Annotated in this window: 111 protein-coding genes and 7 pseudogenes (1 of these 118 running past the window's edge); 66 read left to right on the top strand and 52 right to left on the bottom strand. The window is 66.7% G+C overall.

The window, feature by feature from the left end:
• The 6 genes from WKC72_RS19760 to WKC72_RS19735 form a co-directional block, all read right to left on the bottom strand.
• Positions 1–285 carry the 5' portion of a nuclear transport factor 2 family protein gene (locus WKC72_RS19760; protein ID WP_370178529.1) on the bottom strand. It extends 96 nt beyond the left edge of the window, so 285 of the gene's 381 nt are visible here — the first part of the coding sequence; its start codon is at positions 283–285; the stop codon falls past the left edge of the window.
• A gap of 99 nt (positions 286–384) precedes the next feature.
• Entirely contained in the window at positions 385–996 is a 612-nt protein-coding gene (locus WKC72_RS19755; protein ID WP_370178527.1) for a malonic semialdehyde reductase, read from the bottom strand.
• A 221-nt stretch (positions 997–1217) separates the two neighbouring features.
• On the bottom strand, positions 1218–2381 hold the full coding sequence (locus tag WKC72_RS19750) for an acyl-CoA dehydrogenase family protein (protein WP_128638319.1): 1164 nt from the start codon (positions 2379–2381) through the stop codon (positions 1218–1220).
• Positions 2382–2524: 143 nt separating this feature from the next.
• A complete protein-coding gene (locus WKC72_RS19745; RefSeq protein ID WP_037227233.1) occupies positions 2525–3166 on the bottom strand; it encodes a 3,4-dihydroxy-2-butanone-4-phosphate synthase in 642 nt (213 codons plus the stop codon).
• Positions 3167–3244: 78 nt separating this feature from the next.
• Positions 3245–3742: a flavin reductase family protein gene (locus tag WKC72_RS19740; protein ID WP_370178523.1), complete on the bottom strand. Its 498-nt coding sequence runs from the start codon at positions 3740–3742 to the stop codon at positions 3245–3247.
• 209 nt (positions 3743–3951) lie between these two features.
• A complete protein-coding gene (locus WKC72_RS19735) occupies positions 3952–5238 on the bottom strand; it encodes a PucR family transcriptional regulator (RefSeq protein ID WP_370178521.1) in 1287 nt (428 codons plus the stop codon).
• 309 nt (positions 5239–5547) lie between these two features.
• Between WKC72_RS19735 and WKC72_RS19730 the strand changes: the two genes are divergently transcribed.
• The 4 genes from WKC72_RS19730 (at position 5548) to WKC72_RS19715 (ending at position 10920) form a co-directional block, all read left to right on the top strand.
• Positions 5548–6120, top strand: coding sequence for a VOC family protein (locus WKC72_RS19730; RefSeq protein WP_037227239.1), 573 nt, complete (start codon positions 5548–5550; stop codon positions 6118–6120).
• A 61-nt stretch (positions 6121–6181) separates the two neighbouring features.
• The gene (locus WKC72_RS19725) at positions 6182–7072 is read left to right on the top strand and encodes a fumarylacetoacetate hydrolase family protein (protein WP_037227241.1); all 891 of its coding nucleotides are present in this window, start codon (positions 6182–6184) and stop codon (positions 7070–7072) included.
• Entirely contained in the window at positions 7065–8831 is a 1767-nt protein-coding gene (locus WKC72_RS19720) for an FAD-dependent oxidoreductase (RefSeq protein WP_370178518.1), read from the top strand. Before WKC72_RS19725 ends, WKC72_RS19720 begins: the two co-directional genes overlap by 8 nt.
• Positions 8832–8919: 88 nt before the next feature.
• Positions 8920–10920 carry an acetoacetate--CoA ligase gene (locus WKC72_RS19715; RefSeq protein ID WP_370178516.1) on the top strand — a complete coding sequence of 667 codons (2001 nt, stop codon included), beginning with the start codon at positions 8920–8922 and terminating at the stop codon, positions 10918–10920.
• Between the two features lie 70 nt (positions 10921–10990).
• On the opposite strand, the gene WKC72_RS19710 is transcribed toward WKC72_RS19715, so the two are convergent.
• Positions 10991–11695: a GntR family transcriptional regulator gene (locus WKC72_RS19710; RefSeq protein ID WP_128638313.1), complete on the bottom strand. Its 705-nt coding sequence runs from the start codon at positions 11693–11695 to the stop codon at positions 10991–10993.
• A gap of 86 nt (positions 11696–11781) precedes the next feature.
• Complete coding sequence (locus WKC72_RS19705) at positions 11782–12258, bottom strand: Lrp/AsnC family transcriptional regulator (protein WP_037227252.1); 477 nt, start codon at positions 12256–12258, stop codon at positions 11782–11784.
• A gap of 274 nt (positions 12259–12532) precedes the next feature.
• On the opposite strand from WKC72_RS19705, the gene WKC72_RS19700 reads away from it, so the two are divergent.
• Genes WKC72_RS19700 through WKC72_RS19690 form a run of 3 tightly spaced genes read left to right on the top strand, consistent with a single transcriptional unit; the run spans position 12533 to position 16357 of the window.
• Positions 12533–14884 carry a transketolase C-terminal domain-containing protein gene (locus WKC72_RS19700; protein WP_370184221.1) on the top strand — a complete coding sequence of 784 codons (2352 nt, stop codon included), beginning with the start codon at positions 12533–12535 and terminating at the stop codon, positions 14882–14884.
• Between the two features lie 43 nt (positions 14885–14927).
• On the top strand, positions 14928–16067 hold the full coding sequence (locus WKC72_RS19695) for a 2-oxo acid dehydrogenase subunit E2 (protein WP_370184218.1): 1140 nt from the start codon (positions 14928–14930) through the stop codon (positions 16065–16067).
• 38 nt (positions 16068–16105) lie between these two features.
• Positions 16106–16357, top strand: a complete 252-nt coding sequence (locus WKC72_RS19690) for a DUF3263 domain-containing protein (protein WP_370184215.1) — start codon at positions 16106–16108, stop codon at positions 16355–16357.
• Positions 16358–16465: 108 nt separating this feature from the next.
• Here the strand turns inward: WKC72_RS19690 and WKC72_RS19685 are convergent, their stop codons facing one another.
• On the bottom strand, positions 16466–16996 hold the full coding sequence (locus tag WKC72_RS19685) for a YceI family protein (protein ID WP_370184213.1): 531 nt from the start codon (positions 16994–16996) through the stop codon (positions 16466–16468).
• A 406-nt stretch (positions 16997–17402) separates the two neighbouring features.
• Here WKC72_RS19685 and WKC72_RS19680 point away from each other — a divergent pair, with 406 nt between their 5' ends.
• Positions 17403–17549, top strand: coding sequence for an excalibur calcium-binding domain-containing protein (locus WKC72_RS19680; RefSeq protein WP_052032858.1), 147 nt, complete (start codon positions 17403–17405; stop codon positions 17547–17549).
• 46 nt (positions 17550–17595) lie between these two features.
• Here the strand turns inward: WKC72_RS19680 and WKC72_RS19675 are convergent, their stop codons facing one another.
• Positions 17596–18036, bottom strand: coding sequence for a hypothetical protein (locus tag WKC72_RS19675; RefSeq protein WP_370184212.1), 441 nt, complete (start codon positions 18034–18036; stop codon positions 17596–17598).
• A gap of 158 nt (positions 18037–18194) precedes the next feature.
• Here WKC72_RS19675 and WKC72_RS19670 point away from each other — a divergent pair.
• Positions 18195–18525, top strand: a pseudogene (locus tag WKC72_RS19670) (transposase); the annotation flags it as partial.
• 34 nt (positions 18526–18559) lie between these two features.
• Positions 18560–20359 (top strand): IS30 family transposase, encoded by a 1800-nt coding sequence (locus WKC72_RS19665; protein WP_370184209.1) that lies wholly within the window; start codon positions 18560–18562, stop codon positions 20357–20359.
• 379 nt (positions 20360–20738) lie between these two features.
• Here the strand turns inward: WKC72_RS19665 and WKC72_RS19660 are convergent, their stop codons facing one another.
• Complete coding sequence (locus WKC72_RS19660) at positions 20739–20888, bottom strand: winged helix-turn-helix transcriptional regulator (RefSeq protein WP_370184206.1); 150 nt, start codon at positions 20886–20888, stop codon at positions 20739–20741.
• A gap of 88 nt (positions 20889–20976) precedes the next feature.
• On the opposite strand from WKC72_RS19660, the gene WKC72_RS19655 reads away from it, so the two are divergent.
• Both WKC72_RS19655 and WKC72_RS19650 read left to right on the top strand, forming a co-directional pair.
• On the top strand, positions 20977–21588 hold the full coding sequence (locus tag WKC72_RS19655; RefSeq protein ID WP_370184204.1) for a dihydrofolate reductase family protein: 612 nt from the start codon (positions 20977–20979) through the stop codon (positions 21586–21588).
• Between the two features lie 112 nt (positions 21589–21700).
• Positions 21701–22198: a hypothetical protein gene (locus WKC72_RS19650; protein WP_370184201.1), complete on the top strand. Its 498-nt coding sequence runs from the start codon at positions 21701–21703 to the stop codon at positions 22196–22198.
• Positions 22199–22279: 81 nt separating this feature from the next.
• On the opposite strand, the gene WKC72_RS19645 is transcribed toward WKC72_RS19650, so the two are convergent.
• From WKC72_RS19645 to WKC72_RS19630, 4 genes are all read right to left on the bottom strand, one after another.
• Positions 22280–22795 carry a hypothetical protein gene (locus WKC72_RS19645; RefSeq protein WP_370184199.1) on the bottom strand — a complete coding sequence of 172 codons (516 nt, stop codon included), beginning with the start codon at positions 22793–22795 and terminating at the stop codon, positions 22280–22282.
• Between the two features lie 255 nt (positions 22796–23050).
• Entirely contained in the window at positions 23051–23941 is an 891-nt protein-coding gene (locus tag WKC72_RS19640; protein WP_370184197.1) for a TolB family protein, read from the bottom strand.
• Between the two features lie 81 nt (positions 23942–24022).
• Positions 24023–24169 (bottom strand): hypothetical protein, encoded by a 147-nt coding sequence (locus WKC72_RS19635; protein ID WP_370184195.1) that lies wholly within the window; start codon positions 24167–24169, stop codon positions 24023–24025.
• A gap of 573 nt (positions 24170–24742) precedes the next feature.
• Positions 24743–24985 carry a hypothetical protein gene (locus tag WKC72_RS19630; RefSeq protein WP_370184191.1) on the bottom strand — a complete coding sequence of 81 codons (243 nt, stop codon included), beginning with the start codon at positions 24983–24985 and terminating at the stop codon, positions 24743–24745.
• Between the two features lie 1094 nt (positions 24986–26079).
• Here WKC72_RS19630 and WKC72_RS19625 point away from each other — a divergent pair.
• The 3 genes from WKC72_RS19625 to WKC72_RS19615 all read left to right on the top strand — a co-directional run bounded on the left by WKC72_RS19625 (position 26080) and on the right by WKC72_RS19615 (position 28169).
• Positions 26080–27237: an IS30 family transposase gene (locus WKC72_RS19625; protein WP_011596741.1), complete on the top strand. Its 1158-nt coding sequence runs from the start codon at positions 26080–26082 to the stop codon at positions 27235–27237.
• A gap of 228 nt (positions 27238–27465) precedes the next feature.
• Positions 27466–27882: a VOC family protein gene (locus WKC72_RS19620; RefSeq protein ID WP_370184189.1), complete on the top strand. Its 417-nt coding sequence runs from the start codon at positions 27466–27468 to the stop codon at positions 27880–27882.
• A gap of 2 nt (positions 27883–27884) precedes the next feature.
• Positions 27885–28169: a DUF1905 domain-containing protein gene (locus tag WKC72_RS19615; RefSeq protein WP_037246047.1), complete on the top strand. Its 285-nt coding sequence runs from the start codon at positions 27885–27887 to the stop codon at positions 28167–28169.
• A 334-nt stretch (positions 28170–28503) separates the two neighbouring features.
• Here WKC72_RS19615 and WKC72_RS19610 read toward each other — a convergent pair whose 3' ends face one another.
• Both WKC72_RS19610 and WKC72_RS19605 read right to left on the bottom strand, forming a co-directional pair.
• Positions 28504–28788 carry a hypothetical protein gene (locus tag WKC72_RS19610; protein WP_370184186.1) on the bottom strand — a complete coding sequence of 95 codons (285 nt, stop codon included), beginning with the start codon at positions 28786–28788 and terminating at the stop codon, positions 28504–28506.
• A gap of 669 nt (positions 28789–29457) precedes the next feature.
• Positions 29458–29895 (bottom strand): hypothetical protein, encoded by a 438-nt coding sequence (locus WKC72_RS19605; RefSeq protein ID WP_370184184.1) that lies wholly within the window; start codon positions 29893–29895, stop codon positions 29458–29460.
• On the opposite strand from WKC72_RS19605, the gene WKC72_RS19600 reads away from it, so the two are divergent.
• Together WKC72_RS19600 and WKC72_RS19595 are read left to right on the top strand one after the other, a co-directional pair.
• Complete coding sequence (locus WKC72_RS19600; protein ID WP_370184182.1) at positions 29894–30352, top strand: three-helix bundle dimerization domain-containing protein; 459 nt, start codon at positions 29894–29896, stop codon at positions 30350–30352. The two genes, WKC72_RS19605 and WKC72_RS19600, sit on opposite strands and share 2 nt — an antisense overlap.
• Positions 30349–31749 (top strand): diguanylate cyclase domain-containing protein, encoded by a 1401-nt coding sequence (locus tag WKC72_RS19595; protein ID WP_370184180.1) that lies wholly within the window; start codon positions 30349–30351, stop codon positions 31747–31749. Before WKC72_RS19600 ends, WKC72_RS19595 begins: the two co-directional genes overlap by 4 nt.
• A gap of 88 nt (positions 31750–31837) precedes the next feature.
• On the opposite strand, the gene WKC72_RS19590 is transcribed toward WKC72_RS19595, so the two are convergent.
• Entirely contained in the window at positions 31838–33310 is a 1473-nt protein-coding gene (locus tag WKC72_RS19590; RefSeq protein WP_370184178.1) for a CYTH and CHAD domain-containing protein, read from the bottom strand.
• Positions 33311–33744: 434 nt separating this feature from the next.
• Here WKC72_RS19590 and WKC72_RS19585 point away from each other — a divergent pair, with 434 nt between their 5' ends.
• Positions 33745–35175: a DUF2252 domain-containing protein gene (locus WKC72_RS19585; RefSeq protein ID WP_370184175.1), complete on the top strand. Its 1431-nt coding sequence runs from the start codon at positions 33745–33747 to the stop codon at positions 35173–35175.
• A gap of 2 nt (positions 35176–35177) precedes the next feature.
• Positions 35178–36524, top strand: a complete 1347-nt coding sequence (locus WKC72_RS19580; protein ID WP_370184173.1) for a diacylglycerol kinase family protein — start codon at positions 35178–35180, stop codon at positions 36522–36524.
• Between the two features lie 127 nt (positions 36525–36651).
• Here the strand turns inward: WKC72_RS19580 and phoU (WKC72_RS19575) are convergent, their stop codons facing one another.
• The 4 genes from phoU (WKC72_RS19575) to WKC72_RS19560 form a co-directional block, all read right to left on the bottom strand.
• The gene (phoU, locus tag WKC72_RS19575) at positions 36652–37299 is read right to left on the bottom strand and encodes a phosphate signaling complex protein PhoU (RefSeq protein WP_370184408.1); all 648 of its coding nucleotides are present in this window, start codon (positions 37297–37299) and stop codon (positions 36652–36654) included.
• Positions 37300–37359: 60 nt separating this feature from the next.
• A complete protein-coding gene (locus WKC72_RS19570; RefSeq protein ID WP_370184170.1) occupies positions 37360–37791 on the bottom strand; it encodes a hypothetical protein in 432 nt (143 codons plus the stop codon).
• A gap of 452 nt (positions 37792–38243) precedes the next feature.
• Entirely contained in the window at positions 38244–38570 is a 327-nt protein-coding gene (locus tag WKC72_RS19565; RefSeq protein ID WP_370184168.1) for a three-helix bundle dimerization domain-containing protein, read from the bottom strand.
• Positions 38571–38822: 252 nt separating this feature from the next.
• Positions 38823–39320: a hypothetical protein gene (locus WKC72_RS19560; RefSeq protein WP_370184166.1), complete on the bottom strand. Its 498-nt coding sequence runs from the start codon at positions 39318–39320 to the stop codon at positions 38823–38825.
• Positions 39321–39462: 142 nt separating this feature from the next.
• Between WKC72_RS19560 and WKC72_RS19555 the strand changes: the two genes are divergently transcribed.
• Positions 39463–40372 (top strand): IS5 family transposase gene (locus tag WKC72_RS19555; RefSeq protein WP_370180697.1). Its coding sequence is split into 2 segments (ribosomal slippage): positions 39463–39819 and positions 39821–40372, totalling 909 coding nucleotides; the frame shifts between segments, so codons are not numbered across the junction.
• Here WKC72_RS19555 and WKC72_RS19550 read toward each other — a convergent pair.
• The 3 genes from WKC72_RS19550 to WKC72_RS19540 form a co-directional block, all read right to left on the bottom strand.
• A complete protein-coding gene (locus tag WKC72_RS19550) occupies positions 40369–40752 on the bottom strand; it encodes an SHOCT domain-containing protein (RefSeq protein ID WP_370184405.1) in 384 nt (127 codons plus the stop codon). The genes WKC72_RS19555 and WKC72_RS19550 overlap by 4 nt on opposite strands.
• A gap of 32 nt (positions 40753–40784) precedes the next feature.
• Complete coding sequence (locus tag WKC72_RS19545; protein WP_370184164.1) at positions 40785–41090, bottom strand: hypothetical protein; 306 nt, start codon at positions 41088–41090, stop codon at positions 40785–40787.
• Positions 41091–41351: 261 nt separating this feature from the next.
• The gene (locus WKC72_RS19540) at positions 41352–42701 is read right to left on the bottom strand and encodes an APC family permease (RefSeq protein WP_370184162.1); all 1350 of its coding nucleotides are present in this window, start codon (positions 42699–42701) and stop codon (positions 41352–41354) included.
• 367 nt (positions 42702–43068) lie between these two features.
• On the opposite strand from WKC72_RS19540, the gene WKC72_RS19535 reads away from it, so the two are divergent.
• From WKC72_RS19535 to WKC72_RS19510, 6 genes are all read left to right on the top strand, one after another.
• Complete coding sequence (locus WKC72_RS19535; RefSeq protein WP_370184160.1) at positions 43069–43488, top strand: aminopeptidase P family N-terminal domain-containing protein; 420 nt, start codon at positions 43069–43071, stop codon at positions 43486–43488.
• A complete protein-coding gene (locus WKC72_RS19530) occupies positions 43485–44198 on the top strand; it encodes a M24 family metallopeptidase (RefSeq protein ID WP_370184158.1) in 714 nt (237 codons plus the stop codon). The genes WKC72_RS19535 and WKC72_RS19530 overlap by 4 nt, the downstream gene beginning before the upstream one ends.
• 71 nt (positions 44199–44269) lie before the next feature.
• On the top strand, positions 44270–45724 hold the full coding sequence (locus WKC72_RS19525; RefSeq protein ID WP_370184155.1) for an APC family permease: 1455 nt from the start codon (positions 44270–44272) through the stop codon (positions 45722–45724).
• Positions 45721–46167 carry a hypothetical protein gene (locus WKC72_RS19520; RefSeq protein WP_370184153.1) on the top strand — a complete coding sequence of 149 codons (447 nt, stop codon included), beginning with the start codon at positions 45721–45723 and terminating at the stop codon, positions 46165–46167. Before WKC72_RS19525 ends, WKC72_RS19520 begins: the two co-directional genes overlap by 4 nt.
• Positions 46168–46171: 4 nt before the next feature.
• Positions 46172–47518: a dipeptidase gene (locus WKC72_RS19515; protein WP_370184151.1), complete on the top strand. Its 1347-nt coding sequence runs from the start codon at positions 46172–46174 to the stop codon at positions 47516–47518.
• A 307-nt stretch (positions 47519–47825) separates the two neighbouring features.
• The gene (locus tag WKC72_RS19510) at positions 47826–48224 is read left to right on the top strand and encodes a hypothetical protein (RefSeq protein WP_037238113.1); all 399 of its coding nucleotides are present in this window, start codon (positions 47826–47828) and stop codon (positions 48222–48224) included.
• A 115-nt stretch (positions 48225–48339) separates the two neighbouring features.
• On the opposite strand, the gene WKC72_RS19505 is transcribed toward WKC72_RS19510, so the two are convergent.
• From WKC72_RS19505 to WKC72_RS19495, 3 genes are read right to left on the bottom strand one after another with little or no spacing between them, the layout of a single operon-like run.
• Positions 48340–48717, bottom strand: a complete 378-nt coding sequence (locus WKC72_RS19505; RefSeq protein ID WP_370184148.1) for an SHOCT domain-containing protein — start codon at positions 48715–48717, stop codon at positions 48340–48342.
• 30 nt (positions 48718–48747) lie between these two features.
• Positions 48748–49032 (bottom strand): SHOCT domain-containing protein, encoded by a 285-nt coding sequence (locus WKC72_RS19500; RefSeq protein ID WP_370184146.1) that lies wholly within the window; start codon positions 49030–49032, stop codon positions 48748–48750.
• 19 nt (positions 49033–49051) lie between these two features.
• Entirely contained in the window at positions 49052–49504 is a 453-nt protein-coding gene (locus WKC72_RS19495) for a DUF6325 family protein (protein WP_370184143.1), read from the bottom strand.
• A gap of 489 nt (positions 49505–49993) precedes the next feature.
• Between WKC72_RS19495 and WKC72_RS19490 the strand changes: the two genes are divergently transcribed.
• Complete coding sequence (locus WKC72_RS19490; RefSeq protein ID WP_370184141.1) at positions 49994–50392, top strand: hypothetical protein; 399 nt, start codon at positions 49994–49996, stop codon at positions 50390–50392.
• 136 nt (positions 50393–50528) lie between these two features.
• Positions 50529–50774, top strand: a complete 246-nt coding sequence (locus WKC72_RS19485; RefSeq protein WP_370184138.1) for a hypothetical protein — start codon at positions 50529–50531, stop codon at positions 50772–50774.
• A 209-nt stretch (positions 50775–50983) separates the two neighbouring features.
• On the opposite strand, the gene WKC72_RS19480 is transcribed toward WKC72_RS19485, so the two are convergent.
• Positions 50984–52423 (bottom strand): MFS transporter, encoded by a 1440-nt coding sequence (locus WKC72_RS19480; RefSeq protein ID WP_370184134.1) that lies wholly within the window; start codon positions 52421–52423, stop codon positions 50984–50986.
• Between the two features lie 304 nt (positions 52424–52727).
• Between WKC72_RS19480 and WKC72_RS19475 the strand changes: the two genes are divergently transcribed.
• The 5 genes from WKC72_RS19475 (at position 52728) to WKC72_RS19455 (ending at position 60349) form a co-directional block, all read left to right on the top strand.
• Complete coding sequence (locus WKC72_RS19475; protein ID WP_370184131.1) at positions 52728–53126, top strand: hypothetical protein; 399 nt, start codon at positions 52728–52730, stop codon at positions 53124–53126.
• Between the two features lie 84 nt (positions 53127–53210).
• Complete coding sequence (locus tag WKC72_RS19470) at positions 53211–55136, top strand: glycoside hydrolase family 15 protein (RefSeq protein ID WP_370184402.1); 1926 nt, start codon at positions 53211–53213, stop codon at positions 55134–55136.
• Between the two features lie 112 nt (positions 55137–55248).
• The gene (locus tag WKC72_RS19465; RefSeq protein WP_370184129.1) at positions 55249–56772 is read left to right on the top strand and encodes an alpha-amylase family glycosyl hydrolase; all 1524 of its coding nucleotides are present in this window, start codon (positions 55249–55251) and stop codon (positions 56770–56772) included.
• Complete coding sequence (locus WKC72_RS19460; protein ID WP_370184126.1) at positions 56769–59498, top strand: glucosidase; 2730 nt, start codon at positions 56769–56771, stop codon at positions 59496–59498. Before WKC72_RS19465 ends, WKC72_RS19460 begins: the two co-directional genes overlap by 4 nt.
• Before the next feature lie 266 nt (positions 59499–59764).
• On the top strand, positions 59765–60349 hold the full coding sequence (locus tag WKC72_RS19455; protein ID WP_370184123.1) for an HD domain-containing protein: 585 nt from the start codon (positions 59765–59767) through the stop codon (positions 60347–60349).
• A 1249-nt stretch (positions 60350–61598) separates the two neighbouring features.
• On the opposite strand, the gene WKC72_RS19450 is transcribed toward WKC72_RS19455, so the two are convergent.
• Positions 61599–64574 (bottom strand): UPF0182 family protein, encoded by a 2976-nt coding sequence (locus WKC72_RS19450; protein ID WP_370184120.1) that lies wholly within the window; start codon positions 64572–64574, stop codon positions 61599–61601.
• A gap of 173 nt (positions 64575–64747) precedes the next feature.
• On the opposite strand from WKC72_RS19450, the gene WKC72_RS19445 reads away from it, so the two are divergent.
• A complete protein-coding gene (locus tag WKC72_RS19445; protein WP_370184117.1) occupies positions 64748–64930 on the top strand; it encodes a hypothetical protein in 183 nt (60 codons plus the stop codon).
• A 296-nt stretch (positions 64931–65226) separates the two neighbouring features.
• Here WKC72_RS19445 and WKC72_RS19440 read toward each other — a convergent pair whose 3' ends face one another.
• The 3 genes from WKC72_RS19440 to WKC72_RS19430 form a co-directional block, all read right to left on the bottom strand.
• Positions 65227–65487: a Txe/YoeB family addiction module toxin gene (locus tag WKC72_RS19440; RefSeq protein ID WP_370184115.1), complete on the bottom strand. Its 261-nt coding sequence runs from the start codon at positions 65485–65487 to the stop codon at positions 65227–65229.
• A complete protein-coding gene (locus WKC72_RS19435) occupies positions 65484–65735 on the bottom strand; it encodes a type II toxin-antitoxin system Phd/YefM family antitoxin (RefSeq protein ID WP_005569061.1) in 252 nt (83 codons plus the stop codon). Before WKC72_RS19435 ends, WKC72_RS19440 begins: the two co-directional genes overlap by 4 nt.
• A 124-nt stretch (positions 65736–65859) precedes the next feature.
• On the bottom strand, positions 65860–66327 hold the full coding sequence (locus tag WKC72_RS19430; protein WP_370184112.1) for a hypothetical protein: 468 nt from the start codon (positions 66325–66327) through the stop codon (positions 65860–65862).
• Positions 66328–66558: 231 nt separating this feature from the next.
• Between WKC72_RS19430 and WKC72_RS19425 the strand changes: the two are divergent.
• A pseudogene (locus tag WKC72_RS19425) lies at positions 66559–66816 on the top strand (Clp protease N-terminal domain-containing protein); the annotation flags it as partial.
• A gap of 586 nt (positions 66817–67402) precedes the next feature.
• Here WKC72_RS19425 and WKC72_RS19420 read toward each other — a convergent pair.
• Entirely contained in the window at positions 67403–68443 is a 1041-nt protein-coding gene (locus tag WKC72_RS19420) for an Lrp/AsnC family transcriptional regulator (RefSeq protein ID WP_370184109.1), read from the bottom strand.
• Positions 68444–68528: 85 nt separating this feature from the next.
• On the opposite strand from WKC72_RS19420, the gene WKC72_RS19415 reads away from it, so the two are divergent.
• From WKC72_RS19415 to WKC72_RS19350, 14 genes are all read left to right on the top strand, one after another.
• Positions 68529–68933 (top strand): MFS transporter, encoded by a 405-nt coding sequence (locus tag WKC72_RS19415; RefSeq protein ID WP_370184107.1) that lies wholly within the window; start codon positions 68529–68531, stop codon positions 68931–68933.
• A 29-nt stretch (positions 68934–68962) separates the two neighbouring features.
• Positions 68963–69157 carry an ArsR/SmtB family transcription factor gene (locus tag WKC72_RS19410; RefSeq protein ID WP_370184105.1) on the top strand — a complete coding sequence of 65 codons (195 nt, stop codon included), beginning with the start codon at positions 68963–68965 and terminating at the stop codon, positions 69155–69157.
• Between the two features lie 575 nt (positions 69158–69732).
• A complete protein-coding gene (locus WKC72_RS19405; RefSeq protein ID WP_370184102.1) occupies positions 69733–71112 on the top strand; it encodes a rhodanese-like domain-containing protein in 1380 nt (459 codons plus the stop codon).
• Between the two features lie 38 nt (positions 71113–71150).
• Positions 71151–71522: a thioredoxin gene (trxA, locus tag WKC72_RS19400; protein WP_370184099.1), complete on the top strand. Its 372-nt coding sequence runs from the start codon at positions 71151–71153 to the stop codon at positions 71520–71522.
• A 417-nt stretch (positions 71523–71939) separates the two neighbouring features.
• On the top strand, positions 71940–72317 hold the full coding sequence (locus WKC72_RS19395) for a carboxymuconolactone decarboxylase family protein (RefSeq protein WP_370184097.1): 378 nt from the start codon (positions 71940–71942) through the stop codon (positions 72315–72317).
• Between the two features lie 629 nt (positions 72318–72946).
• A complete protein-coding gene (locus WKC72_RS19390) occupies positions 72947–73117 on the top strand; it encodes a hypothetical protein (protein WP_370184094.1) in 171 nt (56 codons plus the stop codon).
• Between the two features lie 94 nt (positions 73118–73211).
• On the top strand, positions 73212–73427 hold the full coding sequence (locus WKC72_RS19385) for a hypothetical protein (RefSeq protein ID WP_370184092.1): 216 nt from the start codon (positions 73212–73214) through the stop codon (positions 73425–73427).
• 192 nt (positions 73428–73619) lie between these two features.
• Entirely contained in the window at positions 73620–73949 is a 330-nt protein-coding gene (locus WKC72_RS19380; protein WP_370184090.1) for a rhodanese-like domain-containing protein, read from the top strand.
• A 57-nt stretch (positions 73950–74006) separates the two neighbouring features.
• A complete protein-coding gene (locus WKC72_RS19375) occupies positions 74007–76169 on the top strand; it encodes an MMPL family transporter (RefSeq protein ID WP_370184088.1) in 2163 nt (720 codons plus the stop codon).
• Between the two features lie 108 nt (positions 76170–76277).
• A complete protein-coding gene (locus WKC72_RS19370; RefSeq protein WP_370184087.1) occupies positions 76278–76550 on the top strand; it encodes a metal-sensitive transcriptional regulator in 273 nt (90 codons plus the stop codon).
• A gap of 49 nt (positions 76551–76599) precedes the next feature.
• A complete protein-coding gene (locus WKC72_RS19365) occupies positions 76600–76848 on the top strand; it encodes a DUF2892 domain-containing protein (RefSeq protein WP_370184084.1) in 249 nt (82 codons plus the stop codon).
• A 55-nt stretch (positions 76849–76903) separates the two neighbouring features.
• Positions 76904–77317 carry a DUF302 domain-containing protein gene (locus tag WKC72_RS19360; RefSeq protein ID WP_370184081.1) on the top strand — a complete coding sequence of 138 codons (414 nt, stop codon included), beginning with the start codon at positions 76904–76906 and terminating at the stop codon, positions 77315–77317.
• Positions 77318–77360: 43 nt separating this feature from the next.
• Positions 77361–78134: a sulfite exporter TauE/SafE family protein gene (locus tag WKC72_RS19355; RefSeq protein ID WP_370184079.1), complete on the top strand. Its 774-nt coding sequence runs from the start codon at positions 77361–77363 to the stop codon at positions 78132–78134.
• 86 nt (positions 78135–78220) lie between these two features.
• Positions 78221–79573, top strand: a complete 1353-nt coding sequence (locus WKC72_RS19350) for a rhodanese-like domain-containing protein (RefSeq protein ID WP_370184077.1) — start codon at positions 78221–78223, stop codon at positions 79571–79573.
• Between the two features lie 155 nt (positions 79574–79728).
• Here WKC72_RS19350 and WKC72_RS19345 read toward each other — a convergent pair.
• Positions 79729–80016 (bottom strand): annotated as a pseudogene (locus tag WKC72_RS19345) (IS30 family transposase); the annotation flags it as partial.
• A 568-nt stretch (positions 80017–80584) separates the two neighbouring features.
• Here WKC72_RS19345 and WKC72_RS19340 point away from each other — a divergent pair.
• Both WKC72_RS19340 and WKC72_RS19335 read left to right on the top strand, forming a co-directional pair.
• The gene (locus tag WKC72_RS19340; protein ID WP_370184075.1) at positions 80585–81244 is read left to right on the top strand and encodes an ATP-binding cassette domain-containing protein; all 660 of its coding nucleotides are present in this window, start codon (positions 80585–80587) and stop codon (positions 81242–81244) included.
• A complete protein-coding gene (locus WKC72_RS19335; RefSeq protein ID WP_370184072.1) occupies positions 81241–82785 on the top strand; it encodes an ABC transporter permease in 1545 nt (514 codons plus the stop codon). The genes WKC72_RS19340 and WKC72_RS19335 overlap by 4 nt, the downstream gene beginning before the upstream one ends.
• 52 nt (positions 82786–82837) lie before the next feature.
• Here the strand turns inward: WKC72_RS19335 and WKC72_RS19330 are convergent, their stop codons facing one another.
• A complete protein-coding gene (locus WKC72_RS19330) occupies positions 82838–85096 on the bottom strand; it encodes a heavy metal translocating P-type ATPase (protein ID WP_370184070.1) in 2259 nt (752 codons plus the stop codon).
• A gap of 166 nt (positions 85097–85262) precedes the next feature.
• The gene (locus tag WKC72_RS19325; protein ID WP_370184068.1) at positions 85263–85547 is read right to left on the bottom strand and encodes a heavy-metal-associated domain-containing protein; all 285 of its coding nucleotides are present in this window, start codon (positions 85545–85547) and stop codon (positions 85263–85265) included.
• 267 nt (positions 85548–85814) lie between these two features.
• On the opposite strand from WKC72_RS19325, the gene WKC72_RS19320 reads away from it, so the two are divergent.
• The 4 genes from WKC72_RS19320 to WKC72_RS19305 all read left to right on the top strand — a co-directional run bounded on the left by WKC72_RS19320 (position 85815) and on the right by WKC72_RS19305 (position 90459).
• Entirely contained in the window at positions 85815–86060 is a 246-nt protein-coding gene (locus WKC72_RS19320) for a DUF2892 domain-containing protein (RefSeq protein WP_370184066.1), read from the top strand.
• A gap of 368 nt (positions 86061–86428) precedes the next feature.
• Entirely contained in the window at positions 86429–88843 is a 2415-nt protein-coding gene (locus tag WKC72_RS19315) for a heavy metal translocating P-type ATPase (protein WP_370184064.1), read from the top strand.
• 354 nt (positions 88844–89197) lie between these two features.
• Complete coding sequence (locus WKC72_RS19310) at positions 89198–89506, top strand: metal-sensitive transcriptional regulator (protein WP_011600482.1); 309 nt, start codon at positions 89198–89200, stop codon at positions 89504–89506.
• A gap of 212 nt (positions 89507–89718) precedes the next feature.
• On the top strand, positions 89719–90459 hold the full coding sequence (locus tag WKC72_RS19305) for a DUF305 domain-containing protein (protein WP_370184061.1): 741 nt from the start codon (positions 89719–89721) through the stop codon (positions 90457–90459).
• A 101-nt stretch (positions 90460–90560) separates the two neighbouring features.
• Here the strand turns inward: WKC72_RS19305 and WKC72_RS19300 are convergent, their stop codons facing one another.
• Together WKC72_RS19300 and WKC72_RS19295 are read right to left on the bottom strand one after the other, a co-directional pair.
• Positions 90561–91718 carry a sensor histidine kinase gene (locus WKC72_RS19300; RefSeq protein WP_370184059.1) on the bottom strand — a complete coding sequence of 386 codons (1158 nt, stop codon included), beginning with the start codon at positions 91716–91718 and terminating at the stop codon, positions 90561–90563.
• Positions 91715–92479, bottom strand: coding sequence for a response regulator (locus tag WKC72_RS19295; protein ID WP_370184056.1), 765 nt, complete (start codon positions 92477–92479; stop codon positions 91715–91717). The genes WKC72_RS19300 and WKC72_RS19295 overlap by 4 nt, the downstream gene beginning before the upstream one ends.
• Positions 92480–92610: 131 nt before the next feature.
• Here WKC72_RS19295 and WKC72_RS19290 point away from each other — a divergent pair, with 131 nt between their 5' ends.
• Both WKC72_RS19290 and WKC72_RS19285 read left to right on the top strand, forming a co-directional pair.
• Positions 92611–92886, top strand: a complete 276-nt coding sequence (locus WKC72_RS19290) for an SHOCT domain-containing protein (protein ID WP_370184400.1) — start codon at positions 92611–92613, stop codon at positions 92884–92886.
• Positions 92887–92957: 71 nt separating this feature from the next.
• Entirely contained in the window at positions 92958–94532 is a 1575-nt protein-coding gene (locus WKC72_RS19285) for a multicopper oxidase family protein (protein WP_370184053.1), read from the top strand.
• Positions 94533–94585: 53 nt separating this feature from the next.
• Here WKC72_RS19285 and WKC72_RS19280 read toward each other — a convergent pair whose 3' ends face one another.
• From WKC72_RS19280 to WKC72_RS19270, 3 genes are all read right to left on the bottom strand, one after another.
• Positions 94586–94732, bottom strand: coding sequence for a hypothetical protein (locus WKC72_RS19280; RefSeq protein ID WP_370184051.1), 147 nt, complete (start codon positions 94730–94732; stop codon positions 94586–94588).
• Positions 94733–94828: 96 nt separating this feature from the next.
• Positions 94829–95491, bottom strand: coding sequence for a class I SAM-dependent methyltransferase (locus tag WKC72_RS19275; protein WP_370184048.1), 663 nt, complete (start codon positions 95489–95491; stop codon positions 94829–94831).
• Positions 95463–95753, bottom strand: coding sequence for a hypothetical protein (locus WKC72_RS19270; RefSeq protein ID WP_370184046.1), 291 nt, complete (start codon positions 95751–95753; stop codon positions 95463–95465). Before WKC72_RS19270 ends, WKC72_RS19275 begins: the two co-directional genes overlap by 29 nt.
• 243 nt (positions 95754–95996) lie before the next feature.
• Here WKC72_RS19270 and WKC72_RS19265 point away from each other — a divergent pair, with 243 nt between their 5' ends.
• Both WKC72_RS19265 and WKC72_RS19260 read left to right on the top strand, forming a co-directional pair.
• Complete coding sequence (locus WKC72_RS19265) at positions 95997–96815, top strand: hypothetical protein (RefSeq protein WP_370184044.1); 819 nt, start codon at positions 95997–95999, stop codon at positions 96813–96815.
• A 4-nt stretch (positions 96816–96819) separates the two neighbouring features.
• Positions 96820–97185 carry an ArsR/SmtB family transcription factor gene (locus WKC72_RS19260; RefSeq protein WP_370184041.1) on the top strand — a complete coding sequence of 122 codons (366 nt, stop codon included), beginning with the start codon at positions 96820–96822 and terminating at the stop codon, positions 97183–97185.
• Between the two features lie 91 nt (positions 97186–97276).
• On the opposite strand, the gene phoU (WKC72_RS19255) is transcribed toward WKC72_RS19260, so the two are convergent.
• From phoU (WKC72_RS19255) to WKC72_RS19240, 4 genes and pseudogenes are all read right to left on the bottom strand, one after another.
• Positions 97277–97924 (bottom strand): phosphate signaling complex protein PhoU, encoded by a 648-nt coding sequence (phoU, locus tag WKC72_RS19255; protein ID WP_370184038.1) that lies wholly within the window; start codon positions 97922–97924, stop codon positions 97277–97279.
• A 77-nt stretch (positions 97925–98001) separates the two neighbouring features.
• Positions 98002–98658 carry a hypothetical protein gene (locus WKC72_RS19250; protein WP_370184036.1) on the bottom strand — a complete coding sequence of 219 codons (657 nt, stop codon included), beginning with the start codon at positions 98656–98658 and terminating at the stop codon, positions 98002–98004.
• Positions 98643–99647: an anion permease gene (locus WKC72_RS19245; protein WP_370184033.1), complete on the bottom strand. Its 1005-nt coding sequence runs from the start codon at positions 99645–99647 to the stop codon at positions 98643–98645. Before WKC72_RS19245 ends, WKC72_RS19250 begins: the two co-directional genes overlap by 16 nt.
• A gap of 962 nt (positions 99648–100609) precedes the next feature.
• Positions 100610–100854 (bottom strand): annotated as a pseudogene (locus tag WKC72_RS19240) (DUF4193 family protein).
• 264 nt (positions 100855–101118) lie between these two features.
• Here WKC72_RS19240 and WKC72_RS19235 point away from each other — a divergent pair.
• A complete protein-coding gene (locus WKC72_RS19235; RefSeq protein WP_370184030.1) occupies positions 101119–102180 on the top strand; it encodes a YbhN family protein in 1062 nt (353 codons plus the stop codon).
• A 216-nt stretch (positions 102181–102396) separates the two neighbouring features.
• Here WKC72_RS19235 and WKC72_RS19230 read toward each other — a convergent pair.
• A pseudogene (locus WKC72_RS19230) lies at positions 102397–102951 on the bottom strand (transposase); the annotation flags it as partial.
• A gap of 44 nt (positions 102952–102995) precedes the next feature.
• On the opposite strand from WKC72_RS19230, the pseudogene WKC72_RS19225 reads away from it, so the two are divergent.
• The 3 genes and pseudogenes from WKC72_RS19225 to WKC72_RS19215 all read left to right on the top strand — a co-directional run.
• Positions 102996–103283 (top strand): annotated as a pseudogene (locus tag WKC72_RS19225) (integrase core domain-containing protein); the annotation flags it as partial.
• Positions 103284–103599: 316 nt separating this feature from the next.
• Positions 103600–105141 (top strand): alpha/beta fold hydrolase, encoded by a 1542-nt coding sequence (locus WKC72_RS19220; protein WP_370184028.1) that lies wholly within the window; start codon positions 103600–103602, stop codon positions 105139–105141.
• Positions 105142–105291: 150 nt separating this feature from the next.
• Positions 105292–105615: an ester cyclase gene (locus tag WKC72_RS19215; RefSeq protein WP_370184398.1), complete on the top strand. Its 324-nt coding sequence runs from the start codon at positions 105292–105294 to the stop codon at positions 105613–105615.
• A gap of 31 nt (positions 105616–105646) precedes the next feature.
• Here the strand turns inward: WKC72_RS19215 and WKC72_RS19210 are convergent, their stop codons facing one another.
• The 4 genes and pseudogenes from WKC72_RS19210 to WKC72_RS19195 form a co-directional block, all read right to left on the bottom strand.
• Positions 105647–105904, bottom strand: a complete 258-nt coding sequence (locus tag WKC72_RS19210; RefSeq protein ID WP_370184026.1) for a DUF6308 family protein — start codon at positions 105902–105904, stop codon at positions 105647–105649.
• Positions 105905–105962: 58 nt separating this feature from the next.
• A pseudogene (locus WKC72_RS19205) lies at positions 105963–106028 on the bottom strand (hypothetical protein); the annotation flags it as partial.
• A gap of 278 nt (positions 106029–106306) precedes the next feature.
• The gene (locus WKC72_RS19200) at positions 106307–107998 is read right to left on the bottom strand and encodes an LLM class flavin-dependent oxidoreductase (RefSeq protein ID WP_370184024.1); all 1692 of its coding nucleotides are present in this window, start codon (positions 107996–107998) and stop codon (positions 106307–106309) included.
• Positions 107995–108633 (bottom strand): TetR family transcriptional regulator, encoded by a 639-nt coding sequence (locus WKC72_RS19195; protein ID WP_370184021.1) that lies wholly within the window; start codon positions 108631–108633, stop codon positions 107995–107997. Before WKC72_RS19195 ends, WKC72_RS19200 begins: the two co-directional genes overlap by 4 nt.
• Positions 108634–108715: 82 nt before the next feature.
• Between WKC72_RS19195 and WKC72_RS19190 the strand changes: the two genes are divergently transcribed.
• The 3 genes from WKC72_RS19190 (at position 108716) to WKC72_RS19180 (ending at position 112133) form a co-directional block, all read left to right on the top strand.
• A complete protein-coding gene (locus WKC72_RS19190) occupies positions 108716–109918 on the top strand; it encodes an NAD(P)/FAD-dependent oxidoreductase (RefSeq protein WP_370184018.1) in 1203 nt (400 codons plus the stop codon).
• A 572-nt stretch (positions 109919–110490) separates the two neighbouring features.
• A complete protein-coding gene (locus tag WKC72_RS19185; RefSeq protein WP_370184017.1) occupies positions 110491–111600 on the top strand; it encodes an anti-sigma-D factor RsdA in 1110 nt (369 codons plus the stop codon).
• Between the two features lie 260 nt (positions 111601–111860).
• Positions 111861–112133, top strand: coding sequence for a hypothetical protein (locus tag WKC72_RS19180; RefSeq protein WP_370184014.1), 273 nt, complete (start codon positions 111861–111863; stop codon positions 112131–112133).
• 218 nt (positions 112134–112351) lie between these two features.
• On the opposite strand, the gene WKC72_RS19175 is transcribed toward WKC72_RS19180, so the two are convergent.
• Positions 112352–112855, bottom strand: coding sequence for a DinB family protein (locus WKC72_RS19175; RefSeq protein ID WP_370184011.1), 504 nt, complete (start codon positions 112853–112855; stop codon positions 112352–112354).
• Between the last annotated feature and the right edge of the window lie 78 nt (positions 112856–112933).

Raw genomic sequence — 112933 nt, 5'->3', positions numbered from 1 at the left:
AAGGGTGAAGGATTCACCGTTCTGCAAGGTGTAGGTGACCTCGACCCGGAGCGCGGTGACGTTTCCCTCTGACCATTCTTCGATGATCTCGTGGCGCATCGACACCACCGAGTTCAGGTACTGCGCTACCCAGGTTTGGATGGCGCTCTTTCCGATGACGGGGGCGTTGTTGCCCATCCGGAAGACGCAGTCGTCGGAGAAGTAGTCGAAGAACGCGGCGATGTCGGTGTCGGCGGCTTCGAGAAGTTTACGGGTGGTCTCGACCTCGGTCGTGACTGCGGTCATCGCGAACTCTCTTTCTCTGGTGATGTGACGGGATGCCCCCGCACTGTGGGGATCGATCTGGACTCGATATGGGAACGATCGGAGAGCGGTCTACAGCCCTCAGGCCCAGCGCACGGTCTCTGAGGGGTCGAGTCTGGGGAGACGCTCGAAAAACGGGTTCTCGCCGGGATGTCCGATGTTGACGACCAGGATGGACCTCCAGGAGGTTCCGGACAAGAATTCCGCGTCTATTCCTGCCGGGTCGAAGCCTGCCATCGGCCCGGCCGCCAGGCCGGCGGCACGGATGGCGAGGATGAAGTACCCCGCCTGCAGGGCACCGTTGAAGTTGCCGGTGCGCTCGCGCAGCGCGTCGTTGTCCGCGAAGACATCACGGAGCTGTGGCCGGATGGGCAGCAGGCGGGGAAGGTGCTCGTGAAATTCGCTGTCGACCGCAACAATTGCGGTGACGGGCGCTGACGCCGTCTTCTCACGGTTACCCTCGTCGAGGTGTGCGAGCAGTCGGCGGCGGGCGTCCTCGGTGCGCACGAATTGCGCGCGCATCGGCTGGGAGTTCGCTGCCGTGGGCGCCCAGCGGGTCATTTCCCAGATCTGGGCGAGTTCGTCATCGTTGACCGGGGTCGGGGCGAAGTTGTTGACCGTTCGTGCGCCGCCGAACAGCAGGGCTCTGGCTGCGTCGTCGAGGCATTCGATCGTCGCGTTACTGCTCACCAATGCTTCTCTCCTGATCCTGAGCTGACGATGTCGATTCACCGACGTGCCGCTACGGACTGCTCGGTGGTCGCATCATTTGTGGCCATAGGGTCCCGAGTTCCGACGGTGGTGCCGCGGGAACGGGACCTGGGTACCTGCGCGGTTACTCGGTTGCCGTCCGAGCCTCGGCCGCGGGCGATCCGCGGCCGAGGCTCGGGAGGTGAGGACGTAGCCGCAGCCGGTCAGAGGAGCGGATCGGATACCGGAAGGTCGAGGGTGAACCGGCCGATGGTTTCCGAGGCCGTGTCGATGTCGAGGAAGGCGTGCACCGACAGCACGGACAGGTCACGGAAGAACCGCTGGATCGGTGCCGAGCTCCGATACCCGTCGCCGCCAATTCCGCGCACCATGTCGTTGAGGGCGTTGCGGGCCAGGTCCGCCAGATATGCTGCCTTCAGCTTCATTTCGGCACGATCGCGGGGGTCGGACTGCTCGGGTCGCTGGGCGGTGAGGCGTTCGAAGAAGGCGTCGAGGAGTGTTTCGGCGGCGTCCGCCGCGGCGAGCGCCCGGCCGAGCCGCATCTGGGCGGCCTGCTTGCCGGAGGCCTTCTCCTGGCTGATGGTTCCCTGCCGGTCCCGGGTGCGCTGGACGAACGCGTCCGCCGCACCGCGCAGGGCACCGACGACGACCGGGGTGACCTCGGCCATCGCGAACGGCAGGAACGGCAGGTGGTACATGGGGTTGGGATGGATCAGCTGCCCGGGAGCGGTACCGGCGAGGGCGAGGGCGAACGGCCCGGTGCGGTAGTCCGGGACAAAGACGTCGTCGACGCTGATGTCGTTGCTGCCGGTCCCGGACATGCCGGCGATGTACCAGGTGTCGAGGATCTTGACGTCCTCACGAGGCACCAGGAACCACAACGGGGTGGGGGCGCTGCCCTCCTCGAACACGACACCGGCGAAGGTGAACCATTCCGCGTGCACCGAACCGGAGTTCCAGGCCGTCTGCCCGGTGATGCGGTAGCCGCCGTCGACCTTCTGCACCTGACCGAGCGGGGCCGCGGTACCAGCGGTGAGGGTGTAGGGCTTGTCGGCGAACACTTCTCGTTGCGCCTGTTCGGTGAATATGTTCACCCGCCAGGCCGCTCCGATGTAGAAGGAGGTGACCCAGCCGGTCGACGGGCAGGCGGCGCTGATGGTGCGGACGATCTCGGCGGCGACGTCGAGTCCGAGTTCGAGTCCGCCGTACTCCTTCGGGGTCAGCGTGGCCAGGATTCCCGAGTCGATGAGGTCGGTGATCGTCTCGTCGAGGGGAGCACGGTTCTCCTCGGTCTTCTGGGCGCGTTCGGCGAAGGCCGGTACCAGGGAGTGCACCCGGTCCATGAGTTCGGTGCGGGTGATGTCCATTGTTTCCTCCGGTGTGTGAAAGTAACTGTTCGTGGCTGTGGGGGTGTAGATCGGCCCAGCTCCGGGCGTGCGGAAACCGCGCCTGGGGTGTGCGGATTCTGGTTGGTTCGGGTGTGCGTGTCGCGTGCGGCACCGCGGGGGTATCAGCGAACGTTGCCCTTCAGGTTCGGGCCGGCGACGAGTGTCAGTCCGTACCGGCCGGCGAGGATTTCGGCGTCGTGTCGATCGCCGACGCTGGTCGGGTCGGCGATGCCGTCGAGGTCGGCGAACACCGCGCCCGAGTACGGGGGTTCAGCCGTGTCGGTGAGTGTGAGGGCAAGGGACGCGGTGGTCGCGCGGATCCGGAACTCCGTGGGTGTCACGCGCACCGGGACCAGGTGCCCGGGCCGGGTGAGATCGTCTGGCTCCGTGGCCGGGTCGGCAAGGATGCGGGCCGTGCGCGCCCGGTCGGCGCCGGAGATTCCGGTGGTAATACCGGCAGCGGCGTCGACGGTGACACATTGGCCGTGGCCGAGTGTGGAGATGGCCCGAACCCTGGGGGTCGCTTCCGGCAGGACGAGACGGTCACAGACACGTTCATGCAGTGCCACCTGCACAAATCCGGTGGTGTGGCGGATCAGGAAGGCCATCTGCTCGGTGGTCACGGCGCCGGCGCACCCCACGAGCACCACGCGGCGGTGATGGCTCAGGATGATCAGCTCGCCGTCGGCGAGTGCGCCACTACCGGCTGCGAGTGTCGACCATGACCGATGGTGCGAGGCGCGGGGCGCTAACAAGGTCGTCATGGTTTGCCTTCCTTTGCAGAATAATTCGGTGCTGCTGTCGAGTTGCTCTAGCCGCGGCGTAATCGAGGCCTGGCAGTGCTATGCGGGTTCGAGCGCCGAGTGCGTGCCGAATACGCGGCGGTGATAGGTGAGCGGCTCGCTGTAATTATTCTCTGCCGCAACGACGTTGCCGAGCACGACCACATGGTCGCCGCCCTCGACAAACTGCTCGACGTGACAGGCGATCCAGCCGGCGGCGCCGGCGATTCGGGGAAGTTCGTGGTCGACGTCCCACCGCACGCCATGGAACTTGCCTATTCCGCCCTTCTTCGCGAACTTCAGCGCGGTGCCTTGCTGGTCGCTACCCAACACGTTCAACCCGAACTTCTTCGATGCCGTTATCAGTTCGAGCGTCTCCGATCCGCGGTCCAGGGAGACCAGGACCATCGGCGGTGTCATCGACAAAGAGGTGAAGGCGCTGACCGTGGTGCCGAAGGGCAGGCCGCCGTCCATGGAGGTCACGACGGCGACAGGAGTGGCCACGTGTGCCATCACGTCCTTGAACGTTTCCTGGACAGGACTCAAGGGGGTATCCATGGTAAATCTTCCTTCTGTCGACTGCGGCTCTCAGCGCAACAAACCGTGGAGAACGGACGGGACGGGTGCCGCTGGCCTTCGGGCTTTCACACCCGATGTGTTCTACACCACAAGTAGACCGCATCAGTTACCCAGTTCGCACTACTGCAGAGCCCAGCGTTGTCGCCAACTTTTGGTTTCTGAACCAGCCGAGGGTTCGGCCTATCAAGCTACGATCGCTGCCACTGAGCGATGGGGGCGTCTTTAAGCCACTCATGAATGCGGAGCGCGGCACGCAGGTCCGTGGTCGACCCCTCCGAAGGTGTGCACAGGCTCAAGGCCTTCTGCACTCGATAGGTCACCGTGTTCTTGGAAATATGCTCTGCCGCCGCGACTTTGGACAGGCTGTGGTCCAAGTCGAGATACAGGCTCAGGGTCGACCGCAAGTCGGCCATCCGCGGGTCGTCGCCGGCGAGCGGGCCGAGCAGACGGGAGGCGAACTGCACTGCGGCTTCCGGGTCGGCGAGCAGGAGCACTTCCAGGCCGATGTGCTCGTGACCGGTGGTGGTGGGTGGATGACCTACCCGCAGGCGAACCAGCCGCTCGACGGCCCGCGCTTCGAGGTGGCTTCTGCGGAATCCTTTCATCCCGGAACCGAGTTGGCCGGCGACGACGAAGGTGTCAACGAAGTCGGGTAGGGAGGAGGTCAGGGCGCGGGTCGGGTCCGGGGTGATCGCCCCCCACGCCCAGATCGCCTGGAGACCGACGGGGATCACCAGTGATGCTGTCGGTGTTCCCCAATGCCGTAGCACCGGGTCGACGACGGTCCGGAGGTCATGGTTCGAATGCGGGCCGCTCCAGGCGATGAGGGCCACGTGATGGCCGCCGAGGGGATAGCCGAGGACCTGTTCGGCGTGGGCGGGTTCGATGGGGTCCGCGGCGATGATCTTGGTGACGAGGTCGAGCCGGGCCGCCGAGACCCCCGCCGCCCATGCGCTCTGCTCCTCGAGGAAGGCGGCGGCGGCCACCCCGGTGAAGTCGTCGAGCACCTCGAAAAGCAGCACGGAGATGCGGCGCAGCTCGCCGCTGCTCTCACTCGGCGGCAGCAGCCGGGTCGCCGCGTCGAGAAGTGCGGCCGCCAGCACGGCATACCCGACGCGGATGGTCCGGAGCAGATCGTCGAGCTCCATGCCTCGGCGGGCGAAATCGCGGGCGATGTCCTCCACCTCGGCACTGGCCAGAGTAGATTCCGATTCGCCGATACCCGCGACCAGCCTCAGTGCCCGGAACACGGTCGCCGTGGTGGCTCGCCGAATCGCGTCCAGGGGTGGCGCTCCGTCGTCCACTGCGGGAACTTTCCGCGAGATCGTGGCGGCAATGTCCTGGCCCACTTCAACCGCCCAGGTCACCGCGCCGTCGCCGAGGGCGGCGCGAACGCGTTCGGAGTCCGGGCTGAGCCACTCGAGCTCCGGTTGCCGGGCCCGTGCTCCCGATAGTTCACCAGTCCAGTGCGGCACCCGACATCCTTTCCGACCACGTCAACGCTACAGCCCACACATCACCCAAATTGGGCTGTAAACCAATTTCCCTCGAAGTTCCTGTTCCCCAGCCACTAGCCATCCGCGATGGAATCTCGTGAAATGGGGAGACAACAACGTGACGGGGACCACAGCAATGGTCTCTGCAGGGTGCTCGCAGCAACGCGAGCTGTTATCAAATATAGCTCCGGGTAGGAATCCACCCTAGCTGTGGAACGACATTTCGAACCCGGGTCTCACACATCCCTCTCGGTCACCCGACCGTGATCGGTATCGAAGGAGTCACCGATGACCGCTACCCCTAAGTTCGCGCACGTCGTGCTGCAGACGAGCCGGTTCGAGGAGATGCGCGATTGGTATTGCACTGTGCTGGATGCGCACGTGGTCTACGAAGGGCACGGATTGTGCTTCATCACCTTCGACGAGGAACACCACCGGGTCGCGCTGCTCGGTGCCCCGGTGCAGCTCGAACCGCGCAATCCGGGTGCGGCGGGCATGCACCACACCGCCTACACCTTCGACACCCTCGACGATCTGCTCGATCGGTACGACTCGCTCAAGGAGAAGGGGATTGAGCCGAAGGTGCCGATCCAGCACGGGGTGACGACGTCGCTGTACTACCAGGATCCGGACGGCAACTTCGTCGAGCTGCAGATCGACAACTTCACCACCCCGGACGAGGCGACGGCTTACATGAACGGCCCGGAGTACGCCAACAACCCGGTCGGGGTGTCGTTCGTCCCGGAACTGATGCGGCAAGCACTGGTCCAGGGCATCCCGGTTTCGGAGATCACCACCCACTCCTGGGCCCTGCAGACGAGCCCGGACCTGCCCGACCCGATGGCAGCGTTGACCAGCTGACCGCACCCGAGCTCACGCTCGGCCCGACAGATCAGCACTTCCTCTCTCCGAAGGACATCTCATGCGTGTGGCAAACCAAGCCGGTCGGCTCCAGGTAGTGGCGGACGGCGTCGCCGTCGACGTCGAGACAGCCAGCGGGGGCCGCTTTTCCGCCGAACCCCAGCAGATTTTCGACCGGTGGGACGAGTTCACCTCATGGGCGGCCACGGTGGACTTCACCGACGGGGCACCGGTGGTGGAGTCGGAGCTGGGCGCCCCGGTTCCCCGGCCGGGTCAGATCTTCGCCGTCGGCGTGAACTATGCCGACCACGTCGAGGAATCCGGGCTGACCCTGCCCGACGCGCCGTTCGTGTTCACCAAGTTCCCGGCCTCGATCACCGGGCCCTACGCCACCATCGAACACCCCGGCGGGTCGGTGGATTTCGAGGTCGAACTCGTGGCGGTCATCGGTAAGGAAGCCCGACACGTTCCCGTTTCCGAGGGCTGGGAGTATGTGGCCGGGCTGACCCTCGGTCAGGATTTGTCCGAGCGGGAGCTTCAGTTGTCCGGTCCCCCACCGCAGCAGTTCGCGCTCGGCAAGTCGTTCGCCGGTTTCGCCCCGATCGGGCCGGTGCTGGTTACCCCGGATGAATTCGAGAACCCGGACGACATCGAGGTCAGCACGGTCCTGTCGGGCGAGGTGATGCAGAACTCGCGCACCCGGCACCTGATTTTCCCGATCCCGGTCCTCGTGTCCTATCTGTCGTCGATCGTGCCGCTGCGCCCCGGCGACCTCATTTTTACCGGCACCCCGTCGGGTATCGGCTTCACCCGCGATCCGAAACGGCTCATCGGTATCGACGACGAACTCGTCAGCCGCGCCGACACCATCGGCGAGATGCGGCACCGTTTCGCCGCCACCAACCGCCCACACCCACTCACCACTGTTTCCAGGAGCACCAGCCATGTCTGAGATCACCGTTCCCGTCCTCATCGTCGGCGGAGGCGGGTGTGGATTGACCACCTCGATCCTGCTGTCCGAGCACGGCATCGACCACCACCTCATCGAGCGGCACACCAGCACCTCCCACCTGCCCAAGGCCCACTACCTCAACCAGCGCACCATGGAGGTGCTGCGCCAGGTCGGGGTCGCGGACTCGATCTACGCGGTGGGCACCCCGCCGAAGAACATGGGCAAGACCCGGTGGGTCACCTCCCTCGGCGGCGACGGCGAACTGGACGGGCGCACCCTGTACACCCTCGAATCGTTCGGCGGTGGACGCCTCGAAAGCGCATACGCGGTCGACAGCCCGTGCCCGTCCACTAACTACCCGCAGATCCGGCTCGAGCCCCTCCTGCGTGAGCACGCCGAGAAGCGGGCACCGGACTCGATCCACTTCGGCCGCGAACTCGTCTCGTTCGAGCAGGACGAGAACGGAATCCACGCCGTCGTCCTGAACCGCGACACCCAGGAGACCTACACCGTCCACGCCCAGTACATGGTCGCCGCCGACGGCGGCAAGACCGTCGGACCCGAACTCGGTGTGAAAATGGAGGGCCCCACCGGGATCCTCGACATGGTCAGCACCCACTTCACCGCCGACCTGTCGCAGTGGTGGGAGGACGACGTCCTGATCACCTGGCTGCTCAACCCCGAGGGCGCCGGATCCTGGAACAGCGGCGCCATGGCCGCCATGGGCCCCACGTGGGGCAAGCACTCGGAAGAATTCGTCCTGCACTTCACCTTCCGCCCCGACGACCCGGCCCGATTCGACGAAGAAGCCATCGTTCCGCGGCTGCGCGAGCTGCTCAAACTCCCCGACCTCGAATTGAAGATCCACAAGGTCAGCCACTGGATCCTCGAAGGGGTGCTCGCCGACAAGTACCAGGTCGGCCGGATCTTCCTCGCCGGCGACGCAGCCCACCGACACCCGCCCACCACCGGTCTGGGCCTGAACACCGCCATCCAGGACGCCCACAACCTGGCCTGGAAGCTGGCCGCGGTGATCAAGGGTGACGCCGCCCCCGCCCTGCTCGACACCTACGAGCCCGAACGCCGCCTCGTCGGCATGCGCAACGTCGACTGGGCCATGTTCACCTTCCTCAACCACATGGTCGTCGACGCCGGCCTCGGCCTGATCCCCGGCCAGCCCCTCGAAGCCCAGGTCCAGGTGTTCCGGGACTACTTCTCCGACACCCCGATGGGCGAAACCCGCCGCGCCCGCGCCGCCGAGGTGATCAGTACCCAGCGCACCGAATTCCAGGCCCACGACCTCGAAATCGGCTTCGCCTACCGCGACGGGGCCCTCGTCCCGGACGGCACCGAGGCACCGCCGCGCGACCCGATGGGGCACAACTACCACCCCACCACGCGCCCCGGGCACCGCCTGCCCCACGCCTGGCTCGAGCACGACGGCCGGCAGATCTCCACCCACGACCTCACCGGCAACAACGCGCACTTCGTGCTCATCACCGCAGCAGACGGAGCCGCCTGGTCCGACGCCGCCCTGCTGGCCAACGACAAGTTCGGTATTCAGATCAAGGTCGCCCAGATCGGCGCCGGCACCGACTACACCGACCCCACCGGCCGCTGGAGTGAACTCCGCCAGATCGACGACACCGGGGCGATCCTGGTCCGCCCGGACAACCACGTCGCCTGGCGCGCCGCCGGCGCCGCCGCCGACCCCGCAGACGAGCTCACCCGGGCTCTCGGCACCGTGCTCTCCCGCTGACACCACCGCACGAAACCCTCCCGCCACGGGCAGACCACGACACCACCTCTGCCCGTGGCGGGGGGGAGCCGGAAAGGACGCACCAACAATGACCGCGCCAGGACGTGAAGTGTTGTGGACCCCACCACCCGAGCGGGTCTTCGCCTCGAACATGAGCCGGTACCAACGCTGGCTCGCGACCGAGAAGAACGTCTCCACCACCGACTTCGACTCTCTGTGGTGCTGGTCGATCAGCGACCTCAAGAGGTTCTGGCTCTCGATCTGGGAGTACTTCGACGTCATCGCCTCGGCGCCACCGCACACGGTGCTCGCCGACCCCCAGATGCCCGGCGCCCGGTGGTTCCCCGGCACCCGGCTGAATTGGGCCGAAAACCTGCTCCGCCATACCGACCAGGCCGGGCCCGCGATCATTTCGGTCGACGAAACCGGCACCACCGGGGAACTCTCGCGGGCCGAGCTGGTTGCGCAGGTCGCCAACCTTGCCGCGTACTTCCGGAACATCGGCGTGCGGCCCGGAGACCGGATCGCGGCGATGCTGCCGAACATCGCGCCCACCGTCGTCGCGGTGCTGGCCGCCGCCAGCGTCGGTGCGGTGTGGTCTTGTTGCGCACCAGATTTCGGTGTCAAAGGCATGGTCGACCGGTTCGCGCAGATCGAGCCGACCGTGCTGATCGGGGTGGACGGCTACCAGTTCAACGGTAAACGCGTCGACCGCCGGGACGTCTTCTCCGCCCTGTTGGACCAGCTGCCGACGGTGCGGCACGCCATCATGGTCGACAATATCGGCCTGCCCTACGAGGGGCAGCACCGGCCGAGTATCGCCGACTACGCCGATGTGGTCGTCGGGGACGCCCAACCACAGTACGAGCGGGTGCCGTTCGATCACCCGTTGTGGATCCTCTACAGTTCCGGCACCACCGGCCTTCCCAAGGGGATCGTGCACTCACACGGCGGAATCCTGCTCGAAGCCCTCAAGGCCAACGCCCTGCACTACGACCTCGGCCCGGAAGATCGGGTGTTCATCGCCGCCAGCACGGCATGGGTCGTGTGGAACATGCTCGTCAACTGCATGGCCCCCGGTGCCACCGTGATCACCTACGACGGCAGCCCCACTTTCGGGCGGCCCGACCACCAATTCGAGATCTGCGCCCGGTACGGGGCCACCCGGTTCGGCACCGGTGCCGCCTATCTGACGTTGTGCGAGAAGGCCGGCACCCAGCCCGGCACCGATTTCGATCTGTCGGGGTTGCGGTCGATCATGTCGACCGGTTCGCCGCTGCCGGACAGCACCTGGCGGTGGATCTACGACACGGTCAGCCCGGATGTGCACCTGGGGTCGGACAGCGGCGGCACCGATGTCGCCACCGGATTCATCGGCGCCAACCCGCTGAGCCCGGTGCGGACCGGCGAACTTCAGGGCCCGTACCTGGGAGTCGACGTTCAGGCGTGGGACGAGGACGGCCGGTCGGTGATCGGTGAGGTGGGGGAAATGGTGATCACCGCACCGATGCCGTCGATGCCGATCTACTTCTGGAACGACCCGGACGGAAACCGGTACCGGGACGCCTATTTCGAGACCTACCCCGGGGTGTGGCGGCACGGAGACTGGATCACCATGGAAGCCGACCGTGGCTGCGTGGTCCACGGGCGGTCGGACTCCACGATCAACCGCGGCGGGGTTCGGATGGGATCGGCGGATATCTATCAGGCCGTCGAAGCCCTGCCGGAGATCGCCGAGGCCCTGGTGATCGGCGCCGAACTGCCCAACGGGGGCTATCACATGCCGCTGTTCGTGGTGCTGCGCTCCGGGTACGACCTCGACGACGCGCTCGTGGAGAAGATTCGCAGCACTATCCGCTGGGAGGCCTCTCCCCGGCACGTGCCGGACGAGATCATCGATGTCCCGGCTATTCCCATCACCCGCACCGGTAAGCGGCTCGAGATTCCCGTCAAGAAGCTGATCCAGGGAGTGTCTGCGGAGACCGCGATCAACCGCGCCACCGTCGCCGACACCGCCGCCCTCGACTGGTACATCGACTATGCGCAGCGGTTCCAAGACCACCGCGCCGGCACCTCCACGCTCACCTGAGGGCAGGCCGCCGGGGCCGGTGCCTCGGCGGCCGCAGAGCCGACGTGAACATGCGCCGAGGCGGCGGTGTTCAGGGCGCGATCGGGTCGAGCGCCCGAAGCGCGATCTGTTCGTTGTCGTCGAGGTGCTGCCGGGTCGCCGCGGCGACCTTCCTCATATTGCGGGTACGCACGACGGTGAGGATGTCCGCATGCACGTGTCCCCGCCGCTCGTGTTCGTCCGGTTCGGCCTCGCGACCCGAGAACGCCAGGCGGATATACCGTTCGGCGGCGTGCCACAGGCCGTCGAGCACGCGCAGGTCCCAGGCGGTGGCGGCGGGCCGGAGCAGTTCGTAGTGGAAGGCGTGGTGCGCCTGGTAAATGTCGTCGAGGTCGAGGCTCTCGTCGCCGAACATGGCCACGTAGTTCTCGAGGCGACGCAGGTCCGCGTCGTCGAGCAGTTTGCAGGCGCGGCCGGCGATTTCCGGTTCGAGTTGGCGGCGTAGCCGATAGATTCCGTGCAGGTCCTCGTGCGAAAGCGGGGCGACCATAGCGCTTTTCCCGGGGCGGGTCACCACCAGACCCTGCGCTTCGAGCTCTTTGAGTGCTTCCCGGACCGGGATGAAGCTCACCCCGAGCTGGCCGGAGATCTCCCGCAGCGAGAAGGTTTGGCCCGGACGGAGTTCGCCGGAGAGGATCGAGCGCCGGATTTCCTTGGCGACCTGTTCGGGAACGGAGGTCGGAGTCAGGGCCCGCACCAGCGGTTGCGGGTTTCTCGTGCTCGTTGTCACGACCATCTCCGTCTCGTTGTCATCGCTGTCACCACGTGCAAGGCATGTTATAACACCGGGTCGATGCAGGTCTGGGCGCGGATCGACCGGTGTCAGTCGGTGAGCTTTTCGACCAGCGGCGTGATCCGGTAGTCCACCATCTCCCGCATGACCAGCGCGGTGGTGGTGCGTTTGACCCCCTTGATCCCGAGGATGTCCCCGGCCACTCGATACAGGTCGTCGGCGTCCCGGACAGCGACGTGGATGAGCAGATCCGCGACACCGCTGAGGCCGAGGACCTCGAGCACCTCGGGAATGCCGTCGAGAGCGGCCCCGACACGGGCCAGCTTGCGCTGGGTGACGTTGGTCAAGATGTATGCCTGCAGCGGATAACCGAGGATCGCCGGGTCGATGCGGCGCTCGAAGGAGCGCAGCGCGTGCGAGTCGTCGAGCTTGCCCATCCGGGCCTGAACGGTGTTGCGCGAGAGTCCTATCCGGTCTGCCAGGGCAATGGTCGTGGCCCGCGGCGACTCCGCGAGCGCGAGCAGTAGCCGGGCGTCGATCTGATCCGCTCTGTGCGTGCTTGGCATTGTGCCAATCCCACCTTCCCTCGAGTGCCCTATCGGCGTGCATTCTGCTCAATCTCAACACCGACTATTGCGCAGGCGGCAAAATCCTGATCCACTGTTATAACAGGTGGGCGGCGGTCAGACCAGATCCGGGCACCGCCGCATTCCGATACCGCATCCGACCGCACCCACCCTGTTACCGGTCGAGCGGATTGCTCCCCGGCTACCCCGTCGGAGCCGTTCTTGTAGTTGCGCTCGTCCGCAGCGATCCGCACATGTGAGGAAAGAGAATCCGATGCCCAACACCCTGCCCGCCAGCCCCGGAACCGCGACCCCCGTCGCAGAATCCGGACATTCGGTGGATCTGGAAACACTCGAAACGATCCAGCAGCGAGTGTTGTGGCTGTCCACCTCGATGATCCATCACGCCAACCGGATCAGGCCGAACCCCACGGGCCTGAAGGTCGGCGGGCATCAGGCGTCCTGTGCATCGATGGTCTCGATCATGACCTCGCTGTGGTTCGAACAGCTCCAGCCCGGTGACCGGGTCTCGGTCAAACCGCACGCCTCCCCCGTGCTGCACGGCATCAACTACCTGCTCGGTGAACTCGATGAGAAATACCTGACCACCCTGCGCGAGTTCGGGGGGCTACAGTCCTACCCCAGCCGCTCCAAGGACCCCGACACCGTCGACTACTCCACCGGATCCGTCGGCATCGGCGCCACCGCCCCGATCTGGGGCGCCATGGCCCGCCGCTACGTCGAAACCACCACCGGCGGAGCCGGCACCGGCCGCCAGTACTCGCTGGTCGGCGACGCCGAACTCGACGAGGGCGCGGTGTGGGAGGCCATCCTCGACCCGGGCATCGCCGACCTCGGCGAGGTCGTGTGGATCGTCGATTTGAACCGGCAGTCCCTGGACCGGGTGATTCCGAACATTGCCGCGAACCGGTTGGAGAAGATGTTCGACGCCGCCGGGTGGCAGGTTATCACCGTCAAATTCGGCAAACTGCTCGAAGAACTGTTCACCCGCCCCGGCGGGCAGGCGCTACGCACCCGCATCCTGGACATGCCCAACCCGGAGTACCAGCGGCTGCTGCGCTGCAGCGCCGACGAGGTCCGCACCCGCCTGCCCGGGAACGGCCCCGGCAGCGCGGAAATCACGGCCCTGATCGCCGGCCTCGACGACGACACCCTGACCGCCGCGATCCGCAACCTCGGCGGCCACGACCTGTCCGCCCTGACCGCCGCGTACCGGCAGATCGACGACACCCGGCCCACGGTGATCATCGCCTACACCATCAAGGGCTACGGGCTGCCCACCCAGGGACACCCGCAGAACCACTCCTCGCTGCTGTCGGTGGACGAATACGCCTCACTCGCCGCCGATCTGGGCATGGACCCGGCGTCCCCGTGGGGCCGGTTCGATGCCGACTCCGCGGCCGGGCGGCGATGCGCGGACAATGCGGAGCGGCTGCGCCGCGACCCGATCCCGGCGCTGCCCGCGCTGACGATCCCCACCGACATCGGCCGCACCCCCAAGGGCACCGCCACCACCCAGGCCGCCCTGGGCCGGGTGCTGCTGGACCTGACCCGCGAGGCCCCCGAGGCCGCGAAGCGGGTGGTCACCGTCAGCCCGGACGTGAGTTCGACGACCAACCTCGGTGGGTGGGTCAACAAGGCCGGGGTGTGGTCGGCGGCCGAGCGCCGCAACTGGTTCGACGACGACCGCGAGACCATCATGCACTGGAATGAGCGGCCCACCGGGCAGCACATGGAACTGGGCATCGCCGAAACCAACCTGGTCGGACTGATGGGTGAGCTCGGCGCCACCTGGAGCCGGTGGGGACAGCCGCTGTTCCCGATCGGGGTGATGTACGACCCGTTCGTCGAACGTGCGTTGGAACCCTGGTCGTACGGCATCTACGCCGGTGGGCAGTCTATCCTGGTCGGCACCCCCTCCGGTGTCACCCTCGCCGCCGAAGGCGGTGCGCACCAGTCGATCAAGACCCCCTCGATCGGGCTCGAGCAGCCCGGCTGCATCAGCTACGAACCCGCCTTCGCGATCGACACCGAGTGGACACTACTGGCCAGCATCGGCCGGCTCGGCCGCCCGGACGGCACCTCCGCCTACCTGCGGCTGTCCACCCGCCCCGTCGACCAGACCCTGGCCGCGGTGCCCACCGACCCGGCGGCCCGCGAACGCCGCCGCCGTCAGGTGGTGGCCGGCGGGTATCCGCTGGTGCGCCGGGACGACGCACAGGTCACCATCGTCGCCATGGGCGCGATGATGACCGAAGCCCTCGCCGCCGCCGATCGCCTCGAACAATCCGGTGTGGCCGCCGATGTCGTCTGCGTGACCAGCCCGGGGCTGCTGTTCGAAGCGATCCAGGCGCGCCGAGGCCACGGGTCCGGCGACAGCTGGATCCTCGATCAGCTCTTTCCCGCCGACCGCGCCACCCCGCTCGTGACCGTCCTCGACGGCCACCCGCACACGCTGGCGTTCCTCGCCGGCATCAACCAGGTGCGCAGCACCTGCCTCGGGGTCAGCAAATTCGGGCAGGTCGGCTCCCTCGACGAGGTGTACCGCTACCACGGCATCGACACCGACAGCATCGTGCGGGCCGCGCTCGACATTCTCCCCTGATCACCGAGACCCGCACGCACACAGGCCAGGAGCAGACAGCACCATGACAACCGAACAACTCGCAGGCACCACGGTGCGGATGCCAGCCCTCGGGGAAAGCGTCGACGAGGGCACCATCACCCGGTGGCTCAAACAACCTGGCGACCATGTCACCGCGGAGGAACCACTCCTCGAGGTCGCCGCCGACAAGGTCGACACCGAGATTCCGTCACCGGTCACCGGGATTCTCCACCGCCACCTCGCCGAGGAGAACGACGTCGTCGCCATCGACGCCGAACTGGCCATCATCACCGAATCCGGCGGCACGGCTGCGGCTCCCACGGCCCCTCCCATACCGGCACCGGCGGCGGCTCCGGCACAGACCGCACCGTCGGTGCCCCCGGCTCCGGCGGCGGTTCCCTCGCCGCCTCCGGAGCCGGACACGGCCACAACCACGGCCGCCGCCGCCACCGCTGCGCCGCGGCCGGCGACCGGCTCGACCACCGAGAAGCTGCCGCGGATCCGCCGCACAATTGCCCAGCGGATGGTCGAGTCGTTGCAGACCGCCGCCCAGCTGACCACGGTGCTCGAGGTCGACGTCACCGCGATCGCCCGGCTGCGGGCCGCCTATAAGGACGACTTCCTCGCTCGGACCGGACTCAAGCTCTCCTTCCTGCCGTTCTTCGCCAAAGCCGCCGTCGACGCACTCGCCGAGCACCGGGTCCTCAACGCCTCGCTGAATACCGAGGTCACCGAAGTGACCTACTACGACCACTGCCACCTCGGCATGGCCGTCGACAGCGAAAAGGGTTTGATGGTGCCGGTCATCCGAGACGCCCAGACCCTCGGGGTCGAAGACCTGGCCCGGGCGATCGCGGACAAAGCCGACAAGGTCCGCACCGGCAAGATCACAGCCGACGACTTGTCCGGCGGCACCTTCACCCTCACCAACACCGGCAGCCGCGGCGCTCTGTTCGACACCCCGATCATCAACCAACCCCAAACGGGCATCCTCGGTGTCGGTGCCGTGGTCGAACGACTGGTGCCGACCCGCCACGACGGGGAGCTCCGCATCGACGTGCGCTCGATGGCCTACCTGTCCATCTCCTACGATCACCGCATCGTCGACGGCGCCGACGCCGCCCGCTTTCTCACCGCCGTCAAAGAACGGCTCGAAAACGGCTTCACCGCAGACGATCTCTGACAGATATCAGCATCACAGCCGGGGGACGAGGAGGAACAATGACCCGAGACGATCAGGCCATGCTGGCGTTCGCCACCAAATGGTCCCGATTCGGCGGAGGAGACGAATACATCCTGCCCGAATTCGGCATCACCCCGCAGGTGTTCTACCAACGCCTTCTGGCGATGGTGACGTCCACACTGATCAACGACGTCGACTTCTCAACCCGGACATACTTGATGGACTTCTGCTCGAGCAAGCTCGCCCAGCCGGCCTCGCAAAGTGTCGCGGCCGCACAAGCTGCCGTGTGATCGATCCGTACCGGTCGCCGCCCCGTCTACAGCTCCCAGGGGCAGCCACCGGTACGGGTGCACCGAAACCGCTTGCGAAAGATTCTTTGCACCAACGGATTCGGTGTTCTACCCGTTCCCGGTCGGCCGGGCGACGAGCGTGATGGCCAGGTTCGCACGACGTGACACTCCGGCCCACGGGCCCAGCATCGGATAGGCGGTGCGATCCACCGTCGTCTCGGCGGTGATGCCGAGTGTGTCGGCCGCCTTGATCGATCGGAGCTGCAACTGGGCGGGTGCCGTGGCCCCCCGGACCGTCACCTCGCACGGAACGGAACCGCTCGACAGGTCGGCACCGTCGATCACCACTTCGATGGTGGGGTGCTTGTCCGTGTGGAGGTAGTGCGCGGACCGCAGGTGCCAATCACGGGGCCCCAATGCGGTATCGATGCGGTCGGCGGCGAGCAGGCCGGTCCCGGTGATGCGGCCGCCGCTGACCGTGATCGAGCCCTCCCGCACCGGGATACGGCCTCGCACCCACATCAACCCGAACGCCTTGGCGCGGAACGTCACCGTCGATCGCTCGGTATCGATGGCATACGTACCACCGGGAATGGTTGCGGAGGCCGGGTCCGAGGACGCGGATTGGATATCGGGCATGGGTAGCGCTCCTTGGGTCGTGTGTCGCCGATCGGGCAGTTGCAATATTTGATAACAGTTAGTGTTGAAGTGCAAGGGTTCGACTGTCAGCTCCTGCGCCCTGGTCCCGACGGCCGATCACGGTCAGTGCGCGGCGATTTCGTCCACAGCGTCGACGCTGGGCAGGATGACCACCGGGATCGCGACCAGCAACAGTGTCGGCGTGCAGATTGCTCACCCTCATGAGTACTGGTTGCCGGATCTGCCGGCCACTGCTTGACTGAGATCACGCCAGGCACGAGAACGCCACGCCGTTCCTCGATCGCCCGCCGGGAGAGCTCACGAGGCCGGAGACCCGGACAACGACACCGCCGCACGATTATCGACGCACCGTATGACGGCGGTGTCGGACCCGTAACCACAAACCATGCGCACCAGGTGCCGCACGGCATCGGTCAGCTACGCGTCCTGCGCCGACGCAAACGCAGCCGGCGTCGCGCCGATCTACCAAGGCGAGCCCGGCTACTCGACGAAACTCGACCGGGACAAGGATGGTATCGCCTGTGACATGTGATGCGGTGTCACCATCGTCGACGTCACGCCGTGCTCGTCTGTGCGGGTCACAGGGGACAGAGGGTTTGCCGGGTCCGGTTCCAGAACGGAAACAGCTCGGGGCTGCCGGCGTCCGGGTGTTGCCGTTGCGCCTGTTCGACGAATTCGAGGACCGTCTTTCCGGTGGTGTGCGAGAGTGCGCAGGCGTCCAGACTCAGTTTCGCCGATGCCAGGAACCCGATCCGCTCGGCGTAGGGGCCCAGGACCCCGGAATCGACGAACGCAGCGAGGCCTGTCCCCCACCGGTTGAAGGCGGCCTGCAACCCGAAATCACAGGGCTGCCCGAAGAGTTCACTGCACGTTGTCGGTACGCCGTGGACCATGACTGCGGTATCGGGCAGCGGGCGCGGCGGCTCGGGCGCATCCGGTCGCGACGCAACCGCCCACACCACCAGCACCGCGGCGCCGACGACAACGCACACCAGCACCGCCTTCAGGACCTGCTTCATCGCTCACTCACCTCGTCACACAACTTCATTGCACCACTCCTGCCCTCCGTCTGCTTAAACACGGCTGGACCGCAACGAGAAAGCCGGAACGGGAGCGCCATCTAAGTACTGGGACGACAGTTTGTGACTGACGGGACTGTTGTAGTAATTGATCTTGCATGCAGTCAGAGGTGCTGGAGTGGCCAACGGGCTTCACCGGGTTCTGTGCGCGGTTCGCCCACCGGTTTTCGCGGGTGGATCGCGGCGGCGGATGGGCGCGAGAACGCAAGAACAGATGGACGCTGGCCGAGGCGGCCGGTGATGCGGGCCCGGACGGCATGCAGCGGCTGCTGAACTTCTAATCCTGGGACTGTGTGGCGCTCTGCGACGACATGCGTGAGGTCGTGGTCGAGGTGATCGGTGACGCCGACAAGGGCGTGTTGATCGTCGACGAGACAGGATTTTTGAAGAAGGGGCACGCGCTCGCCAGGGGGTGCCAGGGTTCTATCGGTCATTGCAACACCTTCGGCGAGGTGGTTTTGGAATGGCGAAGAATGCGGATGCTGCTGCTCAGGCCCGATTTCTAGGGTTGGTTCGCGACGGACGAGGTCTCAAATACTCCGCCCGCACGGCCGGAGTTCATCTCGATGTCGGTTATCAGTGGTTGCGCGCGGAGTTCTTCCTTCTCCGTGAAGGAGGTCTCGACTGCGAGCAGTCTCGAGCCACCTTGGGGTGTGTTACCTCGAAGATCGCGGTGTGGGAGGCGTCCTTCATCTCGGGTAGCTACAACCGGCACCATTTGCGGGTCGAGCGAAGCCGAGAGAAGACTTTCTGGTCTGCGTTTGCGGTGCGCCGGACGGTGCGGCAGTCGGCCGTGGTCGCTGGCGTGGGGAGCTCGACAGCGTATCGGTGGATCGAACAGCGGTATTACCAACTCCGCGCGGACGGTGTTAGTGAAACCCAGGCTCGGCGCCGGCTGCGGCTGAGCAAGACCAGGGCAGGGGCATGGGAGTCCCGGCGTGCGCTGAGGATTAGGAAGGCAGAACGCGGCCGGGATGAGTCGATCCAGGTGGCGGTGCGTGAGTCAGCTGCGCGTATCGCCGCAGAGTTGGCGCCGAAGGTAGCGCAGGAAGCGTCGAGACTGTCGCGGACCGCGGTCCGGGACACGCGGTATTGGGAATTGATCGCCCAAGGGGAAACGAACATCGCAGCCAGCACACTCGTCGGTGTGACTCGCCAAACCGGGATCAATATTCAACGAAGGGCGCGACAGCGCAAGACTCTGACCGGCGCCGATGTGCCGTCGGAGCGGTATTTGTCTTTGGTGGAACGGTTGCAGATCGCCAACCTGGACCATCTGAAACTGTCGATCCGCGCCATCGCCAGGGAGATCGATCGGGCGCCGTCGACGGTCAAACGTGAACTCGACCGTCACCGCGATGGCCAGGGCCGCTACCTGCCCCATGTCGCCAATGAGACGGCACGTCGCAACCGCAGCCGCCCACGCGAACACAAGCTGCTCGCCAACGACGTGTTGCGCAGTGTCGTACAACGCAAGCTCGATCGGTTCTGGTCGCCGGAGGAGATCAGCGGCTGGCTGAAGCTGAAGTATCCCGAGGACAGCTCGATTTGGTTGTGCATGGAGACGATGTACCGGGCGTTGCTGGTGGCGGGCGGGAAGGGTCTGGACAAAAAGTACGCTGCCAAACTGCGCAGTGGTCGGAGCGTGCGTAAACCTCGATGGTTGGGGTCGGCGAGATCACTCGGTGCGGTGCGGAACATGACGATGATCGGCGACCGCCCGGAGGCGGTGGACGCAAAGGTCGAGGTGGGTCATTGGGAAGGGGACCTCATCCTGGGGTTGCGCTGCCGATCGGCGATGATGACCCTGCGGGAACGGACGACGCAATACGGAATCATCGTCAATCTCCCCGTCGATCACACCGCCGAATCGGTGAAAAATGCTGTCATCAAAGCATTTTCTGGCCTGCCGAAACGAATGCGCAGAACGTTGACGTGGGATCAGGGAACGGAGATGTGTCTGCACCGAGAGATCTCCGCGGCCCTTGATCTGAAGATCTACTTCACCGAACGTTCCAGTCCGTGGCAGCGGGGTGCGAACGAGAATTTCAACGGGCTCGCTCGACAGTATTTCCCGAAGGGCACCGATTTGTCGGTGCACAGTCACGCTCATGTGCGGTCGGTAACGCGTGAGCTCAACACTCGCCCACGGAAGAACCTGGAGTACGCAACTCCCGCCACGGTGTTCAACGCCGAGCGACGGGCCACCGCTCACCGGCGCCGCACTGCGCTGGAACTCGCGATGCCGACTGCGGTAACGTAACCCGTGAGCTGGGACGACCCAGATTTCGATAGACTTGTGTTGCAACGACAGCGAGAATCCGCCGCCCCGATTCGGAATTCCTTCACCGGACGGGGCTATCGGGACCCGTGCAGCTCAGCTCGTTCCCGGTCATGGGCCGGCTCACGGGACGCGCCGGTATGGTTCCGCTTGCGGTGCAGCGGGCACAGCACGCCGTCGATCCTGCGGCGATTCGTGCGACGCCACATCAGTGGTCTGCGTCGGCAGCGAGTGCTGCAGCGTAGGCGGAGGCAAGGCGCTCGGTCGCAATTGGTCCAGATCGCGAGGGCACCTGCGTCCTGAGGTGCTCGGCTCGCCGTTCCGTCATGAAGTCCTCCCGCAAATGTTTGGAGGCGATACCTTAGTCGGATTGCTCCGGCAGGACGCGGAAATGCCGCCGGTTTCCGAACATGATGTCGCGCAGAACGAGAAGCGACCAGCGGGCGCCGATCACCTCGACGGCCGCGTTGATCGCGCACCCCGAGCGCGGCTGTCCAGCCTTCGGCCTCACCGCCCCGCGTATCTCACTTGCGACCCGCCACCACTTGCTACGGTGACGCCTACCACTTGCACCCGCAACTGCTTCCCGGGAGATGCTGATGTCCGACACCACCTGCCACATGTCGATCTCGCTCGACGGCTTCGTCGCCGGACCCGAGCAGAGCCGGGACAATCCGCTGGGCAAGCGCGGCGGCGAGCTGCACGGCTGGCATATCGGCGACCCGCGCGCGACCGAAGCCGACAAGACAGCCAACGGATGGCTCATGCGCCCTCGCGGCGCCTACATCATGGGCCGCAACATGTTCGGGCCGATCCGCGGTGAGTGGAACGAAGCGTGGGACGGATGGTGGGGATCCGAGCCGCCCTACCACGCCCCGGTCTTCGTGCTCACTCATCACGCACGCGAACCGATCGAGATGGAGGGCGGGACCACCTTCCACTTCGTCACCGAGGGGTTCGACGCCGCCTACGCGCAGGCGCTCGAAACGGCCGACGGCAACGGCGTGGACATCGCCGGCGGCGCTTCGACAGTCCGACAGGCACTCAACGCCGGCGTGATCGATGAACTCACCCTCGACATCGCACCCGTCCTCCTCGGCAGCGGCGAGCGCATGTTCGACGGCGTCGAGACGTTCGGCTTCGAGCCCGTCGAGGCGCTCCACTCACCGCTAACCACCCATATTCGTTACCGCAGAGGCAGCGCCGGCTGAGCAGCAACTGCCCTTCGTGCCTCTCAATCGAGGATCATTGATGGAGATGCATCCAGGGACCGGTGTGGCACGGGCTTGTCACGCTGCGTCGACTTGGGCCGATACGTAGATCATGAGGGTGAGGAAAGCCGCGATAGGTGCCAGCGCGATTGTCGCGATCGCAACCGTGGCCTGCGCCCGCTCGCCCGTCGATGACGCGGGATCGCGCGATCCGGCCGTCTTCGTCCACTCCACACAGTTCGCACCGCCGCCGGCGCCGATTACCGATCTCATGCCCACCGCTGAGCAACTGACCGTCCTGTATAACGCCACGACCAACTACTCGATACGCGAGGAGGACCGCGCGCGACTCTTGGAGGGTCCCAGCGACCAGACCCTGCGGATGGCGCGGGCTTGGGGTGCGCAACCCTCACCCCAATACATCCAGTTCACCGCCGTGGAACTCGTCGGCCCAGACATGGTCAACGCGACTGGACACGGCCGCTTTCGTGGCGCGGACCCTTACCCGGTGGGGCCAATCCCCTTCGTGCGTTCCGACAACGAGTGGAAGCTGTCCCGCGCCTTCGTCTGTGGTGGATTGTTTCTCGCCGCACCACAGGTCTGCGAGTAAGAATTACCGGGATGCGCACCAATCGTGAATAGACCAGTGACCGGTCAACGATCCCTCAACGGTTCTGCAGCTGAGGATCGTTCAAGCGAGGCTCGGGTGGGCACACGGGATCCTGCGGTCCCCCATGACGACGACAACGGAAGGCTTCTCGCGCCATGGTGACCGCAGCACGGCAAGGAAGAATCCGTCATCGGCGACATCCGCAACATAGTCATCGAGGGAACTGGTAATCGCGATACTCCGCGCCCCGCTGGCCACGAAGCCGCTGATGGTGATCCATGAACTGTCGGGAGGACCACCGTCAGCAGAGGGTGGCCCGGTTCGAGTAATTTCCAGGCATTGGATGAAAGATGGCCGGAAATCTCGATCAGGGGCAGCTCGCGGCAACTCGCCAAGAGTCATCATTTGCGGGGTTTCCCACTGCCCGTCCACTTCGTTCACCGTGACGACGTACCGCGACTCGGCGTTTCGGAGCGCAACTGCAGCGACATCCTCACGTACAACAACCAGGTACGGCTCCACCGCGCCGCCACTCCGCCCACCAGCATGGAGGGACGCAAGAGCACTCCTCGTGGCCGAATGATCCAGACCGTCCATTACCTCAGCGTAGAGTCCCCCGCCACTCGCTCTGCTGATGATCCGGCAGACATCGAGTCTCTCCGAGGGGCCCATTGGGGATCGTTGACCGGCCATCGATCGTTGACCGGTCATCAATGTGGCGAGCTGGGTCTCGCGACGTCGGCCGCCGTCACCGCGCTCGGAGTAGCTATGCCGCAGGAGGGTGGCAGCCGCTCGTGGTCGGCGGCCTGCAGCTTGCTCGCCTTCCGGGAATGGGCGTCCTGATCAGCGATATCACTGTCCCCCGCCGATACTCGGATACTGGGCGGTGATCGAACGAGGCGTCAACCGTTTCTGGTCGGAGCCGTCGGGATTCATCGAGGCGAGTTCCGCACGGTTCGAGGTGGATATATCGACAACCAGCTCACCTGACTGCGTCGTTGCTCTGGTGTAGAGAATGCGTGAGCCGTCGGGGACGAACTGCGGATGCACCGCGTACGTGTCGGTCAGCCGGGTGATCTCTCCACCACCGGTGGGCATCGAGTAGATCTCGGAGCCGTGGTTGCCGCCGCGGTTGCTCGAGAAGACCAGTGTGGAACCGTCGGGTGAGTACGCGGGGTCCGCATTCCAGAACTGTTCCCGCAGAAGCACCTTCGATTCTCCACCCGTCGTTGGCACCTCGACTATGTATCCGTCGGCGGTGAAGACCACCCGCGACCCGTCCGGCGAGAACGTCGCCACGGATCCGGACTCAGCCGGAGCGATGACGCGCACGTCGGAACCGTCGGTATTCATGATGTTGATACTGCCGTCGCTCTTCGAGAAAGCGATAGCGGACCCGTCCGGCGAGAAGACAGGTTGATAGCCGTCCTCGTGAACAGTCCTCACGTCACCTGATTCGAGATCCACGACCTCGATGAACCTGCCTCCGCGGGTGTAGGCCAATTGCGCGCCGTCCGGTGATAGCGCGGCGCTGTTTCCCCACCGACTATCGGACATGTCGTCAGCCACGGTCGGGGTGACCTGCCGCAGGCCGCTGCCGTCGACGTTCGCCACGAAGACCTGACCCCACCCGTCGTCGAAGGACACGATCACCGGAGTCGGCACCGGTGGCGGGTCGTCCGCGCACCCCGTCAGGACGACAAATGCGGCGACGAGAACGGGCAACAACCGCGAGAACCGCATCAGATGATGATCGCACGCAACCAACCCCCTGACGGGTACGTGCGCGACTCAGCCGAGGCAACGGCCCAAGATTTCGTCGGATCAGATGCACTCGGCGCGGTTCGCCACCTCGACGAACTGCGACCAGTACGGAACCCGCTGCCGGAACGTCCACTTCTCACCCGGCAACGCCCCGACCTTCAGCTCGTTTCGCAGGTACTCGACAAGATCCGGGGCTGCAGATGACATCAGTCTGATACACCGAGAAGACCGGACATCCCGGTGGTGCCGGTGCTGCCGGTAGATATCTATGGAGATTCTTGCGAGCCGTCCGCTCGACCTCGACCGCTTCGGTCGGACGTGGGCGCCACGACGCAGGCCAGAAGGGGACGGGCTGGTGGAGCACGTCCCACACGAAGCTTTCGACCGGCCAGCCCAGCATGCGCTGCAACTCAGCGTCGTCGCCGTCGCGCCAGTCCGGCCACCTTCCCCGAGGGGCAACGCAGTCTTCAACAGATCCAGATGATCACAGGCGAAACCAACCCGAAACGAACATGGACAGAATCAATCTCGGAATCGGTGAGTCCAGCAGCAAGTGTCACGCCTGCCTCTTGGAGCACCGATACTGCGACATCGCCGACCGCGCCCATGAGGTGAGTGTGCCACCCAAGCAGCAGCATGGGCGAGACAACTTCGCTGGACGGCACCGTGCGGACGTCGGCGTTCGTCGGTGACCGGTCACCGATCGACAAACACGACACCCGCGGAGTGACTCCCCCCGCCCCCGGGGAAGCCGCGACCCCAAGCACGAGCGTAAGACAGTCACGGCACGTACCAGGCGCCGGCGCCTGGTACGAGGGCGATAACTCGGGTTCCCGCCTGGTCGGGCACCGTGACCGTGGCAACCACCGTCCCGGAACCGGTCCGGACCTGCGTGCCGCCGGGGTTGTCGAGGTACGTGATGCCGCCCTCGCCGGTCGAGATGTTCCGCCAGTGGACGAAGACGCCGGCGTAGGGCCCCACGCGGGTGACTCCCGGCGTGACCGGGTCTGTGGTGGCGGTCATGTAGAAGTGGTTCGCGCTAAGAAGTCCGGTCACGCCAACCCCGATCCCGGCGACTGGAATGGGAAAGACGGTTTCAGTTGGCCCCGCGGTGGCCAGTGGTGCACCCAACAGCAGCGCGCCTGCGACTCCGACCGCAGCGGCGGCGACGAGCGAGGTGTTGTGGAGTCGGTGGTGCGGTCGCATCGACGGACCTCCCGGGTCTGGGGTTCGAAAGAGGATGCGGGATCCACCTGTCAGGGTGCTCTGGCGGCATCGCGAAGTAAAGGATCCGGTCGGGGCCGTTGACGACCTCGCCCCAGGTGGTCTGCGGACGGGGCAGCAGGGCAGGTTCCCACACCCTGGTGATCGATAGAGTCGGCAAGCGCAAGTCGTGGGCAAAGCGCGCGTATCAGAAGTACTTTCTGCGACCCGGATCACCACCCAGGGAGATGATTCCGGCCCTGAGTACCTCCGGCGGAGGAAGCTCCAAGTACGTCGTGGCAGGCTCCAGTCCGATCGCTGGCCAGGCCGTGACAAGGGGTAGTTCGGTTACGTCGGGTAGAGGGGAGACCTCAAATGAGTATTCGCGCCGATACGTGTTCTTTTGCTGGTGAAACCCCTCAGTGCTGCGACGGGGGACGGGCTGGAGGCAGAATCTTCGAGAGCCCGCAGCTGCAGTCGCTCGCCCACCCATTCCCCGCGGCGACGTTCGCCGGTCACCGGGTCGATCTCAGCCGGCGCCTGGAACTGGCGTCTCATCGCCTCGGCGTGGGATCCGGAGGATACCGCGACGACCGCCAAGTCCAGGCCGGATGTGTAGGCCACGATTGAACGCAGTCCTACCACGATTCCCACAGTCTGGGCGAGCACTCGCGGGCCGTGGGCGAGCGCACCCATCTCCATCGCGTCGGGAGGTACGACACGTTGCGGCCAGGTCATCATCCGAGCCTGACACATGCCGTTGGTGTTGAACGGTCGAATCCGGCTCGTGCTTCGCGCCGCGTCTGCTGCTCAGGGCGAGCGTCGTCCGTGTGTGGTTGACCGCGATCGTGTCCGAAAGCGGAACCTTGGGTTCGTGCGGTGATCGCAACACCACTGATCAAAGGGTGTTGCACATGGCGAAATATTCTCATCGGATGGTTCCGGAGATCTTTCAGACGTTCTGGTCGGGGATGGCGGCGGGTGAGTTCATCACGGGCGCGGCCGAGGCGGCCGGCTCGTATCGCAAACAGGGTGCTCGGTGGCTTGCGGCCTGTGGTGGGGTGCGTCCCCGGCGTGGCCGCAACCTCAAGGGCCGGTGTTTGACGTTCGCGGAGCGGGAAGAGATCGCCATCGGCATCGCCGCAGGTCACACGCTTCGTGAGATCGCGAAAGCCTTGAACCGGAGTCCGTCGACGATCTCACGCGAGATCGCCCGCAATTGTGAGCCGTCCGGGCGGTACCGAGCCAGATCGGCTCACGCAGCCGCCTACCATCGGGCCTCGCGGCCCAAGCCGTCCAAGCTCGCCATCAATCCGTCGCTGCGCGAGACGGTCGAGAAATCCCTGACCGAGCGCCACTCACCCGAGCAGATCGCGGGCCGCCTCCGACTCGATTTCCCCGACGATCCACAGATGCGGGTGAGCACCGAGACCATCTACCAATCGCTCTACCAACCCTCCCGCGGCGGACTCGAACACACCCTCACTCGATCGTTGCGGACCGGACGTGGGCTGCGCCGACCCAGTCGGAAGGCCGGCCAGCGCAAGAATCGGATCCCCGATATGGCCAACATCGCGGACCGCCCCAAAGACGTGAAAGACCGTGCAGTACCGGGACATTGGGAGGGTGATCTCATTGTCGGCAAACGGAATCTGAGCGCGATCGGCACACTCGTCGAACGTTCGACCGGCACCGTCATGCTCGTTCATCTGCCCGACGGATACAAGCCCGAGCAGACCGCGCCCGCGTTGACCGAACAGCTCGAGACGCTGCCCACGAGCCTGCGCCGGACCCTGACGTGGGACCAGGGTTCGGAGATGCGGGACTGGAAGAGCGTCAGCGCGGCCACCGGGATCGACATCTACTTCTGTGATCCACACGCACCCTGGCAGCGCGGGACCAACGAGAATACGAACGGCATTCTCCGTCAGTACTTCCCCAAAGGTTCGGACCTGAGTGTGCACTCGAAAGCAGACCTGGAGTGGGTCTCACGGCAACTCAATGAGCGCCCCCGGAAACGGCTAGAATTTCGCACACCCATCGAAGAGATGGAACGACTGCTGTTGCGATGACCGCCAGAATCCGCCGAACCTGCACCGGGACGAGAGCGGTGCCAGCGTATCCGGCAGCAGCCGGACACTCGTTCCGGAAGCGGATCCCGTTCCGGGACGAGCGTCGACAGCGGCCGGACATGTGCTCGGCGCCGATCTCGTCCCGCTGGTGGTTCGGCTTGCGGGACGACCGGTTCACGGCTTGGGCGATGAGTTTCGGGGCGCGGCGGGGTCTGATTGCGTATGACGATGACGACGAGAGTGTTGAGTGTGTCGGTTCCGGTCGCTGACCAGAACGCCGCGCTGAGGTTCTACACCGAGGTGCTGGGCTGCGAACTCCGCACCGACGTGGAGGTGTGGCCGGGTGCACGGCTGGTCGAGGTCGTGCCACCGGGTTCGAATGTCGCCTTGGTGCTCCTACCGCCCGACAGTGAGATCCCGGTGGCAATCCGGTTGGGCACCTCCGATGCTCAACAGGCCCTCGACAAGGTCCGTGAGGCCGGGGTGACCCCGCATAACCAGGAGCTGGTCCGGATGGAAGGAGTGCCGGCGATGTTCTCCTTCACCGACCCCGACGGTAACGGTCTGGTCTACCTGGAGGAGACCGACCAGAGCGGAGCCTCGGTAAGCGCGACAGCCCCCGACCAGCAGCGCGAAGGAGCATGAGCATGGCAGATCCCCGACCCCTGGACATCACCTTCACCGCTCGCCTGGGCAAGGTCCGTCCCGGGGACACGTGGACGTGTGTGCAGCTACCCGACTCAGCACAGATCTTCGGTACCCGTGGTCTGGTCAAGGTTGCCGGGACCATCGACGCGCACCCGTTCACCGGAGCGTTCATGGCCCTGGGAGACGGAACCCACAAGCTGCCGGTGGCTGCTGCCATCCGCAAGGCGATCGGCAAGAACGACGGTGACGACATCGAGGTCCACCTCACCGAGCGACTGAACTGAACTCACCAGAGGCAGGACGTCCGGTCCGGGATCGGTGACCGGTCTCGTCCTGCAAGCACCACTGCACGCCAGCCAGTCCGCCCGACGACGCGGTAACTCACAGGCCCCTGCCTGGTCATGTATCACCGCTGAACATCATCCTGCTTCCTGCAGGAATCCGAGCGCGCGACCCGGCAACTCGACTCCGAGCTCACGGCCGCCGATCAACGTCGAGGCGTTCAGGATTGCCTCCTATTGCGTTGCACAACACAACGCGGCCGAAGTTGGGCGCGCAGCTCATCGGCGGGGAGCTTCTTCGCCATTTGCCGAACGTAAGCGCTCAAGGGCCAAGGGCTTATCCCACGATGATCAGCAGCCCGACGGCGGCGACCGCGATCACGGAGGCGATCACACAGATCGCCCACGCCCGTATCGCAACCCGGTGCCAGTCCCGCTCGCGGCGCGCCGTCCGGGCGGTGAGCACCCCCGTCGGCGAGGGTGATGCGGCAGTGTCGGCTCGGTCCGGCACCCGCGCGTGAGAGCGTCGTGATACCGCATCCGCGGTCACCGCCGCGGCGAACGACGCAGCAATCACGCACAGCGTGGCTACCAGGACCTCGACCATCCAGAACATATTCATTCGGGCAACTCGAACTTCCGTGCTTCTCGGGCCTCGACCGCAGTCGGCGATCGGCAACCCCATCGGTCCCCCGCCCCGTCGTGTATCGCCGGCGGGGCTCACTATGTTGCGCCGATCGGTCCACGAATTTTCTTCCACATTCTGATCAGTCGTCCATTTATCTTTTGATCATACGTCCAATTGAAATGGTCATTCGTTCAGTTAACGGGCGAAATTATTTCCCTTTTCGTGAAACGTCGAGGGCGCTCACGGCCGATATAGGAGTAAGCGGGTTCGGTGCCCGTGGATGACAAAAGGCAAGAGGAGTGAAGAATTCATGGGTTCTGCAAGTGTTGACTTTGCGGTCGCCTTCGAGGCGTTCCTGAAGTGGTTGAGTGTCACGTTCGGAGGCGGTATCGGAATCGGCTGATCGGCCGCATATGGCCTGGAACGGCGGTGGCTCGACTCGCCAGGTGGGAGTCGAGCCACCCTACCGAGCAGCGGCTCGCCGCCGTGGCGATGATCGGCCCGCGTGCGCCGCCCCTTTCTTGCATGCCGCCGTTAAATGGGTGCATTCCGTCGAAAGGCGGTTTCGACTGTTGGGCGTAATCGTATTTAGAAAGTCGTTCGCGCGACTCGTAATCGAGACTCGGCTGCGCGATCGTCCGCGAATTTCAGGTGCACCCCAGTTCAAAGGGGCAATGTCGGGATCATCAGGCCCACACTGACAGCGGCTAATCGGGCGCCGGCGAGGCGATGCTGCTCGGTGTGGGAGGCGAGTACTCCAGCGAAGGTGATCAGCGTGGCCGCGCCGAGAATTCGCACGGGTGGAAACCAGGAGCACCGCAAGGCATCCACGACCGAAGGCGTCCAGACCGCCCCGTCGACGAACAACTCGTCCCCCGACGCCTGAACGACGGTGACGCGGTCGGGTGCGAGGTTGAGCAGGCTGCGCACCGAACCGGCGGTGCGCTGAGTCAAGAACGCTTCCAGCGCACCCGAGGTGGCGAAGATGACGATCAGCAGTCCCCCATCGAGGACCTCCCCGATCGCGGCGACGATCATCAGCAGGTCGACGGACTGAAGACCCTTCCCGACCGCCGTCGACGAGACCACAATTTCTGTCATGGACGTCACCGAAGAACAGCACATCGACGCGGTGCGCGCACATCTGATCCAGCGGTGCCAATTTCTCGACACCGACCAGGTCGAGGACGCGATCGAGACCGCCCACCACCGATTCGACGGATGCCATATCCGGGACTTCGTGCCCGTGCTCGTCGAACGCGCCGCCACCCGCACCCTCGAGGAATCCCTGACCATCACCCCACCCGCGACGTACCCGACAGTCCCCCGGGGTGCCGTGACCACCGGGCCCGGCACACCAGGCAGCGGAGGGCGACGAGAACGCCACCGGCAGTCACGAGGGGTCTGCCGGCGGCACACGAAACACCGCCTGCACGGATCGCACCCGCTCTCGCCCGCGCGGAAGGGCACAGCGCGGTCAGGCCACCAACCCCACCGCATGCCCGAGCCCAAGCCACGAATGGGTCAGTCGAACACGGAAACCGGCCGCCCAGGATGAAACCGGAAACGGCGGAAGCCCGCATGTTGCTGTCGGTGATCGAGCATGCCCAGAACCTGGTCGCAATCGCCGACTACGACACCGGTCGCCTGCTCTATCTCAACCCCGCCGGAATGCACCTGATGGGACTGACCGACGAGGCCGCCGTCGCCGCTCGCTGGGCACCGGAATTCTTCACCGATGTCGGGTTCGTGCAGGCCCCCGACATGGAATCTGCCCTGCTCGATCAGGGCCAGTGGGAGGGTCGCTCGGAGTTTCGGCATTTCCTGACCGGTGAGCCGATCCCGGTGACCCTGTCCGCCTTCGTGGTCGAGCGCAGTTCGGAGGACCGCCCGACCATGATCGCCTGCATCGCCCAGGACCTGCGCACAGCACAGGAGCACGAACAGCGCCTGCACACAGCGTTGGAGGCGGCCGCGTACCGGGCCCGCGAACAACACGCCCTCGCCGACTTGAGTCAACTCGCCGTCGACGGCGACCTCGACCACCTTCTCGCAGCCGCGGCGGACGCCGCCGCCGCGTTGATGGGCGTCAACTGCACCTCGGTGGCCCGGGCCGAGGAACCGGGCGGGGTGTTGCGGGTGCTCGCCTATCGTGGTCAACCACCCATCCCGGACGCCTTCGCCCCCGGTACCGATTCCCAACCCGGCTACGCGGCCGCCACCGATCAGATAATCATCTGCCCCGACCGGTACGGCGAGCACCGGTTCTCCACCGACGCCATGAACGCCCGGGGGCTACGAAGCGGGGTCTGCGTTCCCATCGGCGCCGACCCTGCGTGGGGCGTGTTGACCGCACACAGTGCCCGCCCCCGCGAATACACCGACCGAGACGTGATGTTCCTGCGCTCGGTGACCGCGGTGCTGACGGCGGCGATCCGGCGCATCGAGGCAGAACAGGCGCTGCGGCACCAGAGCCTGCACGATCCGCTGACCGGACTACCGAACCGTGCCCTGGCGCATCAGCAGATCGATGCCGCCCTGGCCGCGGCACGCGAAGGCGAGCGCCAGGTTGCGGCGTTGCTGATCGACCTCGACGAGTTCAAGACCCTCAACGACCGTCTCGGCCACGCAGTCGGAGACGACGCCCTCATCGGGCTGGCCGAACAGCTGCAGTCGGTCGTGCATCCCACCGACACCGTGGCCCGGATCGGCGGCGACGAATTCCTCATCGTGTGCCCCGACACCGCCTCCGTCGAGGAGGCCATCACCCTCGCCACCGCGATCACCGAACTGCGCATCGGGACCGACTCGGCCGGACGCGAACTTCGGTTCACCGCCAGCGTCGGCATCGCACTCGCCCGAACGGACGAAACCCGGGACACGCTCATCCGACGCGCAGACGCGGCCATGTACCACGCCAAAGCCACCGGAATCGGATATGCCCTGGCCCCCTGACGCTCACCCAACCGCGCGAGGATACTGTATGAGGTTTCTGAGGATCGGCCACCGAACCCGTCGTCGGGTGCGCGCCGCAAGACGCCGTTCAGGTGGCAAGCATTGCGGCATCCTCACGGGCACGCCGCGCGGCCTGCAACTCGAGCCCGTAGAGCAGCCCGAAGGTGAATCCGTTCTCGCCGCCGGTGTTACCGGCGCGGGCACCGAGGGTGCGGAGAGTGCCCAGAGCCACCACGCTGTCCTGGTGCTCCCCGAGAACCTTCTGGACCTTCTCGTAGACGGCGACCCGCTTCTTGCCCTTCTTCTTCCCCACCAGCCCGCGAGTGAGCTCGCCCGCGTAACGGGCCCGCTTCGCGGCCTTCCGGGCGCGGTGCAGAGCCTCGTCGCCGCCATCGTCGAGGGCGGCGGCCAACCTCTTGTCGGCCTTGCGGCGCGCCTTCCGCGCGGCCTTCTTCAGCACCCGCGCCCCGGAGGTTGCGTCCTCGGTCAGTGGCGGGTCGGTGCGCCACCGCGCCAGCGCAGCGAGCACCGCCCGGTACCGGTCGGTGTCGACCGTCGCCATCACCTCGGCCCGGTATCGCAATTGCTCGGTGAGCAGATCGTTCTCGATCCGGGCGGCGACCGGACCGAGCACCAACTCCTCGGGTAGGTCGGTGACCGCGGCGGCGAACCGGGCGCGTTGGACCTGCCGGTCCCGCACCTCACCGAGCACCCCCGCATACCAGGACAGCTCGTCGTCGAGGTACGCCCGGGCGTCGGGGTCCAGTACCTTCTTGAACACCCGCAGGGTGCTGCGGAACCGTCGGATGCCGACCCGGGTGGCGTGGACCGGGTCCAACCCGCGGCGCAGCCACACGTCGCCGCCGACGATCGCCTGGACCTGGGTGTCGAGGTAGGCGGTCAACAGCTCCCGGACCGCCTCCGCGCCGGAGTCGCCGGCGGGGCCCGGAGGGTTCGGGTTCAGTGCTCGGGACAGTTTCGACGGGTACCGGGACGGGCGGGCGTCGTCACGGGTCAGTCGTTTGCCGATCTTTCGGAGTAGTTTCCCGTCGCCGCGCTCGCCCAGTTCGACCTCCACCTCGCGCCAGTCGCTGGCGACCGCGCCGTCCCCGGCCGAGGCGGCGGCCGCGGTGGCCCGGACCGTGTCCTCGGCGACCTCGGTGATCAGGTTTCCGTTCGGGTCGAGCATCCGGCGGCGGTGCCGGACGGTCGAGATCGTCGCCACCGGGTGCACCGGTTTACCCAGGGCCACCCCCGAGACCAGTGTGGCCAGCTCGCCCGGCACCGAGTCGTCCGCGGTGAGTGGCACCCGGATTTCGGTGCGCGCCTTGCGGTCGGGCACCTTCAGCTGCCAGCCTTCGTCGGTGTCGCCGGATCGGCGCCGCAACGTGACGTGCTGGGCGAGTAGGTCCCGATCGGTGGTGTCGAAGTATTCGTTGTCGAGGGTGACGGTCTGCTCGTCGAGCCGACCTCCCAGTGGGACCAGGTCGGCCAGGTCCGGTACCGCGAAGTCGGCGCCGACCTCGTACTTGTCTTCCCGTTCTTTCTGCGCCGTGCTCATGAGTCCAGACTTCCCGTCCCGCCCGGCGGTTAACCAGGAAGCGGCGTCGTACTGGTGTGGTGCTGCGCATTGGTGCGTGCACATGGGTGGTGTGCGAGTCGCCGGATATCGGCACTCGACCGTAGGCGTGCTCGGCATACTGGGGCAATGGCATGTGGATGGAGATCGACAGGGCGGCAGCATTCTCGGTCAGCACGAGATCACCGAGATCAGGAAAGGGATCAGCCGATGAGCACCGATTCCAGGAGCGAGTCCGCCGGCTACGCAACGCGGTGGAGCCGATCGCGGCAGGGGTGACCGCGGTGACCGAACCAGGAGGGACCGCACGGCCCACCGCAGCCCCCAGGTCTTCTGGGGCGGTCGCGACCTGGAACTGCGACCGCGTCTGACCACCCTCTCATCCGCAGACGACATCGACCCAAGGGACCCCCGCCATGACCGAACGAGACAGCCTCCCCGATCCATCACCCGCCGGTGCGCCAAACCCGGCGACCCGGGCGGCACCGATCGAACACGGCGACACGGTTCGGGCCCGAATCCCGTTCGACGCCATCGCCGAACACGGTCTCGCCCGCGACCGTGACCCGGTCGGTCTGCTCGAGTCCCAGGCGGCCGCTCGGGTCCCCGACCTGGTCCCCATCCGGTACGGGCGGATGGCCGAGTCAGCGTTCGCGTTCTATCGCGGCGCCGCGCTGGTGATGGCCGACGACTTCTCCCACGCCCCGGAAACCGGCCTGCACACCCAGTTGTGCGGGGACGCCCATCTGAGCAACTTCGGGCTCTTCGCGACACCCGAGCGCAAACTCGCGTTCGATGTCAACGACTTCGACGAAACGTATCCCGGCCCGTTCGAATGGGATGTCAAACGACTCGTCGCGAGCCTCGCGGTCGCCGGACGGAGCAACGGGTTCAGCCGGAAACAGCGCAAACGGATCGCCCGCGCCTGCGCGGCCGAATATCGCGAGACCATGAGCTATCAGGCCGACCGCGGTGAGCTCGCGGTCTGGTACTCCCACATCGACGCCGCCACCGAGCTGGACGAGCTCCGCGATGTCCTGGACTCCTCGACCCGCAAACGCGTCCGCAAGACGATCGACAAATCCCGCGGCCGCGACAGCCTGCAGGCGCTGTCCAAACTCACCACCCTGGTGGACGGGCAGCCGCGGATTGTGAGTACACCGCCGCTGATCGTGCCGATCGAGGAGGTCTTCACCGGCACCGAAGCCGAACAACTCGAACAGGAGGTGATCCGGCGAATACGCGACTACCGCGACACCCTGCAGCCCGCCCGGCGTGTCCTGTTCGATCGATTCGAGTACGTCCAAACGGCACGGAAAGTGGTCGGGGTGGGCAGTGTCGGCACCCGGGCCTGGATCGTCCTGCTCCGTGGCCCCGGCGGCGACCCGTTGTTCTTGCAGGCCAAGGAGGCAGGGCCGTCGGTCCTCGAAAAGTACGTCGGCGGACCGGCATTCACGAATCACGGCGAACGCGTCGTGTCCGGGCAACGGCTGATGCAGGCCGCCAGCGACATCCTTCTCGGCTGGCAGCAGGGACCCGACGCCGACGGCGTGGTGCGGGACTACTACATCCGGCAGTTGCGCGACGGCAAGGGCTCGGCGGTCGTCGAGACCATGAATCCCGACGTCATGGCGCTGTACGGCCGGTTGTGTGCCCGGGGCCTCGCGTACGCGCATGCCCGCGCCGGTGACCGGTTCGCTATCGCCGGATACCTCGGTTCGGACGATGACTTCGACAAGGCACTGGCCGGATTCGCCGAGACCTACGCCGACCAGAACGAACGCGACCACGCCGCGTTGCGGAAGGCGATCGACGACGGCCGGATCACCGCACACCCGGGGACATGACGATGAGCGACAACCGATCCGCAGCCCCCGACACCACGACCGGAGCCCGCCGATGGTGGGCGCGGGCGGCGTTCGCACTGGCGATCCTCGCGGTGGCGGTGCCGCTGGTGTCGGCCGGACTGCTCAGCACCATCGGGAGCCTCCTCGTCGGGGTCGGCGGTGTCGTCGTCATGGTCGCCGCCCTGTATTGGTTCCTCGCCAGTCGCGGTGTGCTGCGCTGGATCTCACTGGCGATCGCGATACTGTCACCGATCGTCGTCCTCGTCCTCTTCATCCGCGCCCACCTGCTCGCCGAGGTCGTCGCCTCCATTGTTCTCGCGCTTCTCACGGTGCCCTGCGCCCGCGCCGCCCTGCGCGGACGAACCTCGGACACCGCCGTCCGCGAGGTGTCCGCACCACCGGTGCGGCATCCGGTGCTGATCATGAACCCGCACTCCGGTGGCGGCAAGGTCACGAAATTCGACCTGCAACGCAAGGCCGAGGAACTCGGCGCCGAGGTGGTCCTGCTCGAAGGGCCCGGCACCGTCGACGTCACGGAACTGGCCCGGTCCGCGGTCGATCGCGGAGCCGACCTGCTCGGCGTGGCCGGCGGCGACGGAACCCAAGCTCTCGTCGCGGCGGTCGCGGCCGAGAACAACCTGCCGTTCCTGGTGATCAGCGCCGGCACCCGCAACCATTTCGCGATGGACCTCGGACTCGACCGCGCCGACCCGAGCCGGTGCCTCGACGCCCTGCGCGACGGCGTCGAGGTCGCCGTCGACCTCGGCCGGATCAACGGCCGCCCGTTCGTCAACAACGCCTCCTTCGGGGTCTACGCCGAGGTGGTCCGCAGCCCCGCCTATCGCGACGACAAGACCGGAACCGTGCTCCAGATGCTCCCGGACCTGCTCGCCGGACAAGGTGGTGCACCCCTCTTCACCCGGATCGGGAACGTCACCGTGCGGAACCCACAAGCGGTGCTGGTGAGCAACAACCCCTACGGGACCAGCGATCTCGCCGGTCTGAACCGACGCGACCGGCTCGACCGCGGCGTCCTCGGCGCCGTGACCATCTCGGTCGCCAGCGCCCGCCAAGCGGTCGGGCTGCTGCGCCGCGCGAACGTCCGGGGCCTGACCCAGCACACGACCACCGAGGTGCTCGTCGACGCCGACACGCGTCAGACCCCGGTCGGCGTCGACGGCGAATCGCTGCTGCTGACCACCCCGGTGCGCTGCACGATCGAGCCCGGCGCCCTCCGGATCCGGGTACCCCGCGACCGCCCCGGGGTTCGCCCCGCCGAACCCACCCTCGACTGGGTCCGGCTCCGCGAACTGGCATGGCACCGCCGGACCGGGTCACCACGCACTTGAGCCGCAGCACTACCCGGCCCCACGCGGCGGACCGGGCCAACCGAGGATTGTCGGGATTGCCGGCCCTGCCCCGTTCTGGACCGGCCCTCGGCCGAGGATCAGCCCCGGACTGGGCTATCCGGTAGGTCTACGGGGTCAGCTGTTCGCCGGTGACGAGGAAGATCACCCGGCGCCCGACCACGACGGTGTGGTCACCGAAGCGTTCGTAGAAACGGCCGAGCAGGGTCACGTCGACAGCGACCGGGATACTCCCGGTCCAGGCCGGATCCTCGATCAGGGTGAGCAGTCGTCGGTGTAGGTCATCGAGCTCGTCGTCCCGCCTCCCGAGCTCCGCGGCCAACTCGGGATCATGCTTGCGCAGAACCTGTTCGGCGACGCGGGCCGACTCGCCCGCGACCCGCCCCATCCGGGCGAGCAAGTCCTCCGCCTCCCCGGACGCGACGTGATCCGGGTGCCGGCGGCGCACGCTCTCGGCGACATGCTGTGCCAGCCCACCCATCCGGCTCAGATCCGACACCAGATGCACACCGGTGACGACCTGCCGCAGGTCCCGGGCCACCGGGGCCTGCAACGCCAACAACGCCATCGCCTGCTCCTCGCACGGACCGCGTAACTGCTCGATCTGCTCGCAGAGGTCGAACACCCGCTCCGCCCGTGAAAGGTCGGCCCGGACGAGGGCGTCGGTAGCCGTCTCGACGGCCCCCCCGGCCAGGTGGCACATCGACGCCAACCGGTCGGTCAGGTCGTCGAGCTGGAGGTGAAACTTCACCCGCATACGCATCATCATCGTCACTCCGCCGGGCGCCCGGGCTGCCGGGCTGCCGGGCTGCTCCCCTCAGACCCTTTCCGGATTCCATGTCGAGACCGCCCAGATGACGACGACGTCGAGCGCGATGATCAGCAGTGACCACCCCGGGTAGTACGGCAGCCACAGGAAGTTCGCCAGAATCGAGATCGCCGCGACGATGATCGCCGCCACCCGAGCCCAGGTGGCGCCGGTGAACAGGGACAGACCGACGATCGCGACGAGGGCGCCGAGAACGATGTGGATCCAGCCCCAGGTCGTGAGGTCGAACTTGTAGACGTAGTCCACGCCGCGCACGAACACTTCGTCCTCGGCGACCGCCGCGATGCCCTGACAGAACTGGATGAAGCCGACGGTGACCATGATGACGGCCGCGCCCAGGGACGTGCCGGCCGCGAAACCCTGTTTGGTCGATGGATACTCGGACCTCGTCGGGCCCTCCCCCACGCTGCGATCGGACATAGCCGGCCCTCCCCGAAACTTTGATTTATCGGTACGCCGATTGTCCGCCGCGGCGTGCCGTCTCCGCCGCAGAACCTCGATTCCGGCGGAAATAAGCCCCGGCCACGTCCACTCGTCGAGTGAACCGGGATCGGGTCGGCGAGATCGGTGCCGTTCGTCCTCGCTGGTATTCGCGAGCATCGGTCGCGGCTCTGTTCTGGCCGGCCGGTGCCGTGGTGCTGGACGGCCGCGAGGAATCAGGGGACAGAATCACCTCTGCTGCATGATGATCGTGGTCCGCCGGGCCGGTCGGGCACGAGACTCTCGACGCCCGATCCCGGTGACCGGCGCGCTCCGATAGTCGAAAGTCGATCCCTCCGCTCCCAGCCGAGGATTAGGCTCACAGTCCCGGGCGCGGTGGACGGCCGACACCGGTTCCCCGCTCCCGGGCCTGGTCATCTCGTCTCACCGACTCACAACAGACGTGGGGAGCGACGGGCGAAAACACGCCGCACTCCCCCGATTCTGGCGGCCGGCACCACCGGCTCGATGGGTGCGGTGGTGGGAACGTCAGTTGCTATCGGAACCGGAGGTGCCGGTGCCCGGCTGTAGGTGGCGTCGAGCGTGCGCGTGGCGGCCCGTTCGACCAACAAGGGGACGAAATCTCGGACGCGGCACCCGTCGAACCGGCCGAGCACGGCCACGATCAGGTTCTCGAGCACATCCGACTCGAGATCGGGATAGCGCTGGATCAGTCGGCTTCGAACGACCTCGATGTCGTGTGCTTCGCGGTCGTCCATGTGGATTATTGTGCGCCCGACCAGCCCGGTAAAGGAACACGATTGCAGTTCACCACCCTCAATCTGTGACCTCACGATGGGGACCGGACCCCTCGATACGTGCTGGGTTGCGGGTGTCTTCCCTGGATCGTCGGACCACATTCGAGACGTGTCGATCACCCCTTGCCGGGCGCTGGGCGGTGTCCGCTCAGCTCGCCGCGATCCCGGCTCGGGCGATGCAGCCCGGTGAGTGTGCGGGAGTCGCTGTGACGGTCACCTTCCCACATCGGAGTCGGAGGTGGTGGGGAACGGGCTGGGACCGAGCGCCAGGACGATCGAGGTGGGGTGGAGCCCGATCTCCGTCCAACTGGTGGTGATGGCCAGCGCCCCCGTGCGCGGGTAGGTGCCGATCCAGTACCACGGCGTCGTCCGGTACGGCCCGGACTCGTCGACGCCGGGTTCGGTCGGATGGAGCGGGTCAGCGGGGCCGCCGTCCTCGTCGCGGTCGTCGACGCCGATCAGCACGCTCAGATACGACCACCGCGCCGACCAGTCCTGCGGGTCGGTCAGGGGACGGGTTTCGTAGCGGGCGAAGTCAGCGCGGATCCCGTTCACCCGCATCGCCAGTTGCAGCAGCAGCCCGGACGCGAATGCGGTGACCGCGGACAGTTCGAGGGTCAGGTCCTTCTCGGCCGTGATCGGCATCGGTTCGTGCACGCGAACGCCCCGATCAGGGGGCGGCGCGATCGCCGGCCAACGATGGGGACGCATGCTTCATCTTCGCACCACTCGCCACCACCGCGCACCGGATACCGACCCCGAACACCACCAGGAAGGGCTGCGCCGCAGTGACGTTCGCCTGCTAGGGTGTGTCTCCCAATGATTTGTGGTGTTGTGCTGCAGACTCTTCGGTGTGGCAGACGTTGTTGATCGGTTTGAGGTGTTGACGGACAAGCAGTGGGAGTTGCTCGCGCTGCTGTTGCCCAGTTCCGATGGGCTCCGGGGGCGGAAGTTCCGGAACAATCGTGTGGTGGTCGAGGGGATGCTGTATCGACTGCGGACCGGGTTGCCCTGGCGAGATCTCCCGTCGCATTTCGGGCCGTGGAAGACGGTGTGGAAGCGACATCGCCGATACGCCGGAGACGGAACCTGGGATCGGGTGCTGACTGCTCTGGTCGCGATGGCCGACGCCGGCGGGAACCTGGACTGGGCGGTATCGGTCGATTCCACAGTGGTCCGTGTCCATCAGCACGGTGCGAACGCCGCCCGCCACACAGGGGGATCTACCGAATTACACGAACCTGCGTGACGAGCCTGCCGATCACGGCATCGGCCGGTCGAGGGGCGGGTTGACCAGCAAGGCGCACCTGGCGTGCGACGGTCACGGGCGCCCGCTGTCGGTGCTGGTCGGCCCAGGCCAAGCCGGTGACAGTCCGATGTTCGCCCACGTGCTGGAGGGCATCTGCGTGCCGCGGCTCGCGGGCGGAGCGCACCGCACGCGCCCCGACGAGGTCCGGGCCGACAAGGCGTACTCATCACGGGCAAACCGGGAACTGCTGCGAAGCAGAGGCATCAAGGCGGTGATCCCCGAGAAGACCGATCAGGCAGCGAACCGGGTGAACAAGGGCCGCGCGGGCGGGCGGCCACCGAACTTCGACCCGGAGTCCTACAAGGGGCGCAACGTGGTCGAACGGGCCTTCAACAAGGCGAAACAGTGGCGTGCGGTGGCCACTCGCTACGACAAACTCGCCCTCACCTACCGCGCCGGATTCCTGCTCGCCGGCATCGTCGAGTGGCTCAAGTTATTGGGAGACATGCCCTAGGTCAGGGCTTTGCTCTTGAGGGTCTCGAACTCCTGCGGTGTGATCGCCCCCGAATCGAGCAGCGCCTTGGCGTCGGCGATCCGCTGGGCTGGGGACTCCCCCGTGCCCGCGACCTCCTGAATGTAGGTGTCCTGGGCCTGCCTGACCTGCTGGAAGGCCGCCGCGGACCGCTCGGTCATCCCCTCGTTCCGCACGATCAGATAGATCAGCGCCGACAGGAACGGGATCACGAACAAGAACAGCAGCCACAGCGCCTTCAGCCACCCGGACATCTGGTGGTCACGGAACAGGTCGGTGATGATCGCAAACAGCACCCTCAGGTAGGCCACGAACAAGAAAAAGACGACGACGAACCAGAAGAACTCCCAGAATTCGTCCATTGTCATGCTCCATCCACTCGGTTGATTCCGGGTCAGAGGGCCAGCGCCCTGGCCTTCTCTGCGTTGAACTCGTCATCGGCGAAGACAGCCCGATCGCACAGGTCACCGACTTGTTTCGAGGTGATCAGACGATCGTCACCACCTGCGGTCGGTGGCGATCCGGGCGAGTGATCCGCCGATGCGGCTCCGGACGAAAAACCAGGGCGAAGACCCGGCTGATGGTCCGCTCGACCAGATCGAACAACAGGGGCAAATCGGGTCGCCGGGCAGGTGGCAGCCGGCAACGCCACCACCAGAAAGTCGATGGGCTCGACCTCGTCGAAATCGGTGTCGGTCACTGCCCTGACCCCTCTTCTGAGAACAGCAGCAATACAACCTCAGGCGCACTTCCACCTCCGGGCACTGTGACACGTGCCCCCTGCCAGCAATCACAGTTTCTCACCTGCGGACCAGGTGGCGTCGGAGAACGACAAGGATGCTGTTGCCGAGAAATGTTCGACTGGCGCGGGGCATGTACCGAACCACAAATGTGTTCTCCCCGGTAGCGGTGGGTGGCGAAACACGAACCCGTGATCGATCGTGGCGGCCTACACCCCTCTTTACTTCGTGTGCGAGGCGCGGCGCGCGCGTACCGCGCTCCAGACCATCTCGAGCGCCACTGCGAGAGCCACGATGCCGATCATCGCCACGAATGTCTCCGGGGAGGTCTGCAGCGTCTGTACGGCGAAGACGACGAGAACGACGACGGTCAATGCGATTGCGGTGACGAGGATACCGGTGCGGGACGCCGTTTCGTGGCGGAGTCGGTAGGCGGCGATCGAGGTCACGAGAAAGATCGCGAGTGCCACGGCGCTGCCGAGGGAGGCGATGGCGGTGAGATCCACCAGGTTCGCCAGGAGCAGGATCAGCACGACCGAGATAGTCAACCCGCGCGTACCCCCGATCCAGGCTGGACTCCCGAACACCGGTGGAAAGGTTCCGGATTCGGCGAGTTTGGCGGTGGAGCCGACCGCTGCGTAGACGTTGGCGTTGACCGAGGAGGAGGTGGCCAGCAGGGCCGCGAGGGCCATGATCGCGAACCCGGCGTCGCCGAGCGCGGGTTGGGCCGCGACGGCGAGGGCGGTGTCGCCGTTGTCGATGACCTCCTGCACGGTCAGGGTTCCGAAGACTCCGAGGGCGATCAGCACGTACAGGGTGATCGTGATTCCCAAGGCCAGATACATCGCCCGAGGCAGGTTGCGGCGCGGGTCGGGGAGGTCGCCGCCGGTGAAGCTGATGACGGTGAAGCCGAGATAGGCGAAGAAGGTCAGCGCCACACTGCCGACGATGTCCATGGTCGGGGGGTAGGTGGACGGTGCCAGCAGGCTCGGGTCGAGTTGGGCGAGTGTGACGACGACGAAGACGGCGAACACCACCAGCAGGACAATCACGATCGCGGTCTGGACACGGTCGATCAACTTCGTGCCGGCGATGTTGACCGCCGCGACGAGCACGATCACGCCGGAGGTGAGTATTTTGCTCCACCCGGTGGAATCGTCGAAGAACAGTGCGGCGCCATAGCTGCCGAATGAGACGGACACCATGGCGGTGACGATGAGGGCCGCGAAGTAGAGCAGCCACGAGGTGATGGCGGTGATGTGTCCGCGGCCGTAGCCCTGCAGCAGAAATGTCACGATGCCGCCCGAGGAGGGGTAGCGCGCTCCCAACTTCGCGACGGCGTAGCCCTGCAAGGTGGCCACCACCCCGGCCAGCAGGAACGACAGCCACACCGCGGATCCGGCCACGGCCCCGGCCTCTCCGAGGAGAGCGAAGATGCCGGCTCCGACCATCGAGCCGACGCCGAGAAACGCGGCGCCGCGGACGGTCATGGCCCGGGCGGGTGCGGGGGCGGCCTCGCCTGCGTCACGTCCATCGAGCGGTTCACGGGCCATGTCGGCAGTGCCCTTCATGGCGTTGCCGCCACCGTCTGTGAGGGGCCGGCATCGGTCCGTTCAGTCCGATAATGGACGGAACTGCGCCGGCGTGCCCTCGTTACCGGATCGGAAAAAGTATTTTACCGGAAATTTGATGCGGTGTCGGGCTGGGCAGGCGCACAATTCGAGAGAGTGGGCGGTGGCGCACCGCGTGGGAGGTGGACCGTGTCGACGCGGTACCGATCGAGCGGAGGGCCCTGAGCAGCCCTCCTCGCAGGGTGTGCGACGTGGTTGGTTCGCCGGAACGACTTCGGTTCCGTTGCGGAGATATTTCGTCGGAACGACTTCGGTTCCGTTGCGGAGATATTCGGAAGGCAGTCGATCATCCCCAATCGAGGGTCCGATGACATCGCTCGTGCATCCGACGCCGTTCACCGGTGACGACTACGCCGCCCGCATGGTGCGGGTTGTTCACGATGCCGTCGCCGTCGGCCTGGACGGTGTTCTCGTCACGCCCGGACCTGACCTGGTCTGGTTGGCGGGGTATCGGCCGACCGCGATCACCGAACGCCTCACGATTTTGGTGTTGCGCCCGGATCGTCAACCGGCCATGGTGGTTCCCGCGCTCGAGCGGCCCGATGCCGAATCCGCGGAGGGTACGGCTGCGGTGTCCTCGTCGAATGGGCCGATGGCACCGATCCGTATCAGGTTGCCGGTGCACTACTGGACCCTGCAGGCAGATACGGCATCTCCGACTCCGCCTGGGCGATGCACCTACTGGGCCTGCAACGACAGCTGCCGCGCTCGTCGTATGTGGCCTTGACCGACGGGATGCCGATGTTGCGTGCCGTCAAGGACGCTGCCGAGCTGGCTCGGCTCACCGCTGCCGGCGCCGCAGCCGATTCGGTCTATGAGCAGATCGTGCAGGCGTCTTTCGCCGGTAGGCGTGAACGCGAGGTCGCAGCCGAACTGGCGGGGTTGTTGCGCCGATTCGGGCACGAGCAGGTTGATTTCACCGTCGTCGGATCCGGACCCAACGGCGCCAATCCGCACCACGAGGCCGGTGACCGGGTGATCGAACCCGGTGACACCGTGGTCCTGGACTTCGGTGGCTTGATGTTCGGCTACGGATCGGACACCTCCCGCACGGTCGCGGTCGGCGAACCGGGACCCGAAGTGCAGCAGGTGCACGACATCGTCCGGCGGGCACAGCAGGCGGCAGTCGATCAGGTCCGGCCCGGGGTCAGCTGTCAGCAGATCGATCGGGTGGCGCGGTCGGTGATCAGCGACGCCGGCTACGGCGACAAGTTCATTCACCGCACCGGACACGGGATCGGGGTCACCACGCACGAGCCCCCGTACATCGTCGAGGGTGAGGAGCAGCTCCTCGTCCCCGGAATGTGCTTTTCGATCGAACCGGGGATCTACCTCGCCGGCAGGTTCGGGGTCCGTATCGAAGACATCGTCACCGTCACCGACGACGGCGGACGCCGCCTGAACAACACCAGCCACGACCTGCGGGTTGTCGACTAGGAGGGCAGTGGGATGACTCGCAACAGCGGGGCAGTGAGCGTCAAACGCAGCATCGGCGACAGGTGGATGTCATGAGTGCTCCGGACATTCCGGCCGACCAGCCGCCCACCCAGGCCGAGGCCCGTACCCGCGCTCCGGCGGGTTCCTGGATTTCCTGGATCGCTCTGGCATTGATGACCACCAGTTCGGTCGCGAGCCTGCGCCCGTCGCCGACGATGGCCGTGTACGGCCTTGCCTGTGTCTTCCTGTACCTGGTCCCAGCGATCGTGTTCTTGTTGCCGACCTCCCTCGTCTCGGCGGAGCTGGCCTCGGGATGGGAAGGCGGCGTCTACAACTGGGTCGCCCTCGGGATCTCCAAGCCCATGGGATTCCTGGCGGTGTGGTGCCAGTTCGCGATGACGATCTTCTACTACCCGAGTCTGCTCGGGTACGTCGCAAGCACGCTCGCCTACGTCATCAACCCGGCCCTGGCGAGCAACGGAGTGTGGACCGCGATAGTCATCGTGGTCACCTACTGGTCCGGGGTCTACATCTCCTCGCGGGGAACGAAGGGTGTGGCAGGTCTTGCCAGTGGTGGCCTGATCATCGGCACCCTGGTGCCCGGTGCACTGCTGGTGATTCTGGGCATGGTCTTCCTCGGTCAGGGCAATGCCTCCGCCGCACCGATGACCGCCGACCACCTGCTGCCGGCCTGGGCAGGTCTGGCCAGCCTGGTGTTGATCGTCAACAATTTCCTCTCCTACTCCGGCATGGAGATGAATGCGGTGCACGTGTCGTCCCTGCGTAACCCGGCCAAGGAGTTCCCGCGGTCGATGTTCCTGGCCATGGGTCTGGTTCTGGTGATCTTCATCCTGCCCGCGTTGGCGATCAGCTGGGTGGTACCGGCCGAACAGTTGTCTCTCACCGCCGGTGTGATGCAGGCATTCGACGCGGTCTTCGCGCAGTTCGGCTGGCAATGGCTGACACCGGTGATCGGAATCATGCTGGTGGCCGCATCGCTCGGTGGCATGTTGACCTGGCTGGCCGGCCCGTCCAAGGGTTTGGTGCTCATTTCCCGGCAGGAAGGCTATCTTCCCCCATTCCTGCAGCGGGTCAACAAGCATGGCGTGCAGCAGAACATTCTGGTCACGCAGGGTCTGGTCACCACCGTGATCGCGTTGCTCTACGCGTTCATCCCCGATGTTTCGAGCGCGTACTGGATCTTCTCGGTGATCACCACGCAGGTGTACCTGATCATGTACCTGCTGATGTTCGTTGCCGCGGTTCGGCTGCGCCGCAAGGCCCCTGACCATCCGCGCGGATATCGGGCACCGATGCTGGTCGGATTGTGCGGGGTCGGGTTCGCCGCCTCCCTCGCCGCTCTTCTCATCGGCTTCATCCCACCGTCGCAGTTCAGTTCCGGCAACGCCGGCGTGTACGTCCTGATCGTCGCCGGTGGAGCACTCGGCCTCGGCCTGCTCGTGCCGTACCTGTTCTACAAGTCCCGTAAGCCTTCGTGGAAGCAACCGGAGGAGAGCGAGTCATGACTACCGCGAAGGAACCCTCGAATCGCCGCGACCGCATGATCATCTACGGTCTCGTCACGTTCATCATCGTGATCCTCACGATCATCGCCCTGCTCCTGTTCCCGTATGTCTCGTCGAACCGGGAAGCCGACGACAAGGCGGATCAGCTCATCGCGGCCCTCGACCAGGCCGGCGCCCGCACACCGTCGCACGACCAGATCGTCGGCGTGCTCGGGGACGACGGTGGGGCGATCTGCGCCAATCCGAATGCTCCGCTCGCCCGGGCCACGTTGCTGGCGCAGATGGCCAATGGCGCCGGCGGACCGGGCACCCGGCCGGTCGTCGTGGACGAGCGGGTGGTCCAAGGGGAACTGTTGATCATCGAGATCTACTGCCCCGACAAGCTGCCCGAATTCCAGCAGTTCGCCGACGACCTGCACACCAGCGACGTGGCGGGTGAGTAAAACGATGGACCTGACAGAGCGCATCAGCGGTCTGATGCCGCGGGTGCGAGAAGAACTGACCGAACTCGTCGCCATGCAGTCGGTGGCCGACCCCCGCCGGTTTCCTCCCGAAGAATGCCACCGTGCCGCGCAATGGGTACGCGACAAATTCGCCCAGCACGGCTTCACCGACGCCCGTCTGGAAGAAACCGCCGACGGAAGCCACGCCGTGGTCGGGACCCGGCGATGCCCGGACCCGCACGCCCGCACGGTACTGCTCTACGCCCACTACGATGTCCAGCCCCCGCTCGACGACACCGCCTGGGAAACACCACCATTCCAGCTCACCGAACGGAACGGACGCTGGTACGGACGGGGCACCGCCGATTGCAAAGGCAACATCCTCGTCCATCTGACGGCGCTGCGAGCCCTCGGTGCCGAACTCCCCGTACACCTCAAACTCGTCGTCGAAGGGTCGGAGGAGCAGGGTACCGGCGGGTTGGAAGCGTTCGTCCCCGACCACGCCGACCTCCTGCGCGCCGACGCGATTCTCGTGTGCGACACCGGTAACGCCGACGTGGGCCGGCCGGCCGCCACCGTCAGCCTCCGCGGAATGATCAACGTCGTCGTCACCGTCGAAGCACTCACCTCCGATCTGCACTCCGGCATGTTCGGTGGCGCCGCCCCGGATGCTCTCGCCGCGTTGGTCGCGATGCTGGCAACTCTGCGAGACTCCAAGGGCAACACCACCGTCGAAGGTCTGGACAACACCCAGACCTGGGCCGGGGAACGCTACCCACCCGAGCAGTTCCGCACCGACGCCGGCATGCTCGACACCGAGTCACTGCTCGGCGACGGCACCGTCTCCGACATGCTGTGGGCGCGTCCCGCCCTGACGATCCTCGGCATCGACTGCCCACCGGTCGTCGGGTCGGCGGCCGCGATCGCACCCCGGGCCCGGGCCCGCCTGAACCTGCGAATACCTCCCGGACTCGAACCCGCCCAGGCGCAGCAGGCTCTGATCGACCATCTGCATTCGGCCGCACCGTGGGGGGTCGCCGTCGACATCGACGTCGAAGCGTCCGGGGCGCCGTACCGTGCCCGCACCGACGGCCCCGCCTACCAGGCCCTCGATGCGGCCATGCAGGAAGCCTACGGTCGGCCCATGGTCATGCTGGGACAAGGCGGATCCATCCCATTGTGCAACGTCCTCGCCGACACCTACCCCGACGCCGAGATCATCCTGATGGGCGTCGAGGAACCCCGAGCACTGATCCACGCCCCCAACGAAAGCGTCGACCCCTCCGAGATCGCGGCAATGTCCCTGGTCGAGGCCCGGTTCCTGCAGAACTACGCGAATACCCATCCGTGAGGACCCGACGGTCGCCATGACTCACTGCCCCTCCATCGACGCGTTCGCCTGATTCCAGGTTCAGCGGTTTTCCGCCCCTGACGCTGCAACGTGATGTCCTAGATAACCAATGACGACGAGTTGCTTCAGCTCGAGCAGGTCATCGAACGGCTGATAGCTCGGCACCCCATTCCGCCTATGGATATCGAACACCTGGCTGCGACGATCTCGGTCAGCTGAGGCCAAACTGCTGCCATGACCAGCGTGGTCGGGGACAATGAAGTTCACCCGACCACTTCACACACGTTGCCCGGGAAGGGAAACGGTCATGTCCGATGAATCGCTGGTCAAGCAAGGTGTGGCAAAGGGAACGTCGATGGGCGGGGCGGTTCTTCTCGTCACCGTCGGCGTGCTCGAGTTCTTCCAGGGGATCTCCGCGATAGCCAAGGACGACGTGATCGTCGTCGGCATCGAGTACACCTACCAGTTCGACGTCACCACCTGGGGATGGATTCATCTCGTGCTCGGCGTGATCGTTGCGGCCGTCGGTGCGGCACTGTTCACCGGGGCCACATGGGCACGTGTCGCCGCGATGGTGCTGTGCGCCCTGTCGATCTTCGTCAACTTCCTGTGGCTGCCCTACTACCCCGCGTGGTCGATCACGATCATCGCGCTGAACGCCGTCGTGATCTGGGCGGTCGCCACCTGGAACCCCGAAGTGATCTGATCCGCAATGGAAGACGGCACGAATACAACCGAGCAGCCGACTCCGGCGTGACCTCCACGGTCGCAACCGGTGCCAACGTTCCCTCGGGTGTCGACGACAGATCCGGCGACGTGGACTAGGTGAGTGTCTTCGTCTTGATCGCCTGGAACTCGGTGTCGGTGATCGTCCCGGAGTCGAGCAGCGCCTTGGCGTCCGAGATCTGCTGGGCCGGGGACTGTCCGGCGAGATCCCGGATGTAGGTGTCCTGGGCCTGCTTGACCTGCTGGGCGGCGGCCATCGACCGCTTCGCCATGCCATCTCCCTTGACGATCACGTACACCAGTGGCGACAGGAAGGGAATAACGAACAGCAAGAGGACCCAGATCGCCTTCACCCACCCCGAACTCTCGCGGTCGCGGAACAGGTCGGTGATGATCTGAAACAGAACCGTCAGGTACGCCACGAAGGCGAAACAGACGAAGATGAACCAGAAGAACTCCCAGAAGCCTTCCATTTTCGGCGCTCCGCCCACTCGGTGTTGCGGTCAGGAGGCCAGGATTCTGGCCTTCTCGGTGTTGAATTCTTCCTCGGTGAGGACTCCCTGATCGCGGAGTTCACCGAGTTGTTTCAAAGCGGCAAGACGATCCGTGCCGCCGGATGGCGGTGCGGGTCGTGCCGGTGGAGGCGGCGGCGGTGGCGCCTGCTGTTGTGGGGCAGGTTGGTTCGCCGACCACCGATTTCCTTGCCGCCGCGACACCCGGTTGGAGACGGTGGTCGCGGTTCCGGCGACGACGGCGGTGCGGGCGATCCCGCGCAGGAGTCCTGGCATGATGTGCTCCTCGGATGTGTCAGCCGGCGGTGCGGTCGAGTGCGTCGAGGGCCGCGAGAATGCCCTGGACGGGAATGCGGCCGGACGCCACGAGTTGGGCGCCCTCGCGCCGCAGTGCGGAGGCGAACGGTGCCGCCCAAGTGTTCTCGTAGACGAGAATGGCTCCCGCACAGCCAGGGGCGAGGACGGCGGCCGCATCCTCGAGGTCGGTTCGGTCGATCAGGCCCGTCGCCGCCTCGGCAAACACCGTCACGTCCACACCACCCTCGAATCCGAGGTCCTCGATGGCGACACCGGCAAGTGAGCCGTCAGTGTCCTTGCGAACGAAGACCAGATCGAGTACCCGGATGATGTTTCGTTCGACCAGGTCGATCAGAAGGGGCAGCGCCGATCCGTCGGGTTTCCGGTCGGCAGGGAACTCCACGACGAGATAGTCGATCGGCCCGAGTTCGTCGAAATCGTTGTCGTGCACTGCAGGACCTCTCCTCTGAAGACAGCAGCGGTGTGAAGACGGTGGGGATCATTAGCCTGGATTCGGTCCACGAAGATCGGCATAGCGATCACCTGCCTCGTCGCGGTCGGCGTACATCGCTTCGATCCGACTCAGGATTTCCTTCGTGCTCATCGCGCGCGCAGAATGACTGGTGGTCACACGTGTTGCGGTGACAGGGGGAACCTGTGGTTTCGCCATGTGCCTGCTCTCGACGCCCGAGTGCTCATCAGGGTCAATTCCCGACGGCCTTCCCCCGGTTCGATGCCAGTATCACACCTGCACAGACGTCCCCGCTAGGGACCAAGGTCATCGGTCCGGGCGCGCGGCCCGGGAAGACCATGAGAGCCTGAGATCGACCCCGTATCCCGGGGTAGCACCGAAAATCCGTTTCGCGCCTGATACACGAGCGAATCGGCGGACAATGCACGTACCGGGTCATTTCGACCACTCGCGAAAAGGGGACCAGCCATGTCCGAGAATCGATCGCTCAAGCAAGGATTTGCCGCGGGCACATCGATCGCGGCAGCCGTCATCATGGTCACCGTCGGCATCATCCAATTCTGCCAAGGAATCGCCGCGGTCGCCGAGAACGAAGTATTCGTGACGGGACTGAACTACGTCTACAAGTTCGACCTGACCACCTGGGGCTGGATCCACATCGTGCTGGGTGTGCTCGTCGCAGCGGTCGGCCTCGCACTGTTCACCGGCGCCGGATGGGCGCGGGTGACCGCGATCGTCATCGCGGCCGTGTCCATACTCGCCAACTTCCTGTGGCTTCCGTACTACCCGTGGTGGTCGGTACTCATCATCGCCCTCGACGTCGTGGTGATCTGGGCCCTGTCGACCTGGCAGCCGGATCGGTACTGAGCAGCCGCGAATGCCCACCGGATCCCGTTGCCGCGCATTTTTTCTCATCGTCGAGGCCACCCGTGACCGCATTCCGCGAACGAACCGACCACCTCGACGCCGGCCACTGAACCAACCACAGGACAGAGCGTGACGCATGGATTCCTTCTGGACCATCTTCTGGCTCGGCGTCATCAGTCTGGCGTTTCTGGCGTACCTCCTGCTGCTGTTCGCGATCAGCGCCGACCTGTTCCGCGACGCCCGGACATCGGGGTGGATGAAGGCGTTCTGGGTGTGTTTCCTGCTCCTCGTTCCGTTCGTGTCGGCACTGATCTACGTGATCCTGAAGAGCGACGGGATTGCCGAACGATCGAGAACCACCCCGAGCCGACCACGGGGATAACACACAGTGCCCAGTCGCCGCACTGACCGTGGCTCACCAATTCGTCGCCCCGCGAAATGCTTCGCGGCCCCTGCGCGGGATCTCCCGCTCGGTCTCGAGCACCCGCATCTGGTCCTGAGCTACGTGATCTCGACCTCCAACACGTCCGGGTCCGTTCCAGCCGATCCCACCCAGTTGAGTCGAACGATCCGGCCATGCTCGAATGGCGGTTACGTCAGGGGTTGCCCGGAGACATCGTCATCCGGCAGAGGCGAGCCCGACGGCGACCCGGTGCGGGGCAGGAATGTCGCCGCGGCGAGCCCGACGCAGCCGACGGCCGCGAGGACGACCATGGCGAGCGCGTACGAGCGTTCGGGGGTGGCGGTGATTCCGGCAACGAGGACGGTGCCGGCGATCGCGGCGCCGAGGGAGGAGCCGAGATTGGACACGCTCCGCGAGAGGCCGGAGATTTCGCCCTGCAACTGCTCGCCGAAGCTCGACTGCACGACGTTGACCGACGGCGTCAGCATGACACCGAGACCGAGTCCGATCAGCAGCAGTCCCGGCGCGAACGCCCAGACGTTCGGGGTTCCGCTCACCAGGGCCAACAAGGCGGCGACGCCGCCGATCACGACGAGGAAACCGGCGAGGATCAGGGTGCGCTGCGCGCGCCGCTTCGCGAACCGTTCGGCGAAGAGGGAGGCCGCCAGCAGACCGGCCGTTTCCGCGGTGAAGATGACGCCGGTCTCGATCGCGTCATAGCCGCGCACCACCTGCAGGTAGGCCGCGACCACGAACGAGATCCCGGTGAGCAGCAGCCACTGGGCGTTCTGGGTGACCAGGCCCAGGTTGGACGTGCGGTTACGGAACAGTGCGGTCGAGAGCAACGGTTCGGTGCCGGCGCGTTCCTTGGCCCGCACCGAGCGGAAGAACCACACCATCACCAGGGAGCCGACGATGATCAGGGTGATCATCAACCAGGCGTTGTTGTCGGCGGCAAGGATCCCGGTCACGATCAGGATGAGGCCGACCGCCGAGAGGATCGCCCCGCCGGTGTCGAACGGACGGGTGCGATCCGGCGGTAGCGGATCGGTGATGTTGCGGGCCAGCATCAGGATGGCCGCGATGACCAGGGCCTGGAACACGAACGCCGCCCGCCAACTGATCGCCGAGGTGATCAGGCCGCCGATCAGAGGCCCGGCCGCCGCGCCGATGCCTCCCATCGCGCTGATCGCACCGAAGGCGCGGGCTCGCGAGGTGACCTCGGTGAACAGCAGTGTGGTGAGGATGTAGACCGGCGGGATCAGCAGCGCGGTGCCCACTCCTTCGAGGATCGAGTTACCGAGGATGAGCACCCCCAGGCCCGGGGCTACCGCACTGAGGAGGGCACCGACTCCGTAGACGATCAGGCCTACGGTGAAACACCGCTTGCGCCCGTATTTGTCGGTCAGCTTGCCACCGGGAATCATCAGCGCCGCCATCACCAGCAGGAAGATGGTGATCGCCACCTGCACACCCTGCACGCTGGTGTCCAGGTCCTCGCTGATGTCGTTGATCATCACGTTCATGTTGGAGCCGGCGAAGCTGCAGATGAACTGGGCCAGCGCCAGCGGGATCAGAACCCGGCGGAGAGCGGCCGAACGGTGACCCGCCTCATCTCGTGGAGCCATCTCGCACCTGTTTCCGGGTCGGCTGCCGTGACATCGTCTCAGCCGCACAGCCTCCATGCAGTGCGCCTGCGCGAATATGCGTCGTGCTCAGGGATTCTGACGTGGAATGATGTTACCCGCCGGACGAGCTCGTCGGGCGGTGAAGCCGGACCGAGGGGTTTCGGCTAACTGCACCTGCCTGCGGTCGCCCCGCCACAATGTTGCGGGGGGGTGAAGTTTCCTCCAATACCTCCATTACCTGCCCGATCGGAGGACACTAGGCGTCGAAGACCCTTCTTCTCACCCGTCCCGGGAAGGGAACATCATGTCCGAGGAATCGTTGGTCAAACAAGGTGTGGCACAAGGGACCGCGAGGGGCGGGGCGGTCCTGCTCGTGACCGTCGGCGTACTCGAATTACTCCAGGGACTGTCCGCGATCGCCAAGGACGAGGTGTTCGTCACCGGCGTCGACTACACCTACCAGTTCGACCTCACCGCGTGGGGATGGACTCACCTGATTGTCGGCGCGATCGTCACCGCCATCGGCATCGCGCTGTTCACCGGTGCGACGTGGGCACGCTTGGGTGCCATGGTGATCTGCGCGATGTCGATCTTCGTCAATTTCCTCTGGTTGCCCTACTACCCGATGTGGGCGATCACGATCATCGCCCTGAACGCCGTCGTGATCTGGGCCCTTGCAAGCTGGAATCCAACGGACGCCTGAAGCGTACCGCCGCACCCGACGCGTCAATGAACACCAAGTAAACAGTACTGCAACTCTTTTCGACCATCAGCGGAACATCCGACGATCGGGAGATCGGTTATGCGTATCGAGGACTACGGGCTCATCGGAGATCTACAGACGGCCGCTCTGGTCGGGAGCAACGGCGCCATCGACTGGCTGTGTCTACCCCGCTTCGACTCCGCGTCGTGCTTCGCCGCCCTGGTCGGGGACGAGCGGCACGGCCACTGGAGTCTGTCTCCGGTCGGCGAGGCGCGGGTCAGTGCTCGGCGCTACCGTCCGGGGACGCTGGTGCTCGAATCGGATTTCGAGACCGCCGATGGCATGGTGCGGATCATCGATTTCATGCCGCGGCGCGGCGACGGTCCACCCCGGGTGATGCGCATCGTCCAAGGTGTCCGGGGCCGGGTGCCGATGCGGATGGAACTGGTGGTTCGCCCCGACTACGGGTCCATCGCCCCGTGGGTGGAGCCGGAACCGGACGGAGTCCGCGCCACCGCAGGACCGGACACCTTCCGCCTCTGCACCCCGGTGCCGCTGCAGATCGACCACGGCACGGTCGGCGCCGACTTCGTCGTCACCGAGGGTGGCCGTGCCCGGTTCACCCTGTGCTGGCACTCCTCCTTCGACAACGCACCGACGATGGAGGACGCCGACTCGGCGCTGGCCCGCACCGAGGCGTGGTGGCGGGAGTGGAGTGGGCGCTGCGTGTACTCGGGCCCCTACCGCGATCAGGTATTGACCTCCCTGATCACGCTCAAGGCGATGACCTACGAAAAAACCGGCGGTATGGTGGCCGCCCCCACAACCTCCCTGCCCGAGGACGTGGGAGGAGTGCGCAACTGGGACTACCGTTACTGCTGGCTGCGTGACTCCGCGCTCGCCCTCGAGGCGTTGCTCGCCGCCGGATACACCGATGAGGCGCTCGCCTTCCGGGATTACCTCACCCGCGTCGCCACCGGCGATCCGAAAAAGATCCAGATCATGTACGGAATCAGCGGGGAGCGGCGCCTGACCGAATTCGAACTCGACGACTTCCCCGGCTACGAGGACTCCCAGCCGGTCCGAGTGGGCAACGCGGCATCCGATCAGTTCCAGCTCGACGTCTACGGCGAGCTGATCGGCATGCTCTTTGCCGGTGCGGAGATCCTCGGCCGGATCGACCCCCGGCGGTGGCCGCGCTGGCAGAAGCTCATCGAGCACATCGAAACCATTTGGCACGAACCCGACGACGGCATCTGGGAGACCCGCGGGCCCCGCCGGCATTTCACCCACTCCAAGGTGATGGCCTGGGTGGTCTTCGACCGGGCCGTGCGCCTGGCCGAACGGTTCGAACTCCCCGCCCCCATCGACCGTTGGCGGCAGGTACGCGACGAAATCCACCGCGACGTCTGCGCCCACGGGTTCGACAGCCAGCGAAACACTTTCACGCAGTACTACGGGTCCGAGGAGCTCGACGCGAGCGTGCTCACCATTCCGATCGTCGGCTTCCTGCCCGGCTCGGATGCCCTGGTGAGCGGAACGATCGACGCAATCACCCGTGAGCTCGGCCGCGACGGGTTCGTCTCGCGCTACTCGACCGCACAGACCGACGACGGATTGCCCGGCGACGAAGGGCAGTTCCTCGCATGCTCGTTCTGGTTGGTCAGCGCGCTGGCCCTCAATGGGCGCATCGACCAGGCGCGGGCCTTGTTCGAGCGGCTCACCGCCCTATCCAACGACCTGGGCCTACTGGCGGAGGAGTACGACGTCCGCCGCCGCCGGCAGGTCGGCAACTTTCCCCAGGCGTTCAGCCACCTCACGCTCATCGGTGCGGCATACGCCATCGCCGGCGCCGAAGGCGTCGCGCGAGAACCGGACGCCGAAGCCCCGGACGCTGCGCCCGGAACGCCTGTCGTGCAGGTACTTCCGGCACATGACACCCGGTACACGACGGAAGAAATGTCGGGACACGGCACATCATTCGGCGACCGTAGAGGACCGCACGGATGAGATGACGACGCGCCCACACTGAGTGGGCGGCGTCAATGGACCGCGATCGTGATGCTCGGATCGACGATTTCACTTCCTCGCAGATTTTCTTCGACGGAAAGGGCGGTTCATCGTGGATGTCACACCTGAGGAAGGCGGGTCCGCGGTGTCGCGCTGGCGGTCGGCGACCCATCCCTTCCTGTACGAGATCAACACGTGGCCGTGGCTGAACCGGTTGAGCGCCGACGCCGGTCGTCGTGTCGATCTGGGGAGCGTGCCCGACGAGCACTGGGACGCCATCGCCGACCTCGGTTTCGACGCGGTGTGGCTGATGGGCGTGTGGGAGCGCAGCCCGGCGGGCGTGACCATCGCGTTGGCCGACGACGACCTGGTCTCCGCCTTCGCGGCGACGCTCGGCGACTACACACCCTCCGATGTGGTCGGATCGCCCTACTGCGTCCGGGACTACGAGGTCGACCCGAATCTGGGCGGCCGGGCGGGACTGGCGGCCGCGCGGGCAGCCCTCGCGAAGCGGGGCCTCGGCTTGATCCTCGACTTCGTCCCGAACCATGTGGCACCCGACCATCCTTGGACGACAATTCATCCGGAGCGCTTCGTGCAGGGCTCCGCGGCGGATCTCCGACAGGACGCCACATCGTTCGTCGATGTCGCCGGCCGAGTGCTGGCCAACGGGCGGGATCCCTACTTCCCGGCGTGGCCCGATGTCGTACAGCTCAACGCCTTCTCCCCGGATCTTCGGTCCGCGGTGGTGGAAACGCTCCGCCGGATCGCCGACCAGTGTGACGGTGTCCGATGCGACATGGCGATGCTCATGATGAACGATGTCTTCGCCCGAACGTGGGGCGAGCGCGCGGGCGATGCTCCCGCCGAAGACTACTGGCCGACCGTGATTCCCGCGGTGCGCGAGAGCCACCCGACGTTCCGTTTCGTCGCCGAAGCGTACTGGGACCTGGAGTGGGCGCTGCAGCAGCAGGGCTTCGACTTCTGCTACGACAAGCGCCTCTACGACCGCCTGGTCCAGGGCGACGCCAAGCAGGTGGCCGGCCATCTCCTCGCCGATCTCGACTACCAGGAGAAGCTGGTGCGCTTCGTCGAGAATCATGACGAGCCACGGGCCGCGACGGTGTTCGATCCGGCACAGGCGAACGCCGCAGCGGTGGCGACGCTCACCCAGACCGGGGCGCGTCTGGTGCACGACGGCCAGATGGAGGGCCGACGCGCACGGCTACCGGTCTTCCTCGGGCGCTTCCCCGAAGAGCAGGGTGACGCCGACCGGTCCGCGTTCTACCGCTCGCTCCTGACGGCACTCGGGGACATCACGTTCCGGACCGGTACGTGGCAGCTGTGCGACCGCTCGGGCCGGCCCGGTAACGACAGTGTCGAGAATCTGGTGGCGTGGTGCTGGGACGGCGACCGTCGATGGCTGGTCGCGGTGAACCTGGGCCCGGACACCGCGATCGGCTCCGTGCGCGTGCCGTGGCGGGACCTGCGAGGAGTGCCCTGCCGGCTCGTCGACCCCACCCATGACGTCGTGTTCGATCGTGCCGGCACCGACCTCTGCGACGGACTGTACGTCGAGCTCGGTCCGTGGCAGTGGCACCTGTTCCGCATCGACTCGCCAGAGGAGCACCCATGAGCAAGCACGCATCCCACGGACGTACCACGGCGGAACACGCGCGCCTCGCCGAGGCCACCGGGCGCGCCGAGGACGACCTGTTCACGGCGAACCCGTGGTACGAGTGGGGTCCCTACCTGTCGGAGCGGGCGTGGGGCACCGTACGCGAGGACTACAGCGACAGCGGCGACGCCTGGGAGTACTTCCCTCACGACCACGCCCGTTCCCGCGCCTATCGGTGGAACGAGGACGGCATGGCCGGGCTGTCCGACATTCACCACGACCTCTGCATGGCGCTCACGCTGTGGAACGGCGCCGATCCGATCCTCAAGGAACGGATGTTCGGTCTCACGGGTCCGCAGGGCAACCACGGTGAGGACGCCAAGGAGTACTGGTGGTACCTTCAGGGTCTTCCGAGTCACGCGCTACTCCAGTGGCGGTACCACTACCCGCAGGCCGAGTTCCCCTATCAGCAGCTGATCGACGAGAACGCACGCCGCGGCCGCGGCGACTTCGAGTTCGAGCTGCTCGACACCGGGGTGTTCGACGACGGGCGCTTCTGGATCGTCGACGTCACCTACGCGAAGGCCGGTCCCACCGAGGTGCTGGCCCGCATCACCGTCCAGAATCACGGACCCGAAGAGGCCGACATCGACGTCCTCCCCACGGCATGGTTCCGCAACACGTGGCGTTCGTCCGGGAGCGCCGAGATCCCCGGCCTGGCCCTCGACGGGGACGCCGTCGTTGTCGATCACCCGCGCCTGGGTGGGTATCGGCTCGAGGCCGCTCCCGCGAGCGACGGCACGCGGCCCGAAGCCCTGTTCTGCGACAACGAAACCAACACCGCCAAGTTGTTCGGTGCGGCGCCGATCAGCCCGTTCCCGAAGGACGGAATCAACGACCACGTCGTCTCCGGCGGCGACACCGTCAACCCCGACCTGCGGGGAACGAAGGCGGCGTGGCGGTATCACCTGACGGTTGCCGCGGGGGAAACCGTCGAGCTGCGACTGCGCCTGTGGCGGCCCGAGCCGACCAGCCCCGCAACACAATCGACGTCCTGGTCGACGACCGCGTTCGACGATGTCCTCGCCCGCCGGCACGCGGACGCCGACGAGTTCTACCGCACCCTGGCCCCGAGCGACACCGACCCCGAACGCATGCGGATCCTCCGGCAATCGTGCGCCGGTCTGATCTGGAGCAAGCAGATGTACCCGTATCGGATGACGACCTGGCTCGACGGCGATCCCGCCGAACCGGCTCCGCCACCGGGACACCGCAGCGGACGCAACACCGGGTGGCGGCACCTCGACTCGTTCGACCTCCTCGCGATGCCCGACCCGTGGGAATACCCCTGGTTCGCCGCCTGGGACCTCGCCTTCCACACGGTCCCCTGGGCGCATCTCGATCCCGCCTTCGCCAAGTACCAGCTCATCGTGCTGCTCAGGGAGTGGTTCCTCCATCCCAACGGCGCCCTCCCCGCCTACGAATGGAGCTTCGACGACGTGAACCCGCCCGTTCATGCCCTGGCGGCACTGCGGGTGTTCCTGATCGACGGCGCCGAAGACGTCGAGTTCCTCGAACGCGTCTTCCAGAAACTCCTGATCAATTTCACCTGGTGGCTCAATCGCCAGGACCCCGACGGGAACAATCTCATCGGCGGCGGCTTCCTCGGACTCGACAACATCAGTCCCCTGGACCGCTCCCACCTCCCGCCGGGGGTCCGGCTGGAACAGGCCGACGGGACGGGGTGGCTGGCCTACTACTCCGCCACCATGCTCGTCCTCGCCCTCACCCTCGCCGACCGCAACGACGTGTACGAGGACATGGTCGTCAAGTTCCTGGAGCAGTTCGCGCTGATCAAGGAGGCGCTCGACGAGTCGGGGCTGTACGACCCGAACGACGGATTCTTCTACGACCGGCTCGTCGACGCCGACGGGAACGCCACCCCGATCCGGGTGCAGACGCTCGTCGGCGTGATACCCGTCCTGGTTGCGGTGTCCATTCCCGAGCGCAATTCGGAACGAGCGCAACGGATCAGCAAGCGTTTCGGTCGCATGGTGCGCGCGAACGGAAGGAACGCGGATCAGTCGTGGCGGGTGCGGACCACCGACGCCGAGCGCCGACTGCTGCTGTCGGTGCTGACGGAGCAGCAGCTCCGGACCGTCCTCGCGACACTCTTCGACGAGGACGCTTTCCTCTCACCGCACGGGCTGCGCTCGCTGTCCAAGCAGTTCGAGTCCCCGTACACCCTGCCGGGCATACCGGATGCGGTGATCGACTACCAGCCGGCCGAATCCCGCACTTCGATGTACGGCGGCAACTCGAACTGGCGGGGCCCCGTCTGGTTCCCCGTCAACTACCTCGTGATCCGGGCGTTGCTGCAGTATGCACAGTTCTTCGGGGACGACTTCACCATCGACTACCCCACCGGTTCGGGGCGACGCCTCACCCTCCGGCAGATCGCCGACGACCTCGCCGACCGCCTCGTCGGCATCTGGCTGCCGGACGCCGAAGGAAACCGGCCGGTGAACGGCGGCGAGAAACTACTCCAGACCGACCCCGCGTGGAAGTACAACCATCTGTTCTACGAATACTTCCACGGCGACAACGGCGCCGGACTCGGCGCCTCCCATCAAACCGGCTGGACCGCGCTCGTGGCCGATCTGATCCTCGACCCGCCCGGCCGTAGCAATTGGATCGCCGGATCCGACACCTTCTCCCCCCGAACTCGACATCCGCGCAAGTGAGCAACCACAAATCCACAACATTGTGCCCGGGGCCGCCACAGTCCGACCGCCCGGACGGTACCTCTCGTTCGGAGCCGATCCGGCACTGACCTCGCCCCTCCCCCGCGGGTCGGCCGTCGACGGCAAACGGTAAAGACCCTTCAGCGCGCCGTAGACTCGGTATATCCTGTGACACCCCAGCAAGTCCTCGATGCCCGGCCAAGTTCACAGCTCGGCCGTGGAGAGACCGAGTTGGTCGATCCGGCACCGTGCGGGAAGGTCCGGTCATGGTCGACGATGCGACACGATCGCCGTTGGCGCCCCGCGCCCAGGCGCTGACGCTGCACGTCCTCGCCCGCGACAGCACGCGTGCCGACCACAGTGCCGGGGTCGCGAACCGAGCGCTGGCCCTTTCGCCTACGCTCCCGGCCGCGGACCGAGACATCTTGATGGCCGCCGCGTGGTTACACGACATCGGCTATGCCGTCGAACTGCGAAATACCGGGTTCCACCCGCTCGACGGCGCCCGCCATCTGCGAGACCAGGGCTGGCCGGCAAGGGTGTGCGACCTGGTCGCTCATCACTCCGGCGCCCGGTTCGTCGCCGCGGTCACCGGCCTGCTCGATCAACTGAACCAGTTCAGCTTCGTCGAGGACGCGGTCTCGGACGCCCTGACCGTCGCCGATCAGACAACCGGGCCGCACGGCGAGGCAGTAAGTCTGGACCAGCGACTGCTCGAGAAGATCCACCGGCACGGCCCCGACTCGCCCACAGTCCGCGCCCGCCCGCAGCGCGACCTCTATCTCCGGGCCGCCGCCGATCGAGTTGAGCAGCGCCTGCGGCTGGCTAGTGACGCGCCATCTGTTGGCTGAGCCGGGACCGCGACGCCAGCATCCGATCCGCTGGTCTCCGGTACGGACCCGATGACAGTACGGGTGGTCAGTCAGGTGCTGATGCGTCGCGGGTCATCACCTCGGGAAACCGGAACACGATCGCATCGACGAGTCGGTGCACCTCATACAGCTCGGCGCGCAGGGCCGCTCCTGCGGACCTTTCGAGTGCGGCGATCTGCTGCGAGACTGCCCCCGGTGTGTAGCTGAGTTCTTCGGCTACGGCAGGTTGACCGTGTAGTGCCCCTGCCGGCTGATACCCATCGTTGGCGGGGCCCGCCCGCACGCACCACTACAACCCCTTGGGCGCCGAACTCCTACTCATCGGGACCCTCCGACGGCAGCGGCCCCGGAGCGGCAGTACTGACCACATGGGGCTCGAGAGATCGAATCACTCGATCCGCGAGCGACCGTCCAGTCCGGGAGATCTATTCGCAGTCCTGTAGGTCGTTCTGAGCTGCCGCAGGGTTCCTGGCTCAATTGCCGTTTCCTCTGAGACCATCTTCCACAGTCGGCGAGGAACTGGAACACCGAAACCGCTGAACACAAACCCATTCCACATATGATTCCGTCGAGTAGCGCACACTGTCCGTTGCCCCGACGCGGCGATGTCGGTCTGCAACTGCGGGTTCCGGCCGAAGTTGGACGCTCTCGTGTAGCCGATCAATGCCTGTGCCCGCCTCTCCATTCTCGCAACTCCGCCGGTGTGACAATTGCGGGGCTATCCGGTTGCAAGACAATTCGCCCCGACACACTCGCAGGTAAGCGGGACACCCGGGCACACCGTACGGCGTGTCGTGACATTCGATCGAATTGCGGGCCAGCAAGGTCTACAGCCAAACCTGCAATGCACGCAACGGGCTTTCGTGACACCCGGGCGTGCACGCCGGGCTTGGCTTCCGCAGTCCCCTGGCGCGACGGATGTCGGACATCGAGCGGATAGTGAAAGCCATGCCTGACAACCTTCGCCGCGTAACCGGACCGGACAAGTCGACTACGGAACGGCGCGAGGAATTCCTGGAGGACCTCGAGCGCGAGGCCGTGCCGCATGCGGTCCCGGGGAAGCCGTTCCTCACGTACGACGCACGCGGGTCGAGGGCGGCGGAGGGACGGGCCGGAGTGCACGCGTGCGCGGTCGGCGGGTGGTTCTGGCCGGCCTACCCGGCGTCGCCGAATCCGCAATTTTCCATACGGGACAACGTCATTGCGCGGATCGCGCGGAGGGGATGGGTCAGTGCGGGGTGCCGCCCGCGGCCAGGTAGGTGTCGATGGCCTGTTGCAGACGGTCCAGGGCCGCGCCGTAGGCGGTGAAGTCGCCGGTGCGTTGCGCCTCGCGCAGGTTGGCCAGGGCGTCGTTGAGTTCGAGGACCGCGGCGGTCAGCTGGTCCGATGTCGCCGGCGGCGGGGCGGGCGGGGCGCCCGGTGGGGGCGGCGCCGGCGGTTGCCCGCCGGTAGGTGGTGGTGTGGTGGCGTCGCCGCCGGGTGCGGTGGCGACGGCGCCGGTGCCGGTGCCGAAGACCTGGTCGAGGGCCTCGGCGAGGGTGGGGGCGTACCCGATCCGCACCCCGCCGGTGCCGGGTTCGCGGTAGCTGACCAGGACCCGGGCCAGTTGCGGGAACGTGGAACTGTTGGGCGTGCTGGTCAAACGTTCGGTGAACACCGGTTCGACATAGAGGATGCCGCCGTCGGCGATCGGCAGGGTCAGCAGGTTGGCGTAGTAGATCCGGTTGGACCGCTCGAGCAGGGTGCGCTCGGAGGCGACGCGGGTGTCGGAGATCATCGAGTTCTGGGTCTGCCGCGGGCCCTGGGTCTGGGTGTCCGTCGGCAACCGCAGAATGTCGATCCTGCCGTAGTTTTCGGGGTCGGAGTGCACCGAGAGGTAGGCGGAGAGGAATTCGCGGTTGAAGCCGACCATGGCGCTGGTGAGCCGGAAGGACGGGGCCGAGGTACCGGCGTCGCCGACCAGAACGTAGTACGGCGGCTGCTCCCCGCCGGTGTCGGCGGTCGGATCGCTGGGCACCGACCAGAACGCGTTGGTGGTGAAAAACTCCCGCGGATCATCGACGTGGTACTTCGCCAGCAGGTCCCGCTGCAGGCGGAACAAATCCTCGGGGTAGCGGAAGTGCGCGCGCAGCTCGGTCGGGATCGCCGTCGGCGGCTGCACGGTGCCGGGGAACACCTTCATCCACGTCCCCAGGACCGGGTCGTTCTCGTCGACCTGGTAGAGGGTGACGGTGCCGTCGTAGGCGTCGACGGTAGCCTTCACCGAATTCCGCACATAGGAGACCTCCTCGCGGGCCAGGGTTCGGCCGGTGTCGTTCACGACCGGCTCAGCGAGTGAACCGACCTGCGAGTACGGGTAGTGCGCGGCGGTGGTGTAGCCGTCGACTATCCACACGATCCGGCCGCCGACCACCGCCGGATACGGGTTGGAGTCGGTGGTCAGCCACGGGGCGACGTGTTCAACCCGGGCGGCCGGGTCCCGGTTGAAGATGATCTTCGACTCGGACCCGATGGCGCCGGAGAACAAGATGTTTCGCTCGCCGTACCGGGCGGCGAACGCCAACCTGTTGACCCAACTGCCCACCGGCACCCCACCGGTGCCCGTATAGGTGTACTGGGCGGTGTCGGTGTCGTACTCGCGCGGCGGCGCACCCTCCGGGCCGCCGACGATGGCGTAGTCCGGGTCCGCCTGCGCGATCACCTCACCGAAGTAGATGCGCGGTTGCTCGACCGGGATCACCTGGTCGCCGCCCACCTGGGAGGCGATATCGCTGACCGCATAGATCGGATACCCGCTGTCACTGCTCGCGCTCTGCCCGGCGACATCGCGGACGGCGGCGTTGACCCTATTGGCGGGAGCGGCGATGAACCCGTTGCCGTGGGTGTAAACGGTGTGCCGGTTGATCCACTGGGTCTGGTTGCCGCTCAGGCTGTTCGGGGAGAGCTCGCGGGCCGCGACGATGTAGTCGGTGAGTTGTCCGTCGATGGTGTAGCGGTCGATGTTGAGGTGCTCGGGAAAGCCGTAGAAGTTCTTCAGCTGTTGCTGCTGGGTGAAGGTGCGCGAGAGCACGGTCGGGTCCAGCAGGCGGGCGTTGGCGATCGTGGTGACGTCGGCGGGGATGTCCCGGGGCGGCCGGGTGCCCACCCCGGGGTAGTCGAGGTAGTCGACCCGGTCCGGGCCGATTCCGTACGCCTGCCGGGTCGCGGCGATGTTGCGTTCGATGTAGGGACTCTCCCGGTCGGCGGCATTCGGGCGGACCGAGAACTGCTCGATCAGCGCCGGATAGATTCCGCCGACCAGGATCGCCGAGAGCACCAGCAGTGCCGTGGCCATCGCCGGGATCCGCAGGTCCCGCACCGCGATCGCGGCGAAGAACGCCACCGCGCACAGCACCGCGATCGCGACCATGATCAACCGGGCCGGCAGCACCGCGTTGATGTCGGTGTACCCGGCGCCGGTAAAAGTCGGCTCCTTCCGGGCGCTCCACAACAAGGAGTACCTGTCGAGCCAGTAGGACGCCGCCTTCAGCGCGATGAACGTGCCCGCGAACACCGCAAGCTGGATGCGCGCCGGCCGGGACACCTCGATGACGTGGTCCTTGCTCGGTGCCAGCCGGATGCCGCCGAACAGGTAGTGGGTTCCCAGGCCAATCAACAACGCCAGGAACACCGCGATGAACAGCCACGCCAGGATCAGCCGGTAGAACGGCAGGTCGAAGACGTAGAAGCCGATGTCGTACCCGAACTCCGCGTCCACGGTGCCGAACGCGCCGCCGTGCAAGAACAGTTGCACCGTCTCCCAACTCGCCTGCGCGTGCAGCCCGAACGGCAGCGCCAGGAGCATTGCGATCCCCACCGTGAACGACCGCGGACGGCGCGACATCACCTCCCGATACCGCTCGACCGGATCCTTCGCCGTGTTCGCGCCTGAGGCCGCGAACAGTGGGCGGGACCGGTACGCCCACACCACAGCCGCGAAGATCACCGCACCCACCAGCAGCGTCACCGCCGTGAACAGGATCAGGCGGGTGACCAGGACCGTCCCCCACACGCGACGGTAACCAACCTCACCGAACCACAGCCAATCGGTATACCCCACGACCAGACGCGGCCCGATCACCAGCAAGGCAATGAGCGCCACCGTCACCATGATCATGACCCGGGCCCGCCGCGGCAGCGCCCGCATCCGGTCGGACGGTTGCATGGCCACCTCCCACGGGTCGGCTCACGAGCAGCCCCGCCGCGGACCACCTCGCCCGATCCAGCGAAGGCGTCCGTATCACCCCATTCTAGGCGGCGCCGGGCTCATCCTGGCCGGCGCGCACTCGGCATCGGATTTGGCGAAGTGGACCCGCGAGTGGAGCGCCGCCGGGTTCGATGGCGCGGCTCGTCGCCGGTGCCTCCTCGACCGGTGACACATTGCTCCTCCGGGTCATCGCGGTGACCGTGATCGGCAGAACCGTGGAAACGACCGTCAAGGGCACCCTGCCACTCGCCGGCCGAAACACGCCGTCCATGCGCATCAGCGGGCTGCAACGAGAGCGTCGGTGCGGGGGCTGAGGTGACGGCCCGTGCCGCGCAGCGATTCGCGTGGTGCAGGATTCCCCGAAGGTCGTCGAAGCCGATCGTCAGCAGACGCTGCCGATCGGTTCTACGGGTCAGCAGGCCGCGGTCGGTCAGGGCGTCCAGCCCAGCCACCAAGACATCCCCCAACTCGGCGGGTCGGCCACACCTCAACCACCAATCCTGCCTACTACGCGCCGTCCCGAAACGCGGACAGTCGGAGCGTCATGCCCAGTGGACTGGAACCATTCCGCAGTCGTTGTCGACAAGCCCAGCCGCCGTGGTGAGCGCGATCAGTGTCCGTAGTGGTAACGGCAGGCAGCAATGCGGATCTGATCATCGACAATTTTATAAACCAGCCGGTGCTCATCGGTGATACGCCGGGACCAGTAGCCCTGAAAACCGTGCTTGAGGGGCTCGGGCTTGCCGATTCCGTCGTTCCCGTTGCGTTCGACATCCTCGAGTAGTGTGTTGATCCGCTTGACGACCTTCCGATCCTGCGCCTGCCACCAGACGTAGTCCTCCCACGCAGACTCGTCCCAGACAAGTTTCACTCAGCCAGATCCCGGACAGTTCCCCCGCCGGACTCCAACCGATCGATCGACGCCAACAGCCGGCGGGCGTTCTCCGGACTCCTGAGCAAGTATGCCGTTTCCTTCAACGACTCGTAGTCGTCGAGCGAAACCATCACCACCGGCTCGTGACCCGCCCGCGTGATGACGATTTCTTCCCGGTCATCGACGACGGCGTTGAGGACCTCGGCGTACCGCGCGCGAGACTCCGAGTAGGTCATGGTTCGCATGAGCACACCTCCAATTGATACGTACAAGAAATTGTACGCAACCCGACATGCGTCCGCAATCCAAGGCGACAACCCACCGTGGTGCGAGCTCGAGAACGAAATTCACCCCGTGGTCCGCATCCCCTCACCGCCCGCCGATCCCCCGCCGCTCCGGCGAGCGACTCGTCCGGACCTGGGACCGACCGCGTCCACCAACCGGTGCGGGACTGCGCAGCGATCCCTGGCCGACGCCCATCCGGATCGAAAGTCCGAGAGTGAGGACCCGCAGCGGGACAAACGGGCGGAGCAGTTGCTGCGCAGCCTGGACGTCGCCCGCGAGGACACTCCCGTCGTGATCTGGCACGGCGAGAAGGTGCTGCGCAATCCGACTGATGCGGAACTCGCCCGCATCGTCGGGTCTTCCGGTCCCGGACGCAGCCAAGGACGTGTGCAACCTCGTCGTCGTGGGTGCCGGACCGGCCGGTCTGGCCGCGTCCGTGTAGGGCACCTCGGACGGGTTGAACACGGTGACACTGGAGTCGATCGCCGCCGGCGGCCAAGCCAGTACCTCCTCCCGGATCGGGAATATTCGGTCGACCAACCCCAGTCCCATTGCCGCACATCGGAAGCGACGCTCAGCGGCACGGCCCAAGATATCCGGAACCCGACGATCGTACCGACCCCGGCCGCGATTTCCCCATGCGGGAGCGCAGCTCCGCCGGTGTGGCCCGGTTCGGGCCTTCGCCGGCCCGTGGACGCCGGTCCGTGCTATTCCACGTAGCCCACACTGCGCGGCCCCGCGCCTGCAAGCGCACCGAGATCACCCAGAGCAGGCGGCGCGGACATGGACACGGCGTCCGCCGCAACCGAGCGCCGAACCACCCTCCCCGGGAAGACTCATCCTTGCAGGCTCAGCGCCCCCGCACGGGGATACTGGAAGGGCGACGGCTCCACCCATCCGCAGGGCGCCTCCGACGCGGCCCGCACCCACCACCACAACCACCTCGGCACCGAACACCTCCTCACCGGTATCCACGCCGCAGGCGGCCCCACCGGTGCCACCCTCACCTCCTGGGGGATCACCAGCCCCCACATCGACAGCGCCCTCGACGAGATCCCCGCCTACCCGAACACCGACAGCGAATGCGCCGGACCCCCCCTTCGATTCAGGTCTCGACCGGGAAACCAGGCAGTGGGCCTGGATCGAGGAGGTGGCCGAGAACGTTCCCGACTCGCAGCTGGTGATCGTGTTCCTGCACAAGCCGATCTGGAAAGCACTGGACGAGCCGGTCGGGCACGCCGCCGACAATCGGGGAATCGTGTACCCGGCTGCTTACAGCTCTCGGAAAGATGTCACTCGCTGCCGTCGGCAGTGGGCACCTGCACTGCTACCGTCAGACCGTCCGCGACGGAGTGCGCGAGGTCTGGGCGCCGTCCACCGGATTCGTGGCCGGCGAGGATAAATCCCTTTCCTGGCCCGCTCCACCAACTCGGCATCGTCGAGTACGACTGCACCGGAGGGGCCGTGCGCGCGAGCTACGGATCCGTGCCGGACCTCGAAGACGTCACGGCGACCGCCGCGCCCGAGGTGACCGCGGCCATCGACGCACCGGGACACAGCAGAGTCGGCTGACATCGAGTCGAGCTGTTACCCGACGTCGGCAACAGCGTCCCCGCATCCTCGGCGTTCACTGCCCCGCCCCGGACCGGGATGGGGCAGGGTCGTCGTGAAAACTGGACAGTCCGGTGACGAACCCCCGGGCATCCAACAGGCGCCCCAGGTGTACCGCCGGCCGGATGACGACGGCGCGGTCGGCGATGCGGGCTCCAGCGAGGACCTTCTCGAGCAAGGCTTCGAAGCGGTTGACGTCGGCCAGGTCACGAACCCACAGCGACATGACGAGGTTATAGCGGCTCGCGGTGGTGACAGCGAGCCGGACCTCCGCGAGCCGCGACAGCGTCGACCGAAGCCGATCGATCGACGACGCCGGCACCTGCACGAAGTACCAGGCGTTGATCGGCCACCCCGTATAGCTGCGGGCAACATCCGTCCGGAAGACGAGATCACCCGAGTGACGCAGTGTCGCAATGGCATCAGCAACTCGCTGATTGCTGACACCCGCCTGCGCGGCGATGTCACCGATAGGGGTGCGTCCGTCCCGGTACAACTCGCGGACGATCACCGTCTCGAGGTCGGCGGGGACTTGGCGTGCTGCACGTGGCCGGGGCGGCTTGGCCCTGGGTACCCGCTGCGCCTCCGACTCGGAGAGGGCGTTCAATCTCCATGCGCTGCCCTCCACGAGAACCTCGGTGACCAGGTGCGTGCGAGCGTGGGTGATCAGGCGCTGGTCACCCAGACGATCGATCACGAACGCCGACAGCGACTCGAGGTCGGTTGCCGCGACCACGGCGACGAGATCGCGGCCACCGGACGTGTGATCGATGGTGCGCACAATCTCTTCGTCGGCGAGAAAACTTGCAGTCTCGGCGGCTTTCCCCTGCGCACATTCGATCTCGACGATGGCCACTGCAGGGAAGTGCCGACGTTGCCCGGTAATCCACGCAAGCCCCTCATCGGTGATCCTGGCCCATCGCCGGGCAAGCGCGACCGGGTCGGTGGCGAGAGCCCGGCCCAGTTCGGTCCACGACGCTCGCGGCTCGAGTTGCAGAGCGTGAATCAGTCGTAGATCGGAGTCTCTGCGCAGAGAATCCGGATTTGAGATGGTCACTTTGCATCGTTTCCTGACATTTAACTTATCGGATCTCAATCGGACTGAGGATACGACCACCACACAGATTTCGCTGGAGGAATATATGAGTACTACACCGCACACCGGCGCGAGGCGGGCCACCGGAACCTCCGCGGCCGTCGGATTCCTGATTGTCATGGAGTTCGGAAGCGGGCTGTTGCAGGGGTGGTACCCACCGCTTCTCACGAGCATCGGACAGGAACACGGGACCTCGGCAGCAGCGCTGAACTGGGTGAATGCGATCTTCCTCCTCGCATCGGTGGCCTGCGTGCCGATCATCGCCAAGCTCGGTGACATGTACGGCCATCGCAAAATGCTCGTGGCGTCCGCGGCGGCAGTGGCCGTGGGATCCTTCGTCGTCGCTTTCGCCCCGTCGTTCGCCGTCCTTCTCGTCGGCCGTGCCCTGCAGGCCCCGTTGATCGCGTTCCTGCCATTGGAATTCGCCATCGTCCGTCATCGGGTGAACTGAGCGTCGGGGAACTCTGCGAGGCAACCGGCATGAGCCAGTCCAACGCCAGCCAGCATCTGACCATCCTGCGTGAGCGAGGCATCGTGACGACGCGCCGCGTCAAAAACAACGTCTTCTACTCGCTACGCAGCCAAAAGATTGTGCAAGCAGTGGACCTGCTCCGGGAGTTCCTGGCCGAGGATCTGGCCGACCACGCAGCATTGGACGGCGCCATCCGAGGCTGACCCCGCAGAACGTCGGGAGAAGCGGCCCAGCCGCACCCGCGCACTGGCAGTGCGTGCACCGAACGTGCCCCACAGCAAACCAGCAGGACGCAGCGTGCGCCGAATTCGACAGCGCCCGCAGAGTTATCGGCCGGCCAGCCGCCAGCCGCCCTGCCCGGGCACCGGGCGCGCACCCCCGCCCCGGTCCCACCGAACATCGAAACCGCACGCCACGCGGCGTCGGCGAGATCGGTGCCCGACCAGGCTGCGGTTCCCCGGATACACGCACATCCTCTCCCCCGCCGGCATGTCGGTGAGACCAGGAAGTCACCTCGCCCAGCGGCATCAGCCGCACACCCGGTACATGGGCTGCACGGATCCGTGGCCTTCGCGCACTTCCACCACCGCACGCCGGACGCTCATGCCGGGCGGCGCAGGCATCGACTTCCTTGTCGTGGCCACTGGCCGATTGATACCGGCGGGGCATTTCGTCAAGAAACTGACAAATACCCCCAGGGGTACTTGCATACCCCACGGGGTATATGGCAGGCTTGGTGACAAGGAGAAAGATCCTGCCAACTTCGGAGGAGACCACGATGATTCTCGAGCAGTACTACATCGAGTGCCTGTCCCACGCCTCGTACCTGATCGGAGACGAATCCACCGGGCGAGCCGTCGTGGTCGACCCGCGCCGCGACATCACCGAGTACCTCGACGACGCCCGCACGCACGGGCTGACCATCGACGGGGTGATCAACACCCACTTCCACGCCGACTTCGTCTCCGGGCACCTCGAATTGGTCGAGGCCACCGGCGCCTGGATCGGCTTCGGCGAGGCCGCCGAGACGGACTACCCGATCCGTCGCCTCGCGCACGGCGAGCACATTTCCCTCGGGCGGGTCGACCTCGAGATCCTCTCGACCCCCGGCCACACCTGGGAATCGATCAGCGTCCTGGTCCGGGAGACCCCGGACGCCACCCCAACCGCGGTCCTGACCGGGGATTCGCTGTTCATCGGCGACGTCGGTCGGCCCGACCTGGTCAACCTCGGCGACGGCTCCACCACGGACCTGGCCCGCGCGATGTACCACACGGTGCACGACACGCTCCTGGCCCTGCCCCACGGTGTGACGGTGATGCCCGCGCACGGCGCCGGCTCGTCCTGTGGCAAGAACCTGTCCGCGGAGCTGACCTCGACCATCGGGGAACAACGGCGCACCAACGCGTCAGCGCAGCCGATGAGCGAGGACGCATTCGTCGCGTTGATCACCGACGGTCAGCCCGCGGTACCGGCGTACTTCTCGGTGGACGCGGCCCTGAACAAGTCCACCCACCCGGCACTCGACCAGCACCGCCAAATCCCGGAATTGTTCGCCGATCGGGTGCGCGCCGAACTTGCCGCCGGCACCCGGGTGCTCGATGCCCGCAGCGTCGACGACTTCGCCGCCGGACACCTGCGCGGTGCGGTCAACGTCGGCTTCGACGGCCGGTTCGCCGAAACCGGCGGCATGGTCGCCGAGGTCGGCGACGCGATCGTGCTGATCACCTACCCGGGCGAGGAACAGGACGCGGCGATGCGCCTGGCCCGGATCGGCTCGGACAACGTGATCGGCTACCTGGGCACCGACACCGGCGGCGTCCTCCCCACCGCACTCGCCGATCTCGTCCAAACAGCACCACGCACCACCGTTCAACAGCTCGACCGGCTGCTCGCCGACGATGCGATCACCCTGGTCGACATCCGTAACCCCGGCGAACGCGACTTCGGCGTCATCCCCGGCGCGATCCCGGTCCCGTTGGCGCAGTTACGGTCCCGCGCCCAAGAGCTGCCGACCGGCAAGCCGATCGTGGTGCACTGCGCCGGCGGATGGCGTTCGAGCGTCGCCGCGTCGCTGCTACGCGCCCGCGGTATCGAGCAAGTCAGCGATCTCGTCGGCGGCTACAACGCCTGGGCCGCACAGCAGGTGTCGGCCTGACGCTCCCTCGAAAAACACCCCCACCGAAAGGACCCCTCATGACCACCACGAACCTCACCCACACGGACTTCGCATCCACGATCAACGACAACGCCATCGTGCTCGTCGACTTCTGGGCGTCGTGGTGCGGCCCGTGCCGGGCCTTCGCGCCCACCTTCGAACAGTCGTCCCGCAGACACCCCGATGTCGTGCACGCCAAGGTCGACACCGAAGCCGAGCAGGAAATCGCCGCGGCCGCGGGCATCCGGTCGATTCCCACGATCATGGCATTCCGCGACGGGGTGCTCGTGTACTCACAACCCGGAGCCCTCCCGCCCGCAGCCCTGGAGAAGTTGATCTCCCAGATCAAGGAACTCGACATGGCCGCAGTACACGCCACGCTCGCACAACGACACGCCGCGGCGGGGTAGGCATAGCGGTCCTTCCCGGGCCCTCACCCGCGCCGACACGGTCCGTGACGTGAAGTGTCGCCCATGCCGTCCGATACGTCGCCGAACTCTTCGGCGAGCAGACCCGATGACGGTGCACGAGCCGACACGGTCCCCCACCGCTCCAGCCGGACTTGCCTGAGCGGCGATCTGCTTCCCCGAACGGTGGGCGTCGGTCGAAGGAGTCTTCCCCGGGGACCAAAGGCCCTGGCGCGGTCCATGGTCCCCCTGCCACCCTGGCAGGAGCAATGGCCTGGTTCCCCGCTGGAGGACGGGCGCCTCGATGACCACGGTCAATTCGCCCACGCCGAGTGCACCGCCCCGGTGGTGTTTTCAATCCCGTCCCGTGCCGGACTGAGATCGATACCGAACGCGACCACCTGCAACCGGAGGTAGAGCATGGACTATGGCAAGGCCGTCCAACAGGAACTTCGGGGACCCGCCCGGGCACTGCGCCAAACGATCCCGCAGGTCTACGCCGGTTACGGGCAACTGCACGAAGCCGCCCTGGCTCCCGGGGCCTTGGACGCCAAGACCAAAGAACTGATCGCCTTGGCGATCGCCGTGAGCAAGCAATGCGATGGCTGCATCGCCGCACACGCGCGCGGCGCCGCCGAGCACGGCAGCACACCACAGGAAGCGGCGGAGGCAATCGGCGTCGCGATTCTGATGAACGGTGGGCCGGCCACCGTCTACGGACCCCGAGCATTCGCCGCGTTCAACGAGTTTTACGCCGATCAGGAACCTGGCCACGAGAACAATCCGGCCGGAAGATAGCTGGAATCACGGCGCTGCCCCGTTCGTCACCCCGCGCCGCGGCAGCGCGCATCGCGCCGCCCTCGACCCGGTCGTAGTCGATGCGGTCTACAGCGGGTCCACCCCGCCCACCCCCGATGTCCGGCTGTCTGCTCGTGCCAACCCGGACCTGCCTGAAACGGGGCGCCGTGCCTCCGCTCGAGGGTCGGCCACCGTGGCACACGGACGCTAGGAAATAGCGCGGGTGACCTCACAAGCCACCACCGCCGGAATCCATGACCAGCTCACGGTCCCCTAACCTGACCGGGCGCTTCGATATTCGGCGAGAACGCCTTCGGAAAGGACTGCTGTCAACACCACCGGGCGGCGACGACCACTCTCAACCAACCGATCTGCACACTGAGGCCACCGCAGCCGACTCCCGCCGAGCGCCCACGCGGACGACCGGCCGTCCTGAGGCACTGTGCGCCACCGCGGATCCCCTGGAAACCGCCGCAACCCGAATCACGTGTCGGTCAAATGCCCGTGGAAGCCGAGGGGAAGAAACCGGCAAGGAAAGCTGTGGTCATCCGCACACTCCCCGCGGATAAATACCCCTAGGGGTATAGTCCGTGCCGTTACGATCAGCGGTACCCAAGGAGGACCCCACCATGTGTTATCCAGTTACGTGCCCCGACTGCGGAAAGACCACCTGGGGAGGCTGCGGTGCGCACGTCGACGGCGTCATGAAGGCCGTGCCCGAATCCCAGCAGTGCACCTGCCAGGACAATGCCACTCCCCCGGCGAAATCCGGATTCTTCGGCACACTCTTCGGCCGCTGACCGCACCACCCACCCGCCCGGCCGACAGACCCTTGCCGCCCTGACTTCCGGCCACCGTGCACTCGGAGATGCCGTCGACGAGACCCAGGAGTCGTTGGCGGAGCGGGGATTCGGCGCGCTCACCGAGACCGACATGCAGGCCGGCGCGACGGCGAAGCTCGGCGAGAGGACGGAACGCAACCCCGTCCTCGGCGCCTGCAACTCCCTGCCCGCGAATCGGGCGGTCAGGCAACCGGCAGATCGGGCTGCTGCCGCCCTCGCGGCGCTGTCGTGCGCGAGGGCCCGCCCACCGAGCGCGCCACCCCGGTGACGGCGCACCCCGCAGATGCGGGCGCGTGGTCACCGAGGAGCCCGTGCCCGAGCCGGAGGCCCAGGGAAGCCGGAACCCGCCAGCGGTGCGCATCGACGTCGCCGGTGCCCACCACCCGGAGGACTCGTACCGATACCCCCTGGGGTAACATACGCCGAAATATATACCCCCTAGGGTATGAAAGGTTGTGTCATGCGTGAAATCGAGATCGGCGAATTCGCCGACGCGTGGGCGGCGGGAGCACCCGTCGTCGACGTTCGGGAGCCGTGGGAATACCGGAATGCGCACGTGCCCGGCGCGCAGTCGCTGCCACTGGGACAACTCGGCGACCGGGTAACGCAGATCCCGGCCGGCGCGGTGGTGTACATGATCTGTGCGTCCGGGAACCGGAGCGTGCAGGGGGCACGAATCCTCGTCACTGCCGGACGGCCCGCGGTGTCGGTGACCGAGGGCACCTCCGGGTGGGCCGCAGCGGGCCGGCCCCTCGACACCGGCGAAGACGGCTCATGCCCCCACCACTGATCGTCCCGCCCCTGCATCGACCAGATCGTTCCTCCCACACCATCAAGGAGACCGCAGATGACGCGCAGCACCACCGTCGACGGCGACCAGCCCACGACCACGACCACGACCACCGCCGAGAGCGGGGTGCTGGGCCGCATGGGCGTGGCGATGGCCACCCACACCAAAATGGTGTTCGGCATCTGGCTGATCGCGCTGGTCGCGCTCGGTGCGGCGGCCCCCTCGGTGTTCGGCTCGCTAGCCGGCGCCGGGTGGCAGGCCAACGGCTCCGAATCGGTGCAGGTCCGCGAGCTCGCGGAGCAGCACTTCGGCGGTAACTCCTCGGCCGCAGTGCAGGTGGTCGTGCACTCGGACACCCAGACCATCGACAGCCCGCAGATGCGGCGGACCCTGCGCGATGCCGGGACCGTCTTCGCGGGCGATACCCGGTTCGGTGCGGTCATCGCGCCACAGCCGGGGATGTCGATCAGCCCGGACGGGCACACCGGCATCCTGATCGCCGGCGCGAACGCAAGTTCAGACGACATGGTCAAGGCCGTCGACGAACACAAAGGCGAGCTGACCGCCCTGTCCGGGGACGGAATCGAGGTGTACCCGACCGGAGCGTCCGCCCTGTGGAGCGATTTCAACAAGGCCAACCACGACGCGATGATCCAGGCCGAATTGTTCTCCTGGCCCGTCACGCTGGCGATCATGGTGCTCGCGTTCGGCTCGCTCGTCGCCGCCGGACTGCCACTGCTGCTGACCCTGGCCGGGCTCATTGCCTCCGCCGGCGGCCTGGTGCTGCTCACCGAGATCACCCCGATCTCGTTGTGGGCGATGAACTTCGCGATGATGTTCGCTCTCGCCCTCGGCATCGACTACGCCCTGTTCGTCGTCTCCCGCTTCCGCGACGCGCTGAAGAACGGGGACGACCCGCGATCGGCGGTGGCCGAGACCATGGACACCGCGGGCAAGGCGGTAGCCCTGTCCGGACTGACCGTGCTCGTGAGTCTGTCCGCGGTGCTGCTGGTGCCCGCCCCGGCGGTGCGGACGATGGCCGTCGGGATCATGCTGGCGGTGTTCTTCGTCCTGCTGGCCACCCTGACCCTGCTGCCCGCCACCCTGGGCGCGCTCGGCGGCAGAGTCAACGCCGGATCCCTGCCCCACGCCAAGCGACAACAGCACCGCTCACCGCGGTTCGCCGCCTGGGGCGAACTACTGCATCGCCACCCGTGGCCCTTCGCGATCGCCTCGCTGCTCGTACTCATCGCCCTGGCGGCCCCGGTGCTCGGACTGAAGGTCGCGATGCCCTCGATCGAAGTCGTCCCCACCGACGCCCCGGTCCGCCAGGGCTACGAACTCGTCCAGGCCCAGATGGGCGAAGGGGCACCGGGAATGCTGCAGATCATCACCCCCACCGCGGAGGGTGCGGAGACCGCCGCAGCGGCCGCCGCAACCGATGGAATCGCCATGGTCACCCCGCCGCAGCCCGCCCCCGACGGCAGCAACTACGTCATGCTGCAGGCCATGCCGACCGTCGATCCCTCCGACAACCAGATGGGCACCATCCTCGACACCCTGCGCGCCGACCTGCCCGACGGGGCCCTGGTCGGCGGCGCACCTGCAGAGAACCTCGACCTGCAGCAGGCCCTGAACGACTACCTCCCGCTGATCGTCGGCATCATCTTGATCCTCGGGTTCGGTCTGCTGCTCGTCGCCCTGCAGGCACCCCTGATTGCCATCCTCGGCACCGCGGTCAGCCTGCTCTCGACCGCCGCCGCATTCGGGGTCGCGAAGCTGATCTTCCAGGACGGCCACGGCGCGAGCCTGCTCGGCTTCACCCCCCAGGGCTTCCTGGACGGATGGGGGCCGGTGTTCTTCTCCGCCATGATCTTCGCAATCGCCATGGACTACACCGTCTTCCTGCTGGCCACCGCGAAGGAACACTACGAACGCTCCGGCGATCCGAAGATCGCGCACGTCGACGGTCTCGCGCATTCCGGGCGGGTGATCTTCGCCGCCGCCGCGGTGATGGTCGCGGTGTTCTTCACCTTCGCCCTCGCCGACCCGCTACCCCCGAAAGAGATGGGCATCATCCTCGGCGTCGCCGTGCTCCTCGACGCGGTGCTGATCAGGCTCGTGCTGCTGCCGGTACTGCTGCGGCTAACCGGGCACGCCGCCTGGTGGTCACCGGCCTGGCTGCGCAAGATCCTGCCGACCATCAGATTCTCCCACTGAGCGCCGGGTCCGTGTCCGCCCCGGGGGTGGGGCATTACACAATGCACCCACCTCACCGGTGGTACCCCCAGGGGTATACTGATATCAGGTCTCAGGAAAGGAACCATGATGGTCGGCGACGAAGACAGCATTGCATTGGTACTCAACCGGCTCCGCCGGGCCCACGGGCAACTCGCCGGGGTGATCTCGATGATCGAACAGGGACGCGACTGCAAGGACGTCGTCACCCAACTCGCCGCGGTCTCCCGCGCCCTGGACAAAGCCGGGTTCAAGATCGTCGCCACCGGGCTACGCGAATGCCTCACCGGCGAGGCGGCCGAGGAAGGCAAGGAACCGATGACCGAGGCCGAACTCGAGAAGCTGTTCCTCGCCCTCGCCTGAGGCCCTGTCCGGCGCCCCTACCTCCGTTCGACGTCGACGAAAGGTAACCATGACCGACGCGACCCGCCGGCGCAGCTGGACGATCGACAGGATCGTGCCGCTCCTCGCCGCAACGGTGGTACTCGCGAGCATCGCACTGACACTGAACTTTACGTCGTGGTGGCTGCTGCTCACCGGGTTCGTGGCCGCGAACCTGCTGCTCTACAGCGCAGTGGGCTGGTGCCCGGCGAGCCTGCTGCTCCACCGCCTCGGTGTGCCCCGGCTCGCCGCTCCATGTCCCGCCCCGCCTGGACGATGACCGGCGCAGGCCGCCACCGATCAGCCCTTGCTTCACAGAAAGGCAGAAGGCGCTCATGACACTCGCACTCTCGACCAACCTGCACACCTCGTTCGCCGACGCCGTGGACCGCACCCGCAAAGCCCTGGCCGAGCAGGGATTCGGCGTCCTCACCGAGATCGACATGAAGGCCACCCTGAAGGCGAAACTCGGTGAAGACATGGAGGACTACCTGATCCTCGGCGCCTGCAATCCGCCGCTCGCCCACCGGGCGGTCACCGTGGACCGGCAGATCGGACTACTCCTGCCGTGCAACGTCGTCGTGCGCGCCGACCCTGACGATCCGGGCACGGTGCTGATCGACGCGATGAACCCACAGGTGATGGTCCAGGTCGCCGACCAACCCGGGCTCGGCGCGGTCGCCGACGACGCCACCGCCGCGTTGCAGGCCGCCATCGACACCCTCTCCCGGGACACCGGCGACCGGTAACCACACCCGACCCCGCCCACACGGCTGAGGCGAAAGGAGTTCTGTGGACATAACGATCGCACTCGCGCTCGGGGCGATCATCGGTGTCCTCCTCGGACTCCTCGGCGGCGGCGGATCGATCCTGGCCGTCCCCGCCCTGGTCTTCGGCCTCGGCCTCGACCTCGAGCAGGCCATCCCGATCTCCCTGCTGGTGATCGGTGTCGCCTCCCTCGTCGGAGCCATCCCGAAAATTCGCGAGCACCAAGTGAACTGGCGCATGGCCGGGGTCTTCGCCGCCTGCGGTATTCCCGCGACCTTCGCCGGCAGCGCGGTCGGGCGTGTGCTGCCGCAATCGGTGGTGATGGTCGGTTTCGCCGCCGTGATGGTCCTCGCCGGGATCCGGATGCTGATGGATCGAGGCGACACCGGCACCGCTTGCGAGGTCGGGGACTCGGGGATCGACTGGCGCCGCTGCGCCCCCCGATCCATCCCCGCGGGGATCGCTGTGGGATTCCTGACCGGCCTGTTCGGTGTCGGCGGCGGCTTCTTGATCATCCCCGCCCTGGTGCTGATGCTCGGTCTGCACATGTCGGTCGCAATCGGCACCTCGCTGATCATCATCGTCGCGAACTCGACGGCCGGATTGGTCTCGCACCTGAGCGGCGCCGGCATCGACTGGGCGATCACCGCCGCGTTCGCCGGCACCGCCGTCGCCGGGTCCCTGATCGCCAGTCATTTCGGCACCAAGGTCGACACCGACCGGCTGCAGCGATGGTTCGCCTACCTCGTCTTCGTCGTCGCCGCATACGTCCTGGTCGACACAGTCCTTCTCCGCTGACAGCAGGACGGGCGACCACAACACCGTTTCACCTATGCCCACCCGGGTATGCGAACACCAGAGAATATGTGAGAAAGGTACGAGTCATGGACGTGTCGATCATCGAGACCTCGAGCCTGGGCGATCGCAGCTACCTGGTCACCGACGGCGCTGTCGGCGTAGTCCTCGACCCGCAACGCGACATCGACCGGGTGCTGGCCCTCGCCCACGACCGGGATGTGCGGATCACCCACGTCCTCGAGACCCACATCCACAACGACTACGTCACCGGCGGCCTCGAACTGGCCCGCACCACCGGTGCCGAGTACGTCGTCCCCACCGGCGACGACGTCGGCTACCAGCGGCGCGCCGTCGGTGACGGCGACCTCATCGACGCCGGACCGATCCAATTGCAGGTCATGCACACCCCCGGCCACACCCACCACCACGTCAGCTACGTCCTGCGCGACACCGCCGGCACCCCCCACGCCGTCTTCACCGGTGGCTCGATGCTCTTCGGCACCACCGGCCGCACCGACCTCCTCGGCGACGATCACACCCGGGAACTGACCCACGCCCAGTACCACTCGGTGCGCCGTCTGGCCGACGCGCTCCCCGCCGACACCAAGATCTACCCCACCCACGGATTCGGCAGCTTCTGCGCCGCCACCCCCGCGAGCGGGGACTCCTCCACCGTCGGTGAACAACGCACCACCAACCCCGCCCTGACCCAGGACGAGCAAAGCTACGTCGACGAACTGATCGCCGGCCTGTCCGAGTATCCGGCCTACTACGCGCACATGGGGGTTATCAACACCCAAGGACCGCCCCCGGTCGACCTGTCGCTGCCCGCACCCGTCGACCCCGACGAGCTCCGCCGCCGCATCGACGCCGGCGAATGGGTCGTGGACCTACGGGAGCGCACCGCCTTCGCCGCCGGCCACCTCGGCGGCACCCTCGGCTTCGAGCTGTCGGACTCGTTCGTCACCTACCTCGGCTGGCTCTACCAGTGGGGTGCACCGCTGACCCTGATCGGCGAAAACGAAGACCAGGTCAACGACGCCCGCCGCGAACTGGTCCGCATCGGCATCGATGACCTCGCCGGTGCCGCGGTCGGCGAAATCCACACCCTCGTCGCCGGCACCGAACTGCGGTCCTACCGGGTCGCCGACTTCCCCGCCCTCGCGGAGAGACTTCCCGAGCACGACATCACCGTCCTCGATGTACGCCAACGCAACGAATACGACAGCAGCCACATCGACGGGGCGATCAACATCCCGCTCCAGGAACTCGCCGACCGACAGGGAACCCTCCCCGACGGGGAGATCTGGGTGCACTGCGCCTCCGGCTACCGATCCTCCATCGCCGCCTCGATGATCGACCGCCCCGACCGCACCACCGTGCTGATCAACGACGACTACGGCAACGTGAAGGACACCGACATCACCAGCACCACATAAGGATCCGAATGATCAGTATCCGAATGCCACGGGGCGCCGACCGTTTCCGGAAGACCGGAACCGCGGCAGCAGCCGCCGACCGAGGAGCAGGCGACATGTTTGGCCCTGCAGAATCTAGCGAACGTCGCAACAGTCGGGCTTGTCGTCGATGACGGTATCTCAGTAAGGAGCGAAACCGGAATTGCCCACTCCAGGGTCTTGCGGGGTCGACTATTCAACTGGAAGGCAATCTCGACCAGACGCTCTGGCGTAGGGATGTTGAGGTCGCTGCTCTTGGGAAAGTACTGACGCAGAGGCCCGTTGAGGTTCTCATTGCTGCCGCGCTGCCACGGCGAGTGGACGTCACAGAAGAACACGTCCAGGCCGGTCTCGGCGGTGATCTGCTGGTGCAACGCCATCTCCTTGCTCTGATCCCAGGTCAGGGTCTTCCGAAGCTGCGGCGGCGGGAATCAGACCTTCCTCGCCGAGCAGGGCACGTACCTCGTCCAGGCCGCTTTCCTGGGCGGGGAGGATGACGTCGGAGACGGACAGCGAGTCGTCGGCGACGGGCGTGCCGGCGGCTCTCACCCGGTCCCTGGTGGACACCCTCGGTGTCCTGCGCGCGGGGACGTGCACTCGAACGGTCTTGCGCAGTCAGCGTCGGCGGCGACCCTTCCGCGGGCCTGACCCGGTATGCGTCGGTTCGTTGCCGAGTGTCGGCGGCGAACCCCCGCAAATCGGTGAGGGTTTGTGAAGATTCGTTGAAGAAGGAGACCGATCGAGTGCGCCCGGCGCCCGCACGGTATTGAGTTGAGGAATCGGCGGGTCACAACCCGAGAGAGTGCGATCAGGAGGCACTCGTCCGGGTTGATGTCGTGTGGCGGAAAGGGTGGCCACCTCGAGCTCGACGTCACGGCGTCCGATTCGACACCCCCACCGCCGCTTTCTGGTGCCGGCCGCCGGTGGTGTGCACGCGCTGGACGCGGTGGCGCTGAGGTCCAGCTGATCACCGCCAGTGTTCCGAGGAGCGAGATGAACAGTTCGGGATCCGCGGGGTCGGCGCCGGTGACCGCGGTGCTGACCGCCGACGGAATCGAGAAGAGTTTCCGGCAGGGGTGGTGGCCGGTCCGCCGCGATTCCCGGGTACTGCGGGGCGTGGATCTGGTGCTGCAGCCGGGTGAGGTGGTCGGGCTGACCGGGGAGAACGGTTCGGGGAAGTCGACGTTGATGAAGATTCTCGTCGGCGAGTACCGGCCGGATGCCGGCACCGTGACCCGGTCGGGGCGGCTGGGATACTGCCCGCAGCAGCCGGTGGTCTACGAGAGGTTGACCTGCGACGAACACTTCGAGTTGTTCGGCTGCGCCTACCGGATGGCCCCGGACGAGGAGCGACGCGCCCGCCGGGCGCTCTACAGCGCGCTCGGCTTCGAGCGTTACGCGGACACCCGCGCCGACCGGTTGTCCGGCGGTACCCTCGCGAAGCTCAACCTCGGGTTGGCGATGCTCGCCGACCCGGAGGTGCTGCTGCTCGACGAGCCGTACTCCGGTTTCGACTGGGACACCTACCTGCGGTTCTGGGAACTGGTGGCGCAGCGCCGCCGAACGGGGCGCTCGGTGCTGATCATCAGTCACTTCGTCACCGACGAGCACCGCTTCGTCGACCTGCACAACGGGACGGCGGCGGCGAGATGAAAGCCGGTGATCACCTGCCGAGGGCGCCGGGCGCGGTCTCACTGCTCATCCACCGATTCCTGGTCGACTACGCCCGCAACCCCGTCAACGTGTTGGTGCTTGTGCTGGTCCCGGTGGTGTTTGTGATTGTTGCGGCCGGGTCGATGGCCGATGCCGCGAAGCTGCTCGGTGGGGCGGGCGGGCCCGCGGTGGAAACCGCGACCGCCGGTTGGGCGGCGGGATTCCTCGCCGGTATCGCCATGTTCTTCCAGATCAGCGCGGCTCGCGCCGCCGATCGGCGGCTGGTGTCGGCGGGCCTTGCGCCGATGCGGTTGGTCGCGGCCCGGCTCGGGACCGGACTGGTGCTGGGGGTGTTGGTCGCGGCGGCGGCCCTGCTCGCCTTGGCCGCGCGCACCGGAATCGGTGACCTCGGCCGGGCGATCGCCGGAACCATGATGTTCGCGGTGATCTATCTAGCGATCGGCGCCCTGGTCGGGGCGCTGGTGCGCAACCCAGTCAACGGCACCGTCCTCATCTTGTTCGTCTGGATTCTGGACGTGTTCTTCGGCCCCGCCGTCGGCTCCGCCGATCGCATCGAAACCCGGTGGTTCCCGACGCATTTCGTCACGCTGTGGATGGTGGACATTCCGTCCCGGCACGGCGGCCGGATCGGGGACCTGGGCTGGGCGCTGGTGTGGATGTTCGCGGCGCTGATCGTCAGCACCGCCGTCATCACCGCGATCGTCGGTGCGGTCCGGTTGACGCGGCGGCGATCCGCCTCCGGTTCCGGGTGGGCTCAGTTTTCGGCCGGGCTGCGGATGGGACTGCGGGACTACCGCCGCAACCCGGTGCTGTGGGTGCTGCTGATCGTCGTGCCGATGGTGTTCATCGTGCTGGCCAAGGCAATGACCGCGCAGGAGTCCGGCATGTTCTCCCTCGTCGAGGGCGGCCGAGCGGTGATGCAGGTGTTCTGGCTGCCGGATGTGCATGCCGGGACGATGACCCCGATCGCGGTCTCCTCGCTCGCGGCGTTGGCCGGGCTGTTCATCGGGCTCGACGCCCGAGCCGGCGATCAGCGACTGGCCCTGGCCGGGTTCCCCTTTCCCCTCCTACTCGGGGTGCGGTTGACGATGATCGGGATCGCCGCCGCCCTGGTGACCGTCTCGTCGTTGATGGTGACCGCGACGGTGTTCGATGCCCGGCAATGGGGTGTCTACGTCGGCGGGAACCTGCTGATGGCCGTGACCTACGGGCTGCTCGGGTTCTGCCTGGGGCCGATCTTCGGGCGCGTGGGTGGGGTGTTCATCGCCTTTCTGGTGCCCTTTCTCGACATCGGGATCGGCCAGAGTCCGATGCTGCGGCCGGAACCGGCGACCTGGGCACACGGCCTCCCGGGATACGGGGCGATGCGGGTGTTGCTCGACGGCGGGCTGACCGCACGGTTCGACGCGGTCGGGCCGTTGCTGGGAGCGGTGACGTGGCTGCTCGCGCTCACCGCGCTGGCCGGGTGGTTGTTCCACCGGGCCCCCGCCACCCCCGTGCGTGGCGGGTTGGGCATGTGATCGCGTCGATCGCGCCCGGTGTGCTCGACCGGCGACCTGGCGCGTTTCTTCGTTACCGGGTGGGGGTGAACCGGCGCAGTCGCAGGCTGTTGCTCACCACGAACACCGAGCTGAAGGCCATTGCGGCACCGGCGATCAGCGGGTTGAGCAGGCCCAGCGCCGCCAGCGGCAGGGCCGCCACGTTGTAGGCGAACGCCCAGAACAGATTGCCCTTGATCGTGCGCAGGGTGGCCCGCGCCAGACGGATCGCGTCCGGGGCGGCCCGCAGGTCACCGCGCACCAGCGTCAGGTCCGAGGCCTCGATCGCGACGTCGGTGCCGGTGCCCATCGCCAGACCCAGGTCGGCCTGGGCGAGGGCGGCCGCGTCGTTGACGCCATCGCCGACCATCGCCACCACCCGCCCCGCATCCTGCAGGTTCTTGATCACGTCGACCTTGTCGCTGGGCAGGACCTCGGCGATCACCTCCTCGATCCCGACCTGGTTCGCGACGCTCTGCGCGGCGCGGTGATTGTCCCCGGTGAGCAGCACGGGTGAGAGGCCGAGCTCACGTAGTTCACCGATCGCCGCCGCGGAGGTGTCCTTGACGGTGTCGGAGACGACGATCACCGCGCGGATCGCCCCGTCCCACGCAATCCACACCGGGGTCCGTCCCTGCGTTTCGGCCTCGTCGACGACGAGCTGCAGCCCGTCGGGGGCGCTGAGCGCCCACTCATCGCGAAGCCAGCTGTTCCGGCCGGCGAGCACGGCGTGACCCTCGACGACACCGGACACCCCGCGGCCGCCGTGGTTTTCGAAGCCCTCGACCGCCGGCAACGGGCCCACCTCGGCGGCGCGCGCGGCGACCGCACGGGCGATGGGGTGTTCGGAGGCCTCCTCCACCGCGCCCGCCAGGCGCAGGACTTCGGTGTCGGACACCCCGTCGGTGGCGTGCACCGAGGCGACGGCCATCCGGCCGGTGGTGACGGTGCCGGTCTTGTCCAGGACGATGGTGTCGACGCGGCGGGTCGATTCGAGGATCTGCAGGCCCTTGATCAAGATGCCGAGCTGGGCGCCGCGGCCGGTGCCGACGAGCAGCGCGGTCGGCGTGGCCAGCCCCAGCGCGCACGGGCACGCAATGATCAGCACCGCGACCGCGGCGGTGAACGCCGCCGTCACCGTGTTCCCGGTCAGCAGCCATACCGCGAGGGTCAGCAGTGCGAGCCCGATGACGATGGGCACGAAGACCGCCGAGACCCGGTCGGCGAGGCGTTGCACCTGCGCCTTCCCGTTCTGTGCCTCGGTCACCAGCCGTGCCATCTGCGCGAGTTGGGTGTCGGCGCCGATGCGGGTGGCGCGGACGACTATTCGGCCACCGGCGTTGACGGTGGCGCCGACGACGCTGTCGCCGGGCCCGACCTCGACGGGGACCGGTTCGCCGGTGAGCATGGATGCGTCGACCGCGGAGGTGCCCGAGGTGACGATCCCGTCGGTGGCGATCTTCTCCCCGGGCCGGACGACGAACACATCGCCGACCGCGAGTTGGCCGATCGGGATGCGGATCTCGGTCGATCCGTCGCGGAGCACGGCGACGTCGTTGGCGCCCATGTCGAGCAGGGCGCGCAGCGCCGCCCCGGACTGTCGTTTCGCGCGGGCCTCGAAATAGCGGCCGGCGAGGATGAAGGTGGTCACCGCGGAGGCGACCTCGAGGTAGATGTGCGGTTCGGTGCTGCCGGTGGTGAGCAGGTCGAAGTTCATCCGCATGCCGGTCATGCCGGCGTGGGTGAAGAACAGCGCCCACAGCGACCACAGGTAGGCGGCGGTGACACCGACGGAGATGAGGGTGTCCATCGTGGCGGCGCCGTGCCGCAGGTTCGCCCAGGCGGCGCGGTGGAACGGCAGCGCGCCCCACACCACCACGGGGGAGGCGAGGGTCAAGGTCAGCCACTGCCAGTTGTCGAATTGGAGCGCGGGGATCATCGACAACAGCACGACCGGCACGGTCAGCACCGTCGAGACGGTCAGCCGCTGCCGCCACTCGGCGGCCTCGTCCGGTTCGGTGGGGGCGGCCGTCGGCACCCCGGCGTCCGCGGGGGAAGGGAGGGTGGCGGTGTATCCGGTCGCCTCCACCGTCGCCACCAGATCTTCGGGGGCCACCCGGTCGGCGAAGGTGACCCTGGCCTTCTCGGTCGCGTAGTTGACGGTCGCGGTGACCCCGTCCATCCGGTTGAGCTTGTTCTCGATTCGCGCCGCACACGACGCGCACGTCATTCCCCCGATCGACAACTCGAGATCATGTTCTCGATCACCGGATTCGGTCATGTGGGTCGTCATGTGCTCATCCCTCTTGCCGCTCGAATCTCTCTCATAATACCCCTAGGGGGTAAGCGGAACCGGGCGGTGTCCGGCGCTCCCCGGATATCGCCCATGCACCCCGCCGCCGCACCGCACTGGACCCTCGGCCCACCGGCCCGGACGCACACCCCGGCCGATGGCGGGTTCAGCCGCAGCAGCACCCGCCGGCATCGCCGACCAAGGGCAGGGCGGTACCGACCACCGTGTCATGCGGCGCCGTGTCGCGCCCTGCCGTCACGACGTCGTACCCGGCGTCGGAGATGGCCTGTGCGACAGCGCCGCCGATCGGCCCGCCCGCGCTGGTCACCGTTCCCGCCGCCAGATCCACCTCCACCCCGGTCACCCCCGGGACCGAGCCCACCGCCGCCCGCACCGTCGACACGCAGTGCGCGCACGTCATGCCCTCGACCTTGTATGTGGTGACAGTCATCGATCTCCACCTTTCCGTGCCCACGCTCCGGTGAGCCTGAACCGAAGATATACCCATAGGGGGTAGCGGTAAATCGGTTTGTTTCGTCGGCCGCGAAAAGGCGAGGTCAGCAGGGTGAAGGGTTCACCGACCGGCTTCCGCCGGTTGGTTCTTCATCGAATCTTCATCAAATCACTAATCAAGGCATACCCGGTGGGGGCAGTCTCGGACATGACCGGTCAGGTAGCGGCCGGTGAAACCGGTTGCGGCGGAAGCGAGGGAGTAGCAATGACACAGCGCTGGAGTGTCAACGTCACCCCGGCCGAGCGGATCGTCCGGATCGTGATCGGCGTTGTCGGTATGGCCGGCGGTCTCATGGTCATCGCGGGCGGAGCCTCGCTCTGGTCAATGGTGGCGGCCGTGCTGCTCATCGCCGCCGGACTGGATCTGGTGGTGACCGGGTCGACCGGTCATTGCCCGCTGTACCAGAGGCTGGGCCATGTCCCGGTCTCGTTGAAGGGCGGAACATCATGACGAACGAGGATGGGCGGGCGCCGTACGTCGGCGGCGGCGGAGACCGTGGGGCTGGTGAGGAACCACGGGGGGCCGGTGGTCGCAGTCGTCACCGGTGGATGATGATTGCCTGCTGCATTCCGATGCTGATTGTCGCGGCCGCGCTGATCGTTAGCGGAACGGTGGGACTCGGGAGTTTGGTGTTCGCGGTGGCGTGCTTCGGGATGATGGCGGTGATGATGTTTTCGATGGGGGGACAACGGCATTGACTCCCGCGCCGGGGACGACGGTAAAGGGGTGCCCGGGCCGGACCCGGACCGGCAGACGGCAGTGATGCTCGAGCGGGGCGCCGGCTTCGGTGCCGCCACAACGAAGAGGTGCCAGCGCGAATGAACAGAACCACCGTGCTCGAGGTCAGTGGGGTTCACTGGGCGAGTTCGACGGCGACCGTCGAGGCCACCCTGCGCCGCCGACCGGGTGTCACCTCCGTGGAGGCGAATGCGGTCAACCAGACCGCCACCGTCACCTACGATCCCGGCCTCACGTCGGTGGTCGAACTGTCGAAGTGGGTGCGTGACTGCGGTTATCACTGCGCCGGGCGTTCGGTCCCTGATCATGTCTGCGATCCGATGTCCGAGCCGACCGGCCCGGCGACCGAAGCACCGGCCGAGCCCGCCGGGACGGCGGCGCAGGACCTGCACGCCGGGCACGAGGCGCCTGCGGGGCGGTCGCCGCAGGAGATGATGGGCCACGGCGGCGGTCACGCCGGGATGTCGATGGACGCCATGGTCCGCGACATGCGCAACCGTTTCCTGGTGGCGCTGGTGCTGTCGGTCCCGATCATGTTGTGGTCCCCGATGGGCCGGGACATGTTCGGGTTCATGGTGCCGGCACCGTTCGGGCTGCGCGACGACGTGTTCACCCTGCTGCTGAGCCTGCCGGTGGTGTTCTACTCTGCGTGGATCTTCTTCGACGGCGCCTACCGGGCGCTGAGGGCAGGCACCCTGGACATGATGGTGCTCGTTGCCGTCGCGGTCGGGGCCGGCTGGCTCTACAGCGTCGGGGTGACCCTGACCGGCCCCGGGGATGTGTTCTACGAGGCCGCTACGATGCTGACCACCTTCGTGCTGCTCGGGCACTGGTTCGAGATGCGGGCCCGCGGCGGCGCGAACGACGCGATCCGCACCCTGCTCGAGCTCGCTCCGCCGCGGGCGGTGGTGCTGCGCGGTGGCGAAACGGTCGAGATCCCCACCGCCGAGGTCACCGCCGGGGATCTGCTGCTCATACGGCCGGGCGCGAAGATCCCGGTCGACGGCACCGTCGAGGACGGCCACTCCGAGGTCGACGAGTCCATGGTCACCGGGGAAAGCCTGCCCGTGACCAAAACACCCGGCTCCGAGGTGATCGGTGCGTCGATCAACACCACCGGCACCCTGCGGGTGCGGGCCACCAAGGTGGGCTCCGACACCGTGCTCGCGCAGATCGTCGCCCTGGTCCAGGAGGCCCAGAACTCCAAGGCCCCCGGGCAACGCCTGGCCGATCGGGCCGCGTTCTGGCTGGTGCTGGTCGCGCTGATCGGCGGCATCGGCACCTTCCTGGTGTGGGTGCTGGTCGGGGAGAGTGTGCAGACGGCGCTGCTGTTCGCGATCACCGTCGTGGTCATCACCTGCCCCGACGCCCTGGGTTTGGCCACCCCGACCGCGATCATGGTCGGCACCGGCCTCGGCGCCCAACGCGGGGTGCTGTTCAAGAACGCCACCGCGCTCGAGACGTCGGCGCGGATCGACACCGTGGTGATGGACAAGACCGGCACCCTGACCAAGGGCGAACCGGAGGTCACCGACGTGATCACCGACGGCATCGTCGAGGACGAGTTCCTCGCGCTGGTCGCGACGGTCGAACGCGAATCCGAGCACCCGCTGGCCGGTGCGATCGTCCGCTACGCCACCGACCGCGGCATCCCGCAATTGCCGTTGACCGGGTTCGAGAACGTGCCCGGACACGGGGCCACCGCCCAGGTGTACGGCCGCCGGGTCGCGGTCGGCAACCGCAAGCTGATGGTCGCCGAACAGGTCGACTTCGGTGCCCTGATGGACCGGCGGGACGAACTGGCCCAGGGCGGACGTACCGCGGTGCTGGTGGCCGTCGACGGCCGCGGGGCCGGGGTGATCGCCCTGGCCGACGCCGCCCGCGACACCTCCGCCGCCGCCGTGTCCGCCCTCCACGACCTCGGCGCCGAGGTGGTCATGCTCAGCGGCGACAACGAGGCCACCGCCGCACGCATCGCCGGGCAGCTGGGCATCGACACCGTCATCGCCGAGGTCCTCCCCGGCGACAAGGCCGCCGAGATCGCCGAACTGCAGCGCGCGGGCAAGACGGTCGCGATGGTCGGCGACGGCGTCAACGACGCCCCCGCCCTGGCCCAGGCGGACCTGGGCATCGCGATCGGTGCCGGCACCGACGTCGCGATCGAGACCGCCGATCTGGTGCTGATGCGCTCGGACCCGCTCGACGTGCCGATCGCCCTGCGGATCGGGCGCGGCACGCTGCGCAAGATGCGGCAGAACCTCGGCTGGGCCGTCGGCTACAACGTCATCGCATTGCCGATCGCCGCCGGGGTCTTCGAACCCTCCCTGGGACTGGTGCTGCGCCCGGAGATCGCCGCCCTGTCGATGTCCGGGTCGAGCGTCATCGTGGCGGTCAACGCCCTGATGCTCAAACGGCTCGCGTTGCCCTCCCCACCCGAACCGCAACTCACGCAGCCCCTGCCGGCGCCCGAACCCACCCCCACCGGTCCCCGATGAGCAAAGAGCATTCGTCACCAACCGAATTCACCGTCCACCCGCACGTCAGAGGAGGAGATCGTGGTCATCTTCTACGAGATACTGCTGGTCCTGGTGAGCGTGCTCATCACCTGGTTCTCGCTGTATGTCCTCTACCGCCTGATCACCGACGACTCCCGCCATCGATACCGGTGACAGTCGCGGACCCGTCCACGGCCGACGCGGGCGGGCCCGCGAAACGGCGTCGAAGAAACCCCCACGGAACGCCTCGTCGACCCCGGTGCCTGGGATCGGGTATCTCCCGCCGCCGCCACCCGCCGATACCCATCATGGGTATGTTGGGGGGTGGAAGCGGCCCGATGAGAGGAGTCGGCAATGAGCACCGAGACCCCCGAGGCCGGCCACGGCTACATCCAGTCCAAGGACGCCTACCTCATGCGCCTGCGGCGCATCGAAGGCCAAGCCCGCGGGCTTCAACGGATGGTCGAGGAAGAGAAGTACTGCATCGACATCCTCACCCAGGTCTCGGCCATGACCAAGGCCCTGCAGGCCGTGGCGCTAGGGCTGCTCGAAGATCACATCAGCCACTGTGTGGTCGATGCCGCCGCGACCGGCGACCGCGACCAGGCCGAGGCCAAGATCGCCGAAGCCTCCAACGCCATCGCCCGTCTCGTCCGATCCTGACGGCCCCGACCGGAACCGACCTCCGACGGCGCCCGACCGGGGGCCGCATCCACCGAGCCCTCGATGCGAAGGGTGCTCACCGCCCTGCTCGCGCGGTACCTGCGACTTCCCGCGACGCTCGGTACGCGGAGCATGCCCGAGCACTGACCAACGTCCCCGTGTCCGGGGTGATCAGCACCTGTGTCGAGAAGTGAGAAAGGAATTTCCCTGCCATGAAGACCACGAACCTTGCCGTCGGCGCCGCCGCGGTCGCCGCCCTGGTCGCGTTGACCGCCTGTAGCAACTCCAGCACCGATCAGTCAGCGCAGAGCAGTACCTCGGCGAGCGTCACCGCCACCACCGCCTCCGCCGCGACCCACAACGAGGCGGACGTGTCGTTCGCGCAGCAGATGATTCCCCATCACACGCAGGCGATCGAGATGAGCGATGCCGTGCTCGCCAAGGACGGTATCGACTCCCGGGTGACCGAGCTGGCCAACCAGATCAAGGCGGCCCAAGGCCCGGAGATCGAGCAGCTGCAGGGCTGGCTGACCGAGTGGGGACAGTCCGGCATGCCGATGTCCACACCTGGGATGATGACCCCGGGCCAGAGCATGCCCATGTCCGTGCCGGGAATGAACCCGACCGGGGAGAACATGCCGATGTCCACACCCGGGATGGAGATGCCGGGTCACGCCATGCCGATGCAGTCCTCGCAAATCCCGGCGCCCGGCGCCGGTGGGATGGGGATGATGTCCGCCGACGACATGACCGCGCTGCAGAACGCTCAGGGTGTGGACGCCAGCCGGCTCTTCCTCACGCAGATGATCGCCCATCACCAGGGCGCGATCGCCATGGCGCAGAACGAAATCGACTCCGGTCAGCACACCGACGCCGTCGCGATGGCACGCACCATCGCCGACACCCAACAGCAGGAAATCACCACGATGCAGAGCATCCTGGCCTCGCTGTGACACCCCGGCGTCGCGGAGTCGCACACCCGCCGCTGACTTCGTCCGAGGAGAACACAGTGAGCACCGCCGGCTAGAATCGATCGCCGTCACCGAGTACTTCCTCACCGCTGATCTCGGCGCAGCGGAAGGGTGACGGTGAAGGTGCTGCCGGTTCCGGGGCCGTCGCTGCGGGCGGTGATGTGACCGTGTTGTGCGTCGACGAGCGCCTTGGCGATCGCCAGTCCGATCCCGGCGCCGCCGTGTTCGCGGTCGCGTGCCGCATCGGCACGGTAGAACCGTTCGAACAGGTGCGGGAGGTGTTCGGCGGCGATGCCGTCGCCGGTGTCGGTCACCTCGATCACCAGCAGCTCGGGTCGCTGTTGCGCGGTCACCTCCACCCGGCCGCCCCGGGGGGTGTGCCGCAAGGCGTTGTCGAGCAGGTTGCCGAGCACCTGCCCGAGCCGCTCCGGGTCGGCCCACAGGCGGGGAAGGTGCGCAGGAACGCGAGAGGTCAGCGTCACCTGCTTGGCGGTGTAGCGGTCCGCCGCGGCGGTGAGAGCAGTCGAGAGTAGTGCGGTGGGGTCGACCCAGGTCGGCTCGATCGAGGTCCGGCTCTCTTCCGCATGGGAGAGTGCGCTGACGTCGTCCGAGAAACGGACCAGCCTGCGGGTCTGATCGCGCAGCATGATGATCGTGTCGGCATCCAGGGTCTCGACCCCGTCCTCGAGTGCCTCCATGTACGCCTCGAGCACCGACACCGGGGTGCGGATTTCGTGGGCGAGGTCCCCGAGGAGTTGGCGGCGAGCGGTCTCGACCGATTCGAGCCCGGCGGCCATCCGGTTGAACGCCTCGGCGAGTGCGTCGAAGTCCTCGCCCAGGTGCGGTGAGGTGACCCGGATGTCGTAGCGCCCGTCGGCCACCGCGGTCGCCGCGGAGGCCACCTCGGTCACCGAACGCTGCAGGCGCCGACTGAAATACCAGGTCACCACCAACGCGGCCAGGGAGGCCACCCCGAGGGCCACTGCCAGGGAAATGGCTGTGGCCGAGCGGTACGCCTGCTCGGCGTGGAACTGCTCGTCGGACGAGGCCGGCACCCCGGCGCGGTGCAGGTGTTCGCGGAAGAGCGGGGGGCCGGCGAACACCGCGACCACCCAACAGGTGGCGACACCGGCAACCAGGACCAGTGATTGGGCCAGCAGCAGCCGGACGCCGAGGCCGGGGCCACGGCCTCGCACCGGACCTTGGCCGAGGGTGCGGGGCCGGTCCCGATGCGAGGTCATTGCCCGGTCCCCATCCGGTATCCGATGCCGCGGACGGTGGTGACGTACCGGGGTGCGGCGGGGTCGTCGCCGAGCTTGCGGCGCAGGTGACCGACATGGACGTCGACGAGGTGCTCGTTCCCGACCCAGGATTCTCCCCACACGGCCTCGATCAACTGACGCCGACCAAATGCCATACCCGGCCGGGACGACAAGACCGCCAGCACATCGAACTCGGTGCGGGTCAACATCACCGGCTGCTCGCCGAGGCACACCTCCCGGCCCGCCACGTCGATTCTCAGCGCCCCGAAGACCCGTGGCGGAGCCTCGGTCACGCCCGGCCCGGGCGGCGGTGTCTCGTACACCGGGGCCTTCCGGGGCCGTCGCAACATGGCGCGGATGCGGGCCACCAGCTCCCGGGGGCTGAACGGTTTGGTGACGTAGTCGTCGGCGCCGACGGACAGCCCGATGATGGTGTCCATTTCCGCGCTGCGGGCGGTCAGCATCACCACATAGGCGTCGGAGAACGTCCGCAGGCCCCGACACACCTCGATTCCGTCCATGCCCGGCAGCCCGAGGTCGAGGACCACGACGTCGGGGTCGATCTCCCGGGCCAGAGCCAGCGCATCGACCCCGTTGTGGGCGACGGCGACCTCGAAGTGCTCCCGTTCGAGGTAGCTGGCGACCACCGCCGCCAGCGGGCGCTCGTCGTCGACCACCAGGGCCCGATATCCCGCGGCGCCCTCGGGCGAGTGGGGCGGCGTGTTGTCCATGGTCTCCATCGTCGCCGGTGCCCTCCCGATCCGGTGCGGGCCGCCCCGAATCGGCCATATCTTCAGCGAAACAACACAGAACCCACATCGATTCACCGCATCCGGAATCAACGATGGAGAGCAACGAAGGGCGAACAACCATGATGTGGTGGAACAGCGGAATGGGCTACGGAATGGGCTGGGGCGGCTGGATGCTGATGGCCGGGCTGATGGTCGCGTTCTGGGGGTTGGTCATCGTCGGGGTCATGGCACTGTTCCGCACCATCGGCGCGGACCACCACCCTCCCTACGACACCGACGCCACCAGCCGGCCCAGCGCGGACAAGATCCTCGACGAACGCTTCGCCCGAGGGGAGATCGACGCCGAGGAGTACCGCATCCGCAGAGACCAACTGCGCACCGGACATGACCGATAACCCGGCAGGACCGCACGACAGCGTCGTACACCTGGCGCACGTGTACTGGGCGCAGTGCGAGAGAGAATCCCGTGACCAACGTGCCTGACAACGGATTCGGCCTCAACCGGCGCGCCTTCCTCACCGCCGCCGCGGGACTGGGTGGCCTCGCCCTCGCCGCCTGCACCCGCGACTCATCCTCCCCCGGCCCGCATCCGGTCGCCGCGGACGCCGTCTCCGCTGCCGAGGCGGCACGGTCGCACACAGGCCGCACCGTCGACGCCGCCCTGAACCCGCAGACCACCGACATCGACCTCGGCGGGATACACGTGCGCACCCTCGCCTACGGCAACGCCGTTCCCGGGAAGACGATTCGGGCCAACGTCGGCGACGAGATAGTTGCCGCCCTAACCAACGGCCTCGACCACGAGACCTCGGTGCACTGGCACGGCATTGCGCTGCGCAACGACATGGACGGGGCCAGCCTCGCCAGCCGGGACATCGGACCGGGTCAACGCTTCACCTACCGATTCTCGGTGCCGCATGCGGGCACCTACTGGGCGCACCCGCACGTCGGCCTCGACACCGACTACGGGCTCTACCTTCCCGTCATCGTCGACGACCCGAACGAACCCGGCAACTACGACGCCGAATGGATCGTCGTCCTCGACGACTGGACCGACGGTATCGGCCCCGGCCCCCGGCAGATCTTCTCGAACCTGCAATCGGGTGGGATGGACTCGATGGGCGGACCAAGCGGCATGGGGAACATGCCCGGAATGGGAGGAATGGGCGGTGGCACGGATCAATCCGGCGCCGACACCGCCACTGCGACCTCGACCGGGGTGGGCACCAGCAGCCTCCTGGGCGGCGACGCCGGCGACATCACCTACCCGTACTACCTGATCAACGGCCGGATCCCGACCGCACCGACGACGTTCACGGCCGCACCCGGCCAGCGTGTACGGATCCGCATCATCAACGCCGGCGCCGACACCGCCTTCCGCATCGCCCTGACCGAGCACACCATGACCGTCACCCACACCGACGGCTACCCGATAACCCCGGTCGACGTCGATACCCTCCTGCTCGGCATGGGTGAACGCTACGACGTGATCGTCACCGCCGGGGACGGTGTCTTTCCCCTTGTCGCGGCGGCCGAAGGCAAGAACGCGTACGCCCGGGCCGTGCTGCGCACCGGCGCGGGATCCGCTCCCGGCCCGGGATTCCGCCCCCGCGAACTCGACGGCCGGGTCGGGACCGTGGACACCTTCGTCGCCGCCGACACCGTCCAGCTGCCCGGGGGGCGCCCGGAAGTGAACCTGTCCGCGGATCTCGGCGGGGGCATGATGGGCTACCACTGGACCATCAACGGCCGCCCCTACGATCAGACCGAGCCGTTGACGATCCGGCAAGGTCAACGCGCCCGGCTGACCTTCACGAACATGACGATGATGTGGCATCCCATGCACCTGCACGGGCACACCTTCCAGATCGTCACACCCGACGGCACCCCCGGCCCGCGCAAGGACACCGTCATCGTGCCGCCGATGCGCTCGGTCCCGGTGAACGTGGTCGCCGACAATCCCGGTGACTGGATGCTGCACTGCCACAACGCCTACCACCAGGAAGCAGGAATGATGACCCGCCTCGACTACGACAGCTGAGGCGGCTGCCGGTCATCGGCCCGGCATTGATCCCTCGACCAGCCCACCGACGTCTAGAGCCTTCCCGTTGCCGCCACGACACCACCACCGGATCCGAGAAAGGAGGTGAGGAAAATGGGAATGGACACGATGATGATGTGCATGCGCATGATGGGCATATTGCCGCCGATGATGAACATGCCGATGACTATGCCGCCCATGTGATGCGACGCTCGGCTTAGAAACTGACACATCCGCCGCACACACCTCTCGCGAGCCGTCGCGACCCGGGAGGAGAACCACACTCGCTCCGCTGCTCACTGGGCCTTGTCCGCCTGAAGGTAGCGCAGCCAGGGTTTTTGTTCGCCGGTTGTGGTGGTGTGCAATCCGGCCTGGTCGAGGAATACGGAGAATTCGTCAATCGGGGCGTGCTGCATGGCGTGCCCGGCGAGGGCCCCGATCAGGTGGTTCGCGATCGGGTTGGTCGGCGGACGGAAATCGGCGACAAGCACCCGACCCCCGGGTCGCAGGACCCGGGACATTTCCCGCGCTGCCGCGGATCGGGCGCCCGGGGCGATGTGGTGAATGACCAGGGTCGAGGTCACCACATCGAAGGAAGCGTCGGGGAAGGGCAGCTGTTCGGCGGCCGCGACGGAGAAGCCGGCGTGCGCGGTGCCGCGCCGCCCGGTGGCGTAGTCGATCATCGGCGGGGACGGGTCGATACCGTCGACTCGGCCGCCCGGCTGCACCGCCGCGGCAAGTCGGGTCGCGAAATAGCCGGTGCCGCAACCCACATCGAGGACGCGGTCGCCCGGACCGGCGCCGCTGAGGGACACCAACCGGTCGAAGACCCGGCGGCGCCTGCCGAGAAAGACGGCTGCGGAACAGAGTTCGTACAGCCGCGCCCGGCGGATCAGTCCGCCGCTGGCGTCGTCCGCGTGACCACTGTGGTCACCGAGAAGTCGTGCACCCAATCCCACGGGGATCTCCCTTGATTCCCACCATTGCCGCACCGGCGGCGGCCGGGATTAACACCCCCAGCCCGAACGAGGCCAGTCGGGCCCCGGCGGTGCGGTGACCGGCGAAGTGGAACATGGCCAGCCCGGTGAGCCCGGCGGCGGCAGCGGCCGGTATCAGGTAGAGCACGGTGAGGACCAGCACCGCGCCGCAGCCGACGACCGATCCGGCCAGGGCCCAACCCCACCGCAGATCCTCGACCTCGAGACTCGACGCCGCACTCACAACAACTCCTCGCTGACCTGCGTTCTTACCCGGAACGTTCCTCTCCCTCAGCCGGCCCGTAAACCCCACATGGTTGCGCAAGTGCGCACATATAGGATTATGGTCGGGTCGGTAGCAGTTGTGAAGAGGTCTGGAGATCCCCAAGGTGCTCGAGGTGCTGCGTCATCGCACGTTCGGCCGGTTGTTCGCCGCGCAGAGCGTGGCCTCGGGGGCACGGGTCTGCTCACTGTGGCCCTGGGCCTTTTGACCTACGATCTGGCCGGCGCCGATGCCGGGGCGGTGCTCGGGACCGCGTTGGCGATCAAGTTGGTCGCCTATGTCGCGGCGGCGCCGGTGATCTCGGCGCTCGCCGATCGGGTGCCGCGGAAGGTGCTGCTGGTCGGGGCCGACGCGATCCGGGCGGCGGTGGCGCTGATCCACCGCATCACGGCAGTGGCCCGGGTAATGGTGGGCCGCCCGGTGCTGCGGGGATTGCTGGCAATGAACATGGTCGTCGCCGCCGCGACCGCGCTCGTGGTGGTCAACACCGTGGTGTACGTGCGAGATCTGCTCGGCGGGTCGAACACCGGGGTCGCGGTGGCGCTGGGCTGCTTTGGCGGTGGTTCGATGCTGGTGGCCCTGACGTTGCCGCGGCTGCTGGTGGCCGCCGAGGATCGGCGGGTGATGCTCGCCGGGTCCGCGATCCTGCCGGTCGGGCTCGCGGCGGCCACGCTGATGCTCTTCGCCTCCCCCGCGCCGTCGGTGGGGTGGGTGCTGCTGGCCGGGATCTGGATCGTGCTCGGCGCCGGGACGTCGATGATCAACACCCCGTCGGCGCGGCTGCTGCGTTACGAATCCGACGAGCAGGACCGGAGCGCGGTGTTCACCGCTCAGTTCTCGCTCTCGCACGCCTGTTTCATCGTCACCTACCCGCTCGCCGGGTGGGCCGGCGCGCAGGTCGGGCAGGTCACCGCGGCCGTCGCGTTGACCGTGCTCGCTACACTCGCAGGATCGGTCGCCGCGCGGGCCTGGCCGGCACGGACCGCGCCGCTCGTCGAGGCGGTGGTGGCGGGAAGGCGGTAATGCGATGGACCCGATGACCGAGGCGGTGGCCCCGGCGGCGAGCCTGAGTCACCCCGTCGCGCCCGATTCCCAGCGCCTGGACACCGCCACCGAAACCTTCCGGATGCTCGCCGCCCCCATCCGGTTGCACATCCTGTGGATCCTCACCCGCGGCGAGGCCGATGTGACCGCGCTGATCGAGCAGACCGGGGCCTCGCGGACCGCGGTCAGCCAGCACCTGGCGAAACTGCGGTTCACCGGACTGGTAGACACCCGCAAGGAGGGCCGCCGGGTGATCTACCGCATCCACGACGGACACCTGTCCCGGCTGATCCGCGAGGGCATCAACCACGCCGACCACGTCGTCACCGGCGAACCCCCACACGAATAAGTCCACCGCCCCGGCTGACACCTGAACGCACGGGACGCGGGTGGAGCGGAGCAGAGCCCGATCAGGTCGCCGGTACTTCCTCAGACCGGGCTCACGGGAACATCTGTTCCCCGGTCACCAGGAAAATCACCCGGCGCCCGACCACGACAGCATGGTCACCGAAGCGCTCGTAGAAACGCCCCAACAAGGTGACATCGACCGCGGCCGGGATGGTGCCGGTCCAGGCCGGATCCTCGATCAGGGTGAGCAGCCGGCGATGCAGGCCGTCGAGCTCGTCGTCGCGTCTGCCAATCTCCGCGGCCAGTTCGGGATCATGCGTGCGCAGAACCCGTTCGGCGAGGCCGGCCAACTCGGCCGCCACCCGCCCCATCCGGGAGAGCAATTCCTCCGCCTCACCGGAGGCGACGTGCTCGGGATGGCGGCGACGGACGCTTTCGGCCACATGCTGCACCAGCCCGCCCATCCGGCTCAGATCCGCCACCAGGTGCACACCGGTGACAACCTGACGCAGATCCCGTGCCACCGGGCCCTGCAACGCCAGCAGCGCCATCGCTTGGTCCTCGCACGGACCGCGTAGCTCCTCGATCTGTTCGTTGAGGTCGAACACCCGCTCGGCCAGGGGCAGGTCCGCCAGCACCAAAGCATCGGTCGCCGCCCGGACGGCATCCCCGGCCAGGTGGCACATCGACGCCAGACGGTCTGTCAGCTCGTCGAGTTGCTCGTGAAACTTCATCCGCATGCGCATCATCCTCGTGCACCAGTCGAAGACATACCAGACAACACCACTGCGGTGCGACGCGCTGACGGCGGGGGGCGTCAGCGCGATTTGTACACCGAGTAGCCGGTGCGCCGCGCGACCCGCAGGATCGCCGCGTGCAGATGCTCCGCTCGGCGATACAACTCCCGCCGGCGCAGCTCCCGCCGCACGTCGGGCTCGTTCTCTAGGTCCGCGATGGCCGCACGGTAGGCGTGCTCGGCCCCCGACAGTGCCTCGATCGCGCGGTCCGCGTACTTCGCCGCAGCACCCCCCGGCAGCGCCCGCAGCCCCTCCGCGAGGGGAACGGCCGCGTCGGCGAGTGAATCGAGCAACCCCACCAAGTACGGATCCGGGGCCAGACACGTCGGCCCCGAACACGACAGCTCCGACTCCCGGATCAGCGCATACCCGGCCTCGGTGATCTCACCGAGCCGCTCCCCCAACTCGAACAGATCCTCCGCCTCGATCGGCGTGCTGAAACTGTCCCGCACCGCATGATGAAGATCGCGACGCGCCACGCGCGCGGCCTCGGCGACGACGCGCAGTTCCGCGGACGCATCGTGGGTCGCGACCTCGCCGTGCCCCCACCGGTTCAGCACCCGCATACCCTGCTCCACCAGCACCAGCTGTGCGCGCAGCATGCCGAGCACGTCGAACGAACGCGGCAGAAACCAGGAGGTCGGCAGGCGCGGCCAGCGCATCAGATCGCCTCCCACACCGGGAACAGTGCCGCCCCGAGCAGGGCGGTCACCGGCAACGTGACCACCCACGCCAAGCCCATCTCCTTGACCACCCTCCAATGCACGTGCCGGGTGCGGTGTTGTGCCCCCACACCTACCACACCGGCCGCGACCACATGTGTCGTGCTCACCGGCGCACCGACGAGTGAGGCGCCGAGGATCACTCCCGCGGCACCGGATTGGCTCACCAGACCGTCGAGCGGAGTCATCCGAAACACTCCACGTCCCACGGTACGCACGATCCGCCACCCTCCGAACGCGGTGCCGACGGTCAGGCTCGTCGCGGCCGCAAGCTTGACCCACAGCGGCACCGTGAACTCCGACAGATGTCCACTCGCGACCAGCAGCAGCGTAATCACACCCATCGTCTTCTGCGCATCGTTGCCGCCGTGGCTGAACGCGAGCGCGGCGGCCGTGCCCCATTCGGCACCCCGCACCGGAGCGAGTGCACGCCGCCGAGCCCGCCGCATCACACGCCAGGCGAGCGCCCCGAGCAGCGCACACGCGAGCGCCCCCATCACCGGGGAGAGCGCCAGCCCCGCAAGGATTCCCACGACACCCGTGGGACGGCCGTCGGTGAACCCACCCCAGTGCACCCCGCCCGTGCCCGCGGCGATCAGACAGGCGCCGACCAACCCGCCGACCAGCGCATGCGACGAACTCGACGGCAACCCGAACCACCAGGTCAGCAGGTTCCACGCAATCGCCGCGGTCAGTGCGGCACCGACCGCCGTCACCGTCGCCTCCGCCGGCAGCTCCACCACCCCGCCAACGGTGTCGGCGACCGCCGTGCCGACAAGCAACGGCCCCACGAAGTTCCCCGCCGCCGCAAGCATCAACGCGTGTCCGGGCCGCGCAGCCCCGGTGGCGACGAGCGCGGCGATCGAGTTCGCCGAATCGTGGAAACCGTTGGTCAGGTCGAACGCGAACGCCGTCGCGATCGCCAGGAGCAGGGCGACCTCCATCGGCTCAGTACCGGGGACCCAAGCACTGGCACCCGAAGGCCAGACGGTCAGGCGTATGCGGCACCGATCCAGCCGCCGGCGGCGCGACATTGTGCCGGACCGGACTGAGATGGAGAGTTGTCATCACAAAACCTCCTGGCCCACAGTCTGAGCCACCCAACGACGCCGCGCGCACGAACGCGGCCACACAACCGTCGGTTTCTGTCCGTCGTGCTCAACGGTCGCGAGCCGGAAGCACGGCCCATACAAGTCCGATAACGGGGACGCGCGCAGACCCACCGGGTGTATGCCGGGAGCTATAGCGATTTCGTTGCCCGCAAGGCGTACGCAGGGCTGAATCGGCAGGGCATTCGGGTGGCCCGGTGCACCCTCGATCGGCTGATGCGCACCGAGGGGCCGCGAGCCGTTACGTGCTCAATGATTCCCCGACAACGATCACTACGGCAGAGACCGAAAGACTTGCCGACACGGTGGATTCGACCCCTTCATCATTGGCCCGTGCAGTTCGCCTGCACGGACGACAGGGACTATCCGTGGGCGAGAAGGCAACGCCACCGGGCACGAGATGGTGACGATACCCCCGTCGCACGTGGCGGTAGCATCATCCTCGCGGACATCGACCGACAGCTCGATCGTCCGCTCGAAGCACCGTACCTGAACTGCGACCGCCCGGGAGACGTGCGAGGGAAGTTGCGTTGAGCTTCGATCACCAATTCCCGTCCAGTGATCTCTACGGTCACATCGCGGGTGGGGATCTCGAGTCCAGGTAACCCCGCGCGCACCAGATAGCATTCGCCGGCGATCTACTCCTCGACCCGGATACGGCGCACGTTCCGCCAGGCCGACCTCGCCCAGCTGCGGTCGAATCGCAGCCACGTACATCGGACCCAGAAGCGATTCAGGTGGCGCCACAACCAGCGCTAACCGACCAAACGACTCCGTTGTTGTCCCCATTGCCGGGGTCAGCTGGCGCAGTCGCGACAGAATTTCATCCCTTCCTTAAGTTGCTGCCAGCCGCGAGCAGCGGTGAACCAGGAAGCACCCGGAACACACGAATCCGTCGGCTTTTCTGGGAACTACCGCACGGCCAGTTCCTCGGCGGACAGGTCCGCTCCCGGAAGCTGGAACGACTCGATCTGAGCGTCGTCCTCAGCGTCCTCGCCGATTCCCGACATCAGCCCCGACGACTGGCGGGCAGCTGCCCCACCGAATCGTCGTCGCCCTCGACGTCGTCGTCGACGTCGTCGTCGGGCCGGGCGCTTCTCGGGCCGCATCGTAGCCGCTAACCACGCCTACCTCGCAGATTTTCTGGGGAAACGGGTTTGTTAGCTCGATGCCTAAGACCACCACCGAAGCGGCGACAGAGTCTTTGGCCACCTGAGGCAGGGAGCGCCGGTTCGTCACCGCGCAGAAACAGGACATCGATGGCAAGTACACGGTGCAATCACCGCGCCATGTGTAATGGACGCGTATGACTGACGCCGAAAACACCCGCCCGACGCCCCGCAGGCGCCGGGTCGAATGGGTGATCGGCGGCCTGCTCGTCGTCGTGCTCGCGGTGGAAATCGTCCTCATCTGGCCGGACCTCTCGAAGAGCGTCCGCGACCTCGGCGACCTCGAATGGGGATGGGTGGCCGCGGCGGTCGTGGCGTCGCTGGCTTCGATGTGGAGCTTCGCTCGGCTCCAGCGCTGCCTGCTGGGCGTCGCCGGCGTGCACATCAGGCAGCGGCAGGCGCTGTCGGTTACCTTCGCCTCCAATTCGATGAGCGTGACCCTGCCGGGTGGGCCGGTTCTGGCGACGACGTTCAGGTACCGGCAGACGCGCCTCTGGGGTGCCTCACCGATGGTAGCGACGTGGCAACTGGTGATGGCCGGCGTCCTCCAGGCAATCGGCCTGGCGCTCGTCGGACTGGCGGGCGCACTGCTCGTCGGGGCTAAGACCAACCCGTTCTCGCTGATCTTCACGTTCGGCGGCCTGTGCGCTTTCCTCGTCGTGGCCCAGTACGCCGCATCACGGCCCGACGCCCTCGAAGGCGTCGGCATCACCGCGCTACGCGGATTCAACACGCTCCAAAAGAAGCCACCGCTGACCGGTGTTCGCCAGTGGAAGCACATCGTGAACCAGATGAGCGCCGTCCGGATGGATCGCCGCGACACCGCCCGCGCGTTCGGGTGGTCGCTGTTCAACTGGATCGCCGACGCCGCATGCCTCACCTTCGCGTGCTACGCGGTCGGCGCCCATCCCGGGTTCGCCGGACTCGCCGTCGCGTACGCGGCGGGCAACGCCGCCCGTTCGGCCATCCCACTCCTGCCCGCCGGGCTCGGTGTCATGGACGCCGTACTCGTCCCCGCACTGACCGCCAGCGGAATGACCGGCGCCGAAGCGGTGTCCGCGATCGTCGTCTACCGGCTGGTCAGCTTCCTGTTCATGGCCGCCATCGGCTGGATCGTCTTCGCGGCACGCTTCCGGGGTGCGCAACAGCAGGGCGACGAGGGCCCAGACCTCGCACCGCTGTGGCGCCGCCGAAAGTAGAACTCTCGCGCGGCGAGCGCACGACCAGACGCCGATTGCCCGACACCGACATCAACGCACTCGCCGGACCCGCCGTAGTCGGGGATCGACGGACTGCACACACCAAACCTGCCATCACCATGACATTCGAAGAAGCCACACTGCGGCAGTCCGACCTCGTGGCCGTCAACGGTTCCGTTAGCCAACGAGGCCGGGCACCCGCGTCGATGCAGTTCGGCCGATCCAAGCCGCATCCGGACCGGACACCACGGTTCCATCGTCGGCACGAATCACACCGGACAGCTTGTCCTGCAAATATTCTCGTAACCGATCGTGTTCGGCGAGCTTCGCCGGCTTCGGGCGCCTCGCGGCGAGATCGGCCTTCCACTGCGCGGTCGACGCGCGATATTCGAGCTTGCCATTGCGGGTGGCGGCGTTCCGCCGCAACTCCCGCGAGATCGTCGACGGGGACCGTCCGATCCGGTCAGCGATGCCGCGCATACTCATACCCTTGGCTCTCAACAGCGCGATATCCTCACGCTCGGCGAACGACAGGTACCTCCCCGATGGCGGGGTCAACTCGATCGGTGGCATCCCACCAGCCTGGCGGAACCACCGTGTCCCCACCGGCCCCGACACGCCGCATGTGGTCGCTGCGTCGTCGCTCGTGAGACCCTCGGCGATCCGCGTCCAGAATGCCCGCTCTAGATCTCCGCGTATCGGAGGCCGTCCCGGTGACCGCATCACCGCACGCCCTGTCAACGCTGCTGCCCACCCGGGTGGTCGTCCCATTCCCACACCTCCGTTATCGAGTGTTGCTTCCACCGGTTGAGCCTGGTCAGTTCCGTTCCGGAATCTTCGTAGAATTGCTGACCTGCAATGGTTTACAAGGATCAATGGGGAAGGTTGGGGCATGTGGTGACAATGCCGCGATGGAATCGTTCTTCGCGTTGCTGCAACGCAACGTCCCCGACCGGCGCCACTGGAGCAGCCGTGAGGAACTACGGTTGGCGATCGTCGAGTGGATTGAGAAGACCTACCACCGGCGTCGCCGGCAGCGCGGTCTCGGTCGACTGACACCCGTCGAATATGAGACGCTCCATCAGACCGCACACGCGGCCTGAAACTGCACACCCCGTGTGTCAACCAGGGTGGGGGCAGTCCCGATCGTTAACCCGCCCAACTCCCGCCGTGTTGGACGTGGAGTCCGATAAACCGATGGCCAAGACGGGCACTATGACCGCAGAACGCCGTTGAGCCCGTTACGCCTCCTTGACCAGGCCGGGTTGCATGCTGCCCTCGTGATTTCAGCGGCCTGTGTGGCCGCTTCACCGGTAACGGCGCTCCCACTGCTAGGGGTGTGCCAGGATTTATCCGAGTAAATACTCGGGCCGAGCCCGAACACAAGGTTCGGGCGGTCGCCATTTCAGGGTGGTTGACATGCGGTTTGTGAACCAAATAACGGCGATTGCGTTTGTCTCGATTCTCGCCAGCTCAGCATGTAGCAGCAATTCCGATCCGTCCGGTGCGCCACCGACGACTGTGGCTCATCCGCCGGCGGCATTTGTCGAGGGGCCGTGCGCGAAGACGCCAAATCCGGTCCCACTGCTGGAGAATGCTCGCTGCGGGGAATTGTCGGTACCGGTGAACCGCACCAGAGAAGACAGCGGATCCTTGCGCTTGGCAGTTGCGATCGTTCCGTCGCAAACGCAGCCGCCGGCCAAGGCTCCGATCGTCTTTCTCATGGGCGGGCCCGGTCAGGATGCGGTCACCGATCCCCCGATCAACCCGGACGTCCCGCTGAACCATGATCGCGATCTGATCCTGATGGGACAGCGCGGCAACATCACGTCCAGCTCCCCATTGCCCTGCCCGGAGATTTTCGAGTTCTTCGCCCACAGGATCGGAATGGCGTGGAACGCTGAGTCCACACGGGATGCGTACGTAGAAGCGGTGAAGGAGTGCCACGACCGCCTGGCTCCCACCGTTGACCTCTCGGCATTCAATTCGACCGAGAGCACCCATGACCTGATCGACCTACGCAAGGCACTCGGCCTCGAGAAGTGGAATGTGTTCTCCCACTCGTACGGTACCGACCTTGCGCTGATCTACATGCGTCAAGACGCCGACGCTGTCAAGTCGATCGTGTTCGACGGCGTGACGCCTCCCTCGGCTGCTGCCCTGGGGTGGACCTGGGCCAGCGCTCGCCAAGCATTCGACAACATGGTCACAGCGTGCGAGGACCAACCGGCATGCAACAAGCGCTATCCCGACCTGGGGGCAACGTTCATCCGACTGGTCAATGAGCTCGAGGCGAAGCCCATCACCACGACGGTCAACGTTGAGGGTGTAGGAGAGACGAAGGTTGTCGTCGACGGCGGAATGCTGCTGAACTGGTTTGTCCCCGTGGCTACCCATCTACCGAAAGAGTTCCCATCAACGGTCGATGAGCTCGCACACGGGAATGCGCAGCCCATCGCGTCGCGGTGGGCCGAAGTGTGGGGGCATCCGGAGAGGGGCGCACTCCATTGGGGCCTCACCCTGAGCATTTGGTGCCGTGAATGGATCCCGTTCGAGACCGTCGAGCAGTCAATGCAACAGGCGGAAAAGGAATTCCCTGAACTCCCGGAGCCCGTTCGGGCCCAAGCGCCACAGCTGCCGTTCCTGCGCGACGCCTGCCAGGTGTGGGACGTGCCGAAGGCCCCTGACTCGATCCGAGACATCACCGTCAGTGACATCCCTTCGCTTGTGCTGTCGGGTACCTACGACGGACAGACCGGAGCGGTGTGGGGCGACTACATCGCGAAGGATCTCTCGCAATCCATAGTCGCGGTAGTGCCCGGAGCTGCACACGGTGTGTATGCAGAGCCACCGTGCGGAGCCGAGATCATCGCGTCGTTTTTCGACAATCCGGAGAAGCCGAACACCTCCTGCACGGACACGACGCAACCGCCGGCATACGACATTCTCCCGCCACCCTGATGACCACCGAGGTGTTCGCCGTCGGTGGCCCTGAGTTGTCGCGCCTGACGCCGCTGCCTCTTCCTGATCCTCGGCTCGCCGCCCAGGGTGTCAGCGGGACCACCACTGAGCAAGAACGAACGCTGCTGATCGGTCTCCGAGCGTTCCGAGCTGGGGTCGGCGGGCGACGGCAGGGGAGGTCGACCACACGCACATATCGCGGGTGACGGCCCCGGCGCCGCCTACTGGTGGAAGGCGACCGCCACCCACCAGGGCACCATCGACCCGCCCGGCATCCCCGCCACCGGCAAACAGCTCGAATTCGACGGCGTCGACATCCACGAATACCGCGACGGCAAGATCGCCGAACTACGGATCATCGTCATCATGATCGACATCGCCATACAGCTGGGCATGGTCCCCGAACCCGGAAGCACCGCAGAAAAGATCATGGTCAGCATGCACAAACTCAGATCCCGCCTCACCCGCTCCTGAGCCGCGGCACCTCCCCTCAGTCCGGGACGTGTCATCTTTCCAGGTCAGAGGGCTCGCCCAGGCGGCGGTTCTTGCCGTCCATCCATGCGATGACGTCGAAGACGCGCAGTGCGGAGATCTCCTCCGGCAGGCCGGCCTTCTTCCGGATCGACACCAGTCGGCGGTGCAACGCCCCGTCGTCGGCGCGCAGCGCCTCCCGGACCGGGTTCAGATGTGCTCGCTCGGTGCACAGGACCTGACTGACCACCGAGTCCCAGATCGGGTACAGCCGGGGACGTTTGCGGGGCAATCAGCTTCGTGGCCTTCGTCCGGCCGATCCCCGGCAGCGCCCACAGGGCCGTTTCCAGGTCCCAGGCGGGCCATCCCGGGGGGATCGGGTCCGGTTCGTCGACCAGGTCCCGGTCCGGGTCCACCGCCGGCAGAGGGGCGTTCAGCGCCTCCGCCTCGGTGTGCAGGATCGCCCGCGCCGCGCACCGACAGGAACACCCGCCGCGACCAGATCGTTTGCGGTGAACCGGTCCGCCTCCCCGCCCGATTACCGGAGCTGGACCAGGCGTCGAAGTGCGCGCCCGCGTAGGCGTCTTCGCCCAGGTACGGGCGGCCGTAATACTCCGGCGGAGCGCTCTGGCGCACGGTGCGGCTGGGCACCCTTCGTGGTGCCCGGGTACGGCTCTTCTAGTCCCGCAATGTTTTATTGCGAGCGTGTGCTTGATGTTCGGACGATCAGCGTGCTGGGAACTGTTCTATTTGGCGGGATTTCGTGTGTCTCGATCCGACGGATCAGTGCTTCCGCCGCCAGTCGTCCGAGCATGGTCGGCTCGAGATCGACCGAGCTGATTGGTATTCGGTGGTGTGCGGCGGCTTCGCTGTCCCCGAGCCCGGCGACCATCAGGTCTTGCGGGATGTCGACGTTCGATTGTTGTGCGCCGGCGACGACGCCGAGTGCGAGTCGATGGAGGGTGGCAAAAACTGCGTCCGGCGGTTCCGGTTGCGCGAGCAGATCGAGCGCGGCGAGCCTGCCGCTTTCGTCTGAGAGTCCACTTTTCGTGACGACGACCTGTGCTGGGAGGTGGTGCTCAGCGCACCACCGTTCGTATTCCGCGACGCAGCGGGTGGCGTACGAGGCGTCGATGGGGCTACTGACCAGAGCTGGTCTGCGGGCGCCGTTTGCCCAGAAATGGTCGAGTACACCGCGGACGGCGGTTTCGAAGTCGTTGTCGATGATGGTGGAGGCGACACCGTCCAGGTGGCCGATTGTTACGAGGGGACGCGATGCCTGGATTGCGCGGTCGACTACATAGTTTCCAGGTACGGGATCGACGACGATGGCGCCATCGAAGCTGATCTCCGAACGGAGTCCATGCGGGTCGGCCGGGGACAGCGCCAGGGCGTAGCCGGCGTTGAGAGCGACGGTTGATGCCGAGCTCATGACGCGGACGAAGAACTCCACATGTGAGCTGTCGGGTGTGCCCCAGACGGTGAGCTCGTCGAGCAGAACATGGGCTGCGGCCGGCACGTCGGTGGTGTCGTGGGTCGGGTTGCCGGCGAGCACGGCCTCGACCTGGTGGTGGTATCCCCGTTCGCTCAGCGAACGGCGGTAGAGCGAGCCCATGCTGGTGAGGTAGAACGCGATCCACCAGGACGCGATCCACCAGGACGCGATCTCGCGGGCCGTTGCCTGATCGGCCGCGACGGCGGTGGGAACTGCCGGACACACCAAGGGGCGTGTGGTGTGTCCGGATCGGGCGCCCGCCTGCTGGAGCAGGTCGATTCCGCGGGGCAGCCACGACCGCGGGACCAGGAAGGGCGTCCAGCCGTCCGCCAGTTCGCCGGCGAGCTGGATGGATTTGTTGCCGAGTCCGGCGAGGTAAATCGGCAGGCCGGTGCGCGCGGCGACACCCAGCCGCAGGGGCCGGTGGTCGTGGGTCGCCGTCGGCAGGACCCGCTCGCCGTCGAGCAGTCGACGGACCTGTGCGGTAACCGCGCGCAGCTTCGCCACCGGCGCGGTGAACGATTGGTCGTGCAGTCCTTCGACGAGCTGTGGACTGCTTGCCCCCAAGCCGAGGACGAAACGGCCGCGTGAGACCTGGTCGAGGCTGGCGGCGAGCATCGCGAGGGTTCCGGCTGTGCGGCCCCAGACGCTGAGCACACCGGTACCGATGGTGATCCGCTCCGTCCTGGTGGCGATTTCGGTGAGCAGGACAGCGGCATCCTGGCTCCACCCTTCGGCGAGGTAGAACCCGTCATAGCCGAGATCTTCGGCGCGGCGGGCGACGTGCAGTATCACGTCACGGCGCGTTTCCAGTGGGGTCACGCAGATGCCGAGGCCGCGCCGGGTAGCGCTGACGCCGGCGGCGACGACGTCGGTTGTGTGGGTGCTCATGCGCGGGTTGCCGTCCGTTCTGGTGTCGATTCTCCACTCGCCAGGCGTGTACGCACCGCGAGGCGGGCGCGGTCGAGATAACGCGTGTCGGCGAAGAGATGGAAATACGAGTTGGCCGCCAGCAGTGTGCCTTCCAGCTCGAACGCGAGCTGGTCCGGATCGGTGTCGGTGCACAACTCACCGGATTGCTGTGCCTCGCGTGCCGCCTGCGCGAGGGTCCCCATCCACTGGCGCTGGCACTCGGCAACGGCGTCACGCACCGGGCCGGGCGTCTTGCCGTCGAACTCGGCCATCGCGGCGGCGAAGAAGCATCCCCCCGGGAAGACTCCCCGTTCGACATACGACAGGAACGACTCACAGAGTGCGGTGAGGCGTTGCATGCCCGGACCCGACCCGAGCGCCGGTGTGACCACCTCGCGCACGTAACGCTGGCGCGCGACCTCGATGGTGGCCAGTTGGAGGTCTTGCTTCGACCCGAAGTGGGCGAACAGCCCACTCTTGCTCATCCCGGTCAGGCTCGCGAGATGCCCGATGGTGAGTCCGTCCAGACCATCGATCGATGCGACGTCGGCGGCCGCGTGCAGCACGATCTCCCGCGTCTTGGCCCCTGGGGTCGTGTTCCGCTTCTGTGCCATGAACTCATCCTAGTACAGTACGAACGATCGTGCTATCTTTGTTTCAGACGGCCATTCAGACCGGCCCGAAGGAGAAGGCCCGATGTACGACGTGATCGTGGTGGGCGCCCGGTGCGCAGGCGCGTCGTTGGCGATGCTTCTGGCACGCGGTGGGCACCGTGTCGCGGTGGTCGATCGAGCGTCGTTTCCCAGCGACACCATGTCCACCCATTTCCTGTGGCAACGTGCCGCGTTCCGACTGCGGGATTGGGGGTTGCTCGATCGGTTGCACGCCCGCGGCTGCGCACCGATCGAGCAGATCACCTTCGACGTCGGTCCCGTGCAAATGTCGGGTATCGGACCTGGCGTCGAGGGGCAGACGGCCGTGTACTGCCCGCGGCGGACCGTCCTCGACACGGTGCTGGTCGAGGCGGCCGTCGAGGCGGGCGCCGAACTCATCGACGGCGTCGTCGTCGACGACGTGGTGTGGGCGGATGGTCGGGCATCGGGCGTGCGCGGCCGTCGCCGAGGCGGCGGCGGCTCGTTGTCGCTGCGGGCACCGCTGGTCGTCGGGGCCGATGGTCTGCACTCGACCGTCGCGCGACGAGTCGCTGCTCGTGTCTACAACCACCATCCGCCGCTGACGTGCGTGTACTACTCCTATTGGAGTGGCCTCGGCGATGTGCGCGCGTCGTTCCACGCCCGAACCGGCCAGCTGATCCTGGTCTGGCCCACCAACGACGGACTCACCTGCATCTACGTCGGTTGGCCCCGCCGGGAATTTGCGCGCGTCCGCACAGACCTCGACCGAAGCTTTCATGCCGCCCTCGATCTGGTGCCAGGTCTGCGTGACACGGTCGCCTCCGGCCACCGCGAACAACGTTTCGTCGGTACCGCCGACCTACCCAACCAGTACCGAACATCGGTCGGACCGGGATGGGCGCTGCTCGGCGATGCCGGCCACCACAAAGACCCCTCCACGGGGATGGGCATCGCCGATGCATTCCTCAGCGCCGACCTGCTCGCGGAGGCCATCCACAGCGCGCGCGCCGGCCGTCCCGTCGACGACGCACTCGGCGACTACCCACGTCAGCGCGACCAGCTCACCGCCAACGGCTTCGAACTTGCGCTCAACACGGCCCGCCTCGCGCCGCTCTCGAACGGACTCACGGCGTTCTACAGAGCGGCTGCGACCCAACCGGAGGTAGTCGAACGGATCTTCGGCGTCCTCGGTGGGTCGGTGCCCATTCGAGACGTCTACTCTGCGCCGCGCATCGCGTCGGTACTCGCACAAGCCCACGCGTAGCGCGCATTCCTTTTCACGTGGTCGATGGCCGGCACGTCAAACCCGGACATGAAGATACGCAACCACATCCGGCAACTCGAAGCCCTCCGCCAGGAGATCCTCGCCACCGAGATCGTGAACGCGACAACTGCTGAGCCTCGCCGAATACCGGCCACCGGTGGAATAATCCAACCAGGAGGATCGTCCACCCGAAGACGACCCTGCAAAACGTCGACCCCGGCCCAGGGCCTCAGGACCGCCCGAGTGCGCCGGGGTCGGCCCAAAGAGGACGGGTGTGGTCGTGCGGCAACCGACGGTGTGCGGACGACACCGACGAACCCACAACCGACACGGAGGGCCCCGATTTCTTGTCGCTCTTCTCTGACATGCGGTAACAAGTCGGAGCCCGTCACCGACGTACTAGATGTCATAGTCAACGATGACGGACCCGAACTGCGGGCGCTGGACTCGGAAGCGAGCAGGCAAATGAACGGACTGCTGAGCACGCCGCCGGAGAAGCACCGGGAGATGGGGTAGTGCCACGGGAGTTGTCCGCGTGGCTCGACACGAGCCATCGCGAGTGACGAGGGCAGGTGAGAAGTTTGGCTAGGGGCATCAAGCGCAACGGCAATCCCGATGCCGATCTCCCAGGAGACGACGCACCGGTGGACGTCGCGGCAGTGCGCCGCGACGACGCTTTGATCGACGCGATCGCCGCCGGCGGTCCCGTCGCAACGGATTCGCCGGAACAGGACCAGCTCGCGCTTCTGCTGACCAATTGGCGCGCCGACATCGTCGCGACGCCGATGCCGACCGGGCCGCTGCTCGACGACGTGATCGCGGCGATCGACGCCTCGGACGCCCGTTCCGCACGCAGCGCCGCCCGCGGCAAGCTCCGCTTGTTGCGACCGATCGCAGGCGCTGCCGCCGCGATCGCAGTCGTCATGGGTGGCGCCACCATCTTCTCGTACAACGCCGCACCCGGCGATCCGCTGTGGAGCGTCAAGTCGGTCGTGTTCAGCCAGCAGGCCGATTCGACCGTCGCGCAGATCGACACCACGTCGCAGCTGCAGGAGGCCGAGCGGCTGATCGCCGCGGGCGACGCGGAGGCGGCGAAGAACCTGCTCGAGAGCGCCGCCGACCGTGCCGGCGGGGTACGTGACGCCGACATGCGCACCGAACTCGACGCGTGGCGTGCGAAGCTCGCCGCGGAGGTCGAGAAGATCGCTCCCACCACGCCGCCTGCGACGACCACGCCCGGTACCACCACCACCGACACGCCGACCCAGACCACCGAGTTGCCGGCCACACCCGGCTCCACGACGGCGCCGGGAGTCGAGCAGTTGCCGGGAACCCTTCCCACGGATATGCAGGTTCCGGGACTGCCGCCCACTTCACTGCCGCCGCTACCCACGACGACGCTCACGCTTCCGCCCGAGACGTTGCCGTCCACCAGCCCTGAGCCCACCATCACGATGGTCCCGCCTCCGCAGCCGCCCCTGCCTGTCCCGTCCGACAACCCGACCACACAACCACCCCCGCCTCCGCCGCCGGACAACCCGACCCCGCAACCGCCCCCACCTCCGCCGCCGGACAACCCGACCCCGCAACCGCCCCCGGCTACGCCGCCGGACAACCCGACCCAGCAGCCGCCGCCGGAGCCTTCTTCGGCACCGCTGCCGCCGCCAGTCCCGACCAGCTGAGAACTCGGCGGCCGTATCGGCGAAGGCCCCGGGACGTGTCATCGTCCCCGGGCAGAGCTGTCACCACGACCGCGTTCCTTACCGAAGTGCTATCGAGCGGGCCGCCCTGCACGACACGGCTGAGTCATTCACAACAGATGGAGTGATCGCATGACCGACCTCGACCAACCGATAGCCGGCGTACAGCAGCAGGTCCGCCGTCTGGCCGACGTGCGGCCGCACCTCACCACCGCCGCCGTGGCGCCCTGGGATGTGATCGTGTGAGCACGCCCGCTGACCTCGACGAGCAGGTAACCAAGGTCCGGGATGCGCTGCACGCCCTACGTCGAACACTCCTCGACCTCGAGCGTACCTTCGCAGACCTCGATGCGAACGCGCTCGACGTGGACGCACTCGGCGACCCGACCACGGCACCGGAGGCGTTGGAGAGCGCCGTCGACGCCCTCCGCGCCGCTCAGGACACGCTCGGAATCGCTGACGCCGACCTCGATGTAGCGAAGCGACACACCTCACGGTTGAAAACGCGCGAATGACCGCGGCCTGCGGCGGTGTCCCCGGGCGGTACCGGACCCGTCCCAGGCCAGCTCGTGGCTGCTGGTGGTGCGGTGCACCCCCGTACACGGCCGTCGGCGCACGAGCCGTGCCGCACCAGTCGTGGCTGCTGCTGCAATCGGCGACGGTAGCTCCTCGCACGCGACTGTTTCGGTAGCGCACCCTTCTGCGAGTGACATGCGTCAGGTACCGAGACTGGTCACGAGTTCGGCTGTCGCAGTATAGGATTGTCGATCTGTTCGCGAAGGATGTCGCCGTGACCTGCATGCCTGGCGAACTCCTGGATCATCAGAATCAGTGTCCATCGCATGCTGACGTTTCCCTCGCGGGGACTGTCCTTGTGATCATCGAGATCGAAGCGGGACGCGATCTCACGTGATCGTTGGCTTGCTCGCTCGAACTCAGCGATGACATCTGCCAGCGACTCGTCGTCGGCGACGGCGAACGTACCCTCGTCGCGGCGCGAATAGCCATCGCATTCGGATTCGTCGAGCCCCGCCCAGAACCGTTGGAACCAGATCCGTTCAGCGGCGGCGGCATGCTTGATCAACGAGATCGGTGTCGTCAGCGATGCGACGAGTCGTCGGCGAGCGTCGGTATCAGAGAGGCCTCGCACCGTCTCGATCAGTGCCTCACGGTTCCGGTCGAGTGTGTCCTCGATGATCGAACGCTCCGCGCCGGAAGCAATTATGTTGGTGTACATGCGCTTTCACACCATCCTGTCATGTGGTTGGTCAAGGAGCACGCAATGTATCGGTCGGGCTGGGTTACGCAAGAAGGC

This window comes from Rhodococcus wratislaviensis, assembly GCF_041228765.1.
In the GTDB taxonomy this organism is placed as follows: domain Bacteria; phylum Actinomycetota; class Actinomycetes; order Mycobacteriales; family Mycobacteriaceae; genus Rhodococcus_F; species Rhodococcus_F wratislaviensis.
This window is presented reverse-complemented; position numbering and strand designations above follow the sequence as displayed.

Excerpts from the sequence above, each read along its gene's own strand:
- WKC72_RS19750 (WP_128638319.1), bottom strand. The coding sequence starts at position 2,381 with ATGGACATCACCCGCACCGAACTCATGGACCGGGTGCACTCCCTGGTA.
- WKC72_RS19745 (WP_037227233.1), bottom strand. The coding sequence starts at position 3,166 with ATGACGACCTTGTTAGCGCCCCGCGCCTCGCACCATCGGTCATGGTCG.
- WKC72_RS19740 (WP_370178523.1), bottom strand. The coding sequence starts at position 3,742 with ATGGATACCCCCTTGAGTCCTGTCCAGGAAACGTTCAAGGACGTGATG.
- WKC72_RS19730 (WP_037227239.1), top strand. The coding sequence starts at position 5,548 with ATGACCGCTACCCCTAAGTTCGCGCACGTCGTGCTGCAGACGAGCCGG.
- WKC72_RS19725 (WP_037227241.1), top strand. The coding sequence starts at position 6,182 with ATGCGTGTGGCAAACCAAGCCGGTCGGCTCCAGGTAGTGGCGGACGGC.
- WKC72_RS19720 (WP_370178518.1), top strand. The coding sequence starts at position 7,065 with ATGTCTGAGATCACCGTTCCCGTCCTCATCGTCGGCGGAGGCGGGTGT.
- WKC72_RS19715 (WP_370178516.1), top strand. The coding sequence starts at position 8,920 with ATGACCGCGCCAGGACGTGAAGTGTTGTGGACCCCACCACCCGAGCGG.
- WKC72_RS19710 (WP_128638313.1), bottom strand. The coding sequence starts at position 11,695 with ATGGTCGTGACAACGAGCACGAGAAACCCGCAACCGCTGGTGCGGGCC.
- WKC72_RS19705 (WP_037227252.1), bottom strand. The coding sequence starts at position 12,258 with ATGCCAAGCACGCACAGAGCGGATCAGATCGACGCCCGGCTACTGCTC.
- WKC72_RS19700 (WP_370184221.1), top strand. The coding sequence starts at position 12,533 with ATGCCCAACACCCTGCCCGCCAGCCCCGGAACCGCGACCCCCGTCGCA.
- WKC72_RS19695 (WP_370184218.1), top strand. The coding sequence starts at position 14,928 with ATGACAACCGAACAACTCGCAGGCACCACGGTGCGGATGCCAGCCCTC.
- WKC72_RS19690 (WP_370184215.1), top strand. The coding sequence starts at position 16,106 with ATGACCCGAGACGATCAGGCCATGCTGGCGTTCGCCACCAAATGGTCC.
- WKC72_RS19685 (WP_370184213.1), bottom strand. The coding sequence starts at position 16,996 with ATGCCCGATATCCAATCCGCGTCCTCGGACCCGGCCTCCGCAACCATT.
- WKC72_RS19680 (WP_052032858.1), top strand. The coding sequence starts at position 17,403 with ATGCGCACCAGGTGCCGCACGGCATCGGTCAGCTACGCGTCCTGCGCC.
- WKC72_RS19675 (WP_370184212.1), bottom strand. The coding sequence starts at position 18,036 with ATGAAGCAGGTCCTGAAGGCGGTGCTGGTGTGCGTTGTCGTCGGCGCC.
- WKC72_RS19665 (WP_370184209.1), top strand. The coding sequence starts at position 18,560 with ATGGCGAAGAATGCGGATGCTGCTGCTCAGGCCCGATTTCTAGGGTTG.
- WKC72_RS19655 (WP_370184204.1), top strand. The coding sequence starts at position 20,977 with ATGTCCGACACCACCTGCCACATGTCGATCTCGCTCGACGGCTTCGTC.
- WKC72_RS19650 (WP_370184201.1), top strand. The coding sequence starts at position 21,701 with ATGAGGGTGAGGAAAGCCGCGATAGGTGCCAGCGCGATTGTCGCGATC.
- WKC72_RS19645 (WP_370184199.1), bottom strand. The coding sequence starts at position 22,795 with ATGGACGGTCTGGATCATTCGGCCACGAGGAGTGCTCTTGCGTCCCTC.
- WKC72_RS19640 (WP_370184197.1), bottom strand. The coding sequence starts at position 23,941 with ATGCGGTTCTCGCGGTTGTTGCCCGTTCTCGTCGCCGCATTTGTCGTC.
- WKC72_RS19635 (WP_370184195.1), bottom strand. The coding sequence starts at position 24,169 with ATGTCATCTGCAGCCCCGGATCTTGTCGAGTACCTGCGAAACGAGCTG.
- WKC72_RS19630 (WP_370184191.1), bottom strand. The coding sequence starts at position 24,985 with ATGACCGCCACCACAGACCCGGTCACGCCGGGAGTCACCCGCGTGGGG.
- WKC72_RS19625 (WP_011596741.1), top strand. The coding sequence starts at position 26,080 with ATGGCGAAATATTCTCATCGGATGGTTCCGGAGATCTTTCAGACGTTC.
- WKC72_RS19620 (WP_370184189.1), top strand. The coding sequence starts at position 27,466 with ATGACGACGAGAGTGTTGAGTGTGTCGGTTCCGGTCGCTGACCAGAAC.
- WKC72_RS19615 (WP_037246047.1), top strand. The coding sequence starts at position 27,885 with ATGGCAGATCCCCGACCCCTGGACATCACCTTCACCGCTCGCCTGGGC.
- WKC72_RS19610 (WP_370184186.1), bottom strand. The coding sequence starts at position 28,788 with ATGAATATGTTCTGGATGGTCGAGGTCCTGGTAGCCACGCTGTGCGTG.
- WKC72_RS19600 (WP_370184182.1), top strand. The coding sequence starts at position 29,894 with ATGGACGTCACCGAAGAACAGCACATCGACGCGGTGCGCGCACATCTG.
- WKC72_RS19605 (WP_370184184.1), bottom strand. The coding sequence starts at position 29,895 with ATGACAGAAATTGTGGTCTCGTCGACGGCGGTCGGGAAGGGTCTTCAG.
- WKC72_RS19595 (WP_370184180.1), top strand. The coding sequence starts at position 30,349 with ATGAAACCGGAAACGGCGGAAGCCCGCATGTTGCTGTCGGTGATCGAG.
- WKC72_RS19590 (WP_370184178.1), bottom strand. The coding sequence starts at position 33,310 with ATGAGCACGGCGCAGAAAGAACGGGAAGACAAGTACGAGGTCGGCGCC.
- WKC72_RS19585 (WP_370184175.1), top strand. The coding sequence starts at position 33,745 with ATGACCGAACGAGACAGCCTCCCCGATCCATCACCCGCCGGTGCGCCA.
- WKC72_RS19580 (WP_370184173.1), top strand. The coding sequence starts at position 35,178 with ATGAGCGACAACCGATCCGCAGCCCCCGACACCACGACCGGAGCCCGC.
- phoU (WP_370184408.1), bottom strand. The coding sequence starts at position 37,299 with ATGCGGGTGAAGTTTCACCTCCAGCTCGACGACCTGACCGACCGGTTG.
- WKC72_RS19570 (WP_370184170.1), bottom strand. The coding sequence starts at position 37,791 with ATGTCCGATCGCAGCGTGGGGGAGGGCCCGACGAGGTCCGAGTATCCA.
- WKC72_RS19565 (WP_370184168.1), bottom strand. The coding sequence starts at position 38,570 with ATGGACGACCGCGAAGCACACGACATCGAGGTCGTTCGAAGCCGACTG.
- WKC72_RS19560 (WP_370184166.1), bottom strand. The coding sequence starts at position 39,320 with ATGCGTCCCCATCGTTGGCCGGCGATCGCGCCGCCCCCTGATCGGGGC.
- WKC72_RS19550 (WP_370184405.1), bottom strand. The coding sequence starts at position 40,752 with ATGGACGAATTCTGGGAGTTCTTCTGGTTCGTCGTCGTCTTTTTCTTG.
- WKC72_RS19540 (WP_370184162.1), bottom strand. The coding sequence starts at position 42,701 with ATGAAGGGCACTGCCGACATGGCCCGTGAACCGCTCGATGGACGTGAC.
- WKC72_RS19535 (WP_370184160.1), top strand. The coding sequence starts at position 43,069 with ATGACATCGCTCGTGCATCCGACGCCGTTCACCGGTGACGACTACGCC.
- WKC72_RS19525 (WP_370184155.1), top strand. The coding sequence starts at position 44,270 with ATGAGTGCTCCGGACATTCCGGCCGACCAGCCGCCCACCCAGGCCGAG.
- WKC72_RS19520 (WP_370184153.1), top strand. The coding sequence starts at position 45,721 with ATGACTACCGCGAAGGAACCCTCGAATCGCCGCGACCGCATGATCATC.
- WKC72_RS19515 (WP_370184151.1), top strand. The coding sequence starts at position 46,172 with ATGGACCTGACAGAGCGCATCAGCGGTCTGATGCCGCGGGTGCGAGAA.
- WKC72_RS19510 (WP_037238113.1), top strand. The coding sequence starts at position 47,826 with ATGTCCGATGAATCGCTGGTCAAGCAAGGTGTGGCAAAGGGAACGTCG.
- WKC72_RS19505 (WP_370184148.1), bottom strand. The coding sequence starts at position 48,717 with ATGGAAGGCTTCTGGGAGTTCTTCTGGTTCATCTTCGTCTGTTTCGCC.
- WKC72_RS19500 (WP_370184146.1), bottom strand. The coding sequence starts at position 49,032 with ATGCCAGGACTCCTGCGCGGGATCGCCCGCACCGCCGTCGTCGCCGGA.
- WKC72_RS19490 (WP_370184141.1), top strand. The coding sequence starts at position 49,994 with ATGTCCGAGAATCGATCGCTCAAGCAAGGATTTGCCGCGGGCACATCG.
- WKC72_RS19485 (WP_370184138.1), top strand. The coding sequence starts at position 50,529 with ATGGATTCCTTCTGGACCATCTTCTGGCTCGGCGTCATCAGTCTGGCG.
- WKC72_RS19480 (WP_370184134.1), bottom strand. The coding sequence starts at position 52,423 with ATGGCTCCACGAGATGAGGCGGGTCACCGTTCGGCCGCTCTCCGCCGG.
- WKC72_RS19475 (WP_370184131.1), top strand. The coding sequence starts at position 52,728 with ATGTCCGAGGAATCGTTGGTCAAACAAGGTGTGGCACAAGGGACCGCG.
- WKC72_RS19460 (WP_370184126.1), top strand. The coding sequence starts at position 56,769 with ATGAGCAAGCACGCATCCCACGGACGTACCACGGCGGAACACGCGCGC.
- WKC72_RS19455 (WP_370184123.1), top strand. The coding sequence starts at position 59,765 with ATGGTCGACGATGCGACACGATCGCCGTTGGCGCCCCGCGCCCAGGCG.
- WKC72_RS19450 (WP_370184120.1), bottom strand. The coding sequence starts at position 64,574 with ATGCAACCGTCCGACCGGATGCGGGCGCTGCCGCGGCGGGCCCGGGTC.
- WKC72_RS19445 (WP_370184117.1), top strand. The coding sequence starts at position 64,748 with ATGGCGCGGCTCGTCGCCGGTGCCTCCTCGACCGGTGACACATTGCTC.
- WKC72_RS19435 (WP_005569061.1), bottom strand. The coding sequence starts at position 65,735 with ATGCGAACCATGACCTACTCGGAGTCTCGCGCGCGGTACGCCGAGGTC.
- WKC72_RS19430 (WP_370184112.1), bottom strand. The coding sequence starts at position 66,327 with ATGGGACTGGGGTTGGTCGACCGAATATTCCCGATCCGGGAGGAGGTA.
- WKC72_RS19415 (WP_370184107.1), top strand. The coding sequence starts at position 68,529 with ATGAGTACTACACCGCACACCGGCGCGAGGCGGGCCACCGGAACCTCC.
- WKC72_RS19410 (WP_370184105.1), top strand. The coding sequence starts at position 68,963 with ATGAGCCAGTCCAACGCCAGCCAGCATCTGACCATCCTGCGTGAGCGA.
- WKC72_RS19405 (WP_370184102.1), top strand. The coding sequence starts at position 69,733 with ATGATTCTCGAGCAGTACTACATCGAGTGCCTGTCCCACGCCTCGTAC.
- trxA (WP_370184099.1), top strand. The coding sequence starts at position 71,151 with ATGACCACCACGAACCTCACCCACACGGACTTCGCATCCACGATCAAC.
- WKC72_RS19395 (WP_370184097.1), top strand. The coding sequence starts at position 71,940 with ATGGACTATGGCAAGGCCGTCCAACAGGAACTTCGGGGACCCGCCCGG.
- WKC72_RS19390 (WP_370184094.1), top strand. The coding sequence starts at position 72,947 with ATGTGTTATCCAGTTACGTGCCCCGACTGCGGAAAGACCACCTGGGGA.
- WKC72_RS19380 (WP_370184090.1), top strand. The coding sequence starts at position 73,620 with ATGCGTGAAATCGAGATCGGCGAATTCGCCGACGCGTGGGCGGCGGGA.
- WKC72_RS19375 (WP_370184088.1), top strand. The coding sequence starts at position 74,007 with ATGACGCGCAGCACCACCGTCGACGGCGACCAGCCCACGACCACGACC.
- WKC72_RS19370 (WP_370184087.1), top strand. The coding sequence starts at position 76,278 with ATGGTCGGCGACGAAGACAGCATTGCATTGGTACTCAACCGGCTCCGC.
- WKC72_RS19365 (WP_370184084.1), top strand. The coding sequence starts at position 76,600 with ATGACCGACGCGACCCGCCGGCGCAGCTGGACGATCGACAGGATCGTG.
- WKC72_RS19360 (WP_370184081.1), top strand. The coding sequence starts at position 76,904 with ATGACACTCGCACTCTCGACCAACCTGCACACCTCGTTCGCCGACGCC.
- WKC72_RS19350 (WP_370184077.1), top strand. The coding sequence starts at position 78,221 with ATGGACGTGTCGATCATCGAGACCTCGAGCCTGGGCGATCGCAGCTAC.
- WKC72_RS19340 (WP_370184075.1), top strand. The coding sequence starts at position 80,585 with ATGAACAGTTCGGGATCCGCGGGGTCGGCGCCGGTGACCGCGGTGCTG.
- WKC72_RS19335 (WP_370184072.1), top strand. The coding sequence starts at position 81,241 with ATGAAAGCCGGTGATCACCTGCCGAGGGCGCCGGGCGCGGTCTCACTG.
- WKC72_RS19330 (WP_370184070.1), bottom strand. The coding sequence starts at position 85,096 with ATGACGACCCACATGACCGAATCCGGTGATCGAGAACATGATCTCGAG.
- WKC72_RS19325 (WP_370184068.1), bottom strand. The coding sequence starts at position 85,547 with ATGACTGTCACCACATACAAGGTCGAGGGCATGACGTGCGCGCACTGC.
- WKC72_RS19320 (WP_370184066.1), top strand. The coding sequence starts at position 85,815 with ATGACACAGCGCTGGAGTGTCAACGTCACCCCGGCCGAGCGGATCGTC.
- WKC72_RS19315 (WP_370184064.1), top strand. The coding sequence starts at position 86,429 with ATGAACAGAACCACCGTGCTCGAGGTCAGTGGGGTTCACTGGGCGAGT.
- WKC72_RS19310 (WP_011600482.1), top strand. The coding sequence starts at position 89,198 with ATGAGCACCGAGACCCCCGAGGCCGGCCACGGCTACATCCAGTCCAAG.
- WKC72_RS19305 (WP_370184061.1), top strand. The coding sequence starts at position 89,719 with ATGAAGACCACGAACCTTGCCGTCGGCGCCGCCGCGGTCGCCGCCCTG.
- WKC72_RS19300 (WP_370184059.1), bottom strand. The coding sequence starts at position 91,718 with ATGACCTCGCATCGGGACCGGCCCCGCACCCTCGGCCAAGGTCCGGTG.
- WKC72_RS19295 (WP_370184056.1), bottom strand. The coding sequence starts at position 92,479 with ATGGAGACCATGGACAACACGCCGCCCCACTCGCCCGAGGGCGCCGCG.
- WKC72_RS19290 (WP_370184400.1), top strand. The coding sequence starts at position 92,611 with ATGATGTGGTGGAACAGCGGAATGGGCTACGGAATGGGCTGGGGCGGC.
- WKC72_RS19280 (WP_370184051.1), bottom strand. The coding sequence starts at position 94,732 with ATGGGCGGCATAGTCATCGGCATGTTCATCATCGGCGGCAATATGCCC.
- WKC72_RS19260 (WP_370184041.1), top strand. The coding sequence starts at position 96,820 with ATGGACCCGATGACCGAGGCGGTGGCCCCGGCGGCGAGCCTGAGTCAC.
- phoU (WP_370184038.1), bottom strand. The coding sequence starts at position 97,924 with ATGCGGATGAAGTTTCACGAGCAACTCGACGAGCTGACAGACCGTCTG.
- WKC72_RS19245 (WP_370184033.1), bottom strand. The coding sequence starts at position 99,647 with ATGGAGGTCGCCCTGCTCCTGGCGATCGCGACGGCGTTCGCGTTCGAC.
- WKC72_RS19235 (WP_370184030.1), top strand. The coding sequence starts at position 101,119 with ATGACTGACGCCGAAAACACCCGCCCGACGCCCCGCAGGCGCCGGGTC.
- WKC72_RS19220 (WP_370184028.1), top strand. The coding sequence starts at position 103,600 with ATGCGGTTTGTGAACCAAATAACGGCGATTGCGTTTGTCTCGATTCTC.
- WKC72_RS19200 (WP_370184024.1), bottom strand. The coding sequence starts at position 107,998 with ATGAGCACCCACACAACCGACGTCGTCGCCGCCGGCGTCAGCGCTACC.
- WKC72_RS19195 (WP_370184021.1), bottom strand. The coding sequence starts at position 108,633 with ATGGCACAGAAGCGGAACACGACCCCAGGGGCCAAGACGCGGGAGATC.
- WKC72_RS19190 (WP_370184018.1), top strand. The coding sequence starts at position 108,716 with ATGTACGACGTGATCGTGGTGGGCGCCCGGTGCGCAGGCGCGTCGTTG.
- WKC72_RS19175 (WP_370184011.1), bottom strand. The coding sequence starts at position 112,855 with ATGTACACCAACATAATTGCTTCCGGCGCGGAGCGTTCGATCATCGAG.